The organism is Mesorhizobium sp. DCY119 (assembly GCF_003590645.1).
Lineage (GTDB): Bacteria > Pseudomonadota > Alphaproteobacteria > Rhizobiales > Rhizobiaceae > Mesorhizobium_M.
Genome location: NZ_CP031834.1, coordinates 3,736,174 through 3,848,354 on the forward strand (window position 1 = coordinate 3,736,174; position 112,181 = coordinate 3,848,354).

Genomic DNA, 112,181 nt, shown 5'->3' on the forward strand with positions numbered 1-112,181 from the left:
TTTCGGACGCCCCATCGCCAAGGAAGAGCTGATGGAGCGGCTTTCTGCGCTGACCGTCGATCGCCTCACGGATCTGTCGTCGCGGCTGTTCTCGACCAAGCCGACGGTAACCGCCGTTGGACCGGTCGGAACGCTCCCGCCTTATGAAGCCATTCTCGACGCGCTTCCGGGACTCGACAACGGCCTTCGCAAGCTGGCCGTCTGAGCCCGCGTCAAAGCGATGATCGCGTTTCCTTTTTTCCGCCGAGACTTTCCGGCGCTGAAAGGTGATCGAGTCAACCTGCGGGTGCCCGAATCCGGCGACTATCGCGAGTGGGCAGCCCTGCGCGCCGACAGCCGCGCCTTCCTCGAACCGTGGGAGCCGCGCTGGGCTTCCGACGAGCTCGAGCGGGCCTCGTGGCGTCAGCGGCTCAGCCGCTACCGTGAAGATTTCACCAATGGCAGCGCCGTCGCCTTCTTCATATTCGAGAACGCTTCGGGGCGGCTGGTTGGCGGAATCACCATCGGCAACATCCGCCAGGGCGTCGCGCAAAGCGGCCAGATCGGCTACTGGGTTGGCGAGCGCTACGCCGGAAAGGGCTACATGGTCGACGCCCTTCTTCTGCTCGTGCGGTTCGCTTTCGATACGCTGAGGTTGCACCGGATCGAGGCTGCCTGTATTCCCGAAAATTCGCGCTCCGTACGTGTGCTTGAAAAAGCCGGATTTCAGCGTGAAGGACTTTTGCGATCCTATCTCAGGATCAATGGTAACTGGCAGGATCACTACCTCTACGCCCTGATCGCGGACGATCGGCTTGGCGTCAGGACGAAGGGCTGATTTTTGGCATATTCTCTGCGGATCCGGCGCCTTGCGGCTTTTGTCCTTGCGGCAATCGTAAGCCTGTGCGCCATCTCGTCGGCATTCGCCATCGAGCCCATCAAGATCGCCCGTGACGATGTCGCGCTCGATCTTTCGGGCGCGGTCGAGATCTACCGGAATCAGGGTGAGAACTTTCAGGTCTCGACGGCCCCCGGCCCCGACGGCATCGTCCGGCGAATCGAGGTCGAGGCCAACAACAAGCGCTCCAGCGGCGACTGGGCCGTCTTTGCGCTCGCCAACACGACCGAGCAGCAGATCGACCGCCTGATCGTCGCACCGCATTTCCGCCTGGTGAATTCCGGCTTATTCTGGCCCGATCTCGGCTCCAGCCGCATCACCGCGATCACGCCGAGCGAGGGCTTCGCACTCGACCGGCAGGCGAGCCCCGACGCCGACGTATTCCTGGTCACGCTCAACCCCGGCACGGTGGTCACCTTCATCGCCGAACTCGCCTCGCCGAAGCTGCCGCAGGTCTATCTTTGGGACCCCGAGCCCTACAAGGACTCAGTCAATTCCTATACGCTCTACCGCGGCATCGTCATCGGCATTTCCGGCCTGCTGGCGCTGTTCCTGACCATTCTTTTCGTCGTCAAGGGAACCTCGATGTTCCCGGCGACGGCAGCCTTATCATGGGCGGTCCTAGCCTATATCTGCGTCGATTTCGGCTTCCTCAACAAGGTCATCGAGATATCGCCCGGCAATGAGCAGATATGGCGAGCCGGCACGGAGGTCGGCCTGGCAGCGACCTTCGTGGTATTCCTCTTTGCCTACCTCAACCTGAACCGATGGCATGGCCATTTCAGCTATGGCGTCTTCGCCTGGATACTCGGATTGATCCTGATTGCGGGCGTCGCGGTCATCGACCCGGCGGTCGCTGCCGGCATCGCGCGGCTCTCCTTCGGGGCGACGGCGCTGCTGGGCGTCGGCCTGATCGTCTATCTCGGCATTCGCGGCTACGACCGCGCCATCATGCTGATCCCCAGCTGGGTCATGGTGCTCCTGTGGCTATGCGGATCGTGGATGGCGATCACCGGCATACTGGACAACGACGTCGTCCAGCCGGCTCTCGGCGGCGGCCTGATCCTCATCATCCTGTTGATCGGCTTCACCGTCATGCAGCACGCCTTTGCTGGCGGCGCGCTGCATCAGGGCCTGTTCAGCGACCTCGAACGCCAGGCGCTGGCCGTCGCAGGTTCAGGCGATATCGTCTGGGACTGGGACGTGCTGCGCGACCGCGTGGTGACGCGCCCGGATGTCAGCCTCCAGCTCGGCCTTGCGCCCAACAGCCTCGGCGGCCCCGCCCGCAACTGGCTGCCGGTTCTGCATGCCGACGACCGCGACACGTTCCGCACCACGCTCGACGTCGTGCTGGAACATCGCCGCGGACGCGTGGCGCAGAATTTCCGCCTGCGTGGTGCCGACGGGCATTATCACTGGTTCTCGCTTCGCGCCCGCCCAGTCATCGGCTCGGACGGCGAAGTGATCCGCTGCGTCGGCACGCTCATCGATGTGACCGAGCAGAAGAAATCCGAGGAACGGCTGCTGCACGATGCCGTGCACGACAACCTCACCGGCTTGCCGAACCGCGAGCTGTTCATGAACCGGCTGGAGGCGATCATCTCGATCGCCAAGACCGAGGAGAAGGTTCGCCCGACCGTCTTCGTCATCGACATAGACCGCTTCAAGCATGTCAATGACAGCCTCGGCATTTCGGCCGGCGATACGATCCTGCTGACGATCGCAAGGCGTCTGCACCGCATTCTCAAGCCCAAGGATTCGCTGTCGCGCTTCGCCGGCGACCAGTTCGCCCTGATGCTTTTGTCCGAGCAGGACCCGGCCCGCATTGCAGCGGTCGCCGATGCCATCAAGCAGGCGATCCGCTCGCCGATCACCTTCGCCAAGCGCGAGATCGTGCTGACGGCATCCGTCGGCCTCATCACCTGGACAGAAGCCCAGGCTTCGGCCGAGGACATGGTCAAGGATGCCGAGCTCGCCATGCACCAGGCCAAGCGCTTCGGCGGCGACCGCATCGAGCCTTTCCGGCCGGCTTTCCGCTCGGTCGGCACAGACCGGCTGCAACTCGAATCCGACCTGCGCCGTGCCGTCGAGCGCAAGGAGCTTACCCTCGCCTACCAGCCCATCGTGCGTCTTGAAGACCGCAGCGTCGCTGGTTTCGAAGCGCTGCTGCGCTGGGACCATCCCCGCCGCGGCCAGATCCCGCCGTCGGATTTCATCCCGGTCGCCGAAAGCTGCGGCCTGATCGTGCAGCTCGGCCTGTTCGCCATGCAGCGCGCAGCCGAGGACCTTGCCGGCTGGCAGAAGCAGATCGGCGACGCGCCGCTCTCGGTGTCGGTGAACCTTTCCAGCCGTCAGCTCATTCGCCGCGACCTCGTCAGCGACGTGCGCTCGGTTATCGCGCGCGCCGGCCTCAAGGCACGGTGCTTCCGCCTCGAACTGACCGAATCCCTGGTGATGGACAATCCCGAACAGAGCGCCCATGTCCTGGCCAAGCTGAAGCAGCTTGGCATCGGCCTGTCGCTGGATGATTTCGGCACCGGCTATTCGTCGCTGTCCTATCTCACGCGCTTTCCCTTCGACACGATCAAGATCGACAAGAGCTTCCTCGACGATTCTTCGCCCAAGCGCTCGGTGCTGCTGAAATCCATGGTCAACATGGCGCATGAGCTCGGCATGTCGGTGGTCGCCGAAGGCATTGCCGACGAGAACGACGCTCTGCAGCTGCGCCAGATGGGCTGCGAATATGTCCAGAGCTACATGTTCGGCGCGCCGATACCCGGCGATTCCGTATTGAAGCTGTTGAAAGAGCAGTATCCGGTCGCTCAGGCGTGACCGGCATCCTGGCTAAGATGAGCCAGGTCGACGCCGATAGAGGCCAGGACGCGATCATATTTTCGATCGATATCCCCGTCGAACAGGAATTCCGGCTTGGCCGGGCAGGTCAGCCAGCCGTTTTGGGCGATCTCGCTTTCGAGCTGGCCGGCACCCCAGCCGGCGTAACCCAGAACCATCAGCGCGTGGCGCGGCCCCCTGCCCGACGATATCGCGCGCAGGATGTCGACGGTTGCCGTCAGGCAGATGTCTTCCGACACCGGCAGTGAGGATTCCACCTTGTAGTCGTCGGTGTGGAGCACGAAACCGCGGCTGCGGTCGACCGGACCGCCATTGCGCACGACGAAATCGCGCGCCGACGGCGGCAGGCGTATCGCCTCCTGCTCGTCGAGAATCCCGAGTTGCACCAGAAGATCGGGAAACAGCAATTGCTGCGACTGATTGATGATGAGGCCCATCGCGCCCTCGTCGCTGTGGGCGCAAACATAGATCACGGTGCGCGCGAACCTTTCGTCCTTCATCCCCGGCATGGCGATGAGGAACTGGTCATCGAGAAATCCACGTTTCTCCGCAGCTTTTTTCTGACGCAAGAGGTCCATCCGGCAAAAGTAACGCGTTTTCGACACTCTTGAAAGATACGCCTTAGGCCAATGTTGACAGATGTAGGGCGTGGCCTCACGCAAAAATGATGGTGGCGAAAGGATGAGCCGGTTGCGTAATACTGCCTGCAAGGTCAAATCGCCGGCATGAAAAGCACGATCGTCACCGCAATCGGCCTGTTTGCCATGGCAATTGGCGCAACACCCGCGCTGGCGTCGTCCACCGACTGGTTCGAAACGCAGGGCGGCAGGGTGCGGCTCGTCACCTCCGGCAAGCCGGACGCAAACGGCCAGCTTCACGGCATTCTCGACATCGATCTCGATCCGGGCTGGAAGACCTACTGGCGCGACCCGGGCGACGCCGGGGTGCCGCCGCAGCTCGACATCAGCGCCAGCACCAACATTTTGAGCGCGCAATTCGATTTCCCCGCCCCGCAGCATCACGATGACGGCTATTCGAAATGGGCCGGATATGACCAGTCGGTTGCGCTGCCGATCACCTTTCAGCTCAAATCGGCCAATGAGCCGGCGAAGATCGACGCTCACGTCTTCCTCGGCATATGCGAGACCATCTGCATACCGGTCAGCACCAAGCTGTCGCTCGACCCGGCCAGCGATCCCGACAATGCCGACGATACCGCCCTCGTATCCGCCGCACAGGAGTCATTACCCGCGGCCGAGCAGCCGGATTTCAACGTCAAGATCGTTAGCAAGGACGAAAAGAGCCTGCTCGTGGAGGCCACCTTTCCCGGCAATCCGACGTCGGCCGATTTCTTCATCGCCGGCGAAAACGGCTATTCCTTCGCCGCACCGAAGCGCATGGACAGGGACGGCAAGACGCTGTTTTCGATTGAGATACTGAACCGCCCCGCACAGGCGCCGGCCGAAGGCGGACTGCACTACACGCTGGTTTCCGATGCCGGTTCCGTCAGCGGCATCCTGCCCTATATGTAATCTCTGAGGCTTCGAAATCGCCCCCCGGCGATTGCCCTGGAGACGATAAGCCGATACCCAATTCCCCGAACCTTAACCGGACAAAGCGAGAAGACTTCATGACGATTTCCGTTGGCGACAAACTGCCCGAAGCGACCTTCAAGACGATGACCTCCGACGGCGCCAAGGCCGTGACCACTGCCGAGATTTTTGGCGGCAAGAAGGTCGTTCTGTTCGGCGTGCCGGGTGCCTTCACCCCCACCTGCTCCAACAACCACCTTCCCGGCTATCTGGAAAACCACGACGCGATCATCTCGCGCGGCGTCGACACGATCGCGGTCGTTGCCGTCAACGATCATTTCGTCATGGGCGCATGGGCAAATTTCACCGGCGGCGAAGGCAAGCTGCTTTATCTCGCCGACGGCAATGGCGACTTCGTCCGCGCGGCTGGCCTCGAAGCCGACCTCAGCGGCGGCGGGCTCGGCATCCGTTCCAAGCGCTTCTCGATGATCGTCGATGATGGCAAGGTAACCGCGCTCAACATCGAGGATTCGCCCGGCCAAGCCGTCGAATCGGGCGCTGCAAAGCTTCTCGAACAGCTCTGATCAGAACCGGCCGGATGCGCGGCCTGCCCGCGCGTCCGGCCAATTCGCCGTCGTTGCAAACTACTTCTTGAACGGCGCCATGCCCATGCGGGCGAGTTCGTCGGCGCGCTCGTTTTCCTCGTGACCAGCATGACCCTTGACCCAGTGCCAAGTGACCTTGTGGCGCTTGTTAGCCTCGTCCAGCGCCTGCCATAGCTCGCCGTTCTTCACCGGCTTCTTGTCAGCGGTCTTCCAGCCGTTCTTCTTCCAGCCGTGAATCCACTTCGAGATGCCGTCCATCACATATTTGCTGTCGGTGTGAAGCTCGACCGTGCACGGCTCCTTCAGCGCGTTCAGCGCCGAGATCGCCGCCATCAGCTCCATGCGGTTGTTGGTCGTGTCGGCCTCGCCGCCGGAAAGCTCCTTGGTCTTGCCGTTGAAGCGCAGGATGGCACCCCAGCCGCCGGGGCCCGGATTGCCCGAGCAGGCGCCGTCGGTGAAAACTTCGACTGATTTGTTCATTTCAACCCATATTCGGACGCGGAATTGATCTGGCGGTGGAACCGCACCTTGCGGATGAATTCCATCGGATCGCGTTTCTGGACGAGCGCGCCATCGGGAATAGTCAGCCAGTCATAGAGCCGTGTCAGCATGAAGCGCAGTGCAGCACCCCGCGCCAGGATTGGCAGCGCCTGCTTTTCCGCATCGCTCAGCGGCCGCACCGCCTGATAGGCCGCCAGCAATGCCGTGCCCTTGGTCAGGTTGAAGGAGCCGTCCTTCTCGAAGCACCAGGCGTTCAGGCAGATCGCCACGTCATAGGCATAGAGATCATTGCAGGCGAAATAGAAGTCGATCAGCCCCGACAGCTTCTCGCCGAGAAAGAAGACATTGTCGGGAAACAGGTCTGCATGAATGACGCCTGCGGGCAGGTCCTTCGGCCAGTTGCGCTCGAACGTGGCGAAGTCGGCATCGACTTCAGCCGCCAGCCCTTTTTCAACTTCATCAGCGCGGTCGTGCGATCCTTCCCACAGCTTGCGCCAGCCGGCGATATCCAGCGCGTTGGGCCGGCTGAGCGGGAAATCCGCGCCGGCGACATGCAGGCTTGCCAGTGCGGTGCCCACTTCGCGGCAATGCGCCACCGTCGGGCGGCGCATCCACATGCCTTCGAGAAAGGTGATCACTGCTGCCGTGCGGCCGGCCAGCGTGCCGGTGACGCTGCCGTCGCGGCGATGCACCGGCAACGGGCAGGAAATACCCTTCTTGGCCAGATGCTCCATCAGCCCGAGGAAGAACGGCAGGTCGTCCTTGTCCACGCGCTTCTCATAAAGCGTCAGGATGTAGGAGCCACTTGTCGTGTGCAGCAGGAAATTCGAGTTCTCGGAGCCCTCCGCAATGCCCTTGTAGGACAGAAGGTCGCCGATCGAATATTCCTTCAGAAACGCGCCGAGCTCGTTTTCGGAAACGTCCGTATAGACTGCCATCATACGGTTCCGTTGACGAAGGCCATGTCCGACGGGGTCAGCTTCATGTCGCGCAGCACGCTCATTACCGGGAAATTCTCCGTTTCCGTCGCCGTTATCGCCAGGTCCACCTGCACGTCGAAACGGGCGCGGAAGGCGTCGATGATCTCGTCGACGATGATCTCAGGCGCGGACGCTCCCGCCGAAAGGCCCAAAGTCGAAATGCCGGCGATGTCATCCCATGGAATTTCGGAGGCGCGCTGCACGAGAAGCGACATTTTGGCGCCCGCGCGTTCCGCAACCTCGACAAGGCGCTTGGAGTTCGATGAATTCGGCGCGCCGACGACGAGGACGAGATCAGCCCCGGATGCGGTTTCCTTCACCGCCTCCTGGCGGTTGGTGGTGGCGTAGCAGATCGATTCGGCCGAAGGCGCCATCATCGCCGGGAACCGCTCCTGAAGCGCGCGGATGAGGCCGGCAGTGTCTTCGACGGACAGTGTCGTCTGGGTGACGAAACCCAAGGCTTCCGGGTCGCCGGGGACAAAGGCTGCGACATCGGCCTCGGTCTCGATCAGGGTCACCGAACCCTCGGGCAGTTGCCCCATCGTGCCGATCACTTCCGGGTGACCGCCATGGCCGATCAGCAGCACATGGCGACCCAGGCGCTGGTGGCGCATGGCCTGCTTGTGGACTTTCGACACCAGCGGGCATGTCGCGTCGAGATAGAAGAGGTTGCGCGCCTGCGCGTCCTCCGGCACCGATTTCGGCACGCCATGGGCCGAAAACACCACCGGGCATTCGCGATGCTCGGCGGGAATTTCGTTCAACTCCTCGATGAAGACCGCGCCGAGATTCTGCAGGCCTTCGACGACGTAGCGATTGTGCACGATCTCGTGGCGCACATAGACCGGCGCGCCGTATTTCTTCAGCGCCAGCACCACGATCTGGATGGCACGGTCGACCCCGGCGCAGAATCCGCGCGGCTGGCAGAGCCGGATGGTGAGTGGCGGCTTGGATGAGATTTCAGGCATGGCGTCCGGTCTTTTTGATAGTGCCGAAATGATGTCTGCACCCACCTTATGTCAAGGCCGGCTGTGCTATTAGCCGCGCCGCGAGCGCAACAACCACATGCCGAGCACGCCGGCGAGTGCTGCCGCCAGCCCGTACCAGGTGACGGCATATTGCAGATGGCTGTTGGGCAGGTCGATCATCGTCACGCCCCCGACCGGCAGGCCGCCGGGGTTGGGCGTCTTGTCGGCATCGATGAAGAAGGGCACGAGGGCCGCGCCAGTAGGCAGGTCAGCGCTCACAGCCATGACGTCGCGGTCTTTCCAGTAGAAGACGTTCTTGGCTGTATCATTGTCGGGAACCATCGAGGATGGTTTTTCCGGCAGCGGATTGCGGGCCAGTCCGGTGACCGTCACCTCGCCGGTGATCTGACCAGCAGGCCGCTTCGTCGCATCTTTCAGGTCGTAGGGCACGAAGCCGCGATTGACCAAGACGGCGCGGCCGTCGGCAAGCTTCAGCGGCGTATAGACGTAAAAGCCGGAATCGCCCTCATAGGTGGCGAAGAAATGCCGCTCGCTTTCGTGCATGAACTGGCCGCTGACCGTCACCGGCCAGTAATCGACGTCGCCGCCCTCGGCGAACTTCTTCTCGATATCGGACAACGGAAGAGGCGCCGAGTGGATGCGCTGGTCGATCGTCGCCAGCAGCGCCTCCTTCCAGTGCAGCCGCTGAACCTGCCATGTGCCGAGCCCGATCAGCACGGCGAAAGCCGCCAAGCCAAGGACCAATGCAAGCACTCGTGCCGGCCTGCTCGCACGGAAGCCGGATACAGCAGAACCACTCATTCCGGCTGATCCATCCGCCCTTCGGCAGCCTTGTTGCGGTATTGCAGCGTGATCAGCACGCCCTTGATCAGCCGCAGCGCCGTCAGGCTGAGTATCACCGTCAGCGGTATCCACAGCAGGAAATGCAGCCACAGCGGTGGATTGTAGGTAACTTCCATCCACAGCGCGGAGCCGACGACGATGAAGCCGATTATCAGGATGACGAAGACCGCCGGGCCATCGCCGGCATCGGCAAAGGAATAATCGAGCCGGCACGTGCCGCAACGCGGCGCGACTGTCAGAAAGCTGGAGAATAGCCTTCCCTCGCCACAGCGCGGGCAGCGTCCCTTGAGACCCGCCGCGATCGGTTCAACCGGCGGCCAAAGCGCCTGATCTTCATGCATGGGCTGGGTCATGGTTCTGTCTCTTTCGAGGAAAGCGGGCCGGCGAAGTCCGAACCGATCTTTGCCCCGTCATTGCGCCAGAAAAGCGGAAGGCGGCCGTGCTGCCACGACCGCCTTCCAATAACACGATATGTTGCCTCAGTGGCCGTGAGCGATCGTCGCGCCTACGGACGCCCAGACATAGATCGAGGCGAACAGGAACAGCCAGACGACGTCGACGAAGTGCCAGTACCAGGCGGCAGCCTCGAAGCCGAAATGCTGCTTCGGCGTGAAGTCGCCCTTCATCGCACGGATCAGGCAGACGAGCAGGAAGATCGTGCCGATGATGACGTGGAAGCCGTGGAAGCCGGTCGCCATGAAGAAGGTCGCGCCGTAGATCGAGTCGTGGAAGGTGAACGGAGCGTGGATGTACTCGTAGGCCTGCACGAAGGAGAACAGCACGCCGAGGCCAACCGTCAGCGCCAGGCCGTTGATCAGGCCCTTGCGGTCGCCATGGATCAGCGCGTGGTGCGCCCAGGTGACCGTCGTGCCCGACAGCAGCAGGATGATGGTGTTGTAGAGCGGCAGGTGGAACGGGTCGAGGACCTCGATGCCCTTGGGCGGCCAGACACCTCCGGTGAACTCCGCGCGGGCAACCTGATGGACCTCATTGGGGAACAGGCTGGCGTCGAAGAACGCCCAGAACCATGCCACGAAGAACATCACCTCCGAGGCGATGAACATGATCATGCCGTAGCGCAGGTGCAGCGACACGACGCGGGTGTGATGGCCCTCATGCGCTTCCTTGATGGTGTCGCCCCACCAGCCGTACATGGTGTAGAGGACGATCGCGAGGCCGATGGCGAAAATGTACCAGTGGCTGGCAGCCAGGTTGAAACCGAAGAACGGGAAGTTCCCCTGCTTCAGAAACTGCATCCAGGCAACACCGCCGATCGCCATGACGAGCGCGCCGAGCGAACCCAGGAACGGCCACGGGCTCGGGTCGATGATGTGATAGTCGTGATTCGGTTTTGCGTGCGCGTCAGCCATGTCAGCCCCCGAGGTTTCCGTCGGTATTGTCGTTAGTCTTGATTGGTCCAGCTTGCGGCGCTGCCGCAACCGGCTTTACCCCCTCTATGGGGAAAAAGGTATAGGAAAGCGTGATCGTCTTCACGTCCTTCAGTTCCGGCACGTTGACGATGTCGGGATCGACATAGAAAACAACCGGCATGTCGAGCGTCTCACCCGGCTTCAACGTCGTATCCGTGAAGCAGAAGCACTCGACCTTGTTGAAATAGGCGCCCGCCAGTTCCGGCGTGACGTTGAAGGTCGCACGGCCATAGGTCGGCTTGTCGAACATGTTCGCGGCCGTGTAATGGGCCTGCGCCGTCTCGCCGATCCTGATCGTCATGTCACGCGCCACCGGCTGGAACTTCCACGGCAGGCCGCCGGTCGTGTTGGCGTCGAAGCGGATCGTCACCTTCTGATCAAGAATGCGGTCGGAATATTGGTCGACGCGCTGCGTCGTGCCGCCATAGCCGGTCACCTTGCAGAACATCGCGTAGAGCGGCACCGCCGCATAGGCCATGCCGATCATGCCGGCGAAGAAGGCCGCGCAGACGGCTGCGACCACCTTGTTGGATTTCTGCGTCTTCGGATCGACGAGTGTTTCGCGATTCATTCGGTCCTCACAGCGCGCGGTCGAGGATTGCGGGGCCGAACTTGATGATCGTCGAGACGTAGAAAATGATCACAAGTACGGCGAGCCCGAGGCCGATGGCGATCGAGCGGCTGCGGCGCGCCTTCTTCTGCTTGTCGGTCAGCGTTACCAGTTCATTCTCGATCATGCCCACACTCCCGAAGCCAGCGTGCGTTCGACGACGCTGTCAGCCAGATAGGCAGCGAAGATGACGAAGAGATAGAGCAGCGAATAGGCAAACAGCGCCTTGGCCGGCTTCATGACGCGATCGCTGTCGGGCATGACCAGAACCTTCCAGGCATACCAGATGAAGCCGATGCCGAGCGCGGTGGCGACAACGCCATAACCGGCTGTCGTGAAACCGAAGGCCCAGGGCAGCATGCCGACAGGCGCCAGAAGCAGCGAATAGGCGAATATCTGCTTGCGGGTCGAAGCCTCGCCGGCAACGTTCGGCATCATCGGGATGCCGGCGCGGCCGTAATCCTGCGACTTGAACAGCGCCAGCGCCCAGAAATGCGGCGGCGTCCACAGGAAGATGATCAGGAACAGGATAACGCTTTCGAGGCTGACCGAACCGGTCGCAGCCGCCCAGCCGATCATCGGCGGGAAAGCGCCGGCTGCACCGCCGATGACGATGTTTTGCGGCGTCGAGCGCTTCAGCCACATCGTATAGATGACGGCGTAGAAGAAGATGGTGAAGGCAAGCAGTGCAGCCGACAGCCAGTTGACCAGCACGCCAAGCGTCATCACCGAAAGCGCCGACAGGATCAGGCCGAAGACCAGGGCCTCGCCCGGCAGCACGCGGCCCGACGGCACGGGCCGGCTGGCGGTGCGGGTCATGACCGCGTCGATATCGGCGTCGTACCACATGTTCAAAGCGCCGGAAGCGCCCGCACCGATGGCAATCGCCAGGATGGCGACGACGGCGATGAAAGGATTGATCGACACCGGAGCGGCGACGAGGCCGACGAATGCCGTGAACACGACAAGCGACATCACGCGCGGCTTGAGCAGCTCGATGAAGTCGCGGGCGGTCGCTTCCGACATGCGAAAGCCTCCGTCATCCAGCGTGTTCTTGTCAACCAGGGCCATGCCTACGCAGTCCACTCTTTCGGTTTGGCAGAGACCGCCGGCAAGCGGCGGTCTCGTATCTTGTCAGCCGCGCGTTACTTGATGCGCGGAAGCTGTTCCCACTGGTGGAACGGCGGCGGCGAAGGCAGCTGCCATTCCAGCGTCGTCGCACCCTCGCCCCACGGATTGGCGCCGGCAACGCGCTTCTTGGCGAATGCCTCGAAGACGCCGAACAGGAACACCAGCACGCCGAAGGCCGAGATGTAGGAACCGATCGAGGAGACGTGATTCCAGCCGGCGAAGGCGTCCGGATAGTCGATGTAGCGGCGCGGCATGCCGGCGAGGCCGAGGAAATGCTGCGGGAAGAACACCAGGTTCACGCCAACGAAGGTGATCCAGAAGTGGCTGTTGGCGATGAACGGCGAGTACATGTAGCCGGTCATCTTCGGGAACCAGTAGTACCAGGCGGCAAAGATCGCGAACACGGCACCCAGCGACAGCACGTAGTGGAAGTGAGCCACGACGTAATAGGTGTCGTGCATCGAACGGTCGAGGCCGGCATTGGCGAGCTGAACGCCGGTGACGCCACCGACGGTAAACAGGAAGATGAAGCCGATCGCCCAGATCATGGGCGTCTTCATCGAGATCGAGCCACCCCACATCGTTGCGATCCAGGAGAAGATCTTCACGCCTGTCGGAACCGCGATAACCATCGTTGCGAACACGAAGTAACGCTGCGTGTCGAGCGACAGGCCTGTCGTGTACATGTGGTGCGCCCAGACGATGAAGCCGACGGCGCCGATCGCGACCATGGCGTAGGCCATGCCGAGATAACCGAATACCGGCTTCTTCGAGAAGGTCGAGACGATGTGGCTGACGATGCCGAAGCCCGGCAGGATCAGGATGTACACTTCCGGGTGACCGAAGAACCAGAACAGATGCTGGAACAGGATCGGGTCGCCGCCGCCTTCCGGCGCGAAGAAGGTCGTGCCGAAGTTGCGGTCGGTCAGAAGCATGGTGATGCCGCCTGCCAGAACCGGCAGCGAAAGCAGCAGCAGGAAGGCGGTGATCAGCACCGACCAGGCAAACAGCGGCATCTTGTGCAGCGTCATGCCCGGAGCGCGCATGTTGAAAATGGTGGTGATGAAGTTGATCGCACCGAGGATCGACGACGCACCCGCGATATGCAGCGACAGGATCGCCAGATCCATTGCCGGGCCGGGCTGGCCGGAGGTCGAGAGCGGCGGATAGATCGTCCAGCCGCCGCCGACGCCGTGGGCACCGGGAGCGCTCGGCATGAAGGCCGAGAGAATGAGCAGGATGAACGCCGGCGGAAGCAGCCAGAACGAGATGTTGTTCATACGCGGGAACGCCATGTCCGGCGCGCCGATCATGATCGGCACCATCCAGTTGGCGAAGCCGCCGATCAGCGCCGGCATGACCATGAAGAAGATCATGACCAGGCCGTGAGCGGTGGTGAAGGCATTGTACATGCTCTTGCCCGCATCGATCGCGGCGTCACCTTCGACGCCGTAGACCATGGATGCAAGACCATGGAAAACCTGAATGCCCGGTTCGGCCAGCTCCCAGCGCATCATCACCGACAGGAAGCCGCCGACGATGCCCGCCATGATCGCGAAGATCAGGTAGAGCGTTCCGATATCCTTGTGGTTGGTCGAGAAAACCCAACGAACAAAACCCGAAGGTCTGTGATCATGATGATCGTGAGCTGCAGCGCCTGCCATATTCCGCTCCGTTCCCTAATGTCTGTCCAGCCGCGGCATCAATTGCCGGCGGCTGCCACCTTGCTGGTGCTGTCGATTTCGGCCATCAACGCCTTGTTGGCGCCATTCAGGTCGGTTTTGGCCGCAGCCAGCCACGTCGTATACTGCGCATCCGAGACGACCCGGATGGCGATCGGCATATAGGCGTGATCCTTGCCGCAAAGCTCGGAGCACTGGCCGTAGTAGAGGCCTTCCTTTTCCGCCTTGAACCAGATCTCGTTGATACGGCCCGGCACCGCGTCCGTCTTGACGCCGAAGGCCGGCATCGCGAAGGCGTGGATCACGTCGCTGGCGGTAACCAGAACGCGCACTGTCGTGCTGATCGGAACGACGACCTCGTTGTCGACGGCCAGCAGGCGCGGATAAGCGCCACGATCTTCCTTGCCGGCTGCTGCGCGGTCACCGTCGGCCAGAAGAGCCGAGTTGAACGAGAGCGGCTCGTCATTCTGGTATTCGTAGTCCCAGTTCCACTGGTTGGCGGTCGCCTTCAGCGTGATCTTGGCCTCTTCCGGCGGCGTATATTGCGACGTCAGGAGCTGGAAGGAGGGCACTGCGATGAAGAGCAGGATGACGACCGGTCCGACCGTCCAGATCACTTCGATCAGCGTGTTGTGGCTGGTGCGCGAAGGCGTCGGGTTCGCGCTGGCGCGGAACTTGATGATGCAATAGGCGAGCAGGAAGAGCACGAAGAGCGTGATCGGCACGATGAACCACAGCGTGTAGTGCTCGAACCAGGTGATCTGCTCCATCATGCCGGTGGCTGCCGGCTGAAATGCCGTCTGCCACGGCGTCGGCTGCGCCGCATAGGCTGCAGCGGTGGCGAAAAAGGCTGCCGCAGCTCCGGCACTTGCAAGGATTTTTCTCATCGCCCTCAATGTCTCCCAATTCCATGCGTCCGGGCCGCACGAATATGCTACCGCACCGGAAAGGGAATCCCGGTGGTCCTAGCGGTGGTTCAAACCATACTCTCTTTCCGACCGCAAGAAAGGAGCACGAGAACCCATGCGGCATTTTTGCGCGCAAGCCTCGGTTGGACAAAGTATTTTCGGATTTGGGGTGGAGGATCGCTATAGAGGATGAGAAATCCTTATTACGGCCACACCACTTCAAACATGTCGGCCCAGTCGCAATTCGGGCGAATTTCGCTTGGAAAAACGGGCAAACTGCCGCTATTGGCTGGTTCGGTCACTGTCTTGCCCTATAATTTCTGTCGTCACGGTATGGTTTTCCGTGATTCGCAATGGAGCCATCATGAAATCTCGGCTTTCGAGAACCTTGGCGAAGGTCGTCCTTTTCGCCGCTCTGTCCGGAACGGTCGTCCCGGCGGGCGCGCAGCAACAGCCTGCGCCGACGCCAAGGCCCGCCACGCCGGCACCGCAGGCCGCGCCTGCGCCGGCCAATCCGGCTCCACAGGCACCGCAGCCGCAGAGCGGTTCGGTTCGCTCGACGCATGGCGCCTGGTCGATCATCTGCGACACGCCGGCTGGTGCTACCGCCGAGCAGTGCGTGATGATGCAGAACGTTATCGCCGAGGACCGGCCGGAGATGGGCCTGTCGGTGGTTGTGCTGCGCACGGCCGACAACAAGGCTGAAATCCTCCGCGTCCTGGCGCCGCTCGGCGTTCTCCTGCCCAACGGCCTTGGCCTCAATGTCGACGGCAAGGATATCGGCCGCGCCTATTTCGTGCGCTGCTTCGGCGACGGCTGCTATGCCGAGGTCATCCTCGAAAAGCCGCTGCTCGACACCTTGAAGACCGGCACGTCGGCAACCTTCATCGTCTTCCAGACGCCTGAGGAAGGCATCGGCATTCCTGTCGACCTCAAGGGTTTCGCCGAAGGCTTTGCCGCCCTGCCCCAGTAAGATAGGCGCGAGCGCATTGCCGAAACGGGCCGGCGCGCCTACATCGTGGGTCGATTGATTTCTCGAAAACAAGGCGGACCCGCCATGAACAGCCTTCTCGGCCAATTCGACATTTCCGAAGACCAGATCCGCCGGATCGTCAGCGACACGATCAACGGCAGCGACGACGGCGAGCTCTATCTCGAATACAGCGAGAGCGAATCGCTGATGTTCGACAATGGCCGGCTGAAGACCGCCAATTTCAACACCGACCAGGGTTTCGGGCTGCGCGCCATCGCCGGCGAGGCGAGCGGCTATGCCCATTCGAGCGAGCTTTCCGAAGCAGCGCTCCTGCGCGCCTCCGATGCGGTCTCGGCGGTGAAGGGCGGCTATTCCGGCACGCTCGCGGCAGCGCCAGCGCGCACCAACCGCCATCTCTACACCGACGAGAACCCTATCCCGTCGCCTTCTTTTGAAGCCAAGTCCAAGCTGCTTCAGGAAATTGACGCCTGGTTGCGCGCCAAGGACCCGCGCGTGCGCCAGGTGACGGCATCGCTCGCCTCGTCATGGCAGCATGTCGAGATCCTGCGCGCTGACGGCCAGATCGTTCGCGACGTGCGCCCGCTGGTGCGCATGAACGTTTCCGTTGTCGTCGGCGAAGGCGACCGCCAGGAATCAGGTTCCTATGGCATGGGCGGACGCAAGGGCTTTGGCGAATTCCTCATCGAGGACAGCTGGCAGCATGCCGCCGACGAGGCGCTGCGCCAGGCGCTGGTCAATCTCCAGGCCATTCCGGCACCCGCCGGCACGTTCGACATCGTGCTTTCCAGCGGCTGGCCGGGCGTCATGCTGCATGAGGCTGTCGGTCACGGGCTGGAAGGCGATTTCAACCGCAAGAAGACCTCGGCCTTCGCCGGCCTGCTTGGCCAGCAGGTCGCGGCCAAGGGTGTCACGGTCGTGGACGACGGCACCATCGCGGAGCGGCGCGGCTCGCTGACCGTCGACGACGAAGGCACACCGACCAACCGCAATGTACTGATCGAGGATGGCAAGCTGGTCGGCTACATGCAGGATCGGCAGAATGCGCGCCTGATGGGCATGAACGCCACCGGCAACGGCCGCCGCGAATCCTACGCGCACCAGCCGATGCCACGCATGACCAACACCTATATGACCGCCGGCGACATGGCGCCTGAGGAGATCATCGCCTCGGTGAAGAACGGCGTCTACGCCGTCTCCTTCGGCGGCGGCCAGGTTGACATCACAAGCGGCAAATTCGTGTTCGGCTGCACCGAGGCCTACATGATCGAGAACGGCAAGGTCACCCAGCCGATCAAGGGCGCGATGCTGATCGGCAACGGCCCGGACGCCATGCACCGCGTGACCATGGTCGGCAACGACATGAAACTCGACACCGGCATCGGCATGTGCGGCAAGGCCGGCCAGGGCGTTCCCGTCGGCGTCGGCCAGCCGCATCTCCGGATGAACCAGATGACGCTCGGCGGCACGCGGGTCTAACCCTTGGCCTTCGAGCGTATCGTCGTCCTCACCGGTGCTGGCATTTCCGCCGAATCCGGCGTCGACACTTTTCGCGACAAGAATGGCATCTGGTCCAGGGTCGATTACCGCGACGTCGCGACGCCGGAAGGCTTTGCACGCAATCCCGGCCGTGTTCATGATTTCTACAACGAGCGCCGTCGCCGCATGCTCGGCATCAAGCCGAATGCTGCGCATGAGGCGCTTGCCCGGCTGGAACCCGCCTTCAATGGCTCTTTCCTGCTCGTGACTCAGAACATCGACGACCTGCACGAAAGCGCCGGATCGAAAAAGCTCGTCCACATGCATGGCGAGCTCAATTCGGCGCTTTGCGAGGCATGCGGCATGCGCCGGCCATGGTCGGGCGACATGTCCATCGATACGCAATGCCCCTGGTGCAAGGCAAGGGGGCGGATGCGCGTCGATGTCGTCTGGTTCGGCGAGATGCCCTACCACATGGAGCAGATCGAAAAGGCGCTCGATGCCTGCGACCTGTTCGTTTCGATCGGCACCAGCGGCAATGTCTATCCTGCCGCCGGCTTCGTCGAGCAGGCCAGGGCTGCCGGGGCGCATACGGTCGAGCTCAACCTTGAGCGCTCCGAAGGCTATTCGAACTTCGATGAAGCGGAATACGGTCCCGCGACGAAGATCGTGCCCGCCTTCGTCGATCGGCTTCTTATCTGACCATGATCCGTTCCGAAAACCGGCATCCACTTTTCGGGATCATGGTCTGGGCGGATAAGACTCACCGCCGCTTCTTCGGCTTCTCCAGCAGCGCGACCGCCTCGACATGCGCCGACCACAGGAACTGGTCGACCGGTGTCACGCTTTTCAGCCTGTAGCCGCCGTCGATCAGTATGCGCAAATCGCGCGCCAGCGTTGTCGGGTTGCAAGAAACGGCGGCGACCAATGGCACCTCCGATTTCGCGATCTGCTTGCACTGGTCTTCGGCGCCGGCGCGCGGCGGGTCGAACACCAAACCATCGAAAGCTGCGAGTTCCTTGTAAGTGACCGGCCGGCGGAACAGGTCGCGCTTTTCCACCGTCACGCGCTTAAGGCCGGAGGCGAATCGAAAGCCGCGATCGAGCGCTGCAAGAGCTGCCGCATCGCCTTCCACGGCGTGGATTTCGGAGTTTGCCGCAAGGCGCAGGGCAAATGCGCCGGCGCCGGCAAACAGGTCGAGCACCTTCTTCGACTTCTTCAGATGTTCGCCGACCAGCCCGGCCATGACCTCTTCAGCCGATGCGACAGCCTGGAGGAAGCCGCCCGAAGGCGGCGCGACCGACACATTGCCGAATGTCACGACCGGCTTCTTCGGTTCGACGATGATCTCGCCATCAGCCGCCACCCGCGCCAGCCCTTCGCGAATCGCAAAGGCGGAAACCAACATGCGGGCCTTGTCCTCGAGCTTGCCGCCGTCCTGAGCCGCTACATCCAGCCCCGAAGCAGAATGCGTGACGGTCATGTGGAATGGCTGGGCGGTCTTGCAGAGGAGTGCCGCCAGTTGCCGCAGCATCGGCAGCGCGCGCTCGATCTCCGGCTCGATGATCGGGCATTCCTCGATGTCGATGATCTGGTGCGATAGCGCCCGATTGTAGCCGAGCAGCATGCCGCTTTCCGTGCGGCGCACCGAGAAAATGGCGCGGCGACGCGAATGCGACGCGCAGGGAACCGTGGCTGCAACATCCGTCTCGATGCCGCGGCTCTTCAGCGCCTGCACCACCTTGTCGCGTTTCCAGTCGAGATAGGCCTGCGCCTCCAGATGCTGCAAAGCGCAACCGCCGCAATCGGTGAAATGGCGGCATACCGGGTGGATGCGGAGTGGCGATTCTTCCAGCACCGCAATCAGCATAGCCCGATCCTTTTCGCGCGCGGCCGTCACCGTCTCGCCTGCCAGCGCGAAGGGAATGAACACCGGGCCGCTCGGCGTGTCCGCCACGCCGTCGCCCTGCGCACCGAGGCGTGCGATCTGAAACTGAGTGCTCATGCCTTTACCCCGGCCAACAGAAATTCGCGGTTGCCGTCACTGCCTTCGATGGGCGATGGGCAAATCCCGATCGCTCGCCAACCCGGCACCGCGTCGAGCCATTCTTTCAGCGCTTCGGCGATCAGCGGTGCGTCGGCCGGGTTCTTGAGCAACCCGCCCTTGCCGATCGCCTCGCGTCCGGCCTCGAACTGCGGCTTGACCAGAAAGATGCCGTGCGCCCCGGATTGCGCCAGATCAAGCGCCGGCGGCAGAGCGAGTTTCAGCGAGATGAAGCTGACGTCGGAGACGATCAGGTCGGGCGCATGCCCGTTGAGATCGCCTGCGGAAAGCTCCCGCGCATTCAGCCCCTCGATGCATCGCACGCGCGGGTCGGCTTTCAGGCTTTCATGCATCTGGCCATGGCCAACGTCGATCGCGACGACATGCGCCGCACCCCGCTCCAGCAGAACCTGCGTGAAACCGCCGGTCGACGCGCCGATATCGAGCGCCGTACACCCCGAAGGGTCGATGGAAAAATGGTCGAGCCCGGCAATCAGCTTGAGGGCGGCGCGCGAGACATAGGCCTGTGCCGGGTCGTCCACGGCGATCACAGCCTCGGGCGAAACGCCCTGCCCGGCCTTGGCTGCAACGGTGCCGTCAACCGTCACCGTGCCGCGCTCGATGGCATCGCGCGCCCGCGAGCGGCTGGCAAACAGGCCGCGCGCGACGAGCAATTCGTCGAGCCTCTGGCGTGTTTCGATTTTGGAATTGGCGTTCATCCGCCTTCATTGGCGAATGCATGCAGGGAACGCAAGCTTCAGAAGACGATGATCCGGGAAACCGTGCGCTCGGTGATCGGCAGCAAGCCTTCGTCAAAGCGCCGGATCAGCTCCGCCCGCGCGCTTTCCAGAAAGGTCGGCGTGTAGGAATAGGAGTCGTGGAGGACCACGAATTCCGGCTTGCGCTCATAGGAAAAGCCGCCGCGAATGTCGCCGATCTTGCGCGCGACGATTTCCATGACGGCCTGCTCGAGTTTCACATCGTAGCGCATCTGCGCATTTGCCGGTGCGCTCAGCACGGCCAGACACGCCGCACTCCCCAAAAGCATTTTCATCGTGCTCTCCCTGCCCGGAGAGTTTTCTAGCGGCAACGCGCTAAAAATGGCCCAAGAGACAAGGTAAGCAAATACTCAAGGTTGAAAGTAAATGGATTCTCAACCTCGCCGTCCGCCCTGTTTTCGGGCCACCCATTCCGGGCGCAGCAGCGACATGACAAGTTCGTCGCGATGCTCGCCGCCGAAATAGGCACTGCCGCGCGCGACACCTTCGGCACTGAACCCGCAGGCTTCATAGGCCCTGCGGGCACGAAGATTCTCTGGAAAAACACCCAGCCAAAGGCGATAGACGCTCGTCTGTTCGAAAACCAAATCGGCCAAGGCGGCAAGCAAGGCTCTGCCGATGCCTTTTCCAGGCTGCCGCACCGCAACGCGCTTTATCATTGCCGCGCCTTCAGGCGAGGCCCAGTCCCGCACGATGGCGAAGCCCAGGCGTTTGTCCGACGCGTGCGCGACAAAATATGCGTGCCGACCGTCGTTCAACGCCGCGGCGTGGCGCGCTTCATCCCAACGTCCGACAAGCCGGTCATACTCTTCGAGCCGCTCGGTCTCCATGATGAAGGGAATGTCTGCTTCCGTTGCCCGCACGAGTTGGAATGGCGCGGCTGCCTGCATCGAACGACGGCCGATCAGGCCGTGGCCGAGCGCACCGACTGCCCGAGCGCTGCAAACACCGTGCGCACGATGCCGGTCGAATCGAGCCCGGCGTCGACATACATCTTTTCCGGCTTGGCGTGGTCGGTGAATTCGTCCGGCAGCACCAGCGGCCGCACCTTCAGGCCCGTGTCAAGCAGGCCTTCCTTGGCCAGGAAATGCAGCACATGGCTGGCGAAACCGCCGATGGAGCCTTCCTCCACCGTCAGCAGCACCTCATGCGACCGGGCAAGCCGGCGCACCAGATCCTCATCCAGCGGCTTGGCAAAGCGCGCGTCGGCAACCGTGGTGGAAAGTCCGGCGGCGTCGAGCTCCTCGGCGGCAAGCAGGCAATCCTGCAGGCGCGTGCCGAAGGACAGAAGTGCCACCTTGGTGCCTTCCTTGACGATGCGGCCCTTGCCGATTTCGAGAATCGAGCCACGCTCGGGCATGTCGACGCCGACGCCGTTGCCGCGCGGATAGCGGAAGGCGATCGGGCCTTCGTCGAAGCTTGCGGCAGTGCGCACCATGTGGCGCAGTTCCGCCTCGTCGGCAGCAGCCATCACCACGAAGCCGGGCAGCGAGGCGAGATAGGTCGTGTCGAAGGCGCCGCAATGGGTCGGCCCGTCGGCGCCGACGAAGCCTGCGCGGTCGATCGGGAAGCGCACCGGCAATTTCTGGATCGCCACGTCATGCACGACCTGGTCGTAGGCGCGCTGCAGGAAGGTCGAATAGATCGCCGCGAAAGGCCTCAACCCTTCCGTCGCAAGACCGGCAGCGAAAGTCACCGCATGCTGCTCGGCGATACCGACATCGAAAGTGCGGCTCGGGAATACTTCTCCGAAGAGATCGAGCCCGGTACCTGAAGGCATCGCGGCGGTGATGGCGACGATGCGGTCGTCTTCGCGCGCTTCCTGGATCAGACTTTCGGCAAAAACCTTGGTGTAGCTCGGCGCATTGGCCGGGGCCTTGGCCTGCGCGCCGGTGATGACGTCGAACTTGTTGACGCCGTGATATTTGTCGGCGGCGGCTTCGGCAGGCGCGTAGCCCTTGCCCTTCTGCGTCACGACATGGATCAGGATCGGGCCGGTGCCATTGTCGCGAACATTCTTCAGCACCGGAACGAGGTGTTCCAGATTGTGCCCGTCGATCGGGCCGATGTGGTAAAAACCCATCTCCTCGAACAGCGTGCCGCCGGTGACGTAGCCGCGCGCATGTTCCACCGCGCGGGTGATGGCGCGGTCGGCGCGCGCGCCGAGATAGGAGGTCAGCTTCTTGCCGAGGTCACGGATGCCGGCATAGGTTTTGCCCGACGCCAGACGCGCCAGATAGGCGCTCATCGCGCCCGAAGGCGGGGCGATCGACATGTCGTTGTCGTTGAGAATGACGATCAGCCGCGCATTCAGCGCGCCGGCATTGTTCATCGCCTCATAGGCCATGCCCGCCGACATCGCGCCGTCGCCGATGACCGCGATGACGTTGTTGGTGCCGCCATTGAGGTCGCGCGCCACCGCCATGCCGAGGCCGGCCGAAATGGAGGTCGAGGAATGTGCGGCGCCAAACGGGTCGTATTCGCTCTCGGTGCGCTTGGTGAAGCCGGACAGCCCGTCTTCCATGCGCAGCGTGCGGATGCGGTCGCGGCGGCCGGTGAGAATCTTGTGCGGATAGGCCTGGTGGCCAACATCCCAGATAATGCGATCGTCCGGCGTGTCGAAGACGTAATGCAGCGCCACCGTCAGCTCGACCACGCCGAGGCCCGCGCCAAGATGCCCGCCGGTATGCGAAACGGCGTCGATCAATTCGGCGCGCAACTCCGAAGCGAGCTGTGGCAGGTCGCTTTCGGGCAGCAGCTTGAGGTCCGCGGGAATGCGGACCTTGTCCAGCAGCGGCGTTTTGGGTGGCAAAGTCACGAGGTCGAAGCCTGTCTGTAATCCATTTAGTCTACAGATTGGAGATAGAGCGTCGGCTCCGGAAAGTAAATGTGCGGTGATGACGCGTATCCCAGCGTCATAAGCATCAACTTTCAGGCAAAGGTATGAATTCCTGGTCGTCGCCTGGCACGATGTCGAAGCGGCCGGTCTTCCATTCCTGCTTGGCCTGCTCGATTCGTTCCTTGGAGGACGAGACGAAATTCCACCAGATATGGCGTGGCGAACCGAGCGAAGCACCGCCGAACAGCATGAAATGCGCGCCGTTTTCCGCCGAAACGACGATCTCGTCGCCCGGCTTCAGCACCAGCAGACGGTTTTCGGGGAAACGGTCGCCGGAAATCACAATGCTGCCATCGAGCACATAGATGGCGCGTTCCTCGGCGTCGGCTGGAATGCTGTAGCTGGCGCCGGGGGCGAGGCGGATATCGGCGTAGAGCGTGTCGTGATAGGTCGTCACCGGCGCGCGCATGCCTTCAAGCTCGCCGATCACGACGCGACCGGTCACGCCCTCGGCACTGAATTCGGGCAGCGTTGCGCTTGCGGTGTTCTCGAACACCGGCGCGATTTCCTCCTTGTGGTCGGGCAGCGCGATCCAGGTCTGCAGGCCGGAAACCGACATCGGCGCCCCGCGCATTTCCTCGGGCGTGCGCTCGGAGTGGACGATGCCGCGCCCGGCGGTCATCAGGTTCACGTCACCGGGCGAGATCACCATCTCCGTGCCGAGCGAATCGCGGTGCCTTATCTTGCCATCGAACAGATAGGTGACGGTCGAAAGACCGATATGCGGATGCGGGCGCACGTCGAGCGCCTTGCCGGCGCGCAGGATGGCCGGACCCATGCGGTCGAAGAAGATGAACGGCCCGACCAGCCTGCGCTTGGCCGTCGGCAGTGCGCGCCGCACCTCGAAACCGCCGATGTCCTTGGCGTTGGGAATGACCATCAGCTCGATGGCATCGCAGGAGAAGGCGTCACCCGGTTCGGGATCGCGTGCGGGAAAAAAGCTCATGGGACACTCCGGTCTGCGGTTGCGTTCAACCTTATGCAGAGAGGCTACGCCCCAAGCGCGACAATCGAAAGTCCCATACCGGAGACGGCATGTTCAATCGCTGAGCCTAGAACAGGCGCACGACAAGCGTCATGCGTTTGCAAAACGCAGCGCCGAACGGGCCTTCGCCTTGGCGGCTTCTTCCTCGCGGTTGCGCGGATGCTGGTGCGTTTCCATCGAATGCAGCAGTTCGTGCGCCGCCTCCCCTATCTTATCGACGGCGCGGTTGAAGGCTTCCTCGTTCTTCTTGGAAGGTTTCGTCGTACCGCTCAGCTTGCGGACGAACTGAAGTGCTGCGTCGCGGATCTCGTCATGCGTCGCCGGTGGCTCGAAATTGAACAACGTCTTGATATTGCGGCACATCGTCAGCTCCCGGATTTTCCATCGACCCTTTGTCTGCTTCATAACTGGGCGCGAGGTGCCGCGACGTCAAGTCATTCACCGTCGAGCGGCTCCGTGCCCACGGGCTTGCCGTCGCGCGACAGGCGGATTTTCTCGACCTTGTCCTCGGCGGCCTTGAGCAGCCGGTCGCAATGGGTCTTCAGCGCTTCGCCGCGCTCATAGATCTTGATCGACTGGTCGAGCGGCACGTCGCCGCGCTCCAGATCGTCGACGATCTTTTCCAGCGCCTCCAGCGCCTGCTCGAAGCTCATCGCCTTGATTTCTTCACTCGGCTCGGTAGCCATTCCTTATCCTTTCATCAGGCGCTTCACATGCGCCGCGACCGAGAACGACAGGCCCTCGAGGTCGTATCCGCCTTCCAGCAGGCTGACGAGCCGGTTGCTCGCATGGCGCGTGGCGCGGTCCATGAGTTCGCCGGTCGCCCAGTCGAAATCGTCTTCGGTCAGGTTGATCTCGGCCAGCGGGTCGCGGTGATGCGCATCGAAACCGGCCGAAATGATGATCAGGTCCGGCGCGAAATCGTCGATCGCCGAAAACACGCGCGAACGCATCGCCTCGCGAAAAATGTCGCTGCCGGTCTGCGGGGCCAGCGGCGCGTTGACGATGTTGCCGGCGCCGGTCTCGTTCTTCGCGCCGGTGCCGGGGTAAAGCGGCATCTGGTGCGTCGAGCAGTAGAGCACGGACGGGTCGTCCCAGAAGATGTCCTGCGTGCCGTTGCCGTGATGCACGTCCCAGTCGACGATGGCGACGCGCTCGGCGCCGTGCTTCTTCTGTGCATAGCGCGCGGCGATCGCGGCATTGTTGAACAGGCAGAAGCCCATCGCCGTGGTCTTTTCGGCATGGTGCCCCGGCGGGCGGCTGGCGACGAAGACATTGTCGGCCTTGCCGGAAAACACGTCGTCCACAGCCGCGTTCGCCGCACCTATCGCCGTCAGCGCCGCGATCCAGCTTTTGGGGCTGGCGGAGGTGTCGGCGTCGATGGAACGGATACCCTCTTGCGGGATAGCCGCGCGCACCTTTTCGACATGGCTTTCCGGGTGAGCGTAAAGAATCGTCGCCTCGTCGCCCTCCGGTGCCTCGACTCGGTCGAGTGCGGCAAAGGCCTCGTCTTCCAGCACGCGCGCGATTGCACGCAGGCGGTCCGGGCGCTCCGGGTGGCCGGGCGGCGTCAGATGCTCGAGATAGATCGGATGTGAATAGAGACGCGTCGTCATGCAAACATCCTATCAGGAAAGACCGTGCCGCCGCCATGCGTCGGCCCCCGAAGCCTGGGGAAAATCCTCTTTGCGAAGTCATAGGTCGGCATCGGGGGATGTTTTTGCAAGCGTTGCGCGTTAAGTCTTCGGCACTGTCAGGTGCCCGCCGCAAGGTGGGAGAATCGGGAACACGGTGAAAATCCGTGGCGTGCCCAACGCTGTAAGGGGAACCGCATCGGCAAATGCCACTGTTCGCGAGAACGGGAAGGCGCCGCAAGCGGGATGAACCCAAGCCAGAAGACCGGCCCGGTAGAGATAGTCATCCGCGTGGACAGGCGGAGCGACATTTTTCGATCGCAAGGGGAAATGCGATGAATGTTGTCCGCAACCACGTCTGCCGTGAAAATGCTTTCGAAGACGCCGAGCGCGATGCCGTCTACCGCGCCATCTTCACCCGCCGCGACGTGCGCAGCCATTTTCGTCCAGACCCGATAGACGATACGGTGCTGGCCCGGCTGCTTCTCGCCGCCCATCACGCGCCTTCCGTCGGCTTCATGCAGCCCTGGAACTTTATCGTCGTCCGCGACATGCAGCGCCGGCAGGCCGTGCGCGATCTTTTCCTCGCCGCCCGCGAGCAGGAACTGCCTAATATCGCCGAGGAGCGGCAGGCGCTCTACCGCAAGCTGAAACTGGAAGGCATCTGCGAAAGCGCGCTGAACCTCTGCATCACCTGCGACCGCTCTCGCTCGAAGGGTTCGCCGCTCGGCCGCTGGCACAATCCCGAGATGGACGTCTACAGCACCGTTTGCGCCGTGCAGAATTTCTGGCTGGCGGCGCGCACTGAGGGCATCGGCGTCGGGTGGGTCAGCATCCTCGACGCGGACGCTTTGAAGCGCGTGCTGAACATTCCCGGCCACGTCGTTCCGATCGCCTATCTCTGCGTCAGCCATGTCTCGGAATTCGCGCCGCGACCCGACCTCGAACGAAACGGCTGGGGCGCCCGCCTGCCGCTCTCCAGCCTGATCATGAGCGAGACCTTTGGCGGCGAAGGCGAAGACGCACTGAAGGAGGTCGCTGACGAAGCGAACCGTTCGTGACCCCTCTCAGCCCTTCTCGACCAGCAGCCCGTTAAGCAAGGTCTTGAAGGCCGAGACGGCTTTGCGTGAGGTTTCCTCGGGATCATCGGAATTCGCGATCCTCTGCGATGCTTGGCTGCTCGCGCCATTGATCAGCCGCGCAGCTGTGCCCGCATCGAGATCGGGAACGACAATCCCCTCCTCCTGCAACCGGGTCAGGTTTTCCGTCATCGAGGCTTCGCAGGCGCTGGCGTTCGGCCATTGCGACGGATCGCCCAGCACGGCAGGGGCGTCGCGGAACAGGATGCGCTGGATTTCCGGGTCGAGCGCCAGTTCGATGTAGCTCGTGCATTCGTCGACGAAATGCTGCCAGCGCGTCGGCGCCTTTTCCGCGATTTCGCGCACCCGCACCGCCATCTCGCCGTCGATCTCGGCAATGACGGCCTGAAGCAACCCCTTCTTGTCGCCGAAGTGATGATAAAGCGCGCCGCGCGTCAGGCCGGCTGCGGCGGTGAAATCGTCCATCGATGCTTCCGCATAGCCGACAGTGCCGAAGGCATGACGCGCAGCCTCCACCAGCTTGGCGCGCGTTTCGGCGATCATCTCCTTGCGTGGTTTATGCGCCATCAAATCTCCTTCGCATACGATGCGTATATTATTTGACATACGCGACGTATGCAACTATCTAGATTGCATACGCCACGTATGTAAGTGGTGCCCCTCTGGAAATCCAGGAGCGTTCGATGTCCAACCCCTATAGCGAGATATTCAAGGCGCCGGGAGCCAAAGGCTTCGCTGCCGCCGGTTTTATTGCGCGGCTGCCAATCGCCATGGCGCCGATCGGCATCGTCGCCATGCTGTCGCAGACCCATGGCGAATACTGGCTGGCGGGTGCCGTCTCTGCAACCTATGCGCTGACCAATGCGGTCTTCGCCCCTCAGATCTCGCGGCTGGTCGATCGCCTCGGCCAGACAAGGGTACTCGTGCCGACAACGATCATCTCGGTGATCGCCTTCGCCGCACTCCTGATCGCCACCAACCAGAACTGGCCGATCTGGACATTGTTCGTATCGGCGTTTGTGGCCGCGGCAATGCCCAGCATGCCGGCAATGGTGCGTGCGCGCTGGTCCGAGATTTTCCACGACCGTCCTGAACTCAACACCGCCTTCGCCTTCGAATCGGCTGCGGACGAACTCGTCTATATCGCCGGCGCGTCGCTGTCGGTGGGCCTCAGCGTGGCCCTGTTCCCGGAAGCGGGCATGCTGGCGAGCACGCTGTTCCTCGCATTCGGATCGGTGGCCTTCATCCTGCAACATTCGACGGAACCCGGAATCAGGCCGCTGGACCATGGTGGCGGCGGCTCGGCGATCCGGCAGCGGCCGGTTCAGATCATCACCTTTGCCCTGATCTTCATCGGCGCGATCTTCGCGACCGCTGAAGTCAGCGCGGTGGCGATCACCAAGGAACTCGGCCAGCCGAGCGCTGCAAGCCTTGTCATCGGCGTCTATGCCGTCGGCTCCTTCGTGGTCGGCCTGATCATCGGCGCGCTGAACCTGAAAATGCCGTTGCAACGCCAGCTGGCCATCGCGGTCGCCATCATTGCGCTGACGACACTGCCGCTGCTGGTCGTGAATACCGTGCCGTTGCTGGCGCTGGCCATCTTCGTCAGCGGCGTGGCTATCTCGCCCACCTTCATCACCGCTTTCGGCCTGATCGAGCGCCGCGTACCGGCAGCAATGCTGACCGAAGGGGTCACCTGGGTGATGACCGGCATCGGCATCGGCATGGCGCTCGGCTCATTCGCAACCGGATGGGTGGTGGATAATTACGGCGCCCACAACGGCTTCTGGGTGTCGGTGGCAGCCGGCACGATTGCGCTGCTGACCGTGCTTCTGGGCCAGAGGTCGCTCGGCGGCGAGAGACGCATGGTTTCGCCATTGCCGCAGCCGGCAGAATAAGCCGGCTGCAAAGAAGAAGGGCTCCGGTCGGTCGACCGGAGCCCTTCGTTTTTTCAGGTTTTCCGTTTTACAGGATTTCGGTCTTGGCGATCTTGATGCCGAAACCTTCCAGCCCGATGTAGTGGCGCTCGCGCGAGGCGATCAGGTTGATCGAGGAAATGCCGAGATCCTTCAGTATCTGCGCGCCAAGGCCGATCTGGCGCCACTCATCCTCGCGCCGCCGCGCTTCCTCATGGTCCTCACGGTCGTGCGTGGGCCGATTGCGCCCCTGATCGGCAACGCCGACCGAGCCTTCGCGCAGATAGACGATGACGCCGCGCTCGCGCTCACCAAGCGCCTTCACGATCTGGTCGAGACGGCATCCCGTGCCGAAGACATCGGCAACGACATCCTCGGTTTGAAGCCGTACGGGCACTTCGACGCCGTCGCGGATATCGCCGAAGACGATGGCAAGATGGTGCATGACGTCCCATGGCAGCGTGTAGGTATAGGCCTTGGCCTTGCCGCCGGGCGTGTCGATATCGAAAGTATCGACGCGCTGGATCAGCGTTTCCTGGCGCTGGCGATAGGCGATCAGGTCTGCGACCGAAACCTGCTTCAACCCGTTCTTTTCGGCAAAGGCCGCCACCTGCGGCCCGCGCATCACCGTGCCGTCGTCATTGACGAGTTCGGAAATGACCCCGACCGGCGGCAGGCCGGCAAGCTTGCACAGATCGACCGCGGCTTCGGTGTGGCCCGAGCGCATGAGCACGCCGCCTTCGCGCGCGATCAGCGGGAAGATGTGGCCCGGGCGCACGAAATCATTCGCGCCGACATTGCCGTTGGCAAGGTTGCGCACTGTCAGCGTGCGGTCGTCAGCGGAAATACCAGTCGTCGTGCCGTGCTTGAAGTCGACGCTCACGGTGAAGGCGGTTGTGTGGGCCGAATCATTGTCGGCGACCATCGGCGCCAGGTTGAGACGCCGTGCATCCTCGCGCGTCATCGGCGTGCAGACGATGCCGGAGGTATGGCGCACAATGAAGGCCATCTTCTCGGCCGTGCAGTGCACGGCCGCGACGATCAGGTCGCCCTCGTTCTCGCGCCCGTCATCGTCCATGACAACGACGATCTCGCCACGCTCGAAGGCCCGCAGCGCCTCGACGACTTGTTTCTGGTCATAGGACATTTTGTTGCTCAGCGAATAGAGAATAGGGAGTAGTGAATAGGGGAATGGGAAGAACTGCGCCAAGCAGCGTAAAGGGTAATTTTTCTACTCACCACTCACTACTCCCCTATTCTACTCTTCCCGTTTGCCCGCGATGGCGCAGATAATGATCGGCGATGGCACAGGCAACCATGGCCTCGCCGATCGGCACGGCGCGGATGCCGACGCAGGGATCGTGACGGCCCTTGGTACGCACCTCGACATCGTTGCCGTCGACATCGATCGACTGGCGTGGCGTCAGGATCGATGAGGTCGGCTTGACCGCGAAGCGCGCGACGATCGCCTGCCCGGTGGAGATGCCGCCGAGAATGCCACCGGCATTGTTAGACAGGAACACCGGCTTGCCGTCATTGCCTATGCGCATTTCGTCGGCGTTGTCCTCGCCGGTGATGCGCGCCGCCCAGAAGCCGTTGCCGATCTCGACACCCTTGACCGCGTTGATTGACATCAGGTTCGAGCAGATATCCTGATCGAGCTTGGCGTAGATCGGCGCGCCCAGCCCTGCCGGCACGCCATCGGCCACGATCTCGATGACCGCACCGACCGAAGAGCCGGCCTTGCGGATGCCGTCGAGATAGTCGGCGAAAACCTGAACCGAGCCGGGATCGGGCGTGAAGAAGGGGTTTTCCGGGTCGTCGATGAAGTTCCAGTTCCAGCGGCTGCGATCGATCTCCTTGACGCCCATTGAGATCAGCGCGCCGCGCACGGTCATGCCCGGCACGACCTTGCGGGCGAGCGCGCCGGCAGCAACCCGCGCCGCCGTCTCGCGCGCCGAGGAGCGGCCGCCGCCGCGATGGTCGCGTATGCCGTATTTGACGTCATAGGTGTAGTCGGCGTGGCCGGGACGGTACTGCCGGGCGATCTCGCCATAATCCTTGGAGCGCTGGTCGACATTCTCGATCATCATCGACACCGGCGTGCCGGTGGTGATCATCGTCTCGCCATCCTCGTCCATGACGAAGCCGGAGAGGATCTTCACCTCGTCCGGCTCGCGGCGCTGCGTGACGAAGCGCGACTGGCCCGGCCGGCGCTTGTCGAGTTCGCTCTGGATCTCGGCCTGCGTGAAGCGGATGCCCGGAGGGCAGCCGTCGACGACACAGCCCAGGGCCGTGCCGTGGCTTTCGCCCCAGGTGGTGACGCGGAACAGATGTCCGAAAGTGTTGTGCGACATAAGAAACAGCCCTGCCCGGCCGCTAGCCGGTTTCGTGCTGCGTTCTATTGGCGTTTTCGGCGGTGGTCAAACCGTCATCCGAAAGGATTAAGTTTTGACACATTCACGATGTTAGTAGTCCCTTCATTTGGCCATCTATGGTCAGCTGCCGCCTGCCGGCGCGCAAGGAATTTTGAGAGGAAACCCATGCGTACCCTGATCGGCGCCGTTGCCGCTGTTTTGATGATTTCGAGTGCCGCCTATGCCGCCGAGGCCGAAGGCCACATCAAGAAGATCAACCGCGATGCTTTGACCATCACCCTCGAAGACGGCAAATCCTACAAGCTGCCTGATGAATTCGACGTGGCTGCGCTGAAGGAGGGCATGGACATCGTGCTCGCCTATGACGAGGTCGGCGGCGTCAACCAGATCACCGACATGCAGTTGCCGGAATAGCGTTCGCTCGTTTCTCAGAGACTGTTTGATAACTCGCCCTGCTGTGAGATGGCCGGCAGGGTAGAGCCAGCAACGGTCTCTTACTGCCATTCCAGATAATCGTCCTGCAGCCGCAGCACCATGTCCTGCGGCACTTCCAGTGCAGCGGCCTGACGCCCCGGCATGTTTTCGACCAGCCGGAAGATGGTGCGGATGACGCCGCCATGCGTCACGCAGACCGTCGGCCTTCTCAGCGCCTCGAACCATGGCTGCACGCGCTCAAGCAGCATCTGGTAGCTTTCGCCGGCATCCCCCGGCGGAACGAATTCCCATTTGTTGGTCTTGCGCGCCCGCGTGCAACCCGGCTCGCGCTCTTCCAGCTCGGCAAAGGTGGACCCCTGCCAGTCGCCGAAATGCACCTCCATCAGGCGCGCGTCTGTGCTGTAACCGGTCGGGTCGAGCCCCATGACGGTACGAACCCGCTCCATCGTCTCGCGGGTGCGCCGCATCGGGCTGGCGACGAAATCGAAGCGGAGCGGGTTTTCGATCAGTTCCGCCAGCCGAGCACCGTTGCGGTCAGCCTGGGTGCGCCCGATATCGGTGATATCGGTGTCGGCCTGTCCTTGCAGGCGGCCTTCGGCGTTCCATTCGGTCAGGCCGTGGCGCACGAAATAGACAAGCGGGGGCATGGCGTGTCCAAAAATTGCGGAATGCCGGACTATTCAGTCCCTGACGGTCGAGATGTCCGGCGCGTCGACGGCCTTCATGCCGACGACGTGATAACCCGAATCAACGTGATGCACTTCGCCGGTCACGCCGCGCGACAGGTCCGACAGGAAATAGAGACCGGAATCGCCGACTTCCTCCGGGGTCACCGTGCGCTTCAGCGGCGAATTGTATTCATTCCATTTGAGGATATAGCGGAAATCGCCGATGCCTGATGCCGCCAGCGTCTTGATCGGGCCGGCCGAAATGGCGTTGACGCGGATGTTCTTGCCGCCGAGATCAACCGCCAGATAGCGAACGCTGGCCTCGAGTGCGGCCTTGGCCACGCCCATAACATTGTAATGCGGCATCACCTTTTCAGCGCCATAATAGGTCAGCGTCAGAAGCGACCCGCCGTCCGGCATCAGCGCTTCGGCGCGCTTGGCGATGGTGGTGAAGGAATAAACCGAAATGTCCATGGTGCGCAGGAAGTTGTCGCGCGTCGTCTCGACATAACGGCCGTCCAGCTCCTCCTTGTCGGAGAAGGCGATGGCGTGGACGAGGAAATCGATCTTGCCCCACTTCTTGGCAACATAGTCGAAAACGGCATCCAGGCTGGCGGGATCGGTCACGTCGCAATGGCCTGCAAGATGGGCGCCGAGTTCGGCAGCCAGCGGCTCGACACGCTTCTTGAAGGCGTCGCCCTGATAGGTCAGCGCCAGTTCAGCACCATGGTCGGCGCAGGCTTTGGCTATGCCCCAGGCAATCGACCGATTGTTGGCCACGCCAAGAACAAGACCGCGCTTGCCGGCCATCAGGCCCTGTCCAACCGCCATGTTATCATTCTCCGCGTTCTGAAATCAGGAGATGCCCCTATCGCATAGCAATCGGGCACCTTCAAGCTTTCAAAAATAGGGATAAGCGCTCTCGATAACCCGCGAAGTGGTTACTTGACCGACTTCTTCATCAGCATTTCGAGTTCCGGATCGCCGTGTTCCGGCAGCATGACGCGGACATGGGCGTAGAGATCGCCGTGCCCGCCGGCCTTTTCCGGGAGACCGCGACCTTTCAGCCGCAGCACCTTGTCGGAACTCGACCATGCCGGAACATTGACCGCCAGCCGGCCGGTGGGCGTTTCCACGGCCACCTTGGCGCCAAGCACGGCATCATTCAGCGGCACTGGAAGATCGGCATGCAGGTCGCGGCCCTCGACGCGGTAACGCGGATGCCTCCTGAAGCGGATTTTCACCAGCGCATCGCCCGGCCCACCAAGACCCGGCTCGCCCTGCCCTTTGAGGCGAATCGTCTGGCCGTCCTCGACATAGGCCGGCAGCTTCACCGCGATCTTGCGGCCGCCGGGAAACATCGCCATGACCTTGGCGGCCGTGGCGGCGTCCTCGATGCTGATATCAAGCGTCGCGTTGAGATCGTTGCCGGCCGGCGCACGCTGCCCGCCACCGCCGCCGCGCTGGTTGAAGGCGTGACCGAAGAGTTCGCTGAAGATGTCGCTGTTGGAGCCGAACGGATCGGGACCCGCGCCCTCGGTACGGAATTCGAAGCGCGAGCCGCCCGGCCCCTGGCTCTGCTGACGCCGGAACCCGGCGAAAGGATCGCCGCCGCCCGGGTGACCTTCGAAACCCTGGAACTTCGGCTTGCCTTCGGCGTCGATCTCACCACGATCGAAAGCGCCCCGGCTCTTCTCGTCGCCGAGGATCTCATAGGCCTGGTTCGCGGCCGAAAACCGGTCCTTCGCCTTGGGATCGTCCGGATTCTGGTCCGGATGATGCTTCTTGGCGAGCTTGCGGTAAGCCGATTTTATCTCTTTGGCCGATGCGTTCTTGGCAACGCCCAGCACTTCATAGGGATCGCGCATGCTTGTGTGACTGCCTGCCGTAATCTTCTGGAATTCTTGCTCGTCCCCTATATGCGCCTGCGTAGGAAGAAATTCCAGCCTTTGGGGACGCTATCGAACCCTTTTCAGAATTCGCTCTGGTGAGGCAGCTGCGGTGGATTTCGAGAACCGGAGCGGAGTGGACATTCAGGTCCATGAGCACCTGAAGCGCAGAAAGCTGCCGCAGATGTCCGCCGGAGTAGAGTTACCAAAAGGGTTCAAGACACCGGCTGGAAGGCCAGCATGCGCCACGCCCCGGCATCGGCCAGGCAGGCTTCGCCCTGATAGAGGCTGACGCCATCGAAGCTTTCGCGCGAGGCGGTGAACTTGCGGCACAGCGCCCCGTTTTCCTTGTGCTCGATCATATTGCTGATGGCGCCGCGCGAGCCGGTGTTGGCGTTGGCCCATGGCAGCGGGCTGGTGCCGAGGCCACTGATGTCAGCGGCGGAAACGGCATTGCGGATGGTCGATTCGTCGGAAAGCCGGTCGGCATCGACCGGAGCCTGCGGATTGGAGGCCACCGTCCCCGTCAGCAGCGAGCGGTCGACCTCAGCCTTTTGGAGGCTGAAACCGCCGGCCGCACAGGCAGAAAGTGATAGGCCAGCGGCCATCACGGCCGCCAGTTTCAGGCAGTTCGACCGCAAAAGGCGCGACAATCCATCTCTCCACGCTTGCGCAAGGCGCGACAATCGGCAATCTCCCGGGCCAGCAACATCACATTGAGCGGAAACTATGGCTGAGACAGACTTAACAGAAGGTGACTTCACCGACAGTCGTGAACCGTTTCGGCTTTTTGCGCAATGGCTGAACGACGCTTCCAAGAGCGAAATCAACGATGCGAACGGCGTTGCGCTCGCAACGGTCGATACGGACAGCATGCCGGATGTGCGCATGGTGCTGCTGAAAGGCTTCGACGAGCAGGGTTTCGTCTTCTACACGAATTTCGAAAGCGCCAAGGGCCGCGAGATTCTCGCGACGATGAAAGCAGCCATGTGCTTTCACTGGAAATCGCTGCGCCGGCAGGTGCGCGTGCGCGGGCCTGTCGAGATCGTCAGCGACGCCGAGGCCGACGCCTACTACGCCACCCGCCCGCGCGGCAGCCGAATCGGCGCATGGGCATCGAAGCAGTCGCGCCGGCTGGAAAGCCGCTTCGCGCTGGAAAAGGCGGTCGCCGAATACACCGCGCGCCATGCGATCGGCGAGATTCCGCGCCCAAAACACTGGTCCGGCTTCCGCATCGTGCCGCAGCAGATCGAGTTCTGGCACGATCGCCCCTTCCGCCTGCACGACCGCATCGTTTTCACGCGGACCAGCGACGGCGGCTGGGACAAGACGCGGCTTTATCCCTAAAGGATCAACTACGTTTCCGGCTCATGGCCCGGCTCAGCCCGGCGGCGATCGCTATGGCCAGCAGCGGCCACTTCGCCCAGAAAGTGCCGCTCCAGGTCAGGAAGTTGATCGCGACGATCATGGCACCGATGACGCCGAGCGAAGCCACCTTGCGGTCGACAAGGCTGGTGGTTCCGGCCCATGACAGCCCGGCAAGAACGCAATAGGCGAGAACCGGCCAGACGGCCCAGAATGTGCCCTGCCAGGTGAACAGATTGATCGCCACCAGGCCCAGGGCGACCAGCCCCATGACTGAAAAGCTCCGGGAAACGGTTTTCTTCGACGCAACCTGCGTCCAACCGGTTGTCCGTCCCCACTCGGCCGCTGCAGCCTGCGGCCTGGCTTCTTCTTCCGCGCGCGCCGCATATGCCCGGGCATTTTTCAGGTCGCCGACCTGGACGGCATAGCTTGGCACGGCCTCACTGATGTTCTTGACCGACAGCTGGCCGAGAAACTCGAAGCCGACCGTCATCTTGTTGCGGACCTGATCGTGCACCGTGTTGGAGATCACGATGCCGCCTGGTGCGGCCGAACTCTGAAGGCGCGCGGCGATGTTGACGCCATCGCCGTAAATGTCCTCGCCATCGGCGATGACATCGCCGAGATTTATGCCGATCCGGAATTCCATCCGGGCTTCGCTGGGCTGGCCGGCATTTCGCCCTGCCAGTTCGTTCTGGACATCGATGGCCGCGCGCACCGATTCGACCACGCTGGGGAACTCGGCAATGAGCCCGTCACCCCAGGTGTTGATGACACGGCCGCCATGCACCTCGATCAGCCGCACCATGGCGTCGCGATACTGCTTCAGCGTGGCAAGCGTGCGCTCCTCGTCGGCCTCCATGAGGCGCGAATAGCCCTGAACGTCCGCCGAGAAGATGGTGGTCAATTTGCGATGCGTGGTTGCCATCGACGTCCTGCAGTCGGTCGATTCCAGTCAAAGTGTTTCTAAACCAGCGTCGAAGGCGGCGCTAGGCGCAAAAGATCCTGCACATGGAAACGCCGGGTTTCAGCGCGCGCCAACGTTACAAAAAATTAATGATTTCATTCAGTTGGCGTTCATAGTCCGAGCACCAGATTACCGTGCATGGGCTTGGGTAAACGAAATGAGGAAACGATGAAAAAGATCATAACCACAGTATGCGCGGCTGCCATGGCACTGACCGCCGTCGCCTCGACGATGACGTCTGCGGGCGCCGTCACCATGCCGCTGCCGAAGCTGGAATCGGGCAACACCGACGTTCAGCAGGTCCGCGACGGACCCGACCGCTTCTACCGTCGCGGCGGCAACTATTACTACAACGGCCATCGCGGCTACCGGAACCACCGGCCCGGCTGGCGTCAGCACAATGGCTACTGGTTCCCGCCGGCAGCCTTCATCGCCGGCGCCATCATCGGCGGCGCGATCGCCAACCAGCCGACCTATCGCCCCGCGCCCGCTTACCGCCCGGCCAGCAATGCGCATGTGCGCTGGTGCTACAACCGCTACCGCTCCTATCGCGCGTCGGACAATACCTTCCAGCCGAACTACGGCCCGCGCCAGCAGTGCGCATCGCCCTATATGCGATAAGCCTCGGCAGTTGATGAAAAAGCCCCGCTTCGACGGGGCTTTTTATTTCGGCTGGTTTATTTCTTCCGGCTCATGAAAGCGACGAAAGCGGCCTTGGCCTCGTCGGATTTCAGCCGCTCGCGGAAGTGCTCGCCTTCCTGCTTGATCCGGGCGATCAGTTCGTCACGCGGGGCACGCATCAGGTCGCGTGAAATCTTCAGTGCCTGCGGCGGCTTGGCCGCGATTGCCTCGGCAGCCGCCAGCGTTTCGGCCTCCAGCCTGTCTTCTTCGACCACCGCATAGATCATCCCGGCATCGCGCGCACGCTCGGCCGAAAAGCCCTCGCCAAGCCCCAGCAGCGCGAAAGCCTGCTGGCGGCCAAGAAGGGCCGGCGTAAGCAGGCTGGAGCCGGCTTCCGGCACGAGGCCGAGATCGACGAACGGCGTCTTGAACACCGTGCGCGGCGTGGCGAAGGTCAGGTCGCAATGCAGGTTCAGCGTCGTGCCGATGCCGACCGCAATGCCATCGACGCCCGAAACCAGCGGCTTTTCCGATTCGGCCAGCGCCAGCAGGAAATCCCAGACTTCCCCGCCGCCATCGCCACCCATGGCGACCGCCATGAAATCGGCGAGGTCGTTGCCGGCGGAGAACGCGCCGGGCACGCCGAACACCACATTCACCCGGATTTCCGGATCGGCATCGGCTGCCCTGAGCGCTGCCGAAAAGGCTGCATACATGGCGCGGGTCAGCGCGTTCTTCTTGTCCGGGCGGTTCATCCGGATGATCTGCACGGCGCCCCGCCGTTCGATGAGAATATGCTCGGTCACGGTCAAATATCCTTGTTGGCTCAAGCTCAGGCTAAAATCAGGCTCTGGGCTGCCGCCGATAGGCTCGCCGCGCCACCGACGACGCGCTCTTTCAGCGCCCGCGTTTCGCCCAGCAGGTTTTCGGCGAAGAAGCGGCATAGCGATTGCCGCGCCTCATTCTGTTCGGCCAGCGCACCCCGCGCCAGATAGGCACCGCCGGAAGCCAGCGCGAACAGGCGCAGGTAAGGCGTAGCACCCGCCAGCGCCTCGTCCACCCGGCCGTCGGCTGCGAGTTTCTGCAGATGACGCGTTGCGTTGGAAAGATCGTCTAGCGCATTGTCGATGGCGTTGGCGGTCTGGCCGAAGCCATGCAGGTTGGACGTGCGCAGTGCGGTGACGATCTCGGCCAGTTCGGCAATATAGCCGAAGACATGCTCGCCGCCGCCCTGCGGCAGCTTGCGCATCACCAGGTCGATCGCCTGGATGCCGTTGGTTCCCTCATAGATCGGCGCGATGCGGGCGTCGCGGTAAAGCGCTGCCGCGCCCGTCTCCTCAATGAAGCCCATGCCGCCATGGATCTGCAGGCCGAGCGAGGCGACATCGACGCCGACATCGGTCGAGAACGCCTTGGCAATCGGCGTCAGCAGATTGGCGCGGTCCTGCCAATGCTGCCTGCCGTCGCCATCGGATGCCCGTGCCTTGTCGGTGGCGTAGGCGCAGGAATAGCTGATGGCGCGCGCGATCTGCGTCAGCGCCTTCATCGTCAGCAGATTGCGCTGCACGTCGGGGTGATGGACGATCGGGGCCATGCCCTCGCCCTGATAGGTCGACGCCTTGCCCTGCCGGCGCTCATTGGCATAGGCGAGCGCCTTCTGGAACGCCGCTTCCGCCACCGCCACGCCCTGCATGCCGACGGCCAGACGGGCATTGTTCATCATGGTGAACATGCAGGCGAGGCCCTTGTTCTCCTCGCCGATCAGCCAGCCGACCGCTCCCGCTTCACTGCCCTTCACGAAGCCGTCGCCATAGATCATCGTGCAGGTCGGCGAGCCGTGGATGCCGAGCTTCTCCTCCAGACCCGAGCAGAATACGTCATTACGCTCGCCGAGCGAGCCGTCCTCATTGACGAAGAATTTCGGCACCAGGAACAGCGAGATGCCGCGCGTGCCGGCAGGCGCGTCAGGCAACCGCGCCAGCACCATGTGCACGATGTTGTCGGTGAAATCGTGCTCGCCATAGGTGATGAATATCTTCTGGCCGAAGATGCGATAGGTGCCGTCGCCGGCGCGCTCGGCACGGGCGCGCAGAGCAGCGAGGTCCGAACCGGCCTGCGGCTCGGTGAGGTTCATCGTGCCCATCCACTCGCCGGAAACGAGCTTTTCCAGGTATTTTTTCTTCAGCTCCTCGGTAGCGTGCTTTTCCAGCGCCTCGACCGCGCCCATGGTCAGCGTCGGGCCGATCGCAAAAGCCATCGAGCCGGAATTCCACATTTCGAGCGCGGCAACGCCGAGCATCGCCGGCAGCGCCTGCCCGCCATATTCCTCCGGGCCCTGCAGCGCGTTCCAGCCGCCATCGATCCAGCGGCGGTAGAGTTCCTTCCAGCCGGGCGGCGTGGTCACCGCAGCGTCCTTCAGCACGGCGCCCTTTTCGTCGCCGATCTTGCGCAGCGGCGCCACCTCGTCGGTGGCGAAGCGGCCTGCTTCCTCGAGGATCGCGTCGACAAGATCTTCGCTCAACTCGCCAAACGCGCCTTCCTCCAGCCCGGCTTTCAGCCCGGCCACGTGTTTCAGCGTGAAGGAAATCTCCTCGACAGGTGCGCGATACATGTTTGGCTGCTCCTCCTCAGGCATAGAACACTCGCCCGGCACCCTATGCGGTGCGGGTGCTCACCGCTAGTTTCTTTTGACGTTTACGTCAAATTTCACGCAGATGTAGCGCACCCACATATTTCATTAACCATGATGGCCCAGGATACCCGCTTGATTTACAGGAACCGTCCTTTGCGCTTTTTCACCCATCGTCCTCGCCGAAAAGCGCTTCTGGCGCTCGGCGCGGCAATGGCTCTTCACCTTGCGCCCGCCATGGCCTCGGATTTTTCCGAACCGTGGAAGAGTTCCGACCGCGCGCTGGTGGTCGACGCTTACGAGTACAACGCCATCGACTGGCCGAAGCTGGCCACCGACAAGCGCATCGTCGGCTTCATCAACAAGGCTTCCGACGGGCTGTCGCCACCCTATGCCTGCTCCGGCAATGAAACCGAGGTGAAGCTGTGCAAGGCGCTGTGGAAGCGCCACGCGGTTGCTCGCGAGCTCTACCAGACGCGCAAGTCGATGGCGAAGGCGCTCGGCCTGAAATGGGGCGCCTATCACCTCGCCCGGCCCGGCAATCCGATCGACCAGGCCAACAATTTCATCGATTTCGCAGCCCCCGACGCCGACGACCTGATGGCCATCGACATCGAGGAGAACGACCCGACGAAGTGGATGTCGCTGGAGGACGCCGAGGAATTCGTGCGCCACATCCAGCGCCGCACCGGACGCTTCCCGATCCTCTACACCAATGGCACCACCGCACAGCACATCGCCGACAACCGCGAAAAGTACCCGCTGCTGTCGCGACTGCCGCTCTGGTATGCGCGCTACAAGCCGGAGATCGGCCTGCATTTCCCGAAGGGCAACTGGCAGAGCTACGCGCTGTGGCAATTCTCCGCGCAGGCCAATTGCAGCGCGCGCAGCTGCCCCTATCGCGTGCCAGGAACCGAGACCGACATCGACGTCAATGTCGCGCCGATGAATGCCGAGGATCTGCGCAGGGCCTGGCCCTTTGGCGGGTTGCTCGACGTGCCTATGGAGATGATCGCCAGCGTGCCATTGCCGATCGGCCGCGAAGCGGGGCTGGCCGGGGAAGTCACGCTGTCCTACGCCTCGGTCGAGCCGGCCAGTGCGATCGCAGCACTCGAAAACGCCTTCCAGGTGCGTGGCCAGCAGCATCCTGACCGTTTCGGCATGGCAGTCGTGGACGAGCCCGCAATCGCCTTAGCGAAGGCTGAGGTCGGCCTTTTCGGCAAAGTAGCCGCCTATTTCGCGTCGCTGACACAGCGGGTGACATCGGCCTTCGGCGACACACCGGGCATTGATCCCATCACGACGGCGACGATACCGGCAAGGACGGAAGTGCCCTGAGTGGGTGCGACCCCTTTTGAGGTTTCGCCCTACGTTGCCCCCTCTGGCCTGCCGGCCATCTCCCCGCGATCTTGGGGAATTACCCGCGTCCCTGGCCTGCCACCACCTCGCCGTCTTCCTTGGTGAAACCGCCAACGGGATTAGCCAGAACCTCCAGCACCTTCTCCGAAGGCCGCGCCAGAACCGCACCCTTCTGCGTCACCACGATCGGACGGTTGATCAGGATCGGATGCGCCATCATGAAATCAATCAGCTCGCCGTCGCTCCATTTGGGATCGCCCAAGCCCAGCTCGGCATAGGGCGTGCCCTTCTCTCGCAGAAGCTCGCGCGGTGTCATCTTGAGGAGCCCGAGCAGTTCGACCAGTCGCTCCCGCGACGGTGGCGTCTTCAGATATTCGACGATCTCCGCCTCCTCGCCGGAGGCGCGGATCATCGCCAGCGTGTTGCGCGAGGTGCCGCAGGCCGGATTGTGATAGATGGTAACAGTCACTTTTCCTGTTCCCGCTCCACCGCGCGCCAGCCGATGTCGCGCCGGCAGAAGCCTTGCGGCCAGTCGATGCGATCGACGGTTTCGTAAGCCTTTTTCTGCGCCTCGCTCACCGTCTTGCCCATCGCGGTGATGTTCAGCACGCGCCCGCCATTGGCGACGATCTCGCCGTCGCGCAAAGCCGTCCCAGCGTGGAAGATTTCGACGCCGTCGGCAGGATTGTCGAGCCCGCGTATGACGGACCCTTTCTCCGGCGTGGCCGGATAGCCATTGGCGGCCATCACCACCGTCAGTGCGGCATCGTCGCGCCAGCGCGCCGACATATGCGCCAGCTGGCCGTCGGCGGCGGCATTGAGCAGGACCAGAATGTCGTCCTTCAGCCGCATCATCAGCACTTGGCATTCGGGATCGCCGAAGCGGGTGTTGTATTCGATCAGTTCCGGCCCCTTGTCCGTGAACATCAGGCCGGCAAACAGAACGCCGGAGAACGGCGCGCCCATATCGGCCATGCCGCGCATGGTCGGCTCGATGATCTCGCGCATGGTGCGCTCGATCATTTCCGGCGTCATCACCGGGGCTGGCGAATAGGCGCCCATGCCGCCGGTGTTCGGCCCGGTGTCGCCCTCGCCGACGCGCTTGTGATCCTGCGCCGTGCCGAAGGGCAGCGCCGTCTTGCCGTCGCACAGGCAGAAGAAGCTCGCCTCCTCGCCGGTCAGGAATTCTTCCACGACCAGTTCGGCACCGGCTCCACCGAATGCGCCGTCGAAACAGGCCTCGATGGCCTCGAACGCTTCGTCATTGGTCATCGCCACCGTCACGCCCTTGCCGGCGGCAAGCCCATCGGCCTTGATGACGATCGGCGCGCCGAGCTTTTCAACATAGGCTTTCGCCAAGCCAGCCTCGGTGAAGCGCTCGTAAGCGGCGGTCGGGATGCCGTATTTGCGGCAGAGATCCTTGGTGAAGCCCTTCGAGCCTTCCAGCTGTGCTGCCTTTGCCGAAGGTCCGAAGACGCGGATGCCGGCGGCGCGCAGATCGTCGCCAAGTCCGGCGACCAGCGGCGCTTCCGGTCCGACGACGACAAGATCGATCGCCTTGTCCTTGCAGAAGGCGGCGATTGCCTGATGGTCGTTCACGTCCAGCCCGACGAGTTCCGCCTCTTTCGCGATGCCGGGATTGCCGGGTGCTGCATAGAGTTTCGTCAGCATCGGCGAGGCCGCGATCTTCCAGGCCAGCGCGTGCTCGCGGCCACCTGAACCAATCAGAAGAACATTCATGCTGTCGCTCCGTGCCTTCATGCCAATCGGCGAGCTTTCCGGTATGGCGCAAGGGCGCGCGGGTCAACCTTGACCGTAGCTTATCAAGGACAATTCATCGTCTTGACGCCCGCTTCGGCTGCTGTCACGTCAGACGCATGGAAAATATTCAGACCAAAGAGGCGCAAGGCCGTGTTGCCGATGCGCCGAGCGGCCACTGGGTTTACCGCGTCCTGCCGCGCTGGCTATGGCCTTACGCGCAGCTCGCCCGCTGGGACCGGCCGATCGGCTGGATACTGCTGCTCTGGCCATGCTGGTGGTCGACGGCACTGGCTGCCAGCGCCTACTGGCTGCCGGGCGATTCGCTGAAGTCGCTGCTGCCGGACCCGTGGTATCTCGGCCTGTTCCTCGCCGGCGCCATCGCCATGCGGGGTGCGGGCTGTACGTTCAACGATATCGTCGACGAGAACATCGACGCCAAGGTCGAGCGCACGCGCTCACGCCCGCTGCCCTCGGGCCAGGTCACCCGCCGCCAGGCGTGGACGTTCCTCGTGCTCCAGGCGCTCATCGGCTTCCTGGTGCTGTGGCAGTTCAACTATTTCGTCGTTCTCGTCGGCCTGTGCTCGCTCGGCATCGTCGTCATCTACCCGTTCATGAAGCGATTCACCGACTGGCCGCAACTCTTTCTCGGCCTTGCCTTTTCCTGGGGCGCGCTGATGGGCTGGGCAGCAGAGTTCGCCGACATCGATGGCCCGGCCATCATGCTCTATATCGGCTCGATCCTGTGGGTGATCGGCTACGACACGATCTACGCCCATCAGGACAGGGAAGACGACGCCCTGGTCGGCGTTCGCTCGACCGCGCGCCTGTTCGGCGAGAACACCAAGATGTGGCTGATCGGCCTCTATAGCGGCGCGCTGTTCTGCTTCGCGCTGGCCTTCGCTTTCGCCGAAGCGCCGATGCCCGCACTCGCCGGCCTCGTCGCTGCCGGTGCGCATATGGCGCGCCAGATCCGGGTTCTCGATATCAACGACCCGGACCAGTGCCTGAAACTGTTCAAGTCGAACGGCACGGTCGGCTGGCTGATCTTCCTCGGCCTGCTCGGCGGCGCGGCGTGGGTGGCGCTGAAGCCACTGGTTTGAGGCCGCGACCTCGGCGAGTGCCGGTTCCTCGCCCCCGCAAAGTGGGGGAGAGGTGGCTCGGCGAAGCCGGGACGGAGAGGGGAAACTTCAACCCCCGCCGAAATCTCCTACTGCCGGGCGATGATCTCTTCGCCATCGATCACCAGGCGCATGCCGAGATCGCCGGATTTGCGGCGGGCGAGAAAGCGCGGGCGGCGCATCGGGGTAGCGCGGCCCTTGCGGCGTTCGCGCGGCGGCGCGACCTTGATCGCGGCACCCAGCGATTCCTCCAGCGTGCGGGCAACGCCGTCCGCCTCGATCAGAAGCATCGGCAGGCGGTAGGCATCGGCCCAGGCGCGCCAGTCGGCTGCGACATCCTCCAGATTGTCGGCCACCAGCAGCGGCACCGACAGCATCGGGTCGTTGTGCAGGAGTTCGAGCGTCACCGTGACGTTGAACTGTTCGTCCTCCAGCGCACGGGCGGCCACGCCGCGAAATGCGTTGGCGGGCAGCACCACGGTTGCCGGCAGGCCGCTGTGCTGCAGGATGCGCCGGACGATCGCGCCGCGCTGGTCGATGGTGAAACTGACGTCGCCGTAGTCGTCACGGGCGGCGTAGCTGGTCATCTGGGGCAAGCGGAAAGGGTCGAGACGCATGTTGCGTCCCGCCCAGACTGGCTTCAGTCCGGTGCTCATTGATTATGCCTTCTTCCTGTTACTCCTGAGAGCCGGTGTTCCGGTCTCTCCGAACCGGTTTTCCCGGTCTCGTTATGGGAAGGAGCCTAGCGTGGGGTTCTTACCGCCGCGCTTAAGAAAGTCGGTTAAATTTTTCTGATCTATGGAATGGTTATCGGAATCCCACTGACCACAAGATGTTGTAAAGGTGTGTGAAGAGGTGGTGAATGGGACGCTACGCTCGTTATCCCGGCCAAGGGAGCAAAGCGACCGCGAGCCGGGGTGACGCTGGCGTTAAATCACCTTGCCCGGGTTCATGATCCCCGCCGGGTCGAATGCCGCCTTCACCCGGCGCATCAGGTCGATGCCGACCGGCGGCGCAGTGGCGATCAACTCGTCGCGCTTGAGCTGGCCGATGCCATGCTCGGCCGAGATCGAGCCATTAAGCGCGCGCACGATGTCGTGCACGGCCTTGTTCATCGGGCGATAGAGTTTCAGGAACGCCTCGCCGTCGGCACCCGCCGGCTGCGAGATGTTGTAGTGCAAATTGCCGTCGCCCATATGGCCGAAGCAGGCGATGCGCGCCTGCGGACTGACCGAGGCCACCGCCGCCGCACCGCGCTCGATGAATTCGGGAACCGAGGCCACCGGCACGGAAATATCGTGCTTGATCGACGCGCCCTCCGGGCGCTGCGCATCCGACAGGCTTTCGCGCAGCCGCCAGAACGCACCCGCCTGCGACAGGTTTGAAGCAATGACGGCATCGCCGACGATGCCGACCTCGAAGCCGGCCGTCAGTACCTCCTCCATCAGCGCGCTCGCGTCCTCGGCAGAACGGCCCGACGAAATCTCGATCAGCACATGCCACGGCCACTCGCTTTGCAGCGGCCGATGCGTGTCGGCAATGTGTTCCACCGCAAAGCCGAGCACCATCTCGGAGATCAGCTCGAACGCCGTCAGGCCGCTGCCGGCCTGGTCCATCGCGCGGCCGAACAGGTCGAGCGCTGCCTCAGGCGAGGACAAGCCCACCCACGCAACCTCCCTGCCCTTCGGCTTGGGAAACAGTTTCAGCACCGCCGCCGTGATGACGCCGAGCGTGCCTTCAGCCCCGACGAACAGGTTCTTCAAATCGTAGCCGGTGTTGTCCTTCTTCAGCTTGCGCAAATCGTCGAACACCTCGCCGGTCGGCAGCACCACTTCGACGCCGAGGCAAAGCTCGCGCGCATTGCCATAGGCCAGCACGCCGGTGCCGCCGGCATTGGACGACAGGTTGCCGCCGATCTCACACGAACCCTGCGAGCCGAGCGACAGCGGATAGAGCCGATCGACCTCGTCGACAGCCCCGTGCAGCGTCTCCAGTATGACGCCGGCCTCCACCGTCACCGTGTTCGATCGCACATCGATCTCGCGGATGCGGTTGAGCCGCGACAGCGACAGCACGACCTGCCCATTGGTGCGGTCCGGCATCTGCCCGCCGACCAGCCCGGTGTTGCCGCCCTGCGGCACGATCGGCGTTTTCGTTTCGGTGGCGAGCTTCATGATCGCGCTCACCTCCTCGACGCTGCCGGGCCGCAGCACCAAGGGCGACAGGCCGGCAAAAAGCCCGCGGGGTTCGGTCAAGTATGGCGCGATATCTGCCTCGTCGCGCACGGCATGGCGCTCGCCGACGATACCCACGAAGCGGTCGAGCAAGGCGGGGTCCAAAACAGTCGAATTCTGAGTCATCTCGGTCACTTATGAATCGATGCTGATGTTGTCACGCGGGGCGGCGGCGCGCGCCAGGCGGTCGTTGATCGCCTCGCCCAGCCCGTCATGCGGGATCGACTCGACGGCGATGGTTTTCGCGCCGCTGCGGTCCAGCGCCTGAAGGTGCGAGAACAGGTTGCTCGCGGCCTCGCGCAGATCGCCGCGTTCGGAAAGGTTCAGCAGGGCGACCGCGCGTTCGGCCCCTGCTACCCGCTTCGGGCCGAATGCCAGCAGCGCCTCATGCGGCTCGACATCGGCAACATTCAGCCGCACCGCCGCCCCCGGCGCATAATGCGAGGCCATCATGCCCGGCGCCTCGATGCCGGCTTTGGCGTTGCGCAGAAGCTTCGTGCCGGCTATCGCCTCAAGCTCTTCGGCAGGAACGCCGCCCGGCCGCAGCAGCCGCAAGCGGCCGTCCTCGACCTTGACGATGGTCGATTCCAGCCCGACAGGCGTTGCGCCGCCATCGACCACCAGTTTTATCCTGCTGCCGAGATCAGCAGCGACTGCCTGCGCCGTCGTGCCGCTGATCTTGCCCGACGTGTTGGCGCTGGGTGCCGCCAGCGGCCGGCCGAGTGCTGCGATAAGTTCCGCGCCAAGGCCTTTCGGCATGCGCAGCGCGATCGTGTCCAGGCCCGCCGTCACCAGCGGGTGAATGCCGCTTGCCACGCGGTGCGACAGCACCATGGTCAGCGGCCCCGGCCAGAATTTCTCGGCAAGCTTTCGCGACAGCGGATCGAAGTCGGCAATGGCCTCGGCCATCTCCATCGAGGCGACATGGGCGATGAGCGGGTTGAAGCGCGGCCGGCCCTTGGCCTCGAAAATGCGCGCCACCGCCTCGCCATTTGTGGCATCGCCGGCAAGGCCGTAGACCGTCTCGGTGGGGATGGCGACGACATCGCCGGCCGCCAGCAGCGCCAGCGCCCGTTCCATTGCCCGCTCACCGTCGAGGATTTCCGCCACGCAACCGACCTCGTTCAAGACAGCGCCTGCCTATCGCGGACGGCGCGCAGCGGCAAGGGCCACGCCGGAAATAGCGAAATCGCTAAAATGCCATGCTTCGCCGCAAGCGGGCATCAACGTCAAGCCGCTATGACAAGACAGCAACATGGGTGGGGCTATGCATATTCGGAGTGTTTTTCTTCTCGGCGGCATCTTCCTGACCGGCGCGGCACAGGCCGGGTCGATCCAGCATATCGAGGCAATGACGGCGCCGCTCGGGCCGTCGATGGTGCTGGAGGGCACGGCCTCAGTGTCGGCAAGGCCTGCACAGGCGGGCGAAAAGATCAGCACCTCGGTGATCGCGCTTGGCGATGCGATGCCGAATGTCGACGGCGCGAAGGTCGCGGCGATCCCGCCGGCAGACCCGGCGCCGAAGCCGCGTCATCAGCAAGCGCCGATGGTCATGCGCGGCGGCATTGCCGGCGACACATTCGTCCGTGGCACCGGCATCAAAGCTCCGGCTCCGACGCAGGTCGCGGCTGACACGCCGGCGAAGCCGTCAGGCCCGCCGCTCGCTCCGATGGCTCCGATGGCTCCGGCGAAATAGGCCGAAGACCGAGCCGGGTCTCCGGCTCAGCCCGCGATCTTCGAGAAATCGGCGACCTTGTCGGTGGCTGCGCGGATGCGCGACAGCAGCGCCAGACGGTTGGCGCGCACGGCCTCGTCCTCATCATTCACGAGAACGCCTTCAAAGAATGAATCAACCGGCTCACGCAGCACGCTAAGTGCGAGCATGGCGGCGGAAAAGTCTTCATTCTGAATCGCTTGCGCGGCCTGGCTCTCGGCATGATTCACCGCCGCGAACAGCTTGTGCTCTGCCTCCTCGCGGAACAGCGCGGGGTCGACGGCATCGGCAACGCGCGTACCCTTCTTCTCCTCGGCCGCCAGAATGTTGGCCCCGCGCTTGGTGCCGGCCAGCAGGTTCTTGCCGTCCTCCGTGTCGAGGAAGGAGCCGAGCGCTTCGACGCGGCGGACGATTTGCAGGAGGTCGTCGTTTTGCGCGGCGTCCCCCTCCCCCTTGAGGGGAGGGTCGATCCGCGAAGCGGATCGGGGTGGGGTCGCTGCGGCAGTGCTCGACGTTGGGGCGGTGCCTTCTGAGGCAACCCCCTCTGTCGCCTTCGGCGACATCTCCCCCTCAAGGGGGGAGACTAGGCGCTGCGCCAGCACCGCATCGATCAGATCATGCCGCGCACCTTGGTCGCGGAGATAGACTTTCAGGCGGTCGTGGAAGAAGGAGAGGAGCTCACCAGAGAAGAAATCTTCCAGATCCGTTGGTTGATTGAACTCAAGCCGTTGCGCAATGCGCTCACTATTTGCGCTCGCAAACAGGCTATCCAAGTTCAGTCGCACCCCGTTCTCAATCAATATCCGCACCACCCCCAGCGCCGCTCGGCGCAGCGCATAGGGGTCCTTACTTCCCGTCGGCTTCTCGTCGATCGCCCAGAATCCGACCAGCGTGTCGAGCTTGTCGGCGAGCGCCACGGCAACCGACACAGGGTCGGTCGGCACGCGGTCGGAGGGGCCTTGCGGCTTGTAATGCTCCTCGATCGCAGCGGCAACCGAAGGATGCTCGCCCTGAAGCAGCGCATATTTGCGGCCCATCGCGCCCTGAAGTTCCGGGAATTCGCCGACGACTTCGGTCTGCAGATCGGCCTTGGCCAGCACGGCGGCGCGTTCGGCAAGGGCCGGATCGGCGCCGACGATCGGCGCGATCTCGCGCGCCAGCCGCTTGATGCGCTCCACCCGTTCACCCTGCGTGCCGAGCTTGGCGTGGAAGGTCACGCCGAGATGGTCGAGCCGGGCCATGCGCTGGTCGAGGGGCTTGGCCATATCGAGTCCGAATTTCTTGCCCGAATCCGTCAACTGGTCGAGGTCGGGCAGGTCGTGCTGGTCGGTCGTCCAGAAATAGAGCGCATCCGACAGGCGTGCGCGCACGACCTTGCCGTTGCCGTGGGCGATTTCCTTGCCGCCGTCCTTGGCCTCGATATTGGCGGTAAGGATAAAACGGTTGGAGAGATTTTCCGTCTCGCCCTGCACGCGCGTCACGAAACACTTCTGGTTGGCGCGGATCGTCAGCCGGATGACCTCGGCCGGAATGGCAAGGAAATCCTGCTCGAATTCGCCCATCAGCACGACGGGCCATTCGACGAGGCCGGACACTTCCTCCAGCAGCAGATCGTCCTCGACAAGCTCTAGCCCGTTGGCGAAGGCGAGGTTCCTGGCGTCCGACAGGATGATCTGCTTGCGGCGGTCGGCATCGAGTACGACCTTGGCCGCTTCCAGCTTGGCGACGTAATCCGCGAACCGGCGCACGGTGATTGCTCCCGGCGCGTGGAAGCGGTGGCCATAGGTGACGTTGCCGGCGCGGATGCCGTCGATCTCGAAATCGACCACCACCGGCTCTTCCGTCTCGGGGCCGAAGGTGCAGACGATGGATTGCAGCGGGCGCACCCAGCGAAGGCTTCCCGGCTTGGCCGAAGCCTTGCCCCAGCGCATCGATTTCGGCCAGGGGAAGGTGCGGATGATCGTCGGGATCAGCTCGGCGATGATCTCTTCCGCCGCCCTCCCCGGCTTGGAAATATGGGCAACATAGAAATCGCCCTTCTTCGGGTCGGAATGCACATGGGCCTGGCTGATATCGGTCAGGCCGGCCGAGCGCAGGAAGCCGGCAATCGCCTGCTCCGGCGCCTTGGTGCTCGGGCCCTTCTTTTCCTCATGCACGTCCTTGGAGCGCGCGTTGAGGCCGCGAATGTCGAGCGTCAGCCGGCGCGGCGTCCAGTATTCAACCGCCGCCTCATAGGTCAGGCCGGCTTCCACCAGCCCGTCCGTTACCATCTTCTTCAGGTCGCCGGCAGCCTTGCGCTGCATGCGGGCGGGGATTTCTTCCGAGCGAAGTTCAAGAAGCAAATCGGGCATTTCAGGTAGCCTTGTCGTTTAGTTGGAACCCGCCTGCGTCCGTCTGCAGGAAGGCTTCGCCGCAGGCCTTGGCAAGGTTGCGCACGCGCAGGATGTAGCTCTGCCGCTCGGTCACCGAGATGACGCCGCGTGCGTCGAGCAGGTTGAAGACATGGCTGGCCTTGATGCACTGGTCGTAGGCTGGAAACACCATCTTGTGCAGCGGCTGGTTGTCCTTGGAGGACGGCGCGCCGGCATCCAGCAGCGCCTTGCACTCGGCTTCCGCATCCTCGAAATGGCGCAGCAGCACCGCCGTGTTGGCGTGCTCGAAATTGAAGCGCGAATATTCCTGCTCGGCCTGCAGGAAGACCTCACCATAGGTGACCTTCTCGTCGCCCTCGCGGCCGTTGAAGTTCAGGTCGTAGACATTGTCGACGCCCTGCACATACATGGCCAGCCGCTCCAGACCATAGGTCAGTTCGCCGGCCACGGGTGCGCATTCGATGCCGCAGACCTGCTGGAAATAGGTGAACTGCGACACTTCCATGCCGTCGCACCAGCACTCCCAGCCGAGCCCCCAGGCGCCCAGCGTCGGGCTTTCCCAGTCGTCCTCGACGAAGCGGATGTCATGCAGCAGCGGGTCGATGCCGATCGCCTCGAGCGAGCCGAGATAGAGCTCCTGCAGGTTAGATGGGTTCGGCTTCAGAATGACCTGATACTGGTAGTAATGCTGCAAGCGGTTCGGGTTCTCGCCGTAGCGGCCGTCCTTGGGGCGGCGCGAGGGCTGGACATAGGCCGCATTCCACTTCTTCGGCCCCAACGCGCGCAGCGTGGTGGCCGGGTGGAAGGTACCGGCGCCGACCTCCATGTCGTAGGGCTGCAGCACGACGCAACCGTATTCGGCCCAGTAATTGTGCAGCGTCAGGATCAGCCCCTGGAACGAGCGGCTGGGGTGCATATGGGCAGGCAGACTGGCGGTCACGGGATAAGCCTCAGAATATCGGGGCCAAAAGACGGCCCGTCCTATTCCGGCCTGCCGGAAGCGTCAAGTTTCAGTTCGGCTGACCCGGCAGGATCAGTTCCTGCCCGGGCACGATGCGGCCGGGATCGCCCTGAAGCTGCGGGTTGAGGTTGAGAATCTCCTGATAGCGCCCGCCATTGCCGAGCACCTCGTTGGCGATCGACCACAGCGACTGCCCGCGCTGCACCTTGTAGGCGGCCGGCGTCGCGGAAATCTTCTCGACCGGCGAGGATTGCGGCGTGGCGGCAGGCGTGTCGCTCTTCTTCTCGGCCTCGGGCGCAGGCGCCGGTGCAATCGCAGGTGCGGCAGGCTTGACCGCCGGCGCTTCGGCCGCGGTCTTGCCTTCGAGCGGCGGCAGGCCTTCGGCGAGCTTCTTCTGCACGGTCGCCAGCACATCAGGCTCCGGCTTCATGTCGCGCGCATGGCTCCACTGGAAGGTCGCTTCCAGCTTGCGGCCGACGCGCCAATAAGCATCGCCGAGATGGTCGTTCAGCACGGGATCATCGGGCTTCAGCGACACCGCGCGTTCCAGCTCCGTCACCGCCTCGTCGAAGCGGTTGAGGCGGTAGTAGGCCCAGCCCAGCGAATCGACGATGTAGCCGTCGCTCGGACGAAGGTCGACCGCCTTGCGGATCATGTCGAGACCTTCATCCAGGTTCATATTCATGTCGACCCAGGAATAGCCCAGATAGTTCAGAACCTGCGGCTGGTTCGGCATCAGCTTCAGCGCTTCGCGGAAATTCGGCTCGGCCTTCGGCCATTCCTTCAGCCGCTCATAGGCGATGCCGCGCTGGTAATAGATGTTCCAGTTGCTGGCGTCCGGCGCCTTCAGCCGCTCGACGGCCTTGTCATAGATGTCGGCAGCGGAGCGGTAATCCTCCTTGGAGGAGTAGACGCCGCCCAGCGCCAGATAGGCGCGCATATCGTCGGGGCTCTCGTCGAGCAGCGCCTTGAGATGGGTGATCGCCTCGTCATGGCGCTTTAGGTCGGCAAGGTTCAGGCCGAGCTGCAATTCGGCGGCACGCTTGAGCGAGGAATCGGCCGGCACGCGGCGATAGAGCTCGATCGCCTCCTCGGCATTCTCCTGCTGCTCCGCAACCGCCGCAAGCTGCAGCAGCACGGCGTCGCTGTCGTGCTTCAGCGCCAGCGCATATTGAAGATAGAGCCGCACGAACGGCTCGCCGCCGCCACGGTTCAGCGCGCTCGCCAGATCGAGCAGGATCTCGCTCGCGCCGTCGGCGGGGCCTGCGACCAGCGGCGTGATCTTGTCGCCCTTGTTGATCTTCTCGCGCAGCGCCATCAGCGGCAGGCGGCCGGTTGCGAATTCGTCGGCCTTGTCGAGCACGGCCAGCGCCTTGTCCTTTTCGCCGCGACCGGCGAGGAAGCCGGCATAGGCTTCGGCCGCGCGCAGCCATGTCTCGGGTGCTGCACCGCCGGCGGCGACGTTGTCGATGGTCTCGCTATAGATCTTGTCGGCTTCCTTGGCATTGCCGGCAGCCTCGGCGATCAGCGCGCGATGATAGGTCGTGAACAGCGTGAACCATTCGGGACCCTGCAGCTTTTCGAGATAGGCAAGCGCGTCCTTGGCATCGCCGGCACCGGCCTTGGCCCAGGCGGTCATGACGCCGGAAATCAGCTTGTCGAGATCGGATTCCTGCGCAAGTTTCAGGAAGGTCTCGGCCGAGCGGTATTCCTTCTTGCGGATGGCGTCGACCGCCAGCGCAAGCCGCGAGAAGCGCTCGATATCGGGCACCGACTTCAATTTTTCGGCATAGGGCAGCGATTCGTCGAAACGGCCCTGCGAAATCAGCGCCAGCATCAGGCTCTGCTGAAGTTGCTGGTTCTCGGTGTCGAAGGCCAGCGCCCGCTTGTAATAGGCGATTGCGCTGTCGAGATCGTTGTCGACTTCCGCCACGCGTGCGGCGAGATAGGCGCCGGAAAACGAGTTGATCTGCACCGGTTCTTCGGACTGCTTCGCCAAAGCCGGCTGGCCGACCACCATAAGACCCGCCAGTGCCGAAACACCCGCAAGCCAGCCCACATTCTTACGCCGCATTATCGTCCTTCCCGCCGCGCCGTCCCTGTGACAGCATGACTCGCTCAAGCGATAGTTCGCAAAAGCATGGCCTTTTTGCGGTCGCGGTTCAATCGTTACTGTTTCACAATCCGGTCAAAGTGCGGGCAACGGCCCTCAAACGACGCGGCTGATGCAGAAATCGATGACATCGATAAGGGCTGCTTTCTGCGGCGTGGCCTCCAGCGGCGCCAGCGCATCGCGGGCGATCTCGCCGAAATGACGGGCGCGGCCGATCGTATCGGCGATGGAGCCGTGACGCGTCATCAGGCCGACCGCCTTTTCGAAAGCAGCGTCATCGGCATTGTTTTCCTCGATCGAGCGCTTCCAGAACTCGCGCTCGGCAGCGGTGCCGCGCCGATAGCTCAGGATGACGGGCAGCGTCACCTTACCCTCGCGGAAATCGTCGCCGACATTCTTGCCGAGGTCTTTCGAATTGCCGCCATAGTCCAGCGCATCGTCGATGAGCTGGAAGGCGAGGCCGAGATTCATGCCATAGGAGCGCAGCGCCGCCCGCTCGGGCTTCGAGGCGCCGGCAATGACCGGGCCGACTTCTGCGGCTGCCGAAAACAGCGCTGCCGTCTTGGCCTTGATGACGGCGAAATGCTCGTCCTCGGTGGTTTCGAGGTTCTTGGCGGCTGCAAGCTGCATGACCTCGCCCTCGGCGATGATCGAGGCAGCGGTCGAGAGAATGTCGAGCGCGTCGAGCGAGCCGACCTCGACCATCAGCCGGAACGCCTGGCCGAGCAGGAAGTCGCCGACCAGCACGCTGGCCTGGTTGCCCCAGATCATGCGCGCCGTCTTCTTGCCGCGCCGCATGCCGCTCTCATCGACGACGTCGTCGTGCAGCAGCGTTGCCGTGTGCATGAACTCGACGCTTGTGGCGAGCTTCACATGGCCCTCGCCTGAATAGCCGAACATCTGGGCGGCGGCGAGCGTCACCATCGGGCGCAGGCGCTTGCCGCCGGACGAGATGAGGTGATTGGCGATCTCGGGAATCATCTCGACATCGGAGCCGGCCTTGGACAGGATCAGCTTGTTGACGCGCCCCATGTCGGACGCCGTCAGGTCGATCAGCTCCTTGATGGAAGCGCCTTCACGCTTCCCGTTATCGATGTTGAGAACGACACCCACGACAAACTCTCCGTCCTTAGAGACGAGCCTTCAGCCCTGAGCATGATTTAGGTCGGCAAGGCCTAGCTGGGCAAGAGGCGAATTGGCGCGGCAATCGCAACTCACTGTTGCCCTGTGGCTAACATGGGGTAGTTTTACGGCAATAGAAGCTCTTCTCGTGAAGCCATTGGGTCCATTCACTTTTCAGCGACCGGACCGAGTGACTTCAAAACAGATAGAGAGACCAATGGATGTGATTCAGCGCTGGATAATCAGATTTTGGCTGTCGTTCTCGACTGTCGGCCTTCTGGTCGGCACGCTGTTTTTCGCCGCGTCGCTCACCCCCTCGCTCATTCCGCGCAGCTTTTTGATGCAGGGCATTCTCTCCGGATTCTCCTTCGCCGCCGGCTACGGCATCGGCGTGTTCGGGCTGTGGCTGTGGACCTATCTGGAACTTCCGCAGCCGCGCGACCGCAACGCGCGCATCATCAAGCTTGCTGCGGCAATCATTTGCGCGGCGATCGCCCTCGTCTTCCTGTGGCGCGCCTCGGGCTGGCAGAATTCGATCCGGGTGCTGATGGACATGCAGCCGGTGGACAGCGCGCACCCGCTGCGCGTCGGCGCGATAGCCCTGCTGACCTTCATCGTGCTGCTCACATTTGCGCGGCTCTTTCAGCTCACCTTCCTGTTCCTGTCGGGAAGGCTTCGCCGCTACGTGCCGCGGCGCATCGCCTATGTCATCGGCATTGCGATTGCCGCCGTGCTGTTCGGCACGGTCGTCAATGGCGTCATCTTCCGCTATGCGCTGCATGTGCTTGACGGCTCCTACCAGAAGCTCGACGAACTGGTGGAAGACGACACCATCCAGCCCACCGATCCCAACAAGACGGGAAGTGCCGCCTCGCTGCTTGGCTGGGAAGAACTCGGGCGCACGGGGCGCGACTTCATTTCGGCAGGCCCCAGCAAGCAGGATTTGCAGACTTTCCTGAAGCGCGATGCGCTCGACCCGATCCGCGTCTATGCCGGTTTGCGCTCGGCCGACACGCCGGCAGCCAGAGCAAAGCTGGCACTTGAGGAGTTGAAGCGCGTCGGCGGCTTCGACCGCTCCGTCCTCGTCGTCATCACGCCGACCGGCACCGGCTGGATCGATCCTGCCGCCATGGACACGGTCGAATATCTGCATGGCGGCGATATCGCCAGCGTGGCGATCCAGTATTCCTATCTCGCAAGCTGGCTGTCGCTGCTGGTCGAGCCGAGCTATGGCAGCGAGGCGTCGCGCGCGCTGTTTTCCGAGGTCTACGGCTACTGGACGACGCTGCCGAAGGACAAGCGGCCAAAGCTCTATCTCTACGGCCTGAGCCTCGGCACCAAGAATTCGGAACAATCCAGCGAATTGTTCGAGGTGCTTGGCGACCCGTATCAGGGCGCGCTGTGGGCCGGCCCGCCCTATTCCAGCCGCATCTGGCGCTCGATCACCACCGACCGCAACGCCGGCTCACCCGCCTGGCTGCCGCGCTTCCGCGACGGCTCCTATGTGCGCTTCACAAACCAGAAGAACGCACTCGCCATTCCCAACGCACATTGGGGGCCGATGCGCATCGTCTATCTTCAATATGCTAGCGACTCCGTCACCTTCTTCGACCCGCAATCCGTCTACCGGGCGCCAGCCTGGATGGCCGAGCCGCGCGGGCCCGATGTTTCGCCGCAACTGCGCTGGTATCCGATCGTGACGTTCCTGCAGCTGCTGGTCGACATGGCCGTCGCAACATCGACGCCGATGGGCCACGGCCACGTCTATGCGCCGGAACATTACATCGATGCCTGGATGGCGGTGACGGACGTGCAGGGCTGGTCGGGAGACGATGTTGCGCGGCTGAAGGAGCATTTCGCGCGGCGGTAGTGCCAAGATCCCCCTCTCCGTCGCGCTTCGCGCGCCACCTCTCCCCATTTCATGGGGCGAGGAACCTATTTCAGGACTTGGGTTCCTCGCCCCGCTTGCGGGGAGAGGTGGCTCGGCGAAGCCGAGACGGAGAGGGGGAACTCATTCGATCAACGGGCGAATGCATCTCAATCAACCCCATCGCCCCCACCCGTTTACTTCCCCGGGGCAACCTGCGAGTTTCAGCGCATGATCGAGCTCATCCGCACCAACGATATCGTCCTCATTTCCTTCATCGAATCGCTGCTGCGCGATGCGGAGATCGAATTCCTCGTCGCCGACCAGAATATGAGCATTCTGGACGGCTCGATCGGCATCCTGCCGCGGCGGGTTCTGGTGTCTGACGACGACGCGATCGCTGCCCGGCGTCTCCTGACAGACGCCGGTTTCGCCAAGGAAATGCGCGAAGGCTGACGGCGCCTATGACATCCGAGCGCGAGCCCGCGGACCATACGATCGACGCCTTCCACCGTGGAAATTTCTGGCTGGTGCAGCCGCGCGGCGGGCACCGCTCCGGCATGGATGCGCTGATGCTGGCGGCTTGCGTACCTTCGGATTTCAGCGGCGTGCTTTGCGATTTCGGCGCGGGTGCTGGTGCAGCCGGTCTTGCCGTTGCAGCGCGTTGCCCCAAGGCGACGATCAACCTTATCGAGCAATCGCCCGAAATGGCCGCTTTTGCGCAAAAGTCGCTCGCTCATGAAGGCAATGCGCACCTGCGCGACCGCCTCTCGGTTCTGGTCGCGGATGTCGCGCTTACAGGCAAGGCCCGCGTGAAAGCCGGTCTCGCCGACAAATCCTGCGACTTCGTCATCATGAACCCGCCCTTCAACGAGGCGCGCGACCGGGCCACACCCGATGCGCTCAGAAAGCAGGCGCATGTGATGGAGGACGGGCTGTTCGAAAGCTGGCTGCGCAGTGCGGCCGCCATGGTCAGGCCGCGCGGCGGGCTCGCCTTGATCGCACGGCCGCAATCGCTTAGCGACATCCTTGCAGCACTGGAAGGCCGCTTCGGCTCAGCCGAGATCGTGCCGGTCCACCCTCGCGCCGACAAGGCAGCGATCCGCATCGTGCTCAGGGCACGGCTCGGCGCGCGCGGCGCGCTTTCGCTCATGCCGCCGCTCGTTCTTCATGACGACGGCAACGCGCTTTCACCCCGCGCAGACGCGATCAGCAACGGCCGTGCTTCACTTTTCGGCGATTGAGCGGCGTGCGCGGGATTGTGGTTTGCGCTCAGATACCTACATGCGAAGCATCAAGGACCGGAGAAACACCTAAGTGAGACGACTGCTCAGCCGCCTTCTGCCGAAATCGATGCGCTCGGGGGCAGTCACGATCCCGGTCATCCGGCTCCATGGAACCATCATGTCGGGCGGCGGCCAGTTCCGGCCGAGCCTGTCGCTGGCCTCGACCGCCAGCCTGATCGAAAAGGCATTCGCCGTCACCGACGCGCCCGCCGTCGCCATCTCCATCAATTCGCCCGGCGGCTCGCCTGTCCAGTCGCGGCTGATCTACAAGCGCATTCGCGATCTCGCGACCGAGAAGAACAAGCGCGTGCTGATCTTCGTCGAGGATGTCGCGGCCTCCGGCGGCTACATGATCGCGGTGGCGGGTGACGAGATCATCGCCGACCCCTCCTCTATCGTCGGCTCGATCGGCGTGGTTTCGGCCTCCTTCGGCTTCACCGAGCTGATGAAGAAGATCGGCGTCGAGCGCCGTGTCTACACCGCCGGCAAGAACAAGGCCGTGCTCGACCCGTTCAAGCCGGAGAACAAGGCAGACATCGAGCGCCTGAAGGCGCTGCAGCTCGAAGTGCATGATACCTTCATCGATCTGGTCAAGGAGCGGCGCGGCTCCAAGCTGAAGGACGATCCCGATCTTTTCACCGGCCTGTTCTGGACCGGCAAGAAGGGCCTCGAACTCGGCCTGGTCGACGCGCTGGGCGACATGCGCACCGTGCTGAAGCAGCGTTTCGGGCCCAAGACGCGGCTGCAGCTGATCACGCCGCCGCGCGGGTTTTTCGGGCGCCGGCTTGGCGTTTTCGGCTCAGCCGCCGGCTTCTCCGCGCCTGACATTGCGGGTGCCGCAGCTGGTGGCCTAATCGATGCGGCGGAAGAGCGCGCGCTCTGGTCCCGCTTTGGACTTTAAAAAGGCGGCCCATTGTGCCTATGATGGGCCTACCCTGACCGGCAGCCCGAACCTCCAGGAGGACAAGGACAGATGCCACAGATTATCTTTTTCGCCCTCGTCGGCCTGGCCGCCTATTACGGCTATCGCTCCTTCGTCAAGGAAGCCGAGCGCGTGACGGCGAAAGTCCGCCGCGCCGAACGGCAGTCCGCCAATGGCACGATGGGCACGCTGGTCAAGGATCCCAAGACCGGCGAATACCGTCTGGCCAAGGACTGATCAGGGCACCTCAGAGCATCATGGATTCCGGCTTCGTGTCGTCCGCCGAACACGCGCCGGCGAAAATCAACCTCGCGCTCCACGTCACCGGGCAGCGCGCTGACGGTTTTCATCTGCTCGAAAGCCTCGTCGTCTTCACCGAATTCGGCGACCACATCACTGTGGCCGCCGCCGAGGAAGACAGCTTCGTCGTCATGGGCCATTTCGCCGCCCAGGTGCCGCTCGACGGCGGCAATCTCGTCATCCGCGCCCGCGACGTGCTGCGCGAGGCCTACCCGGAAGACGCTGCCGCGCCCGTTGCCATCACGCTGGAAAAGAACCTGCCCATCGCCTCAGGCATAGGCGGCGGCTCCAGCGATGCTGCGGCCGCCCTGCGCGCGCTGGCGCGCCACTGGAACCTCGATGCCGACCTGTCGGTCCTGGCCCTGAGGCTCGGCGCCGACGTGCCGATGTGCCTGCTCGCCCGTCCGCTGCTGGCGCGCGGCATCGGTGAGATCGTCGATCCCTTGGCCAACTATCCTTCCCTGCCGCTGGTGCTGGTCAATCCCGGCATCGGCGTCGCCACGCCGGATGTGTTTCGCGCGCTCGAAAGCCGCGAAAACCCCTCCTTTTCGCCGCCGCCCGCCGACCCGGAGCCGGCGCATGTTATCGAATGGCTGCGCGCCACGCGCAACGATCTCGAAACGCCGGCAAAGGCGCTTGCCCCGGCCATCACCGAGGCGCTCGACGCGCTGCGCAGCACGGGTGCCGCCTTCGTCCGCATGTCAGGTTCGGGCGCCACCTGTTTCGGCGTCTTCGAAACCACGGCTGCTGCCGCAAACGCTGCAAATGCGATCGAACAGGCCAAGCCCGGCTGGTTCTCGGTCGCAACATCGAGCATGAGATAGCCAATGGCAAACGAGACGCGCCCCTTCATTCCTGTCCGCATCGCGGTGCTGACCGTCTCCGACACCCGCACGCTGGCCGATGACAAATCCGGCCAGACGCTTGCCGACCGCATCACCGAGGCCGGCCACATGCTTGCCGCACGTGACATCGTCACCGACGACAAGGACAAGATACGCGCGCAGGTTCTGGAATGGTCGCGCAACGACGCCATCGACGTCGTCATCACCACCGGCGGCACCGGCTTCACCGGCCGCGACGTGACGCCCGAAGCGCTGGAACCCATCTTCGAAAAGCGCATGGATGGCTTTTCCGAGGTTTTCCACCGCATTTCCTACGACAAGATCGGCACCTCGACGATCCAGTCGCGGGCGACCGGCGGCGTCGTCAACGCCACCTTCGTCTTCGTCCTGCCCGGCTCGCCCGGCGCCTGCAAGGACGCCTGGGACGGCATCATCAAGGCACAGCTCGATTACCGTCACATGCCCTGCAATTTCGTGGAAATCATGCCGCGGCTCGACGAGCATCTCAAGCGCGGCGACAAGACGGCCTGATCTTGGCCGCTCTGCTATGGGTTATTTGCGCAGCGGCGCCACACGAATTTCGGCCGAAATCCGCTTCGTCGCCAGTCCGCGCGCAACCGCTTCGGCGTCTGCCGCATGGCGCGACAGGGGAAGCGCCTGCGACTTCCTGATGACCAGTCCCTCACTCAGTGCTGTTCTCGAGGTCAGCACACGCGAGAAAAAGGGCTGCCTGTCCAGCCGCGAGCGGGAAAAGCGGGCAGGCATGGCCATCATCTCCATGTGGTCCTGCACGGCCTCGGTCCAGCCATCCACCAGCCGCGCGCCAGGTTCCAGCAGCAGCAGCCAGTCGCTCTTGGCCTGCGCCACGCCGGCACCTATGCCGCCGGTGATGTAGTGACAGCCGGCCTGATCGGCGACCTTGTGCGTCTGGTCCGACGAGCCGAGATCGCACACGATAACCTCGCGCACCGTGCCCTCGACAGCAGCACCCACCAGCGACGCCAGCGTGCGAGCCAGCGCTTCCTCGTTGTTCCGGGTTTCGATTACAACCGACAGCATAATATTCGCGTAGCCTAAACTTTTACCGAGCGCCACTTCGTAATTAGCCGGTTAGGCTTCAGCGGGCTGAATCTGCACTGCTGCGCCGGGCGTTGACGTTTAGCGAAGGCGCAACATGCCGTTCGTCATCCCGGAAACCGGAGCGAAGCGCAGGTTATCCGGGACCCATTCCGAGCATCCGCAGGCACGGCCCGGTCCTGACGGTGAGACCTCTGCACCGTTGCGTTCTTCTTTGAGGTTCTGGCATGGATCCCGGGTCTGCGCATTCGCTCCGCTCATGCTGCGCCCGGGATGACGAAGGAGAGGTCCGCGCTTCGAAGTTCAACTTTGGCGATTAGCGGTAACAACCATGAAGTCGTCATCCCGGAAACCGCAGCGAAGCGCAGGTTATCCGGGACCCATTGGTCGCAGCATCGTCAGGCGCGGCCCCGTCCTGATGTTGACGCGCGTTCAGCACCGCCGAAGCTCGTCTCCGTTCCGGCATGGGTCCCGGGTCTCCGCATTCGCTTCGCTCATGCTGCGCCCGGGATGACGAAGAGAGGACAGCACTTCTAACATCAACCTTGGCGATTGGCGGCGCCAACCATGAAGTCGTCATCCCGGAAACCGAAGCGAAGCGGAGGTTATCCGGGACCCATTCCGAGCATCGTCAGGCACGGTCCCGTCCTGATGTTGACGCGCATTCTGTACCGTCGAAACGCTTCTCCGTTCCGGCATGGATTCCCGACACTCTCCGCTCGTTCCTCGCTCACGAGGTCGAGAATGACGAATTGCATTTAGGCTTGCCGCTAATCTTCGGCCTTGGTGAGTTGCCGGCACGGCAGCTAAGAATCGCTGCCGATTTCGGACGATTTGCGGGCGTGGCAACCAACGAGCTCCGCCCATCTCCAACGTCGGCGGCTTGCCGCCGGGCAACCAGCAAGCTCGGCGCATCTCCAACGTTGGCGGCTTGCCGCCCGGGCAAACAACAAGCTCGTCATTCTCGACCTCGTGAGCGAGGAACGAGCGGAGAGTGTCGGGAATCCATGCCGGAACATCGGTGAAGGCCGCAGCGGTGCAGAACTGCCGAAGCTGAAGCTCGCGAATTGGGGGAAAGATTCACCGCAGATTTCCAACCAACCCATTGTTTCCACTCACCCCACACATTTTTTCACGCCCGATTTATCCCCCTCATTTCCACCTCCGGCATAATCCCCTCATCGCTCTTGCGGGACCGGGTTCTGGAACCGGGATCGGGGAGAGCGGCGGTGACCTCCCGCCCTGGTGTGGTAGCCAGGAACCCGAGGGCCCGACACAGGCCGGCGTCCTGCGGCCGCATGCCCTGACTGGAAGCTTCAGGTGAAAACCTGTGGCGGAAGGATCAAGGGCAGATCGCGCAGGATGCGGAGAACCCGCGGCGTCTTGTCCATGGAATGTACATGGAGCGGGCGTTGTGACCGACCGACTTCGGGACAGACACCGAGCGGGGCGCGGAAGTCGCGCCACGTACTAAACATTAGGAAGGCACGGCCATGCGCCCCGCTTCCCACCCTCGTAGAGGGGAGTTCTTTGACAATGGCCAGATGCGAAAGCAGGCGTGGCGATGATGAAGCGCGCCCACGTCTTCTCCCCCCTCGAGGGGGAGATGGCTGCAAAGCAGCCAGAGGGGGTCGTTCATGCCGCACTCGGCACAAAGGGAACGTCGAGCACTTCCGCAAGGACCCCACCCGGCCCTTCGGGCCACCCTCCCCTCAAAGGGGAGGGGAACGCCCGCTTACAAAGTTCTTGCTTTGTTCTCATTTTCAAAATAGGAATAGTTTCATGAACGGCGCGATTCGCGCCCCCGTAAAACCCGGTTGGAGAACGGCGGAATGGAACCGATTGCACGCGCAGATGTTGCGGCTTTCAGGAACGGAGGTTCCGCGATGGCCAATGCGATGATCGAGGAAAGCGGCATCCGAATTCACGACGAGCGCCGTCGTGGCCGGGCTGCCGGCATCAATCCGACCGGCCGGTTCGAGCCGGTGACGCGTCATGTCTTCGACGATGGCTGGAACAGCTTTGAGGAACTGCCTCCGTTCAAGACGGAGGTGCAGACCGAAAAGCCGCGCACCATCATCACCCGCAACACATCGCCGGACATTTCCTTCGACCGTTCGATCAATCCCTATCGCGGCTGCGAACATGGTTGCGTCTATTGCTTCGCCCGGCCGACCCACAGCTATATGGGCATGTCGCCGGGGCTCGATTTCGAATCCAAGCTGTTTGCCAAGCCGGATGCCGCAAAACTGCTGGACAAGGAGCTTTCCAAGGAAGGCTATCAGGCACGCACCATCGCCATCGGCACCAACACCGACCCCTACCAGCCGATCGAAAAGCAGTGGCGCATCATGCGCGAAATCCTGGAAGTTCTGGAGGCGCGCAGCCACCCTGTCGGCATCGTCACCAAGTCGGCGCTGGTCACGCGCGACATCGACATCCTGTCGCGGATGGCCGAGCGTGGGCTCGCCAAGGTGGCATTGTCGGTGACGACGCTGGACCGGATGCTTGCCCGCACCATGGAGCCGCGCGCGTCCACACCGACCAAGCGCCTCGAAGCCATTCGCCAGTTGAGCGATGCCGGCATTCCGGTCGGCGTGATGGCAGCCCCCATCATTCCGGGCCTCAACGACCAGGAGATCGAGCGCATCCTCGACTCGGCCCGCGCCGCCGGCGCGCGCGAGGCGGGCTATGTCATCCTGCGCCTGCCGCTGGAAGTCAGCCCGATCTTCAAGGACTGGCTGCTGCGCCACTATCCCGACCGCTACCGGCACGTCATGTCGCTGATACGCTCGATGCGCGACGGCAAGGATTACGATGCCGAATGGGGCAAGCGCATGAAGGGCACCGGTCCCTATGCCTGGCAGATCGGCCGCCGTTTCGAAATCACCGCGCGCAAGCTCGGTCTGAATGTCGAAAGGAAGCAGCTGCGCACCGACCTGTTCGTCGGCGTCGAGAAGAAGAACGAACAGCTGATGCTGCTTTAGCCTTGGGTTTGTTGAGATTCGGGTCAGGCCGAGTCGAAAGTGATGGTTTTTGAGAACCGGAGCGGAGCGTACATTTGGGTACGTGAGCACCGGAAGCGCAGAAAGCCATCACTTGCAGACCGGCATCACCCGAATATCGATAAACCGAAAATCCCGTCCGGCTTTTCCCCGACTGCCGACGGTGCCTTCCCTGCCCCCGCCCCTCGGCTCGGAAGGACTTGCGGAGAATCGGGGCCGATGCGACCATCGCCGCACCATGGCTCGCGCACGCTCCGATTCTCCGCCCCTCTTCGAAATCCTCGAACGACCCGATTTTTCGGTCGAGACGCGCGCGATCGCGCGCGGCCAGTGGCCGGTCGCCGGAATGGACGAGGCCGGCCGTGGCCCGCTCGCCGGGCCGGTGGTCGCGGCCGCAGTCGTGCTCGATCCGAAGCGCATTCCCGCCGGGCTCGACGATTCCAAGCGGCTCACCGGCATCCAGCGCGAGGAGCTTTTTTCAGAAATCCTTGCCACCGCCCTCGGCGTCTCGATGGCCTCGGTCTGTGCGGAAGGCATCGATCGCAGCGATATCCGCAAGGCCAGCCTGGAAGCCATGCGGCGTTCGCTGTGCGGCCTGCCGCTGGCGCCAAAACTGGCGCTTGCCGATGGCCGCGACGTGCCGCCCGGCCTGCCCTGCGATTGCGAAGCGCTGGTGAAGGGCGATCAGCGCTCGCAGTCGATCGCCGCCGCCTCGATCGTCGCCAAGGTCATGCGCGACCGCATGATGACCGGCTGCGGCCAGACCGACACGCGCTACGGCTTCGAAATCCATATGGGCTATGCGACCGCGCGTCACCGCGCAGCAATCGACGTCCATGGCGCGGTCGCGCGCTGGCACCGCGTCTCCTTCGCGCCGTTTCGGCTCGCTGACGAGTTGCAGGCAGGAGCTGCCAACGACGACGAATTCGCGCTCTAATTGGCCCTACACCGCAAAAGAAAAAAGCCGCCGGAATTTCCAGCGGCTTTTTTGATCTTTGAATTTTCCGGCCGAAGCTGGAAGCCAAAACTCAGTTGAGCTTCGACTTCACTTCCTGCAGCGACGCCTTGAAGATGTCGCCGTCGGCCTTTGTGTCTACCTTGCCGGCGAGCAATGCCCGCGCTGCCTCGACCGCCAGATCGACGGCGCTCGAACGCACCTCGTTGACGGCGTCGCGCTCGGCCTGGCCGATCTTCTGCTCGGCAAGAGCGGTGCGGCGGGTAACGTAGTCCTCGGTCTTCTTCTGCGCTTCAGCGACCAAAAGTTCGGCCTCGCGCTTGGCGGCTTCGACGATCTCAGCTGCTTCCTTCTCGGCTTCCTTCCGCTTGCGCTGGAATTCGGCGAGAAGCTGCTGGGATTCCTCGCGCAGACGGCGGGCTTCTTCAAGTTCGTCACTGATGCGCTTGGCGCGCTCATCCAGCGACTTGCCGATCACGCCCGGCACCTTCAGGTAGAAGACGACGGCGAGGAAGATAACGAGGGCTACTGTTGCCCAGAATGTTGCGTCCATGGCCCTCTCCTACTCCCGAACCGCTTTCACGGCGGCAGCGACGGCAGCCTTGTCGGCCTTGCCACCGATCAGTTCCTGGACGATGGCAGCAGCCGTGTCCTCGGCGATCGTGCCGACTTCCTTCATCGCTGAAGACTTGATCGAGGCAATGTGAGCTTCGGCTTCGCCGAGCTTCTGCTCGAGTGCGGCTTCAACCTTCTTGCGTTCGACGTCGGCGTCAGCCTTGGCACTGTCGCGCGCCTGCTGGCCGATGGTATTCGCCTTGGCCTTGGCTTCGGCAAGTTCCTGCTCGTAGGCAGCAACTGCCGCATCCGCCTCGCTCTTCATCAAGGCAGCCTGATCCAGATCCTGCGCGATACGATCGCGACGGACTTCCAGGATGCCGCCGATGCGTGGCAGGACAACCTTTTTCAGGAACAGGTAGAACAGGCCGAACGTGATGGCCAGCCACAGGATCTGCGACGCAAAGGTCGACGAATCGAATGGCGGAAACGCCGGCTTGCCGCCAGCTTCATGGCCCGCACCGGTTTCGGTGTGGGTTTCGCCTTCAGCGGGGGCAGCTTCCTGCGCGTATCCCGGTGTCACAAACATCTGCTTCCCCTGTCCAGACAAACCGGCCGCACTGCGCGGCCGGCAGTATCATCGCTTTCGCAACTCTTATGTGAAGAGGAGCAGAAGAGCGACGAGGAGCGAGAAGATGCCCAGAGCTTCGGTCACGGCGAAGCCGAAAATCAGGCGGCCGAACTGACCGTCGGCAGCCGACGGATTGCGCAGGGCGCCCGCCAGGTAGTTGCCGAAAATCGTGCCGAGGCCGATGCCTGCGCCACCCATGCCGAGGCAGGCGATGCCCGCGCCGATTGCCTTTGCTGCGTCTACTTCCATGTCCAACTCCTTGTGGATCGAAATTCAGTCAATGCTTTCGTTAGGCGGAAGGAACCCCGCCGGCGACAGTTTCCTAGTGGCTCGGGTGCAGAGCGTCGTTGAGGTACATGCAGGTCAGCACCGCAAAGACATAGGCCTGCAGGAAGGCCACGAGAAATTCGAGGGCGGTGATCGCAACCGTCATAGCGAGCGGCAGGATCGAGCCGGCGACGCCGACCGCACCAAGTGTGCTCAGCGAGGCGACGAAACCGGCGAAAACCTTAAGCGTGATGTGTCCGGCCAGCATGTTGGCGAACAGACGAACCGAAAGGCTGATCGGCCGCGACAGGAACGAGATAACTTCGATGAGCACCACCAACGGCACGAGAATGCCCGGCACGCCCTGCGGAACGAAGAGTTTGAAGAAGCCGAAACCGTGCTTCATGATGCCGTAGACGACGACGGTTCCGATCACCAGCAGCGCCAGCATGAAGGTGACGATGATGTGGCTGGTGATGGTGAAGAAATACGGGAAAAGCCCGAGCAGGTTCGCGACGAGCACGAACATGAACAGCGAAAACACCATTGGGAAGAACTTCATCCCGTGCGTTCCCGCCGCATCGCGCAGCATGGAGGCCACGAATTCGTAGGACATTTCCGAGATCGACTGAAGCCGGCCGGGGATCAGGCCGCGGCTCGATGTCGTCAGGAAGAGGAAAAGGCCGGCGGCTGCGACGGTCGCGACCATGAAGGCGGACGAATTGGTGAAGGAGAAATCGAGACCGCCGATTTCGATCGGAATCCATTTCGTGATGTGAAACTGATGGATCGGATCGTTGGCCACCTGGACCCCCTCGGCAAGAAGCGCCCGCAGGCGCGATTACGTATTATCTGGACCCTCGGGGCCTTTCTTCGGCACCCTTGGACCCGCATCTGCAACGACGCCTGCGGAACGCAGGACATTGAGAACCCCGGCGCCAAATCCCAGGAGCAGGAAAATGATCAAACCCCATGGCGAAGTCCCCGCCATTCGGTCGATCACCCAGCCGAGCCCGACACCAACCGCTATCCCCGCGATAAACTCGCTGGACAGCTTCAAGGCCTGACCATAGCCGGCAACACCGCTCGACTTAGCACCCTCTCGACTGGCGCTTCCATCCGGCCTTCTTGTCGCAAGAGATGCTTCAAGCTGACGCCGGCGGCGCTCCAGGTCGTCGTCGCGGAATTCAGGTTTGTCTTGATCTCCAGGCCCGGTTTTTCCGGTTTCGTCTGGCCTTTTCTTGTTGGCCACCGCAACCTCCTGCCTGGATAGAACAGCACCGTCCATCCGCTTCAAAGTCGCCGGCAACATAGTTAGCGAGGCCATCCCCGTCAAGCCACGGAGTGGGTGGTCAAACCATGTATTTTATGAAGTAAAATCAATCATTTAAAAAAGTGCGACAACCTGCCCGGCATATATCACCCGTCGCTGCGCGCGAATCCGCAGGGAATCCTCCCCGCGGGCTATGCGGCTCCCACCGCCGACAGGAGGCTGGCTTGCGACAATCAGCTCCAGCCACCGCCATAGGTGCGATAGAAAATATGCAGACCGATTTTCTTCATCTTCTCCATCGTCCGTGCCCAGCGCGGGCTAACATATTCGGCGTAATAGTGCGTGGAGGAGGCAACCTCGGGAATGAAGATCTTGCCGGCGGTGACCGCCATGGCGATATCTTCGGCGATCTTGTAGTGCTCGCGGCTGGTCACGACCTTCTTCCTGCCGTCGCAGGCAAAGGAGAACTGGCAACGGTTGAGCCAGTTGTCGTTCTGGTAGACGACGCCGCAGATGGTGCTGGGATAGGCAGGATTGCGGACGCGGTTCAGGATGACCTGGGCGACAGCCGCCTGCCCTTTCAGGCTTTCGCCGCGCGCCTCGAAATAGATGGCCGTGGCCAGGCACTTCTGCTCGGGCTTGGAGAATACGCTCGCCGGCAGGGGCTTGCTCATCCAATTGTGGTCGCCCTCGGATACCGGCGGAATGAAGCGACCGTCATTCGGCGTCTCATCCTTGAGCAGGCTCTCGAAAGGCGAGGATTTGGCGTAGTCGGGCTCGGCTGGGGCATAGGCCGTGGCCAGAATGTCCGGCGTGTCGTTGTTGACGAGATCGGCGAGCATCGCGGGAACGCCCGGCGCCCGCTTCTTGTCTTCCTTGACGTAGAAGGCAGTCGCGATCTGGATTTCCTTGCCCTTGATCGTCGACTTCACGAAGGCCTGCTTCAGGCCGGCATCGAATTCAGGGAGAATAAGGGAACTGGTGCGATCCAGCACCGAGCCGGCATTGAACGCCTTGGGCGGGGCGACCGGCGTGACATTGACGATGCGCCCTTTCTTCTCGCTGCGATTGATGCGTTCTTCGTCCGGCACGTCGTTGGCGGCAGCACCCTTGCCTTTGAAGGCCACGGAGCCGATGCCGGGAGCGTTGACGCCCGAACCGGAGATCGAACCTGTGGGCATGTTTGCGTCCGCGAAGGGCATTTCGGCCGCATGCACGGAACCCGCCACTGACGTCTGGACGAAGGCGTTCCAGCGTGTGTCCGACGTTTCGACACCGGACACCAGACTGCGCATGTCCTGATAAGCCACCGTGGTCGGAAATCCGACCCAGATACCCAATCCGACAACAAGGGGAGGCAGGAACGAACGCTTTTTCAGATTGGCAACAACCATCTGCAGCGTCGGTAGACGTCGATGCACAGAAACTCTCCAGAACGCAACAGAAACCCTCTGGAGAGAAAATGATGCATTAACCTTGATGGAGGGTTAACGGCCCCGCTCCGCTTTGCCCTATCGTTGCTGAATCAGGCCTCATTGCGGCCAGCGGCGGGCGGCAGGAAAATCGGCCATGCGACCAGAGCGCACACTGCCGCGCACAGCCATACACCGGCCCACGACAAGAAGGCCAAAAGCCATGGAATGGCGATAGGCACCAGAAAAAAGGCAATGAACACAAAACTGTTGGCGAGCCCCAAGGCCGTGCCGGCGCGGCTGGCACCTGCCAGCGTTGCAAGTTCGGTATAGGCGACGCCATGCCACGATGAAATGCTGATCCCGGCGAGAACAAGAACTGCGATCGTCGCCGGCAAGGCGGCATCCTTGATATCAGGTATTTCGGCTGATGCCGCCACGAGCAGGGCAAGCCCAACAAAGGCAACTGTGCTCAGCATGCTGCAGAACCGCAGGTAAGCGCGCCGATTGCCTTTGCGGTCGGTCCAATGTCCGCTCCATACCCGCATGACCATAGCGCCAACCTGGACCGCGGCAATCGTGGCACTGGAGACAGCAGTGCCGGCACCACCGAAATCATGCAGAAAAATGACGGCAAAGGTGAGTATGGCTACCTGCGGAAAGCAGAGGATGCCGATCGCAATCGAAATTCGCCATATGGTGACGTCATGCAGGACGGCCGGCTTCGCAGAGGCGGGCTTTTCGCAGTCGGCGGGGGGCCTGTTCTCAGCTGCCTGAGGTTGGTGCAGCCATAGCCATGCGAAGAGCACGGTCATTGCGGAAAACGCGGCGAGCAACCCATAGACCGCCGCAAAACCGTAAGCCGAGGCGAGTGACGGAAGGAGGAGCGCGCCGAGCCCGCCTCCGAGCGGTATCGCCGTCTGCCTGACGCTCATGGCAAAGCCGCGCTCCCCTTCCTGAAACCAGGCCATGATGGCGCGCCCGCTCGATCCGTTGACGCTGCCGCCAAGCAAACCCGTCACAAGAAGTCCGACAGCCAGCGGGACAATACCCGGTACGAAATCCGCCGACGGAACGACTGCAAATGCCATCAGAAAGAGCCAGGCCGACATAGCGGCGAGACCCGTCAGCAGGACGCCGCGGTCACCCCAGCGGTCGGTCAGCAGACCCCACGGCAGTTCGCTCACGGCCACGCCAAGACCCATGAGACCAAGCACGAAACCAAGCTTGCTGTTGTCGAGATGATAGCCGACGCGCATGAACACCGCCGTTGTCGGAATGCCGGAAAAGGTGGCGGAGAAGCAGGCATTGGCGACCACGCCGATACCCAGCACCTTCCAGCGATGATTTGAGCGCAACTGCCCTGTCTCGACACGATGCGGCGTGACGCTGGAGACCGATACCATGGCTAAGATTCCTTTGGTTCACGACTTGACGGTCAGCTTTTATCGCCATAGCTTCATCCTTAAAATCAGGAAGTTTTTGACTATCGGTACCAAAAATCAGGACTAATACCGTGAGACAAATTACATTTGATCTCGACGTGCTGCGCAGCTTCGTGACGGGCATGGAGCTTGGAAGCTTTGCCAAGGCCTCGGATCGGCTGGGGCGCTCGACGTCGGCCGTAAGCGCTCAGCTCAAGAAGCTGGAGGAGCAGGCGGGCACGCCCATCTTCCGCAAGTCAGGGCGCGGACTGGCGCTGACGGACGCCGGCGAAACCATGCTTGGCTACGCGCGGCGCCTGCTGGAGCTGAACGACGAGGCTGCGTCCGCGATCAGCGGCGTCGAGCTTGAAGGATGGGTTCGGCTCGGGCTGCAGGAAGATTTCGGCGAAGCCGTTCTACCGGATGTACTCGGACGCTTTGCCCGCGCGCACCCCAAGGTGAAAATCGAAGCAAGAATCGCCCGCAGCCACGAACTCGCCGAGCGGGTGACCACCGGCAGTCTCGATCTTGCCTTGGCCTGGCACAACGGAGACAGGCTGCCACATAGCGAGCATGTCGCGGACGTTCCAATGCGCTGGATCGGTCCGGCGCGGCCGATGCAAGAAAGTCTGCTCAGCGAAAGAGAATTGCCGCTCGCGGCACTCGAGGCGCCGTGCCTGTTGCGGACCAAGGCGACGGAGACGCTCGATCGAGCCGGAAGACCGTGGCGAATGGCTTTTTCGAGTCCCAGCCTAAGCGGTATATGGGCCGCCGTCGCTGCCGGACTTGGTCTGACGATCCGAACAGACATCGGCCTGCCCGCAAGCGTGGTGGCATTGACGCCGGGGGTGTCAGGGCTGCCCGCATTGCCGCACATGGCGCTTAATCTGCATCACAAGGATGCCGACCCTGACCCGGTAACGGGAAAGCTCGCCGAAATCCTGATCCAGGGCGTCATGGATGCCTTGCCGGAAAACACATTGAGTTCGTTTGCCCGCAACAAACTGAAGAACGTTGCCTGACCCTGCGATCCGGGCAGGCGATCTTCAGCCGCGCTTTTTCGCGCGCCCGGCAAAGGGATTTTCGGAAGCCCTGAGCGCCATGCGGATGGGCACGCCCGGCATGTCGAAGGATTCGCGCAGGCTGTTGACGAGATAGCGCACATAGGACTGTGGCATCGAGTCCGGTCGCGTGCAGGACAATACGAACCCCGGTGGCCGGGTTTTCGCCTGCGTGATGTATTTGATCTTGAGACGGCGGCCGGCAACGGCGGGCGGCGGATGATGGGCGAGGATGCCCTCCAGCCAGCGATTGAGCCGGCCGGTCGAAATGCGGCTGTTCCAGACCTTGTGGGTCTTGAGAACCGCGTCCATCAGCTTGTCGAGGCCGCGGCCGGTTTCAGCCGAGATCGGCACCGCCTGAAGCCCGCGCACCTGCGGCAGAAGCCGCGTGGTTTTTTCGCGCAGCTCGGCAAGCGTTTCCTGCGGGTTCTCGATCATGTCCCATTTGTTGAAGGCGATCACCAGCGCCCTGCCCTCGCGGATGATCAGGTCGGCGATCTGGAGATCCTGCTTCTCGAAAGGAATGGTCGCATCGAACACGACGACGACGACCTCGGCAAAGCGGATGGCGCGAAGCCCGTCGGCGACGGAAAGCTTCTCGAGCTTTTCCTGCACCTTGGCCTTGCGGCGCATGCCGGCCGTGTCGAACAACCGGATCAGACGGCCGCGCCATTCCCAGTCGACCGAAATCGAATCGCGGGTGATGCCGGCTTCCGGGCCGGTCAGCAGCCGCTCTTCGTCGATGAGCGCATTGATCAGCGTCGACTTGCCGGCATTCGGCCGGCCGACGACGGCAATGCGCATCGGCTTGGTGTCGTCATATTCGTGCTCGGCGTCCGGGTCGGCAATGTCCTCGCCGACCAGCACTTCGGTGACGGCAATTTCGTCTTCGTCCTCTTCGTCCTCGCCGAACACGCGGGCATGGCCGAGGGCGTCGACCACCGCATCGCGAAGATCCGGCAGGCCCTGCCCATGCTCGGCCGAAATCGGGATAGGCTCGCCGAGCCCGACTTCCCAGGCTTCCAGCATTCCGCCTTGAGAGCCTCGCGCTTCTGATTTGTTGGCAACCAGCACCACCGGCTTGCCTGCGCGCCGCACGATATCGGCGAATGCCTTGTCGTCCGGCATCAGGCCGGATTTCGAATCGACGACGAAGAAGATGAGATCGGCTTCGCTGATGGCGATCTCGGTCTGCGCCCGCATGCGGCCCTGAAGCGTGGCGGGAGCGGCCGTCTCGAAGCCAGCCGTATCGATCACATCGAAATGGAGATCGTAGAGTTTTGCCGCATGCACGCGGCGGTCGCGCGTTACGCCCGGCGTATCATCGACCAGTGCCAGCTTCTTGCCGACGAGGCGGTTGAAAAGCGTAGACTTGCCGACGTTAGGCCGGCCGATAATTGCGACTTTGAATGTCATCTCTCGGCATCACGACGCAGCGCCCGAACCGCGGATCAGTTCGGACATGAGGGTGGCACGTTCGCGTGCGTTGCGCGGCGCGCCGTCGTCGGATGAAATCTGCTCGAAAAGCTTCAGGGCGTCGCTGGCCTTGCCTTCCTTCCAGGCGGAAAGGCCGAGCGCCTCGCGCGCCGCGTGACGCAGCGTGTTGGTGTCGGCAGTCAGGTCTTCAACGCGCTTGGAGACGTCTTCATAAGAGCCGTGGTCGACCAGCACCAGGCCGGCGCGCAGACGGGCCATGTCGCGGATGGGGGCAGGAATGGCAGTGTCGGCAGCAACGGCGTCGAACGCCTTCACGGCGCCGTTGAAATCGCCCTTGTCGGCAAGCACGGTGGCCGAGCGCATGCGCGCCAGCACCGGATAGGCGCCATAACCTTCCGTCTCGAGCGTCTTCAGCGCGGCCAGCGCCTCGTCGGGCTTGCCGGAATTGGCGAGCGTCAATGCCTGCGAGAATTCGTCGCCGGAACGGTTTGCCTGATTTCCGGTCCAATACTCATAAGCCACGAAAAGCGCGGTGCCGAGAACGACCAGAACCGCAAGCACGATCATTGCGGGGCCAAAACGCTCCCACAGATCCCTTGCCCGCTGCTGGCGGATCTCCTCATTAACCTCGCGGAAGAAACTGTCGTCCGACATTCAATCTAACCATGTTTGCCCGCTTGGGGCTGTTGTGAGCCAGCGTTTTAGCGATATTTCGCCGGCATGGAAGGGGCGCGAAGCCAAAAATCAAAGAAACCGGCTTGTAACGAAGGCCGAAACCCGTCGCGTCGGGACTTCGGCTACCGCTTTGCTCGCATCCGTGCCATATTCACGGCATAGCCCTCCAAGCTGATCCCATCATTTTAGAATTGTATCATGTCTGTAGCCTTCCGCGTTTGTTTGCTTGCCAGCGTCTCCCTTTCCCTCGCAATGCCCGCCTCGGCAAAGCCTGTGGATGCACAAGCTTCGGTGAAGCCGCAATATGTCATCATCTCCTTCGACGGCGCGCACGAACTGGCGCAGTGGCAGCGCAGCCGCAACCTTGCGGCCCGCACCGGCGCGCGCTTCACCTATTTCCTGTCCTGCGTTTTCTTGCTGACTCGCGAGGACCGCAGCCAATACCTTGCTCCCGGCAAATCGGCCGGGCGCTCCAATGTCGGCTTCGCGCAATCCAAGGACGAAGTGCGCGCCCGGCTCGGCCAGATCTGGCTGGCACGCTCGGAAGGCCATGACATTGCCAGCCACGCCTGCGGCCATTTCGACGGCAAGGACTGGACCAAGGCGGACTGGCTGAAGGAATTTTCCGCCTTCTCGACGATTCTGCGCGACGCCTACACTATCAACGACATCACGGGCGAGCCGGAAGGCTGGCGGCAGTTTGCCGAAACTGAAATCAAGGGCTTTCGCGCGCCCTATCTTTCGACCAGCAAGAACCTTTACGCAGCCCTTGGCGAGGCCAATTTCTCATACGACGCCAGCAGCGTCTCTCGCGGCCCGGCTGAACCCGCCACGATCAACGGCATTGCCCGCTTCGCCCTGCCGCAGATCCCGGAGGGGCCGAACAAGCGTCGCGTCATCGCCATGGACTACAATATGTTCGTGCGCCATTCCGGCGGCTTCGAGCGCGAGGACAAGGACGCCGCCTTCGAAAACCGCGCCTACGATGCCTTCAAGACTGCGTTCGACGGCGAATACAAAGGCGGCCGCATTCCGCTGGAAATGGGTTTTCACTTTACCCTGATGAATGGCGGCGCCTATTGGCGCGCGCTGGAGCGTTTTGCCGGCGAAGTCTGCGTGAAAGCCGACGTGAAATGCGTCAGCTATGCGGAGTATCTTGCCGAAGTCGGGCAGAAGCCCGACCCACAGCAGACATCCGCACCCGGCGGCTGAGCCCGAAATCAGCCACCTTCCCCGAAAGCTTATTCGACAGTCTGAGCCTGCTGTTCCAGATAGTGCCGGTCGAGTTCCGGCAGCGGCGCATCCTCAAGTGTGGCTTCGAACGCGCGCAGACGTTTCTGGATGGAGATGAGCTCGACGATCGTCGGCCATGCATTGACCAGATATTGAAATGACGAGCTGACCTGGCTGAAGGCCGTTGAAACCTGCTGCCATAGGCCCATTGTGATCGCGCCGGCCGCGATGGTGGGGATAAGGATCACGCTGGCAAAGATGGCATCTGCCTGGATGTAGCCAGAGCGTACTACGTTGAAATAGGCGTAGTGAAAATAGAGCGTGAAATAGTTGCGCCTGACATGGGAAAAGAGTTCTGCAACCGTCGGCGGCTGCGCCCGCGCAGCGTCATCCTCGCCATAGACAAGTTCCTTTCGATAGGCGGCCTCCACTCGCTGGTTCTTGAATTCCAGCCCCGGCAGTTTGACGCCGGCAATCATCAGCAGCACCGTGCCAAAGATCGACCAGGTAACCGCGGCCACGACCAGCGAATAGGGAATTTCGCCGACAAGCGGCAAGACTTTCACATGGGTCGAAAGCTGTGCAAGCAGCGGGAGGAACGCAATCAGCGTCATCACGGAATCAATCAGGGAAACACCCAGACCCTCCATGGTGGTGGAGAACCGCATCGTATCTTCCTGCACGCGCTGAGATGCACCTTCGATGTGCCGCAGCTTTTGCCAGTAGCTCATGTAGTAGTCGTTCATCGCCGTGCGCCAGCGGAAGATATAGTGGCTGACAAAGAAGCGCGTGATCACGAACAGGCCCATCCCGGTTGCCCCGATCCAGGCGTAAATCGCAAACTTCGAATAGAGTTCGCCGGTGGAAACCGAATTGGGCGTCGTTATCGCTTTCTGAAAGAGATCGTAGAAAGGTCCGCGCCAGTTGTTGAGAGCGACATAGATCTGGACATTGAGATAGGTCGAAAACAGGATGAGCGACGACCCCAGGATCGACCAATTTTGCCAAGGGTGCGGAGAATAGACGCGCCAGAAAGCGTAAAAGGCTCCAACGAGAAAGCCGAAATATATGTAGAACCAGAGGAATGGCTTGGTCCACAAAACCGGAATGCCAAGAACCGGCGGAGCCTCCGCAGCAGCCGGCGGCAAACCGAAGACAGCGCCAAGCTGCTCACCGCCGAAGAACCAGAACAGAATTCCGGCCAAACACCAAATAGCCGCCGAAGTGAAAAACAGCTTCGGCTTCGGGAAAAACGATACGAACACTTGGGCGGGTTCCTTTCGGAGCGCGAAATGGTGGGGCTGCACTTCAAGGGCATGAAGTCACAGTTCGGCGCCAAAGAAAAGAAAGCCCTTTCTTCAGCGCCGCTTGCCGAGAAAGCCGACAATCATGGCGATTTTGGCGTTGGCCCAGCTGACCATGCGATGGCGCCGCAAAGCAGCAGCGCAAGTGCCGCACCGATTGAAGGCACGGTGAAGCTGCCCGACCATTCGGCCGCGAAACCGGCAAAGATCGGCCCGATTATCTGGCCGACGCCGAAGGCCGCAGTCATAAGGGCGAGCACGCGGCGCGGCGCCTCGGGCGCGAGCAACCTGCCTGCCTGAAGCCCGATCGCCGTGATTGCGATGAATGTGCCGCCAAGCAGAAACCCTGCGAGCAGAGGCCCGAAATAGCCGCCGATGCTGACGCTGGCCAAGACGCCGACAGCCTCGACGACACAGCCGACGGCAAAGGCAACGGTGAGACCGCGCCGCACCGAGACCTTGTTCCAGAGCCAGATCGAAGGGATTGCCGCCAGGCCGGTGACCAGCCAGACGACCGCCTCGAAGATGCGCCCGGCCTCGCTTTGGCGGACGATGGCGACGAGGAAGGTTGCCGTCACGACATAGCCGAAGCCGAATACGCCGTAGGCGACGATGATTTTCGCCAGCGGCAGGCTGTTGGGCAATTTCGGCTCACGGCGAGCCGTGCCGGTGACCAATGGCCCCTCATCGATGAGAAACCAGACGGCCAGAAAGCCCAGAGCCGACAGAACGGCCGAGCCCAACCAGCCATCAGGCCAGGCGGCATGCGCCCCGATAAGCACGGCCATCATCGCCGACGAAACCGCGATGCCAGTGCCGACGCCGCCAAAATGCAGCGCCTGGAGATCGTTGCGCCCTGCGAGGGCAAGATGGCTGAAGACGATGGTGGAGACGAACACCAGGACGAAAGCGCTGGCGATGCCTGCGAGAAATCGGATGGCCAGAAACGCAAACAGGCTATCGGTCAGCCCCATGCTTGCTGCGAGGACAGCGGTTGCGCCAAGCCCGATCAGCATCACGCTTCGCTCGCGCTCATGCGCCCAGCCGCCGGCGGCCCCGACTGCGCCGATCAGATAACCGACATAGTTAGCCGAGGCGATAAGCCCGGCATCGGCCGCCGACAGGCCGAGTTCATCCATCATGCCGGGCAAGATCGGCGTGTAGACAAAACGGCCAAAACCCATGGCAACGGCCATGGCAATCATGCCGCCGAAGGCGAAGCGAAGCGGAGGTAGCGACTCTGGTCTCATTGCGCCGGACCATATTCCCGTGCGCCTGCGGCGCAATCCCAATCCGATGGGCCAGAGCCGACGTGGCAGGCGTTTACCTTTGGAGCCACGGCCATTACAGATTTTGCGCAATCTTGCGGTGGGGGAAGTTCGTGAATCAGGCAGCTATCGCCACAGTCGGCATCTACGCAGCGCTGAATGCCTTCATTCTTCTGTGGCTGGTCCTTGCGACAAGCTCGCTTCGCAATCGTTACAAGGTCTGGATCGGCGATGGCGGCGTGGAACATATCGCCCGGATCATGCGCGGGCATGCCAACGCCGTCGAAAACATGCCGATAATGTTGATCCTGCTACTGATCGCGGCGCTTATCGGCACGCCGGTCTATGTGCTTCACCTGCTCGGAGCGGCCTTCACGATCGGTAGGGCGATCCATGCGTGGCATTTTATTGTCGAGCGCGGTCAGCAGTGGCAGCGCTTCATCGGCTTCACGCTCAGCGCACTGGCGTTGCTCGTGACTGCGCTCGGCGTGCTAACCCACGCAATCTGGACGCTGTTCTAGCCGCACGTGCCGCAGGCAACGCTCCGGCTGCGAAGCGGCTGATATCCGCGATTGAACGGCAGGTCGCCGAGTTCACGCTCCGACATTATTTCAAGTGCCGGATGGGCCAGCGGATCGCGCACCCAGACGGCGACGTCGTCATGGGCCGGCTGGCTGGAAGCAGGGTCGAAAAGCGCCTGAACGAATGAGAGAAACTTCATCTCCATTTTCCTTACCTTGCATTTCTACCCTGAATTTAAGCTAATGCAGCGGGTCAGCAATCGACATTTCCACGCCGCTGCTTTAGAAAAACTAAATCATGAATCTCAGCGGCGTCCATCTCAACGGGCTGCGCGCGGTCGAGGCCGTCGCGCGATGCGGCTCGCTTATCAAGGCGGCCGAGGAGCTTGGCGTTTCGCCAAGTGCTGTCAGCCAGCAGATAAACCGCACGGAAAAGCAGCTCGGCCGAACGCTGTTCGAGCGCAGGCCGTCGGGCCTCGTCCCGACCGAGTTTGGCGCGGTTTTCACGGCGCGCCTGAGCAGCGGTTTTCGCGAACTGGCGCAGGCCGTGGCGCTGGCCGACGATCGCACGTCGAACACGCTGATCGTCTCGATGGCGCCGGCAATCGCCGCGCGCTGGCTGGTACCGCGTCTCAGCCGCTTTTTCTCGCGATTTCCGGAAATCCTCATACGCATCGATGCCTCGACCCAGATCGCCGACCTCAACCGCTCGGATGTCGATCTGGGTATCCGGCTGGGCAGGGGCCGCTGGCCGGGCGCGCGGGCCGAACTGCTGCTGCCGATGGAGATATTTCCGGTCTGCTCGCCGCACGTCGCCCGCAAGCTGAAAGCCATTCCCGATCTTGCCAAGGTCTGGGAGATCCGCGACGAGAATTCCATGATCTCGTGGCAAGACTGGTTCAATGCCGCCGGCGTCGAACCGGTCATGCCCATCCAGGGAGCCAGTTTCACCGATCCGATCCTGTGCCTGGAGGCGGTGATCGCCGGCCAGGGCATCATGCTCGCGTGGCAGTTTCTTGCAGCAGACGCGCTAGCCGACGGCCGATTGGTCGCGCCCTTCGGCATCGCGGCACCGAGCGGGCTCGGCCACTATATCGTCACCGGCGAAGATAAGCGGGCAAGCCGCAAGGTCGATTGCTTTCGCAAATGGGTGCACGAAGAAGTAAGCGCGACGCTGGCAAATATGCAGTCGCCGCAGGTCCAGAAGCTCCCCGGCAGAGGTGTTCAGCCACCGCTTTCGGAGCTATGAATCCCGCCAGACACTCAAAGGAGCAGTTCTACCATGACCTCGCATATCAGCGCGATTGACGCTGCCATCGATCCCGTCAAACTCGACCGCCTGGCGGAAGTGGCCATCAAGATCGGCCTGCAACTGCAGCCCGGGCAGGACCTCGTGATGACGGCTCCGACTTCGGCGCTTGGTTTCGTGCGGCGTATCGTCGAGCACGCCTACAAGGCGGGCGCCGGCATCGTGACGCCGATCTTCTCGGACGATGAGCTGACGCTGGCCCGCTACCGCCACGCGCCTGACGCCAGTTTCGACAAGGCCGATGGCTGGCTCTATGACGGCATGGCCAAGGCTTTCGCCGGCGGTGCTGCACGGCTTGCGGTGCGCGGCGACAACCCGATGCTGCTTGCCTCGCAGGACCCGGCAAAGGTTTCGCGCGCCAACAAGGCCACCTCTATGGCTTACCGGCCGGCGCTGGAAAAGATCACCGGCTTCGACATCAACTGGAACATCGTCGCCTACCCGAACACCGCCTGGGCAAAACTGGTTTTTCCCAACGACCAGGAAGATGTTGCCGTCGCCAAGCTTGCCGACGCGATCTTTTCCGCCTCGCGGGTGAATTCGGACGATCCGGTAAGCGCCTGGAAGGACCACAATGCAGCCCTTGCCCGCCGCACAGCCTGGCTGAACGGCAAGGCTTTCCATGCTCTGCATTACACAGGCCCCGGCACCGATCTCACCATCGGCCTTGCCGACGGCCACAAATGGAACGGCGGCGCCGAGACCGCGAAGAACGGCATCACCTGCAACCCGAACATCCCGACCGAGGAAGTTTTCACCACGCCGCATGCCCGCCGCGTCGAGGGTCATGTCAGCAGCACCAAGCCGCTCTCCTATCAGGGCACGCTGATCGACAATATTTCAGTGCGATTCGAGGAAGGCCGCATTGTCGACGCGAACGCCTCAAAGGGCGCGGACGTGCTCGGCAAGGTTCTCGATACGGACGAAGGTGCGCGCCGTCTCGGTGAAGTGGCGCTGGTGCCACATTCCTCGCCGATCTCGCAGAGCGGGCTCCTGTTCTACAACACGCTGTTCGACGAGAATGCCGCCAGCCACATCGCGCTCGGCCAGTGCTATTCCACCTGCTTCAACGACAGCAACCTGTCGCCGCAGGAAGTCGCCGCGCGCGGCGGCAATTCGAGCCTGATCCACATCGACTGGATGATCGGCTCCGGCAAGATCGACATCGACGGCGTCAACAAGGACGGCAGCACCGAACCGGTCATGCGCGCCGGCGAGTGGGCCTGAGCATTTTAGCCGAATTGCGCCGCGCGCTCACGAGGTGCGCGGCGCAATGCCTTGTCCGGCATCGGGCCGGCTATTTTGTGGAGAACATTTCCGCGTAACGTTCCGGCTTGAAACCGACGAGCAATTTCCCGCTGACATCGAGCACAGGGCGCTTGACCATGGAAGGCTGCGCCAGCATCAACGCCATTGCTTTCTCGGTGTCGAGATCCTGCTTATCGCCCTCGGCAAGCGCCCGGAACGTGGTGCCGGCGCGGTTCAGCAGCACCTCCCAGCCGAGTCCCTTGCACCAACTCGCCAGCTGCGCGCGGTCAAGCCCCTCGGTCTTGTAGTCATGAAACTGATACTCGACTCCGTGGCTCTCCAGCCATGTGCGGGCCTTCTTCATCGTGTCGCAGTTCTTGATGCCGTAGATGGTGACGGTCAATTCCAGCCTCTCCTATTGCGCCAAGACGTTTTACCCGCGCAAAGGCCATCTGCCGAGTGTTTCATATTTGGTCTGGCCCAGTTTGCTGTGGATGAGGAAGAACTCATTGACCTCGAAACTGACGGGCTCGATCGGACACATCGGAACGGAAATTGGTGCATAGAACAGCGTCATATGCGGGGTGAACTCGAACCCCGCCTTCAGGCCGTTCTTTCGCATCGCAACAGCAAGGCGCTGGTGAAGCTCGAATGTTGCAGCGTTTCCGTCGCCACAGAGCACAAAAGGACACTTACCCGGGCGGCGGCCGGTGAAGGACATCGCTCGATCCAGAGAAACTGTGAAAGGCTTGCCCGACACGGCCTCTGCGGCCCGGCATGCAGCCCAGATATACTTGCTCTTCAGCCGAGGAAAATCGCCGACATGTTGCAGCGAAACGTGCAGATGATCAAGTGGACGCAATTGCGCGCTGATACCATACAAGCTCTTGATATGATTTCCGATTTTCTCGACTAGCGCCTTCGCCATCCCGCCCAGGAAGACGGTGAAGAATACGCGATCCGGATGCCTTCGCAGCGGGATATTTTCCTCCATGAAATCAAATCGCTTCTGCATGGCATACCTCCCTGGAATGCCCTCATCCTTCTGGGTTGACATCTAGAACAAAACAAGAACATTCGCAACAAAAATGATTCGGGAATGTGCTCAGAACCCACGCCCGCCAGATCAGACTGCATTCACCTTGGAGGCATCCTGTCGAATCTTGGCAGAGCTGGATCGAGGTGGTCCCACGCATGACCGCCGGCAGCCCAGAAAACCATTTGCGGTTTGTATCGGCCTGGATCGTCGAGGCTGGCAGCGCTGACGATGAAAAGATCAGGCATGTCTGGAAAGGTTATGTAGACAGGTGAACCGCAGGTGGGGCAGAAGGCGCGCGCTTTGACGGTTCCGCCCTCGCCCACCATGTTCCAATGGGTCGCTTCGCCCTCCACCTTCACGGGCGCGCCGTTGAAGGTCAGGTGGGATTGGTGCCCGGTGCCACTGTCATGCTGACACTGGCGACACTGGCAGTCGTTCATCATGATTGGTTCGGCAGAAATCTCATATCGGATCGCGCCGCAGGCGCATCCGCCGGTGTAAGGCTTGCTCACGTCTTTTCTCCTGCTGTGAAGTGGTTGCGGGCCGAGAAAACTTCGCTCAGCCCTTTTCGTACTCGTCGTGGCGCCGCCACCAGACGCCCTGTTCGTTGCGCCCTTTGGGTGCGCGGTCGAGCCACTGGTACGTGCCCCATAGGCCATCCAGCCCGCGCGCATAGGCGGAATAGGTGTGGTAGACGCGGCCGTCCTCGAGCACGAACGCGCTTAGGCCCGGTCTCTCTCGTGTGTATGTGGCAGTGTCGGTTCCGGACATGGTCGCGAAGATAGTGGCGCCGTCCGGCGTCGTACGCGAGGGTATCACGGCGACAGGCAACGGCGCCTCGCGCTCATAGTTGTATTCGATACCGCCTTCGCTCTGCTGCTCCTCGGTGAACCAGACATTGAAATCGGCGTTGAAGTCGCTGCTGAACGAGGATGCCCAGGGAAACGTCCAGCCCATCCGCCGCTTATAGACCTGCAGCTTTGCGAGCGGCGCCCGCGACACCGCCCAAAACGCGACGTCGTGGTTTTCCAGGTGGACGAAGACACCATTAAATCCATCCGCAATCGCGGAACAGGAAGGGCACCCCGCCTTGTAGTCCGGTCCGAACATGAAGTGGTACATGAGAAGCTGCGAGCGTCCTTTGAAGAGGTCTGCCAGCGTGGCATTCCCTTCATCGGTCTCGAAGCTGTATTGCTTGTCGATCCGAACCCAAGGCAGTTCCTGCCGCTGCTGCGCCAGCGTGTCACTGTGCCGCGTCAGCTCCTTTTCCTCCTTGAGCAGTGCTACCCGGGCCTTCAGCCACTGGTCTCGCGAAACGACTTGATGCGGCATGGTCAACCTCCTCTTGTCGAGATGCCTCTTTCCAGTTCGATCCCCTCGCCAATCTCCAATGCGGTCAGGTCTTCGATATGCGTCAGTGCAGCTTTTTCGAAGAAACCTGTTCTGCAGCCATGACATCCAGCCTTTGGAAGCACTTCGGCCAGCCTTGGCTCATATTGTTGAAAGCCGTGTCATTCTTCGGCGTGACGAAGCCGGAGTGGACAAGGCGAAGGCGGGTTCCGTTGTCGACCCTGGACAGGATAAATGTGACGACCGTGTCCAACCGCGAACCATATCCGACGTTTCCGTCATCTCCGCCTTTCCAGGCGTAGGCGAGGCGCTCGTTCGGCACCACCTCCAGCACCTGGCAGCGAATGACACCATCCCACCTGCCTGCCGGCGTCGTCTGAAACGTGAAGTGCCTGCCCTCCACGGGCTCGAACCCCGTCGGCTCCATCATCCAGCGGGCGATCAGATCGCCGGTTGTCAGCGCTTTCCAGATGGTCTGCGGAGCATGCGGAAAGACCTCGTCGACCACAATCTCTTGCGTGCCGGATTTCAATGCAGCGTCGTTCATGGATCGATTTCCTTCAGCAATTCTCGGAGATCTGCAAAGCGCTCGCGCCAGAAGACGCCGTAGTGGCTCATCCAGTCGGCCAGCGGCGCGAGGCCCTCCGGCTGGGCGCGATAATAGACGTTCCGGCCCTCGGGTCGCTCTGCGACCAGACCGGCCTGCTTCAAGGATTTGAGATGCTGGGAGACGGCGCCTTGTGTCACCCCACTCCCCCGCGTCAGTTCGACCACGGTAATCTCGTCGGACTTGACGACCCGCTCGAACACAGCGCGCCGCGTTGGATCGGCGAGTGCGCGCATGACAGCGTTGATGGCAGCGGCTTCGGTCATGAAAAGAGATTAGTATACACTAATTGATTAGTCAAGCCTAATCAGTTTCATCATCTCAAGGGTCGAGTCCGCGCATTACCGCAGACCCCAAACCGGCCAGATATCAGGATTCCAGCTCACCACCCGGGTCGCGCGCGGACATGTTGTCCGCGGCTAGATTCTCGGTCATTTTGTCGATGACCTTCTTGAATGTGGAGATATCCTCGTCTGACAGTCCGCGAAGGGCAATCGCGTCGATCTCCATGTGGATGTCCCTGACCTGTTCGTAGAGGCGCCTGGCCGGGACAGTGAGGTAGATATTGATCTTGCGAATGTCCTGTTTGTTTCGGACCCGAACGATAAGTCCGCTATTCTCCATCTTCTTCAGCGTGTCGGTGGTGGTACCCTCGACGAGCTGGGCCGCCTTTGCCAGTTCACGCTGGGTAACACCGTCCTTTTCCCACAGGCAGCGCAGATAGGTCGACATTGCAACCGTCAACTCCTTGTCGGCTATGCGGTTTTGCAAGGCTATCAATAACTCGCGATGGGCACTCCTCGTTACGAGATTCAGTGAGCGGAAGTGGGGTGTCTGCCTGTCATCGATGGGGCTGCCGCCTTCCAGAGACGGCGCCTGCGTACTGCGTTCGGCCAGCGTTTTGGCCGCACGTCGAAGCTCTTTCGCCATTAAACCTTCTATCCCTCCACCCATTTTTCGCTTCATGTCCGAAGCGTCATGCCGGGCGCGCGCACGCCAAGACGGCGATCTCGCGCGCGCTGCGCCGCTGCGCAACGGCATCTATGATCTTGCCGGCCCTTTCGTCACCGATCACGGGTCCGACCAGCTTGCCGAATTTATCGGCAAGCATACGCCACAGCTTTGCGTCATCACGCTCCAGGCTATCTGCCCGCGCTTCTTCCGTCACAGCACGACCGCTGCGATCTCTCAGCGTAACGCTCGTTTCCCACTCGGGTATATCGTCTGAAGCCCGCACTTCGGTCATCGCCATCAATCGGCGTATCACCGGTAGATCGATCGAGTGTTCGCTGTAGGCCGCGATCGATGAGGTGTCGATCCCGGCAAGTCCAGCAGCCACCGCAAACGGCAGGCTGAGCTTCGCTTCGGCACCCGATCGCGGCGTATGAATTCGACAAAGGCGCTTCACACCCGGCGACACCACGACGTCAATTGCTGAAAGCGCGTCGCTGTCGAAATTCGGCCGCGCGGCATGTGCGGCGGACGCCGCGATAGCGGCCTGGGCGCCACCACAGGCCGCATGGAATTTGAACATGATATCAAGCATTTCAAAATGCGCATTCTGGTCGCCAATCGTGTCATCCCAGATCGGAGCCTGGGTTCGGCTTTGCGCGTAACCGCTGCGGCACTCGATGACGCTCGGATTGGCCGAAGCACCGAACTGGGCCAGGTCGGCACAGCGGACACCCGATGCCGCCGCGGCTCCAATCTGCACGAGGCCTGCGCTATACATGCCGTTGCAATGGAGACCGCTGGCCATCGCGCCGGCCAGGCCCAGCGCCGTGTGGATGTGGTCTTCGGGCACCCGGGCAGCGATACAGGCAGCCGCAGCGGCGCCGAACACGCCTGTCTGGCTTGCCGGTGTAAAGCCGTGTTGATACGCCTCGTAACCCAGCATGCGACCGAGCCTGCAGGTAATCTCCACACCCCCGACAACTGCGGCGAGCAAATCGCTGCCATCGCAACACGAACGCTCGGCGGCAGCAAAGGCGGCGGCTATGGGCGCAGCGGACGGATGACCGTACATGCGCAGGTAGGTATCGTCATAATCGTGCAGGTGCGCGGCCGATCCATTGACCAACGCCGCGATTTCAGCGCCTCCCGACTCCCCTGTTCCCAGCAACGAGGCCTCGGGTGCTCCACCGCATTTGCGCGCGTACTCCAGGAGCGGCCTTTGAAAGGGATCGGCGTTTCCTGCAATGACGCAGCCCAGCCAATCGAGAAGACATCGTTGGCCTGCGGCAACCACCTTCGGATCGAGCGAACCGAGGCGCATGCCGCCAGCAAACCCCGCCAGCAAAGCTGTAATCGGGGGCACGTCGTCCTGTGGTGCCATCATGAACTTCCCTGGCCGATTGGAGGCAACCTCCAATCCTGAAACGATTCCATACAATTTTCTTATGAAGCATAATCGATCGCGCATCTTCAATAGAAATATGGGCTAATTTTGCCATTTACAGCAGTTGACAACACTTCATAACCGAAGCATTCTTCAAATTATGTCGATCATAGACATCGGATCCGAGGGGCCAGCCGGGGCCAATATGCCCTCATTGGAGACGCGGATATTTCAATAGGAAGTCGCTTGTCGTTCGCGATCTGGCGGCTGTGTCGTTGCTCAAGAAGAACGCCTCTGTCGGCAACCTGAAACAGGCGCCGGCGCGCGGTAGTGCGCCGAAAAGACGGTGCGGCAGTGTGAACGATCGCGAGATCAAGACGAGACTAAAAACAGGACGAGCCAGTGCAGTCAGTTGGGAGAATGCAGCAAATGGATGCCAGCCGAGACGGTGCGATCAATCAGGCACGTCATATCTTCGACAGCGGACTATTCGTGGACCGTCTGGCGCAAATGGTCGAGGTGCCTACAGAAAGCCATCCGCCGCTGCACCAGGCCGACCTGTACCGTTATTGTCACGAAGTGATTGCGCCGATGATCGGCGAAATGGGCTTTTCCAGCAAGATTTATGACAACTCGCGCAAAGAGCACGGTCCGTTCCTTATCGGAACGCGCATTGAAGATCCGGCGCTTCCCACGCTCCTGATATATGGGCACGGCGACGTCGTCCGGGCGATGCCGGAGCGGTGGCGCGAGGGACTTGATCCCTACAAGCTCACCGTCGAAGCCGACAAGATCTATGGACGCGGCACCGTCGACAACAAGGGACAACATCTGATCGCCATCCTGGCCCTGAAAGCGGTTCTGTCCGAACGAGGCCGGCTCGGCTTCAACACCAAAATCTTCATAGAAACGGGAGAGGAGGCAGGCTCTCCAGGCATCAGCGAATTCATCAACACGCACCGCGACGAATGCGCCGCCGATGTCTTCATCGCACTTGATGGCCCGCGACAGAGCCGCGCTGTTCCCGACATTCAACTCGGCACGCGCGGCGGTATCGCCATGGATCTCATCGTCGACTTGCGGGAAGGAAGCCATCACTCAGGCCATTGGGGTGGATTGCTCGCTGATCCAGCCATCGTCCTAGCGCACGCCCTCTCGTCGATCGTCAGCCGCGACGGCCGTATTCTGGTCGAGGGCTGGCGCCCGGCCAACGTGCCTGAAAGCGTAAAGGCAGCCAGCCGCGCGGTGGTGTCGGAAATCCTGCCAGGCGCACCGGTCCCCGACGACTACTGGGGCGAGCCCGGCCTTACCAATGCGGAGCGCATTTATGCGTGGAACAGCGCCATCGTCCTGGCGATGGTTTCGGGCCAGCCCGAGTCGCCGGTGAACGCTGTTGCCGGCTTCGCACGATCGCGCCTTCAGCTGCGCCACACTGTGGACACCGACCCGGCCACCGTCATTCCTGCTCTGAAAAGCCATCTGGTCGAAAAGGGCTTTCCTGAGGTCAAGGTCGAGGCAGTCGTCGAGCGCGACTGGTTTCCACCGTCGCGAACCGATCCAGACCATCCCTGGGTGCAGTTCGTCGCAGCCTCGATGCAGAAGACCATCGGGCGGAAGCCAAACATTGTTCCGACCGTTGGAGCTTCGGGCCCTTCGGAATTCTTCAAGTCCGTGCTCGACGTACCGATCATGTGGATTCCGAACTCCTATGGGGGCTGCGGCCAGCACGGACCAAACGAACACGGTCTTGGTTCGCAGTTTCGGGAAGGGCTCGAACTGATGGCAGGCGTTTTCTGGGACAGCGGGGAACTCGATGCACCGCGCCGGAAAACATCGAGCGCCGCTGAAAACCTATCAGTCTAATCTAGCAAAGATCACAATAAAAATAAAAAAACCACGGGAACAACACAAGAGAATAAAAAAATCTTCAAGGCATAAACTTGAAGATTTGTCGAAAATGGGGGTTCAAAATATGCTTTCGCGTGACTATCGAGATATTATTACTGGCGGAGCTTTGTTCGCCATGGGTTTATTCGTAGCTATCTACAGTCTTTCCCATTACCCGCTGGGCAAGATGACACGGATGGGGCCCGGCATGTTTCCGACCGGCCTGGGATTGCTGCTGGCGGGCTTTGGCGCCGTCATAGCAATCTCTGCCCTCTGGCGTGGCGGCACCTGGCCCGAGGTTGATGTGCGCGCAGCCGTCGCGGTCATCGCCAGTGTCGCCAGCTTCGCTATTTTCATCGACCGCATTGGCATGGTCCCGACAGTGGCGATCATGTCGGTACTCGCGGTTGCCGGTGACAAAAACGGCACGGTCAAACGCGCGGCCAGCCTGGCGATAGGCCTCAATCTGCTGGCAGTCCCCATCTTCATCTACGGTCTTGATCTGCCGATCGCTCTTGCGAAGTGGTCCTTCTGATGGACTCGATCAGCCCACTCTACACCAACGTCCTCCTCGGCCTCAGCACGGCGCTGGCACCGCAGAATCTGTTCTACTGCTTTGTCGGCGTCGTGGTCGGCATGCTGGTCGGCGTGCTGCCCGGCATCGGCGCGATGGCAGCGATCTCGATGCTGTTTCCGCTCACATTCTACCTGGACCCGACAGCGGCCATCATCATGCTGGCCGGCATCTATTACGGCACCGCCTATGGCGGGTCGACTACATCTATCCTGCTCAACATTCCCGGCGAACCGTCATCGGCCGTGACTGCCTTCGACGGTTATCCAATGGCTCAGAAAGGCCGGGCCGGTGCTGCGCTGATGGTCACCACGCTGGCATCCTTTATCGGCGGCAGCGTCGGCATCATCTTCATGATGCTGTTCTCGCCGATAATCGTCAGCTACGCGCTCCAGTTCGGTGCATGGGAATATTTTGCGCTGATGGTTCTCGGCCTGGTCGCCGCATCGGCCGTTTCGGAAGCCAGTGTCTTTAAGAGCCTCGCGATGGTGGTTTTTGGCATTATCTTCGGAACAGTCGGCATCGACATCTACACCGGGGTCTACCGGTTTGATTTCGCCAGCATCCACCTGCGCGACGGCATCAGCCTAGAAGCCTTCGCAATGGGACTCTTCGGCGTCTCCGAAGTCATCGCCAGCATACGCACCGTCAGTGTTGAAGGTGCACAGATCCGCAAGGTCACATTTCGTTCCATGATCCTCACGCGCAACGAGGTGAAGCGCTCCGCCATGCCAGTCGTCCGCGGGACGCTGATCGGAAGCGTCCTCGGTGCCCTGCCCGGTACGGGCGCAACGATCGCCTCCTTCCTCTCCTACGCTGTTGAGCGCCGCGTTTCGCGCCGCCCTGACGAGTTCGGCAAAGGTGCGATCGAGGGCGTCGCCTCGCCTGAGGCAGCCAACAACGCCGCAGGCCAGACAGCCTTCATCCCGACGATGGCCTTGGGCATTCCCGGCACGGCGACCATGGCGATCATGCTCAGTGCGCTCGTGATCCAGGGCATTACGCCCGGTCCGATGCTGATGGCAGAGCGCCCCGACATATTCTGGGGTCTCATCATGAGCTTCTGGGTTGGAAACGTGATGCTGCTGGCGCTGAACATCCCGCTGATCGGCGTATGGGTCAGCATGCTCCGGATACCCTACGGCATTCTCTACCCGGCCGTGCTGCTGTTCGTCTGCATCGGTGTCTACAGCGTGAAGAATAGCAGCTTCGATGTCTGGGCAGTGCTGTTCTTTGGCGTGGTCGGCTATCTGATGCGCCTCGGTGGACTGCCACTGGCGCCGATGGTCCTGGGCATTGTCCTTGGACCTATGATGGAAGAGCACTTTCGACGTGGGATGCTCCTCAGCCGCGGCGACTTCGTGGATGTCTTCACGCGACCGATCAGCGGCGCAGTCATGGCCGCCACGCTCGCCCTGCTGCTCTGGGGGCTCTGGCGCAACCTGAAAAAGAAAACCGGCGTAGTGCCGATCACGGAAGTCGACTGACTCGCCGAGAAATTGGCGACGGATTCTCGAATTATCCTAACGTGAGGAAAATCATGAAAAACATGCTTATGGCTCTTGCCAGCGTGGTGGCCGTACTGACCTGCTCCACAGCCGGCGCGCAGACTGCCTTTCCGACCAAACCCATCACCCTTATCGTAACATCCGACGCCGGTGGCCCGGTGGACAGCATAGCGAGGCTGTTGCGCGAAGGCATGTCCACGGAACTGGGGCAGCCCGTCATCGTCGAGAACCGCTCCTCCGGCGGGGGGACGGTGGCGGCCGCAGAGGTCGCGCACGCCGCGCCCGACGGTTACACCTTGATCATCGCGGCCGGCAGCACCATCGTCTACACCCCGCTGATGTCGAAGGTCGATTTCGACACGATAAAGGACTTCGAGGCCGTCACGCTGGTCGCAACCCTTGCTCCTGTCCTCGTCGTCAATAAAGAACTCCCGGTTAAAACCATGGCTGACTTCGTCGCGTTGGCGAAGTCTCGTCCTGGCGAACTCACCTATGCTTCCGCCGGCAGCGGCAGCGCCAGTCACCTCGCTGCCGAGTTGATGAAAAATCTCGCCGGCATTGATGTCTTGCATATTCCATATGCCGGCGCGGCGAAGGCTGCCAACGCATTGCTGGCCAACGAAGTCGATGCCTTCTTCTCCGGTCCACTGAACGCCCTGCCCTACATGAAGTCCGGACAGTTCAGGGCTTTGATGGTGACCGATACCAAGAGGCAACCGATGCTGCCCGATGTGCCGTCGGCACCGGAGGCCGGCCTGCCTGATCTGGAGGTAGTCGGCATCTTCGGAATCCTGGCGCCGAAGGGAACCCCGAAAGAGATCCTCGAACAGATCCATGCAGCGGCGGTTGCAACGCTCGAAATGCCCGCCGTCAAAACGCAAATGGCCAATTTGGGCTACACCGTGCCGGCGAGCGGCCCCGATGAATTCGGCTCCTACCTCCGCGACCAGATCACCTTCTGGGGACCGATGATCAAGAAACTCGGCATTTCGCTCGAATAGCAAAACGTGCCGGCCGGTCGTTCGCGATAGGCCGGTCACGCAACCGCGGTCAGACACGCATTTCAGGAAAGACGAACAATGAATCTCGATTTTACTGCCAGCAAAGTCATAGTTGTTGGCGCGGCAGGGGCGATCGGCCAAGCCATATCTCTGGAATTTGCCCGCAGCGGTGCCACGGTTCTTGCCTGCGACATAGCGTCGGAAGCACTGGCCTCCCTGCAGGAGGCGGCTGCCAACCTTAGCGGCGAGATTTCGGTGGCGACGTGCGATGTCACCGACGAAGACGCGGTGAACAATCTGGTTTCCGGGTTCGGCGATGTGGACGTGCTCGCCTATGTCGCCGGTGGACTGCATGGAGCAGTCTCGACACCTTTGGAGAAGGTGACGACGGCAAGCTGGCAAGCCGTTGTCGACATCAACCTGCTGGGCGCTTTCTTCTTTTGCCGGGCAGTGACGGAAGGAATGAAGCGCGCCGGCAAAGGACGGATCATCGTCATTTCAAGCGGCGCGGGGCTCAGGCCGTCTTTGACCGGCATTCAGAGCTACTGCGCATCCAAGCATGGGGTGGTTGGTTTCATAAAGCAGATCGGGCTGGAACTGGGACCCTTCGGCATTACTGCGAATTCGGTGGCGCCAGGCTTCATCCTCACCGGACCGGACTCCCGCCGGCAGTGGGAGAATTGGGACGCCGAGGTCCAGGAAAATTTCCGCAGCAAGCTGGCCGGCCAAAGGCTTGGCCTGCCAGAGGACATTGCAAACGCCACGCTGTTCTTTGCCTCGGCGCAAGCCGCCTGGGTGACGGGACAGACGCTTCTGGTCAGCGGGCAGCCATGACAGCCACTCCGGCAACTGCCGGAGTCTTCAATCAAATTGCAACGTATGGAAACGGGGAATTGAAGTGCAAAGCGTAATCGTAAAAGAACTCTACACAGCTGAAGTCCGCACGACGGGTGGCCGGGCTGGCCATACCACATCGAGCGACGGTATCCTCGATCTCGATCTCGCTCGTCCCGGCAGCAGTCGTGGCACCAATCCGGAGCAGCTTTTGGCTGCGGGCTGGTCGGCGTGCTTCCAAAGCGCGCTTGCCCATGCAGGACGCACGCGCGGCATCGATACATCCGCCTCGGTGGTGACAGCCAAGGTCACGCTCGGCAACGAGGCTGACGGGGGCTACGCGCTGAAGGCGTCGTTGCGCATTCAAATTCCCGGAATTGAACTCGAGATCGCCCAGGAACTCGTCGAAGAGGCGCACCGCACCTGTCCCTATTCCAAGGCGACCCGCGGCAACATCGACGCCAGCGTCGAAGCCATATCCTGAACCGCAGAAGAGGAACAAACCATGCGCATAGCAGCCATAAGCCCAAGCGCCGACGACGGACTTCCCGAAGAAGAGATGGTCCGCCGGCAAAAAAGACTCGAATCCTACATGTCGCCCGGCACCGAGTTCGAGCAGCTCTATATTGCCGGAAACAGCATCTTCAACGAGAAATTCTCCTGGAAGCACGGCCTCGATGTGATGGATCGGACCGCCGCGCTGGCGATCAAGGCGGCAGAAACGCGGCCCGACGTGATCATGATCCAGGGCGGCATCGAGCCCGGCGTGAAGGCCGCACGCGAGAAGATCAAGGACATACCGATCGTGAGCACAGGTCAGTCGACCTACAATGCCGCATTCCAGCTCGGCGAGCAGGTCGGCTACAAGCTCGGGCTAATCGTCTATGAAGACCCGGTCATTGAACCGATCATGGACCAGGCACGCTACTATCGCGCCGACTGGATGGTGACCGATTGCAGGTCGATCGGCATCCCGACCAATGAGCTCTATCCTCGCCGTCCGGAGGTTCGAGAACGCGTCATCGCCGTCGCCAAGGACCTGGTGCGGGACGGCGCGACGATGATCTTTCCGCAGGGCTTGTCCATGTGCCCAGCAACAATTGGAGAGGATGAACTGTCAGCCGAAATCGGCGTGCCGGTGCTCAACGGGCTGAAGATCCTGGTTCGCACCGCCGAGATGATGGGCTCGCTTCGCATGCTCAGCCACGCCGCACAAACATCCCTCCGCTAGGACGCCTCAGATGAAAAAGTCATTGCTTGCAGCCTTCGTCTTGTCTTTGCTCACGCTCCCTGCCGCGGCGCAGAACTATCCAACAAAACCGGTGACCGTGATCTCGACATCGTCTGCCGGTTCGCCCGGTGACACCGTCATCCGGGTGATGCGCGAGGCGATGATGGCCTCGCTCGGCCAGCCGCTGGTGATCGAAAACCGGGACAGCGCCGGCGGAACGGTGGCCGTGACATCGGTGATCGATGCCGCGCCGGACGGCTATACGCTCCTGTCGACCGGCGCCGGCCCGATCGTCTACAATCCGTTCCTGATGGCGAGCGTCACCTACAAGGTCGACGACCTGAAGCCCGTCGTACTGCTGACAAAGCTGCCTACGGTCCTGATTGTCAATTCCAAGCTCGGCGTGAAGACGTTCCAGGAACTGGTCGCACTGGCCAAGAGCAAGCCGGGTGAATTGAGAGTGGGTTCCGCGGGCAACGGCACGCCCACGCATCTGGCTGCCGAGATGATGATGCAGGTAACCGGAACGGAAGTGCTGCACATCCCCTACCGCGGTACGCCCGCTGCCGCGACCGCGGTGCTTTCCAATGAAGTCGACATGGTGTTCAGCTCCTACGGCAACGTAGCCCAGTATATTTCAGGGGGCGAAGTCGTACCGTTGGTCGTCAACGACACCGCACCGGTCAAGGCGATGCCTCAACTCCCCACGGCGGCAGACGTCGGATACCCGAACTTCATCGTCAACGGCTGGTTCGGCCTTTTCGTGCCGAAAGATACGCCGGACGATACCGTCGCCAAGATCGCGGCGGCGGCTGCCGCAGCCGCTGGCGACGAGAAAGTCGTCGAAACTCTCGAGAAGCTTGGCTTTACCGTCGCATCGACGACGCCGGACGAGTTCAAAGCGTTCGTGAAGGACGACATCGACCGCTGGGGGGCCGTCATCAAGGCCGCGGGCATCGAACCGCAGTAACTGACCACCGGGCCGTCCACAGACAAGGTCCGGTTCGACCGCAACGCAGCTTGAACGAGATCGCAATGACACTTCACCACAGCTCTCCCTCCGATTCCGTGAGCGTCACCGCCCTGATGGACTATGTCCGGGAGTTGGCGCGGTGGGAGAAATACTCAGGCACTGCCGACGAACGAACCAGCCTCGCCTATGTCGAGGAGTTCATGCAGTCATGCGGCTTTGCAACGCATGTGGTGGAGCACGACGCCTATATAAGCCTGCCGATTTCGGCTGAGGTGACGTTTGGCGATACGAGCTTCAAGTCCATCACCCACTCCTTCAGCCGGCAAAGCCCGGCTCAAGGAGTGACAGCTGAACTCGTCTATGTCGGATCGTCTCACGACTATGCCGGCAAGGATGTGCGCGGCAAGATCGTCCTGGTCGACGGCATTGCCAATCCTGTTGCCTCATACGCTGCTTCACGCGCCGGTGCGCTCGGCCAGTTGCATGTCAGTCCCCATGAAATCCTGCATGAAATGTGCGTGTCGCCGGTCTGGGGCAATCCGGCACCCGACACCCTTGCCAACCTGCCCTCCACGGTCATCTGCTCCATACTACGCTCCGACGGCGACCGGTTGAAAGCCGCGCTCGACGTTGGGACGGTGACGGTAACGCTGCGCAACACGGTCGATACCGGCTGGCGCAAGACGCCTATCCTGATTGCCGACATGGCGTCTCCCAAGGGTGATACCGACGAGCCCTACCTGCTTTTTTCCGGGCATCACGACACCTGGTATTTCGGCGTGATGGACAACGGCGCGGCGAACGCAACCATGATGGAGGTTGCAAGGCTCTGTGCAAAACGGCAGCCCAACTGGGTTCGGGGATTGCGCGTTGCCTTCTGGTCCGGCCATTCGCACGGACGGTATTCGGGGTCGACCTGGTATGCAGACAATCACTGGCAAGACCTCGAAAAGCGCTGTGTCGCGCATGTCAACGTGGACTCGACGGGAGGGCTGAACAGTCTGAACCTGGAGGAAGCTGAATCGATGTCAGTACTGCGGCCGTTGGCCGCCGAGGCGATCGCGCTGGAAAGCGGCGTCAAGATTGCAGGCCGACGCATGGCCCGGGCGGGCGACCAGTCGTTCGGCGGCATAGGCCTGCCGGCGATGTTCATGGGATTCAGCCAGCAGTCGACCGGTACGGATACATGGGTCGTGGACGGCCAGGAGCTTACCTTCAAGCGTGGGCAGCCCGGCCCTTTCGGATGGTGGTGGCATACGCCTGAAGATACGATCGACAAGATAGACCCGGAGTTGCTGGCGCGCGACACGCGGGTTTATGTGACGGTCCTCAATCGTCTTCTGGAACAGCCAGTGCTGCCACTCGATTTTGAGGCCTGGGCCGCGGAGTTCTGGCAATTCGTCGATGGCCTGACAGGCGAACTGGCAGGCCGATTTGACCTCGACCCGCTGATCCAGCGCGGGCAGCGTCTCAAACAGGCAGCGCAAACCATCGCAGGCAGCGCGCCCGGACTGGAAGACAGGATAAACCTTGCCTTGATGAAAGCGAGCCGCGCGCTGCTTCCCATCGAGTACACTACGGGCGACCGCTTTGCCCATGACCCTGCGCTCCAGCAGCCGGCCTATCCGGTGTTGAAACCGCTGGTCGATCTGGCCGGCCTCCCGGATGGCGATCCGGCACATTTCACGAAGGTAGCGGCAACGCGGGCGCGCAACCGCGTTGTGAAAGCGCTTGACGACGCCATTGAGGCCATCAAAGCCGTCCAGTGCGACTGACGTGGTGATGCGCGGCGCCACCGGAGTGGCTGGAGACCGTCTGGCTTACACCTCGGTCAGTTTGGGACGCAGCGCTTCCTCAAAATCGCTGACGATGGCCTTGATCAGGCGTTCCGTGATCCTGTCCTTCTGCCACAATGCTGTCATCGCCACGGGGGAAGGCACCCAGTCAGGCAGGACGGGAACGAGCGCGCCGCTTGCCATGGCGTCCTCGATAAGAAACCGGGGCAGATTGGCGATGCCAAGGCCGGCGCAGGCGGCGTCGGCAAGAATGGTCTGGCGATTTGCAGCAAAGCCGATCCTGGGGCGCACGGTTGTTTGCTCCCCCTGGCCATTTTTCAGATCCCATTCGACCAGATCGCGGCGGATCGCGAGGGCCGGCAGCGTCTCCAGGTCCTGCGGACTGTTCAGGTCGGAGTGTTCGGAGAGGAAGGCAGGGCTCGCGACCAAGGCACGCGGCAGGTCGGCGATTTTCCTGAACATGAGTTCGGAGTCCGCAACCGGTCCCATGCGAACGATGAGATCGTATCCTTCCTCGATGAGTGAAACCCTGCGATCCGCCAGCGTTATCTCTATCGTGACCTCAGGATATCTGGTCTTGAAGCCGATCAGAGCGGGGGCTAGAACCGCGGTCGCCATGTCCGGGGGAAGCGAGAGGCGAACTGCCCCCGATAGCGCGACGCGATCATCCTGAACCTCGGCGACAGCCTGTTCAGCCAGCATGAAGGCGGTCTTGCCCCGCTCGAAGAGTTGCTGCCCCTGTTCGGTCAGCACCACACCCTTCCTTGTCCGGCGCGCAAGCCGGACATTGAGGGTCTCTTCCAGCGCCGATAGCCGGCGCGAGAGGGTGGCCTTGGGGATACCCGTGGCGCGTTCGGCCGAGGCCAGTCCGCCGGCCTGGACGATGCGGATGAACAGTGCGAGCCCGTCGAAATCACCAAATGTCTTCATGTTTCATTTATGGAACGTGATGACGACAAATATCAAGTCTCCTCAACGTCTCGTTCCATCTGTATCTTCCACAACGAGCAATCAAGCTCGTCACGGGCAGAGGAGATCAGACATGACCACGCTATTCACCGCAGAGAACTCGGCACTTCTGCTGATCGACCATCAGGTCGGCACCATGCAGCTCATCAAGAACATCGACGTCGAGCAGGCCAAGCGCATGTCGCTCGCCCTGGCCAAGGCCGCCAGCATCCTCGGCATCCCGACGGTGCTCACCTCCAGCCAGGAGGATCGCCTGCAGGGTCCGCTGCTGCCGGAGCTGAAAGAGATCCTGCCCGACGCCTTCGACAAGCGCGTCAAGCGCGAAGGCATCGTCAATGCCTGGACCGACGCCAACTTCAAGGCGGCTGTCGAGGCGACGGGCCGCAAGAACCTGATCATGGCCGGTGTGACCACCGACGTCTGCCTGGTGTTCCCGGCGATCGACGCGGTCGGCGAAGGCTATAATGTGCAGGCCGTCATGGACGCTTCGGGATCGCCGTACGAGCTTTCCGAGGACATGTCGCGGCGCCGCATGCAGGACGCCGGCGTCATTTTGACCGCAACCAACACCATGATCGCCGAACTCGCCCAGAACTGGGGCTCGCCCAAGGGCCAGCAGCTCATCCAGTTGCTCTTCACCGAGGTCTTGCCCCCTGTCCACGCGTAACCGCGCGGCGGAGCAGAAGCGCAGGCGGCATTCAGGTTTCGCCGAAGCTGCAGCCACTATCCCGGAATAATGTCGTTGGCCGCGACCAGCGACAGAAGGCCCGGCAGCTTTGCGTCGATATCATCCCGGCGCAGAGCAGCGGTGCGGCTGTTGCCGCGATTGATCTGGCGGATAAGGCCCGCTTCCCGCAGCACCCGAAAATGGTGGGTCAGCGTCGCCTTGGTGACCGGCAGTCCAAAGGAAGCGCAGGTCCGCTCGGTCCCCTCGGGCGCACGTGCGAGTTCCGCGACGACACGGCGGCGCAGAGGATCGGCCAGCGCAGACAGCACAGGACCGATGCCGATCTCGTCCAGCTCCGGGTGCCCTTCGCTATCTGCCATCGTGTTTTCTCGCACAAGGTATGTATTGCATCGTACCTATCAATCCGCTAGGTATGTATTTCATCATACCAATCGGAGTGCACGATGTCCAACGCCGCCTTTTCCTTGCCTGAACCAGATCCCGGCGAAACCGGGGCCTACTCCCTGGTCGGTCAGGCGCGCGCCAAACCGGGACAAGGCGACGCTCTGGAAGCGGCGTTGCTCGCGCTCGTCGAGCCGACGCGCCGGGAGGCCGGCGCGCTGCAATACCATGTGCATCGCGACCGGGCGGATCCAGAGCTGTTTGTCTTCTACGAGGCGTGGCAAAGTCTCGACCATCTGAAGGCGCATCTCGAGCAACCCTACGTCACGGACTATCTCGCACGGCGCATGGACTACCTTGCCGAAGACATGACAGTGCGCTGGCTGAAGATGGCGAGCCCCTATCCCGTTATCAGGAATACTATCTGAAGCTGGTGCAAGCTGGCTGTTTTCCCGGGCCGAACAGGCATTCCGATTTCCGGCGTCAGACAGCCTTCCGCTGGTCGACGGGGCTCTCTTCGAAGAAGCGGTTTGCCGGTCGGGCCAGGCCGAGGTTTTCGCGCAATGTCGAACCTTCGTATTCGCGCCTGAAGATACCGCGACTCTGCAGTTCGGGAACCACCCTGTCGACGAAGTCATCGAGCCCCGCGGGCAGGAACGGGAACATGACATTGAACCCGTCCGAACCTTCCGACACCAGCCATTCCTCCATCTCGTCGGCTATAGCCTTCGCCGTCCCGACGAAGGCGAGACCGGAATAGCCGCCGAGCCGCTGCGCAAGCTGCCTGACCGTCAGGTTCTCCTCACGCGCCAGTTCGATCACACGCTCGCGCCCGCTCTTGCTGGCGTTGGTTTCGGGAATATCCGGCAGCGGTGCGTCCGGATCGAAGCCCGATGCGTCGTGACCGATCGCGATCGACAGCGAAGCGATGCCGCTTTCGTAATAGACCAGGTTGTCGAGTTTGGAGCGCTTGGCGCGGGCTTCTTCGACCGTATCGCCGACGACGACAAACGCGCCGGGCAATATCTTTATGTCATCACGCGAGCGGCCCGCCTTCACCGCCCTCGCCTTCACGTCTGAATAGAACCGCTGCCCGGCGGCAAGATCGGCATGCGCGGCGAAAATGACTTCCGCCGTCTCGGCCGCTAGTTGCCTCCCCGGGTCCGAAGCGCCGGCCTGCACGATGACAGGCCAGCCCTGGGGCGGACGCGCAATGTTGAGCGGCCCCCTGACGGAAAGACTGGGCCCTTTGTGGTCGAGGACATGCAGTTTCGACGGGTCGAAATAGAGGCCGCTTTCGGCATCGCGAACAAAGGCATCGTCGGCGAAACTATCCCAAAGCCCGGTCACGACATCATAAAATTCGCGAGCGCGGCGGTAGCGCTCGCCGTGCTCGACATGTTCCTGCCTGCCAAAGTTCAACGCGGCATCCGGGTTGGAAGTCGTCACGATATTCCAGCCTGCACGACCACCGCTGATATGATCGAGCGAAGCGAAACGGCGGGCGATATGATAGGGCTCGTCGAACGTCGTGGAAGCTGTGGCGACAAGACCGATGTGGTCCGTCACGGCGGCGAGCGCCGACAGTAGCGTGAACGGCTCGAACGATGTCACCGTGTGACTGCGCTTCAGCGCCTCGATCGGCATGTTCAGCACGGCCAGATGATCGGCCATGAAAAAGGCGTCGAACTTCGCGCTTTCGAGCCTCTGCGCGAAGTGCTTCAGATGCGCGAAGTTGAAATTGGCATCGGGATAAGCGCCGGGATAGCGCCATGCGCCAGTGTGCAGACTGACAGGGCGCATGAATGCGCCGAGCCGCAATTGTCGGGTTTGGGCCATGGGGAGGACTTTCGACAAACGATGACGTTAAGCCGGATATTGCATTGACCCAGAAGATGAGCCGCCCAGGCCGTTGGCGAAAGGTATTTCCTTTCACCAAACCGCGCAGTTGCACAAAGTGTTTCTCAACGACCGCCGAAGAGCACCATCCTGGCAGAGGCTGTTCAAGGCAAAAGAAAGCCGGGCTCGAATACGGCCCGGCGAATTGAAGGTTTAAAACCTCCAGAGGGGAACACACATCCAGTTCCAATGGGAGGAGAAGAACCAGATGATTTTTCCTTTATGCGCCGATTCGACCCTTTTCGATACGAATTTCATTCTAAAGATATCAATACTCGGCGAATAGTCTTCCGAGCGAGGCGATGCCTAACATCGAAGGGGCTCAGGTCGGCGCCAAGGTCGTGTCCAGAAGATCGGCATAGTGTCGCCGCGCTACGTCCGGATGCGAGCGCAATCGGCTCTTCAGAACATTCGTGCCGACATCGCGAAACAGCGGATTATCCGGATCGCTCGCTGGTCCCTGTGCTTCCCCTGCCAGTTCTTCGGGAAGGGTCAGAAGCGGGATGGTGGCGTCGAGGCGCGCGCTGAAGAAAAACGGTACCGATATCCGCTCCACGCTGGCCGGCGGCGTGATCACGCGGTGAACCGTCGCCCGCAGATATCCGTTCGACGCAAGCTCGAGAAGTTCCCCGATGTTGACGACGAGCGTTCCGGGGATCGGGTCGACATCCACCCAATGGCCGTCATATTCAACCTGCAGCCCTTTGTTTTCGTCCTGCAGAAGCAAGGTCAGGAAGCCGCCATCCTTGTGCGCGCCGACCCCCTGGCCATCGCCGGTCGCATCCCGGCCCGGATAGCGCACGATCTTCATTCGGTGATTGGGCGACTCGCGGTAGATGGGATCGAAGGCATCTTCCGGCTGCTCAAGAGCGACCGCGAAAGCCTTCAGCAGGCGTATCGCCACCGCCGTCGCCTTCGCCTGCCAAGCGAGCAGCGCCGGCTTCAGGCTGGGCAGCTGCCCTGGCCACTGATTTGGTCCTTGAAGCCTCGTCCAGGCCGGCGTGTCCGGGCTCTGTGGAATGGCCTCACGCTCGACACCGATGTCAAGCTGCTCGCGCCAGTCGGCCTTGCCCTTGGTCAGTTCACCACCCGCACGCGTGTAGCCGCGAAACTGCGAGGAATTGACCATCTCGATGGCAAGCTTGTCGGCCTCGGGTAATGCAAAGAACTGCCGCGATGCCGCCAAAACATCGGCGATCTCGTCTTCCGTTATTCCATGGCCGCTTAGATAAAAGAAACCTACGTCGCGGGCTGCCGAGCGCAGATCGGCAAGAAATGTCCGGCTTTCCGAGTGGCCTTGTTCGAGCCTGCTCAAATCCAACACCGGGACGATTCTGGTCATAACTCTGCTCCTTGGTTTCCTCTTGAAGATCAGCCGCCACCATGGATTGCCCCGAAAAAGGTGACACAGGTGCAAGGCCGATCAAAGACATCGCCAATCCAATCTAAGCGAAGTCGAGGAAAGACCGCACCGCTGTCGATTGAAAACCTGCAAGTTTGTTTCGACCGGAGACGGCGGTGGTTTCACACTCAGGCGGCTCGTCTGGGTCGAGCCGCACGGAGCCACGATGGTTGCGTCGTCTCTACATAATCGACTGATTTCAAGTGTGAGCCTATCAGCGGATCGAGAATATGCGGATCGGTCAGCGGCGCCATGTGCCCGGCGTCGGGAATCATGACGAGACGTGCTCCGATTATTGCTTCGGCGACAAGCTCGGTGACACGAAGGCTTGCAGCAGGGCTTTCCAACGCCATGACTGCAAGTGTCGGGCACGACGCCCGCCTGCAGCGTGACAGGGGCCAGTACTCGGCCAGGGCAGCCGCAAGGGTCATCGCCACCTGCTCGGCCTGAGAGGCAAGATGGGCGCGCAGGCCGCTGCTGGTTCTGGACCAGGCGCCGGCTCCATACCAGAAGTCGACATAGACCTGAATTGCATCAGTCGGCTTCATGGCGGCGATGGATGCCGCCATTCGATCGGCAAGATCGACGAGTTCGCTAAACAGCATCCGATCGGCCGGATCATCGGCGAGCAACAGATGGAAGCAAGTCGGCTCGATCAGCGTCAGGCTTCGTACCAATGTCGGCCGGGACAGCGCGATTTCCAGCGCCACCGCGGCACCATGGCCATGGCCGACAATATGTATCGGGACCGTGTCAGGGGCGAGCGCGCCGATAAGAAGCTGGGCTATGTCGTGGACGTCGTTGGCTGTACGCAAACCGACGTCGACATGGCCCGGCAGTTCCGGCGCGATCAAATGATACCGGCCGCGAAGATAGTTCGAGAGACCCTGCCATTGCCGGCCGGAACTCGCCGCATCATGCAAGGCGAGCACCGGCAGGCGAGGATCCCTGGCATCAGGCTCGACAGCGAACTGGTCAAGCTGTCCGGGTTTCATGACCGCGCATCCTCTCGTTTGACGAGCCATAGGCGATCGACATGATCTCGGATCGCGTGATGCCGATGTCCTTGAGCATGTAATCGTCCAGTTTGGACAGGTCCCGGACGGTCCGGCGCTGGCTCCGATCTGCGCGGAAGGCGTCGTAGGCGATGCGCACTCTCTCGAGGAGAGACATGTCCCGATTGTCGGGTGAAAGTAAAAGGGTGATTGCAAACACGGTACACTCCATTGATTGAGACCGCCCGATCGGCGGCGTGGTTGATTGCGGTCTGGACGGCGGCAGGTGCAGCTTTGCGCCTTCAGACAATGCCGCCGTCCCGCCCAACGTCAGTTGCTGCCGTAAAGAATGCGCGAACTGGCCCCGAGACCCGTTCCCCGGCTGCCGGCGGACATCGATGCCGCCGAGGAAAAGCCGAGCGCCCGCGGCGCGTTGTAGACAGTCGATGGCATCGACGCGTCGCCATAGGTGTAACGGGACGAAAGTTTCCCAACAGCCGCAGGCGCGCCAATCGAGGCGCTTGACGAGAAGTTGAGGCCGGTTGGCACCTTCTTCACGATGGAGCGCGGGGCGGCATCGCCGTAACGGGCGGAAGTCATGCCTGCGCCCGGAAACTGCAGGTTGGAAAGGATATCGTTGGCATGCGTGGTGCCGACTGCCGGCAGCATGGCCGCGAACGCAAGGATGATCTGTCTCATGATGGTCTCCATTGTTGTTTCGATTTTCTGGCTTCGCTGTCGCGCTTCATTCCAGCGTTGCTCCGCTGAAATTGATGAAGCTGACGACATCGTTCGGTTTTGAAAAACCTGTTCGGCAACGATCGATTCAATCGAAGTCGACGCTCCGGTTTTAGCGCAGCGTTGTTTCACCTGTTTTTCTGGCGGGAAGCAGAAGTGTTTCTTTTGTTTCGGGATTCATGCTCAGGTTGCTTGATGCGACTGAAGCAATTGAAACAAATCGCCGGAATCTTGAATGAATCCTGAAAAATAGAGGTAGTATTCCTTCGGAAAATACCTCTTCCGGACAGTGCGGCTGATCGCAATCGATGTTCGACGGGGATGGAGACTGTGCATGCTCGACGAAAGCCAAGTCATGAACGCACCAACAGGCTACGCCTTGTTCAACGGCGAGAACATTCTCGTCGAGGCCAATGCAGAGATCTTCGGTGAAAGCGCCTCCACGTCCGCTAATCCCGGCTCAATGAACCTGGAGACGGCGAGCGCCAGGGTTCTTGCCCGGTTCAAGAGCTTCGACGGCAGGACTGTCGAGCCGAACGACAGCTTCATTAGAAGTGCCGCGGCGCGCTGGAAGGAAACCGCAAAGGCGCCGGTCGAGGCCGAGACGGTGGACGGACGCTGGAAACTGCTGACGACACATCCCCGGCCCGACGGTGGCGTTGCCCTGGTCAGCATCGACATCACCGACATCAAGCGGGCGCAGATCGCATATCAGGCCAACGCCGAGATATTCCGCTGCATCACCGACAGTCATCCGCTGCCGGTCTGGGTGGTCGATGAGAAGAGCATGGAGATCCTCTATGAGAGCCTGGATGCCTCGAACCTGCTCGGCAGGAAATGGCAGCCTGGTACGCCGCAATTCATAACCGACCATTCCGTAGACCCTCGCGTTTTCAACAAGATCAGGGAACTCGTCAGTGCGAGCGATATCGTTCGCGATCACGAAATCCAGTTCAAACGGTCGGACGGCACGATTGTCTGGTGCTCGGCCAATTGCCGGCCCGGGCTCTATCAGGGACGCCCCTCGATCGTCATAGGCGTTCTCGACATCACGAAACGCAAGCAGCGCGAAGACCTGTTCGGTTTCCTCATCAAGCATCACCCGCTGCCGGTGTGGATGAACGATATCGAATCCGGGGATTTGATCTACCAGAGCCGCGCAGCCGAGCGGCTGTTCGGCTGGCCGAAGAACGCAAGCACGGCCCGAAAGATGCCTAAGCTCTGCGACTATTTCGTCGACCAGCGGCAGTATCGGAAGATCAGCCATGAGCTCATGCGCAAGGGAACCGTCGAAAATTGCGAGGCGCTCCTGAAGCGGGCTGATGGTCAGGAAATCTGGGCAACCGGCAATCTCCGTGTCGTGGAGTATCAAGGGCGGCAGATGGTGCTTGGCGGCATCGCCGATGTCACCAAGCAGAAGAAGCGCGACGACGAAATCGCACTGGCGCGCGAGTTGCTCTCGGACGCCATCGAATCCCTGTCGGAAGGCTTTGCGCTATACGGTGACGACAACCGGCTCGTGATGTGCAACCGGCTCTACCGCGAAATGAACCATATGGTCGAGGATATGGTCGAGCCCGGGGTCGAATGGGCCGCACTGCTGCGCGAAGCGGCAAGGCGCGGGGCGTATCGCGCCGCTATCGGCCGCGAAGACGCGTGGTTCAATGAGCGCGTTCGGGATCGTGTCGGGTTCCTGAAAGATGCGCCCGTTGAGCTTGGCAACGGACAATGGCACTCGGTGTCGGTTCATCCGACCCGTCTCGGCGGATTCGTGGTAACCCGCGCGGACATAAGCGAACGCAAGAAGGCCGAGACCGCCGAACGCGACGCCCATGCCTTGCTGCGTCAGGTTCTCGATGCCTGCCCTTCGCCCACTCGCATGTCCACAGTCGACGGGCAGACGCTTTATCGAAATCCGGCATGCGCAAATCTTTACGGCGATCGAGCGAAGATCACGGATTACTACGTCGATGCCGACGACAGCCGACGCCTTGTCGAAACCCTGCAGGAAGACGGCAGGGTCGACGACTTCCGGGTCCAGCAATACACGGCAGACAACCGCGTGTTCTGGGCTTCGCTTTCAGCGCGCCTGATCGATTTCCAGGGCCAGTCGGTCATCGTCTCCAACTCGACAAATATCGACGACATGATCCTGGCTCAGGACCAGACACGGCGGGCCAATAACCGGCTGATCGATGCAATCGAGTCACTGGCGGAAGGGTTTGCGCTTTATGGCAAGGACGATTGCCTGATCCTCGCCAACAGCCGCTACCGCAAGATGCATGCGATAAGCGCTGATGTTCTGGCTCCCGGCGTGAACTGGTTCGACTTTCTGCGCACCACTGCAGAGCGAAAACAGTTCCCTGTTCCACCGCAGGGGATAGACACCTGGCTGGCCGAGCGGGCGAAGGACCGGCGCGAGTTCCGGCAGCAGGAATTCCAGCATACCGACGGCAGCTGGTACTTCGTTTCGACCTGCCCCACCCGCGAAGGAGGCTTCGTCGTTACCCGCGTCGACATCACCGAGCGCAAACGGGCTGAACTGGCGGCAAAGGAAGCCGACGAACTGGTCCGCAAGGTTCTCGAAGCCTGCCCGGTCAACATCCAGATGACCCGCGCCCATGACGGCAAGGTGCTTTATCGCAGCCCCGCGACGGCCGAACTGCTTGGCAATGTGGCTTACGCGGCGGACTACTATGTCGATCAGGTGGATCGGAAGCGATATGTCGAGAAACTTCTGGGCGAAGGATCGATCGACGATTTCGAAACCCAGCTCAAGCGCAAGGACGGGGGAACATGCTGGTGCTCGATATCGTCCCGCCTCATCGACTTCCACGGCGAGAATGTCATCGTATCGCACGCCTACGATCTTACCGACCGTATCAGGATGCAGACCGAACTCGAGCGCCAGCGCGAAACACTGCATCAGAACGAAAAACTCTCAGCTTTGGGTGAGTTGCTGGCAGGAGTGGCGCACGAACTGAACAACCCGCTCTCCGTGGTGCTCGGGCTTTCCTTGATATTGAAGGAAACGGCAAAGGATCGAACGACCGAGGAGCGTGCCGACAAGATCAGCAAGGCCGCCGAACGATGCGCGCGTATCGTCAAGACCTTCCTGGCCATGGCTCGGCAGCAACCAACCAGAACCCAGAACGTCCGGATAGATGACGTCGTCGCCTCTGCGATCGAGGTGGCCAGCTATTCCATCAGTTCCTCCGACGTCGCCTTCTCGGTTCACCTCCAGCAAGGTCTCCCGCCGATCTGGGCCGATCCGGACCAGCTCAGCCAGGTACTGATCAATCTCCTGGTCAATGCCGAGCAGGCTTTGCACGGATGGGAGGGGCGAAGAGAGATAACGATCTCCGCGCATCTGCACCCCAGGAATGGCAATGTGCTCGTCAGGATTTCCGACACAGGACCCGGAATCGCCGGCGAAATCCTGTCACGCATCTTTGAGCCGTTCTTCACCACCAAGGAGGTCGGAGCCGGAACCGGGATCGGGCTGTCATTCTGTCACCGCATCGTTCAGTCGCATGGGGGGACCATTGAGGTCGAAACCACCGCTGGCGAAGGGTCCACCTTCATTGTCTCGCTTCCGGTTTCGCAACGGCCGAGCGTGAAAGCCGAAAACAAGTCCCAGGAGCCGGCAAAATCCTCGGGACTGGCCTGCCTGGTCGTGGACGATGAGAAGGAGGTCGGAGACCTGATTGCGGAGGTGCTGAGACGTGACGGTTTCAGGGTCACCGTCGCCCGATCTGGCGAGGAAGCCGTGCGACAATTGAAGAAACACACCTTCGCCCTGATCCTGAGCGATCTGAAGATGCCGAACATGGATGGCCGCCATCTGTTCAACCATGTCGCCGATTTTCACCCATCGGAGATAGAGCGGCTCGCCTTCCTGACGGGTGATACGATCAGCCCGGACGCGCAGGTTTTCCTGCGGGCGACAAAGCGGCCCTATCTGGAAAAACCGGTCAAACCTGACGAACTCCGATCCTTCGTGTCCAAATTGATGAGCAAAAGTATCTGATTGTGTAACCGGTGTTGGCGCCTGGTGATTTGCCATCCGATTTGAACGGGAATAGTTTGTATCTGGGGCAAGTTACTTGTCGACCGATGTCTTGATGGAAGCTGCGCACATCGTTGTTTGCGACGACGAGCCGGATATACGTGACATTGTCGCGGAATATCTGGAGCGCCATGGCTATGCCGTCACGCCTGTCGATGGCGGTCCGGCTTTGCGCGAACTGGCCAATGCACGCCATATCGACGCGATCATCCTGGATATAAGGATGCCTGGCGAGGACGGGCTGTCGCTGGCCCGATATCTGCGTGAACGCTCGGACGTTGCCATCATCATGCTGACGGGGTCCGCCGACACCATAGACCGCGTCGTCGGCCTCGAAATGGGTGCCGATGACTATATCGCAAAACCGGTGGATTTGCGGGAACTGCTCGCCCGCCTCAAAGCGGTGTTGCGCAGAACTTCAGGCCGCGCACGGCCTGAAGTGAAGGCGGACACTCACGGCACTCAGCAAGTCAAGTTCGGGCGTTGCAGCTTTGACCGCGAAGCGCACAAGCTGTTCGACGAAGACGGCATTGAAATCGCAATCACGGCGATGGAGTTCCAGCTTCTGAAGGTATTCGCCGATCATCGCGGGCGCGTCCTAAACCGGGATCAGCTTCTCGAACTGGCGCACGACCGCGGCTGGGACCCGTTCGACCGCAGCATCGACATCCGCATCTCCCGGTTGCGTAAGAAGATAGAGATCGATCCTTCCAAGCCGGAGGTTATCCGAACCATTCGCGGTGTCGGATACCTTTATTCGTAGCGAAACGATTTGACGGCAGACATCCGGCGGCAACCGCCAAAGGCGGCTAAGTTTTTGCCTCTCTGCTCCAGATCCGAAGGGCTCCAAGCGTTTTGACAAAACCTGCGGCATCCTTTGCCCCGGAGAGTTCAATGAAGCCTTTATCGAGTCCGTCAGCAATGCCGGCCTTTTCGAACAAGAGTTTTGCTGCTTCGACATAGCCGATGAACTTGCAATGCGCATAGGCGTCGGCAACAAAATCGCGCACGGCCGGATTTTGGACGAGCTCCGCCATAGCGTCTTTGGATGGAAGAAGCGCAACCGCATCGTAAAGCACGGATGGTCCGCCGCCGATCATCTGATCCGCCTCGATCAGGCTTCCATCGCTGGCTTTTGCCCCACCGACCTTTGGAGCGATGATCTCGAAGTTCGCACGCTCTTTCACCAATGCAGCAGTGAGTGCCTTCAGAATTGCTGCATCTGTTCCATCGGTGACCAGAATGCCGAGCTTGCGACCTTCGAACCGTTCCGGCCCTTTTGCGAGAATGCTGAGGGACGGCGCGGCATCGAGATCCTGGCGCGTTGCGACGGCCGCGTCAGCGGGCTTGGGCATAGCCTTGATCCCGAGAGCAGCGCCGACCTCATTGGCCAGTCCGTTGTCGATGTTGAGCAGGTGGGAGACAATCCGCTCGCGGATTACCGGCGTCTTGACCTTGCTGAGTTCGAAGGTGATCGCTGCTGCGATGTGGTGCTGCTCTGTCGGCGTCTGGCTGATGAAAAACTGTCGCGCCTGGCTGTAATGATCGGCGAAACTTTCAGCGCGAATGCGTTGCTTCGGCCCCTCCTCTATGTCGGCAAACGATCGAAACCCTCGCTCCGGGGACTCTCGCGGGCCTTCTCCCCAGGAGTTGGGCTGATAATTGACGCGCCCGACCGGGTTGCGCATGGCCATGTGGCCGTCCTGCTGGAAATGATTGAAGGGGCATTTTGGGGCATTGATCGGAAGATGCGTAAAGTTGGTGCTGCCTAGCCGCTTGATCTGGGTATCGAGGTAAGAAAAATTGCGGCCCTGAAGTAGCGGATCGTTGGAGAAGTCGATGCCCGGCGGCACGTTCTGCGTCATGAACGCAACCTGCTCGGTCTCAGCGAAGAAGTTGTCCGGCATACGGTCGAGCACCAGACGGCCGACGGGAATGGGTCTCAGAACTTCTTCCGGAATTAGCTTTGTCGCATCGAGGATATCGAAGTCGAAGCTATCGGCAAAATCCTGGTCGAAGAGCTGAACCTGCAGTTCCCACTCGGGGAAGTTTCCGGATTTGATCGCATCCCAGAGGTCACGTCGGTGGAAATCGGGATCAGCGCCATTGATCTTCACGGCCTCATTCCAGACGACGGATTGCAGGCCGAGCTTCGGCTTCCAATGGAACTTTACGAAAGTCGATTCATCCTTGGCGTTGACCATGCGAAATGTGTGGACGCCAAATCCTTCCATGAAGCGGAAAGACCGAGGGATTGCGCGATCGGACATCACCCACATGATCATGTGCATGCTTTCGGGAGTCAGCGATATGAAATCCCAGAAATTGTCGTGCGCGGACTGAGCCTGGGGGAAACCGCTATCGGGCTCGGGCTTCACGGAGTGGATGATGTCGGGAAACTTGATCGCGTCCTGGATGAAGAAGACCGGGATATTGTTTCCGACGATGTCCCAGTTGCCTTCCTTGGTGTAGAGCTTGACGGCAAAACCACGAACATCACGCGCCAGATCGACCGAGCCCTTGCTGCCCGCGACGGTGGAGAAGCGCACGAACGCCGAGGTCTTTTCCCCCGCCCGCTGGAAAATATCGGCCCGGGTGTAGTCCGCCAACGAGTCATACGTTTCGAAGTAACCATGCGCGCCATAGCCGCGAGCATGGACCACCCGCTCCGGGATGCGTTCGTGGTCAAAGTGAAAAATCTTCTCCCTAAAATGGAAGTCCTCCATCACCGTCGGGCCTCGAGCACCAATACGCAACGAGTTTTGATCGTCTGAAACCGGCCCGCCCTGGGCGGTCGTCAGAATGGGTGTGTCGCCCTCTGCAACCTGGTGAAGCTCACCGCCATTGCCTTTGTGCAGTTTTTGATCATGGATAGATACGCTTGCCGTCGAAGCCTTGCTGGAACGGCCTGATGTCTTCGCCATTGGGTTCCCTTTGCGGATTACACACGACATGGCCGTCCCCTTCGGGCAGAAGGGGCTGCTTGAATGCCGGTCGATCGTGATGTCGTTGCGATTACCGGGAACGCGACGCGCGAAGCTTCGTTCCGTTAAATCTACACTTCCGCAATCAGGGCCTGTCAGGACGCCACGGCAGGCGTGGGTGCGTTGCCTCTATCTCAGGTCAAACTGTCTAGCGGTGCTTCCAGCGTCCAGATGAGACCATCGGGCGCAAAGGCGACACTGCCGACCCCGTTCACGGCCGCAGGGGCAACTCTTTCAAGAACCACTCTTCCGAAACCTTTGCGGTCTGGCTCATGTACAATTGGACCGCCGCTCTCCTTCCACGTCAGGCAAATATGCGACGGATTTTCTTCCGCGACCTTCCACTCTATGTCGATCCGTCCGGCAGGCGTCGAAAGCGCGCCATATTTGACCGAATTTGTCGCAAGTTCGTGGAAGGCAATGCCCAGATACTGGACGGCGGTCGCACCAAGCATCAGCGCATTGCCACGGGCAGAAACCCGCTCGTCATTTGCAAATGGTTGGACTTGCTTGGTGATGAGCTGGCCTAGGTCGGCTCCGCGCCAATCGCCGTCAACCAGAAGATCGTGAGAACTGGCCAGCGCCATGATGCGTTCTCTGATCTGGGCCTCGAAATCTTCGGTGGATGTGGCGCGTTTCCGCGTCTCCCTGATCATGGATAAAATCACGGCGAACTGGTTTTTCACTCTATGATTGACTTCGCGCATCAACATCCGGATGCGATTTTCGCTCTCCTTCCGATCGGTGATGTTTCGCGCGATCTTGGATGCTCCGATGACCATGCCGGCCGCATTTCTCACCGGGGAGACGGTCAACGATATGTTGATGAGCGTACCATTCTTATGCTGCCTGATGGTGTCGAAATGGTCCACGCGTTCACCGGCTCGGATACGTCCGAGGATCACGTCCTCTTCTGCCTTCCGGTCGGCCGGAATAAGGAAACCTATGTGCTTGCCGATGGCTTCGTCAGCCGTATAGCCGAAAAGCTCCTCGGCACCGCGGTTCCAGCTTGCAATCACCCCGGTGAGGCTTTTGCTGAGGATGGCATCATCGGAAGATTCCACGATCGCGGCCAGCCGGTGAGTTACTTCCTCGGCTGTCTTGTGATCGGTAATGTCGACCAGAATGTTGATCGCGCCGACTATCTTGCCTTCTTCGTCGCGAATTGGGGAAGGAAACGCCAGAAACGGAACGAGACTTCCGTCTGGCCTTTCGGCAATGGCTTCTCCCTTGAGCGCTCGGCCTTGTTTGACGGCAATCGCCATTGGACATTCGGCATGGGGCATCGGCCGTCCGTCCGGGTAGCGCAGACGCCACGAGCCACACCATTCGCTCATTCCGATTTCGGGACGATGCGCCCAAAGGGCGGCGGCGGCCTCGTTGAAATAGGTAATCCGCCCCTGAGCATCCGTCATGTAGATCGCGGCAGCCGAATCCTCAACAAGTTGGGGAGCTGTGAAATCGCCGGCCAAATTACCGTCCAAGGCTAGTAATTTCTGATCCAGCATAGTCTTTCCCTTGAAGCCGCCTTGCGCGCTCGTTCCTCAATTAGGACATTGCCATATAAAGGAAAGCCGTGGTGATTTATTCGGTTGGGAATAAATCGCGTTTATCGCGATGCAGCCAGCGGGGCCGGCAGCAGTTCCAATCTCGCCCAACGCATCCGCCTTCAGCCGGACTTGTATCGGAACGATCTGCTGGCTGAAGCATTCCGGTTACCTCGACGATACTGTTTGAGGGAACCTGAACCATGAGAATCGCGCATGTCGCGCCACTCTATGAATCGGTCCCGCCTAAGCTCTACGGTGGCACTGAACGCATCATCTCCTATCTGACGGAAGCGCTGGTCGCGTTTGGTCACGACGTGACCCTCTTTGCCAGCGGTGACACCACGACATCAGCAAAGCTCGTGCCCTGTCGACAGATCGCGCTTCGTCTCGACCCTCATCCGCTGAAATCCGAGATTGCTGCGCATCTGGCCATGCTGGCCGAGGTCAGGCAGCGCGCCGACCAGTTCGACATCATCCATTTCCATCTCAGTCACTTCCTGCACTTTCCGTTCTTCGAGCATATGCCGGAACGGACTGTGACCACGCCGCATGGCAGGCTGGATTATACCGATCTAGCGCCGGCCTATGAGCGCTTTCCGAATTTCCCGATGATTTCGATTTCGCGCAGCCAGCGCATGGGGCTCGCAGAAGCCAATTGGCTCGCTACAATCCATCACGGGATTCCGGTCGATATTTACAAACCTGCTTTCGAAGCAGGGCGCGACGGGGGCTATCTCGCATTTCTGGGCCGCATGTCGCGGGACAAGCGGCCAGACCGCGCCATCGAGATCGCGCGACGCGCCGGGCTCAGGCTCAAGCTGGCGGCCAAAATCGGCGATGACGACCGCGCCTATTTCCATGAAGTGGTCGAACCGATGATCGATGGCGACCAGATCGACTATGTCGGCGAGATATCGGAAGACCGCAAAGCCGCCTTCCTCGGCAACGCCGCCGGGCTACTTTTCCCGATCGACTGGCCCGAGCCGTTCGGTCTTGCGGTCATCGAAGCAATGGCGTGC

The 112,181-nt window shown here is 61.7% G+C and carries 114 protein-coding genes and 1 riboswitch (2 of these 115 only partly in view); of the genes, 44 read left to right on the plus strand and 70 right to left on the minus strand.

The genetic code is table 11. From position 1 onward, the window contains the following. The 3 genes in view from DZG07_RS18140 to DZG07_RS18150 are tightly spaced (at most 15 nt apart) and all read left to right on the plus strand, a layout consistent with a single transcriptional unit that may run on beyond the window. Positions 1–205: the 3' portion of a pitrilysin family protein gene (locus tag DZG07_RS18140; RefSeq protein ID WP_091913802.1), read on the plus strand. It extends 1,088 nt beyond the left edge of the window; the window shows 205 of its 1,293 coding nt (coding positions 1,089–1,293); its start codon lies off the left edge, out of view; it ends in the stop codon at positions 203–205. A 15-nt stretch (positions 206–220) separates the two neighbouring features. Beyond that, positions 221–817 (plus strand): GNAT family protein, encoded by a 597-nt coding sequence (locus DZG07_RS18145; RefSeq protein WP_091913801.1) that lies wholly within the window; start codon positions 221–223, stop codon positions 815–817. A 3-nt stretch (positions 818–820) separates the two neighbouring features. After that, positions 821–3,709 (plus strand): EAL domain-containing protein, encoded by a 2,889-nt coding sequence (locus tag DZG07_RS18150; RefSeq protein ID WP_091913800.1) that lies wholly within the window; start codon positions 821–823, stop codon positions 3,707–3,709. Here DZG07_RS18150 and DZG07_RS18155 read toward each other — a convergent pair. After that, a complete protein-coding gene (locus DZG07_RS18155) occupies positions 3,700–4,308 on the minus strand; it encodes a YqgE/AlgH family protein (protein ID WP_091913799.1) in 609 nt (202 codons plus the stop codon). The two genes, DZG07_RS18150 and DZG07_RS18155, sit on opposite strands and share 10 nt — an antisense overlap. A 147-nt stretch (positions 4,309–4,455) precedes the next feature. Here DZG07_RS18155 and DZG07_RS18160 point away from each other — a divergent pair, with 147 nt between their 5' ends. Both DZG07_RS18160 and DZG07_RS18165 read left to right on the plus strand, forming a co-directional pair. Beyond that, positions 4,456–5,262, plus strand: coding sequence for a protein-disulfide reductase DsbD domain-containing protein (locus DZG07_RS18160; protein ID WP_119819322.1), 807 nt, complete (start codon positions 4,456–4,458; stop codon positions 5,260–5,262). A gap of 98 nt (positions 5,263–5,360) precedes the next feature. Next, positions 5,361–5,846 (plus strand): peroxiredoxin, encoded by a 486-nt coding sequence (locus DZG07_RS18165; RefSeq protein WP_091913797.1) that lies wholly within the window; start codon positions 5,361–5,363, stop codon positions 5,844–5,846. 60 nt (positions 5,847–5,906) lie between these two features. On the opposite strand, the gene rnhA is transcribed toward DZG07_RS18165, so the two are convergent. The 11 genes from rnhA to coxB all read right to left on the minus strand — a co-directional run bounded on the left by rnhA (position 5,907) and on the right by coxB (position 14,920). After that, on the minus strand, positions 5,907–6,347 hold the full coding sequence (rnhA, locus tag DZG07_RS18170) for a ribonuclease HI (RefSeq protein WP_119819325.1): 441 nt from the start codon (positions 6,345–6,347) through the stop codon (positions 5,907–5,909). Next, the gene (locus DZG07_RS18175) at positions 6,344–7,306 is read right to left on the minus strand and encodes a homoserine kinase (protein WP_119819328.1); all 963 of its coding nucleotides are present in this window, start codon (positions 7,304–7,306) and stop codon (positions 6,344–6,346) included. Before DZG07_RS18175 ends, rnhA begins: the two co-directional genes overlap by 4 nt. After that, positions 7,306–8,316, minus strand: coding sequence for a 4-hydroxy-3-methylbut-2-enyl diphosphate reductase (gene ispH / locus DZG07_RS18180; protein WP_119819331.1), 1,011 nt, complete (start codon positions 8,314–8,316; stop codon positions 7,306–7,308). The genes DZG07_RS18175 and ispH overlap by 1 nt, the downstream gene beginning before the upstream one ends. 69 nt (positions 8,317–8,385) lie before the next feature. Continuing rightward, positions 8,386–9,138 (minus strand): SURF1 family protein, encoded by a 753-nt coding sequence (locus DZG07_RS18185; RefSeq protein ID WP_119819333.1) that lies wholly within the window; start codon positions 9,136–9,138, stop codon positions 8,386–8,388. Continuing rightward, positions 9,135–9,521 (minus strand): DUF983 domain-containing protein, encoded by a 387-nt coding sequence (locus tag DZG07_RS18190; RefSeq protein WP_091914056.1) that lies wholly within the window; start codon positions 9,519–9,521, stop codon positions 9,135–9,137. The genes DZG07_RS18185 and DZG07_RS18190 overlap by 4 nt, the downstream gene beginning before the upstream one ends. 138 nt (positions 9,522–9,659) lie before the next feature. Further along, complete coding sequence (locus DZG07_RS18195; RefSeq protein WP_091913792.1) at positions 9,660–10,550, minus strand: cytochrome c oxidase subunit 3; 891 nt, start codon at positions 10,548–10,550, stop codon at positions 9,660–9,662. A gap of 1 nt (position 10,551) precedes the next feature. Further along, positions 10,552–11,181, minus strand: coding sequence for a cytochrome c oxidase assembly protein (locus tag DZG07_RS18200; RefSeq protein ID WP_119819336.1), 630 nt, complete (start codon positions 11,179–11,181; stop codon positions 10,552–10,554). A gap of 7 nt (positions 11,182–11,188) precedes the next feature. Next, positions 11,189–11,347: a hypothetical protein gene (locus DZG07_RS23940; RefSeq protein WP_091913790.1), complete on the minus strand. Its 159-nt coding sequence runs from the start codon at positions 11,345–11,347 to the stop codon at positions 11,189–11,191. Beyond that, entirely contained in the window at positions 11,344–12,291 is a 948-nt protein-coding gene (locus tag DZG07_RS18205) for a heme o synthase (RefSeq protein WP_091913789.1), read from the minus strand. Before DZG07_RS18205 ends, DZG07_RS23940 begins: the two co-directional genes overlap by 4 nt. Before the next feature lie 74 nt (positions 12,292–12,365). Continuing rightward, positions 12,366–14,015 carry a cytochrome c oxidase subunit I gene (ctaD, locus tag DZG07_RS18210; RefSeq protein WP_091913788.1) on the minus strand — a complete coding sequence of 550 codons (1,650 nt, stop codon included), beginning with the start codon at positions 14,013–14,015 and terminating at the stop codon, positions 12,366–12,368. Between the two features lie 38 nt (positions 14,016–14,053). Next, entirely contained in the window at positions 14,054–14,920 is an 867-nt protein-coding gene (gene coxB / locus DZG07_RS18215; protein ID WP_091913787.1) for a cytochrome c oxidase subunit II, read from the minus strand. Between the two features lie 385 nt (positions 14,921–15,305). Here coxB and DZG07_RS18220 point away from each other — a divergent pair, with 385 nt between their 5' ends. The 3 genes from DZG07_RS18220 (at position 15,306) to DZG07_RS18230 (ending at position 18,113) form a co-directional block, all read left to right on the plus strand. Beyond that, complete coding sequence (locus DZG07_RS18220; RefSeq protein WP_091913786.1) at positions 15,306–15,914, plus strand: invasion associated locus B family protein; 609 nt, start codon at positions 15,306–15,308, stop codon at positions 15,912–15,914. An 84-nt stretch (positions 15,915–15,998) separates the two neighbouring features. Further along, complete coding sequence (gene tldD / locus DZG07_RS18225; RefSeq protein WP_119819338.1) at positions 15,999–17,411, plus strand: metalloprotease TldD; 1,413 nt, start codon at positions 15,999–16,001, stop codon at positions 17,409–17,411. Positions 17,412–17,414: 3 nt separating this feature from the next. Beyond that, positions 17,415–18,113: an NAD-dependent deacylase gene (locus DZG07_RS18230; protein WP_119819341.1), complete on the plus strand. Its 699-nt coding sequence runs from the start codon at positions 17,415–17,417 to the stop codon at positions 18,111–18,113. 61 nt (positions 18,114–18,174) lie between these two features. On the opposite strand, the gene DZG07_RS18235 is transcribed toward DZG07_RS18230, so the two are convergent. The 9 genes from DZG07_RS18235 to DZG07_RS18275 form a co-directional block, all read right to left on the minus strand. After that, positions 18,175–19,416 (minus strand): class I SAM-dependent RNA methyltransferase, encoded by a 1,242-nt coding sequence (locus DZG07_RS18235; protein ID WP_091913783.1) that lies wholly within the window; start codon positions 19,414–19,416, stop codon positions 18,175–18,177. Beyond that, a complete protein-coding gene (locus DZG07_RS18240; protein WP_119819344.1) occupies positions 19,413–20,174 on the minus strand; it encodes a TlyA family RNA methyltransferase in 762 nt (253 codons plus the stop codon). The genes DZG07_RS18235 and DZG07_RS18240 overlap by 4 nt, the downstream gene beginning before the upstream one ends. A gap of 38 nt (positions 20,175–20,212) precedes the next feature. Then, entirely contained in the window at positions 20,213–20,509 is a 297-nt protein-coding gene (locus tag DZG07_RS18245; protein WP_119920281.1) for a hypothetical protein, read from the minus strand. Between the two features lie 99 nt (positions 20,510–20,608). Next, positions 20,609–21,124, minus strand: coding sequence for a GNAT family N-acetyltransferase (locus DZG07_RS18250; protein WP_119819350.1), 516 nt, complete (start codon positions 21,122–21,124; stop codon positions 20,609–20,611). 14 nt (positions 21,125–21,138) lie between these two features. Then, complete coding sequence (gene dxs / locus DZG07_RS18255; protein WP_091913779.1) at positions 21,139–23,052, minus strand: 1-deoxy-D-xylulose-5-phosphate synthase; 1,914 nt, start codon at positions 23,050–23,052, stop codon at positions 21,139–21,141. Positions 23,053–23,158: 106 nt separating this feature from the next. Further along, a complete protein-coding gene (locus tag DZG07_RS18260) occupies positions 23,159–24,079 on the minus strand; it encodes a pirin family protein (protein ID WP_119819353.1) in 921 nt (306 codons plus the stop codon). 129 nt (positions 24,080–24,208) lie between these two features. Then, positions 24,209–24,481 (minus strand): DUF2277 domain-containing protein, encoded by a 273-nt coding sequence (locus DZG07_RS18265; RefSeq protein WP_119819356.1) that lies wholly within the window; start codon positions 24,479–24,481, stop codon positions 24,209–24,211. A gap of 71 nt (positions 24,482–24,552) precedes the next feature. Next, positions 24,553–24,804, minus strand: a complete 252-nt coding sequence (locus DZG07_RS18270) for an exodeoxyribonuclease VII small subunit (RefSeq protein ID WP_091913776.1) — start codon at positions 24,802–24,804, stop codon at positions 24,553–24,555. Between the two features lie 3 nt (positions 24,805–24,807). After that, complete coding sequence (locus DZG07_RS18275; RefSeq protein ID WP_091913775.1) at positions 24,808–25,734, minus strand: histone deacetylase family protein; 927 nt, start codon at positions 25,732–25,734, stop codon at positions 24,808–24,810. A 122-nt stretch (positions 25,735–25,856) separates the two neighbouring features. Then, positions 25,857–26,041, plus strand: a riboswitch (cobalamin riboswitch). A 46-nt stretch (positions 26,042–26,087) separates the two neighbouring features. On the opposite strand from DZG07_RS18275, the gene bluB reads away from it, so the two are divergent. Continuing rightward, on the plus strand, positions 26,088–26,813 hold the full coding sequence (gene bluB / locus DZG07_RS18280; protein WP_119819359.1) for a 5,6-dimethylbenzimidazole synthase: 726 nt from the start codon (positions 26,088–26,090) through the stop codon (positions 26,811–26,813). Between the two features lie 6 nt (positions 26,814–26,819). Here bluB and DZG07_RS18285 read toward each other — a convergent pair whose 3' ends face one another. Continuing rightward, a complete protein-coding gene (locus tag DZG07_RS18285) occupies positions 26,820–27,419 on the minus strand; it encodes a TetR/AcrR family transcriptional regulator (RefSeq protein ID WP_119819362.1) in 600 nt (199 codons plus the stop codon). Between the two features lie 116 nt (positions 27,420–27,535). On the opposite strand from DZG07_RS18285, the gene DZG07_RS18290 reads away from it, so the two are divergent. After that, the gene (locus DZG07_RS18290; RefSeq protein ID WP_119819365.1) at positions 27,536–28,750 is read left to right on the plus strand and encodes an MFS transporter; all 1,215 of its coding nucleotides are present in this window, start codon (positions 27,536–27,538) and stop codon (positions 28,748–28,750) included. A 67-nt stretch (positions 28,751–28,817) separates the two neighbouring features. On the opposite strand, the gene ribB is transcribed toward DZG07_RS18290, so the two are convergent. Beyond that, positions 28,818–29,915, minus strand: coding sequence for a 3,4-dihydroxy-2-butanone-4-phosphate synthase (gene ribB, locus DZG07_RS18295; protein ID WP_119819368.1), 1,098 nt, complete (start codon positions 29,913–29,915; stop codon positions 28,818–28,820). Positions 29,916–30,021: 106 nt separating this feature from the next. Then, positions 30,022–31,125, minus strand: a complete 1,104-nt coding sequence (aroC, locus tag DZG07_RS18300; protein WP_119819371.1) for a chorismate synthase — start codon at positions 31,123–31,125, stop codon at positions 30,022–30,024. 186 nt (positions 31,126–31,311) lie between these two features. Between aroC and DZG07_RS18305 the strand changes: the two genes are divergently transcribed. After that, complete coding sequence (locus tag DZG07_RS18305) at positions 31,312–31,560, plus strand: DUF1344 domain-containing protein (RefSeq protein WP_091913769.1); 249 nt, start codon at positions 31,312–31,314, stop codon at positions 31,558–31,560. Positions 31,561–31,640: 80 nt separating this feature from the next. Here DZG07_RS18305 and DZG07_RS18310 read toward each other — a convergent pair whose 3' ends face one another. From DZG07_RS18310 to DZG07_RS18330, 4 genes are all read right to left on the minus strand, one after another. Beyond that, on the minus strand, positions 31,641–32,228 hold the full coding sequence (locus tag DZG07_RS18310) for a histidine phosphatase family protein (protein ID WP_119819374.1): 588 nt from the start codon (positions 32,226–32,228) through the stop codon (positions 31,641–31,643). A gap of 33 nt (positions 32,229–32,261) precedes the next feature. Further along, on the minus strand, positions 32,262–33,080 hold the full coding sequence (gene fabI, locus DZG07_RS18315; protein ID WP_091913767.1) for an enoyl-ACP reductase FabI: 819 nt from the start codon (positions 33,078–33,080) through the stop codon (positions 32,262–32,264). A gap of 110 nt (positions 33,081–33,190) precedes the next feature. After that, positions 33,191–34,117, minus strand: a complete 927-nt coding sequence (locus tag DZG07_RS18320) for a DnaJ C-terminal domain-containing protein (protein ID WP_091913766.1) — start codon at positions 34,115–34,117, stop codon at positions 33,191–33,193. A gap of 236 nt (positions 34,118–34,353) precedes the next feature. After that, entirely contained in the window at positions 34,354–34,791 is a 438-nt protein-coding gene (locus DZG07_RS18330) for an RT0821/Lpp0805 family surface protein (protein WP_348272903.1), read from the minus strand. A gap of 76 nt (positions 34,792–34,867) precedes the next feature. On the opposite strand from DZG07_RS18330, the gene pdxH reads away from it, so the two are divergent. Further along, a complete protein-coding gene (gene pdxH / locus DZG07_RS18335) occupies positions 34,868–35,485 on the plus strand; it encodes a pyridoxamine 5'-phosphate oxidase (RefSeq protein ID WP_119819380.1) in 618 nt (205 codons plus the stop codon). Between the two features lie 4 nt (positions 35,486–35,489). Here the strand turns inward: pdxH and DZG07_RS18340 are convergent, their stop codons facing one another. Beyond that, positions 35,490–36,431, minus strand: a complete 942-nt coding sequence (locus DZG07_RS18340; RefSeq protein ID WP_119819383.1) for an adenylate/guanylate cyclase domain-containing protein — start codon at positions 36,429–36,431, stop codon at positions 35,490–35,492. Positions 36,432–36,638: 207 nt separating this feature from the next. Here DZG07_RS18340 and DZG07_RS18345 point away from each other — a divergent pair, with 207 nt between their 5' ends. Next, a complete protein-coding gene (locus tag DZG07_RS18345) occupies positions 36,639–37,091 on the plus strand; it encodes a BA14K family protein (RefSeq protein ID WP_119819386.1) in 453 nt (150 codons plus the stop codon). 56 nt (positions 37,092–37,147) lie between these two features. Here DZG07_RS18345 and DZG07_RS18350 read toward each other — a convergent pair whose 3' ends face one another. Together DZG07_RS18350 and DZG07_RS18355 are read right to left on the minus strand one after the other, a co-directional pair. Continuing rightward, on the minus strand, positions 37,148–37,897 hold the full coding sequence (locus tag DZG07_RS18350) for a crotonase/enoyl-CoA hydratase family protein (protein ID WP_119821862.1): 750 nt from the start codon (positions 37,895–37,897) through the stop codon (positions 37,148–37,150). Between the two features lie 26 nt (positions 37,898–37,923). Next, positions 37,924–39,702 (minus strand): acyl-CoA dehydrogenase, encoded by a 1,779-nt coding sequence (locus DZG07_RS18355; protein WP_119819389.1) that lies wholly within the window; start codon positions 39,700–39,702, stop codon positions 37,924–37,926. 231 nt (positions 39,703–39,933) lie between these two features. Here DZG07_RS18355 and DZG07_RS18360 point away from each other — a divergent pair, with 231 nt between their 5' ends. Further along, entirely contained in the window at positions 39,934–41,058 is a 1,125-nt protein-coding gene (locus DZG07_RS18360; RefSeq protein ID WP_245429513.1) for a GH25 family lysozyme, read from the plus strand. A 79-nt stretch (positions 41,059–41,137) separates the two neighbouring features. On the opposite strand, the gene arsC is transcribed toward DZG07_RS18360, so the two are convergent. Together arsC and purD are read right to left on the minus strand one after the other, a co-directional pair. Next, positions 41,138–41,548: an arsenate reductase (glutaredoxin) gene (arsC, locus tag DZG07_RS18365; protein WP_119819392.1), complete on the minus strand. Its 411-nt coding sequence runs from the start codon at positions 41,546–41,548 to the stop codon at positions 41,138–41,140. Next, positions 41,545–42,819, minus strand: a complete 1,275-nt coding sequence (purD, locus tag DZG07_RS18370) for a phosphoribosylamine--glycine ligase (RefSeq protein ID WP_119821866.1) — start codon at positions 42,817–42,819, stop codon at positions 41,545–41,547. The genes arsC and purD overlap by 4 nt, the downstream gene beginning before the upstream one ends. A gap of 137 nt (positions 42,820–42,956) precedes the next feature. On the opposite strand from purD, the gene ubiA reads away from it, so the two are divergent. Continuing rightward, complete coding sequence (ubiA, locus tag DZG07_RS18375) at positions 42,957–43,940, plus strand: 4-hydroxybenzoate octaprenyltransferase (protein WP_091913759.1); 984 nt, start codon at positions 42,957–42,959, stop codon at positions 43,938–43,940. Positions 43,941–44,047: 107 nt separating this feature from the next. On the opposite strand, the gene DZG07_RS18380 is transcribed toward ubiA, so the two are convergent. From DZG07_RS18380 to DZG07_RS18390, 3 genes are all read right to left on the minus strand, one after another. Then, on the minus strand, positions 44,048–44,614 hold the full coding sequence (locus DZG07_RS18380) for a DUF6101 family protein (protein WP_091913758.1): 567 nt from the start codon (positions 44,612–44,614) through the stop codon (positions 44,048–44,050). Positions 44,615–44,887: 273 nt separating this feature from the next. Further along, positions 44,888–46,318 (minus strand): FAD-binding oxidoreductase, encoded by a 1,431-nt coding sequence (locus tag DZG07_RS18385; protein WP_119821868.1) that lies wholly within the window; start codon positions 46,316–46,318, stop codon positions 44,888–44,890. A 9-nt stretch (positions 46,319–46,327) separates the two neighbouring features. Beyond that, positions 46,328–47,272, minus strand: coding sequence for an L-threonylcarbamoyladenylate synthase (locus tag DZG07_RS18390; RefSeq protein WP_119819394.1), 945 nt, complete (start codon positions 47,270–47,272; stop codon positions 46,328–46,330). 187 nt (positions 47,273–47,459) lie between these two features. On the opposite strand from DZG07_RS18390, the gene DZG07_RS18395 reads away from it, so the two are divergent. Beyond that, positions 47,460–47,888, plus strand: a complete 429-nt coding sequence (locus DZG07_RS18395; RefSeq protein ID WP_119819397.1) for a hypothetical protein — start codon at positions 47,460–47,462, stop codon at positions 47,886–47,888. A 26-nt stretch (positions 47,889–47,914) separates the two neighbouring features. Here the strand turns inward: DZG07_RS18395 and glyS are convergent, their stop codons facing one another. The 4 genes from glyS to DZG07_RS18415 form a co-directional block, all read right to left on the minus strand. Continuing rightward, a complete protein-coding gene (gene glyS / locus DZG07_RS18400) occupies positions 47,915–50,257 on the minus strand; it encodes a glycine--tRNA ligase subunit beta (RefSeq protein ID WP_119819400.1) in 2,343 nt (780 codons plus the stop codon). Between the two features lies 1 nt (position 50,258). Beyond that, positions 50,259–51,218: a glycine--tRNA ligase subunit alpha gene (locus DZG07_RS18405; protein ID WP_119819403.1), complete on the minus strand. Its 960-nt coding sequence runs from the start codon at positions 51,216–51,218 to the stop codon at positions 50,259–50,261. 70 nt (positions 51,219–51,288) lie between these two features. Beyond that, positions 51,289–53,313, minus strand: a complete 2,025-nt coding sequence (locus tag DZG07_RS18410) for a tetratricopeptide repeat protein (protein WP_119819405.1) — start codon at positions 53,311–53,313, stop codon at positions 51,289–51,291. 135 nt (positions 53,314–53,448) lie between these two features. Continuing rightward, positions 53,449–54,465 (minus strand): polyprenyl synthetase family protein, encoded by a 1,017-nt coding sequence (locus tag DZG07_RS18415; protein WP_091913752.1) that lies wholly within the window; start codon positions 54,463–54,465, stop codon positions 53,449–53,451. Positions 54,466–54,691: 226 nt separating this feature from the next. On the opposite strand from DZG07_RS18415, the gene DZG07_RS18420 reads away from it, so the two are divergent. The 7 genes from DZG07_RS18420 (at position 54,692) to moaB (ending at position 60,225) form a co-directional block, all read left to right on the plus strand. Beyond that, positions 54,692–56,344 carry an alpha/beta-hydrolase family protein gene (locus DZG07_RS18420; protein WP_119819408.1) on the plus strand — a complete coding sequence of 551 codons (1,653 nt, stop codon included), beginning with the start codon at positions 54,692–54,694 and terminating at the stop codon, positions 56,342–56,344. Between the two features lie 228 nt (positions 56,345–56,572). Further along, the gene (locus tag DZG07_RS18425) at positions 56,573–56,797 is read left to right on the plus strand and encodes a DUF2007 domain-containing protein (protein ID WP_091913750.1); all 225 of its coding nucleotides are present in this window, start codon (positions 56,573–56,575) and stop codon (positions 56,795–56,797) included. Positions 56,798–56,805: 8 nt separating this feature from the next. Beyond that, on the plus strand, positions 56,806–57,585 hold the full coding sequence (locus DZG07_RS18430) for a methyltransferase (protein ID WP_119819411.1): 780 nt from the start codon (positions 56,806–56,808) through the stop codon (positions 57,583–57,585). 73 nt (positions 57,586–57,658) lie between these two features. After that, positions 57,659–58,528 (plus strand): S49 family peptidase, encoded by an 870-nt coding sequence (locus DZG07_RS18435; protein ID WP_119819414.1) that lies wholly within the window; start codon positions 57,659–57,661, stop codon positions 58,526–58,528. 72 nt (positions 58,529–58,600) lie between these two features. Next, positions 58,601–58,786, plus strand: a complete 186-nt coding sequence (locus DZG07_RS18440) for a hypothetical protein (RefSeq protein WP_091913747.1) — start codon at positions 58,601–58,603, stop codon at positions 58,784–58,786. 20 nt (positions 58,787–58,806) lie between these two features. After that, the gene (locus DZG07_RS18445) at positions 58,807–59,673 is read left to right on the plus strand and encodes a 4-(cytidine 5'-diphospho)-2-C-methyl-D-erythritol kinase (RefSeq protein WP_119819417.1); all 867 of its coding nucleotides are present in this window, start codon (positions 58,807–58,809) and stop codon (positions 59,671–59,673) included. Positions 59,674–59,676: 3 nt separating this feature from the next. Continuing rightward, positions 59,677–60,225 carry a molybdenum cofactor biosynthesis protein B gene (moaB, locus tag DZG07_RS18450; RefSeq protein WP_091913745.1) on the plus strand — a complete coding sequence of 183 codons (549 nt, stop codon included), beginning with the start codon at positions 59,677–59,679 and terminating at the stop codon, positions 60,223–60,225. A gap of 21 nt (positions 60,226–60,246) precedes the next feature. Here the strand turns inward: moaB and DZG07_RS18455 are convergent, their stop codons facing one another. Continuing rightward, positions 60,247–60,753 (minus strand): glycosyltransferase, encoded by a 507-nt coding sequence (locus tag DZG07_RS18455; protein ID WP_091913744.1) that lies wholly within the window; start codon positions 60,751–60,753, stop codon positions 60,247–60,249. Positions 60,754–62,603: 1,850 nt separating this feature from the next. Here DZG07_RS18455 and DZG07_RS18465 point away from each other — a divergent pair. Then, positions 62,604–63,758 (plus strand): PA0069 family radical SAM protein, encoded by a 1,155-nt coding sequence (locus DZG07_RS18465; RefSeq protein ID WP_119819420.1) that lies wholly within the window; start codon positions 62,604–62,606, stop codon positions 63,756–63,758. A gap of 256 nt (positions 63,759–64,014) precedes the next feature. Further along, a complete protein-coding gene (locus DZG07_RS18470) occupies positions 64,015–64,713 on the plus strand; it encodes a ribonuclease HII (protein ID WP_119819422.1) in 699 nt (232 codons plus the stop codon). A gap of 91 nt (positions 64,714–64,804) precedes the next feature. On the opposite strand, the gene DZG07_RS18475 is transcribed toward DZG07_RS18470, so the two are convergent. The 7 genes from DZG07_RS18475 to DZG07_RS18505 form a co-directional block, all read right to left on the minus strand. Continuing rightward, positions 64,805–65,284 (minus strand): F0F1 ATP synthase subunit B, encoded by a 480-nt coding sequence (locus DZG07_RS18475; RefSeq protein ID WP_091918642.1) that lies wholly within the window; start codon positions 65,282–65,284, stop codon positions 64,805–64,807. Between the two features lie 9 nt (positions 65,285–65,293). Beyond that, positions 65,294–65,875, minus strand: a complete 582-nt coding sequence (locus DZG07_RS18480; RefSeq protein WP_119819425.1) for a F0F1 ATP synthase subunit B — start codon at positions 65,873–65,875, stop codon at positions 65,294–65,296. Positions 65,876–65,941: 66 nt separating this feature from the next. Next, positions 65,942–66,166 carry a F0F1 ATP synthase subunit C gene (locus DZG07_RS18485; RefSeq protein WP_091918644.1) on the minus strand — a complete coding sequence of 75 codons (225 nt, stop codon included), beginning with the start codon at positions 66,164–66,166 and terminating at the stop codon, positions 65,942–65,944. 73 nt (positions 66,167–66,239) lie between these two features. Continuing rightward, positions 66,240–66,989, minus strand: coding sequence for a F0F1 ATP synthase subunit A (locus DZG07_RS18490; protein ID WP_091918645.1), 750 nt, complete (start codon positions 66,987–66,989; stop codon positions 66,240–66,242). A 36-nt stretch (positions 66,990–67,025) separates the two neighbouring features. After that, positions 67,026–67,436, minus strand: a complete 411-nt coding sequence (locus DZG07_RS18495) for an AtpZ/AtpI family protein (RefSeq protein WP_091918675.1) — start codon at positions 67,434–67,436, stop codon at positions 67,026–67,028. Positions 67,437–67,690: 254 nt separating this feature from the next. Continuing rightward, positions 67,691–68,851, minus strand: coding sequence for a cell wall hydrolase (locus DZG07_RS18500; RefSeq protein WP_119819427.1), 1,161 nt, complete (start codon positions 68,849–68,851; stop codon positions 67,691–67,693). A gap of 131 nt (positions 68,852–68,982) precedes the next feature. Continuing rightward, complete coding sequence (locus DZG07_RS18505) at positions 68,983–70,275, minus strand: MFS transporter (RefSeq protein WP_091918647.1); 1,293 nt, start codon at positions 70,273–70,275, stop codon at positions 68,983–68,985. Between the two features lie 110 nt (positions 70,276–70,385). On the opposite strand from DZG07_RS18505, the gene DZG07_RS18510 reads away from it, so the two are divergent. After that, on the plus strand, positions 70,386–71,315 hold the full coding sequence (locus tag DZG07_RS18510) for a LysR substrate-binding domain-containing protein (protein ID WP_119819430.1): 930 nt from the start codon (positions 70,386–70,388) through the stop codon (positions 71,313–71,315). Between the two features lie 24 nt (positions 71,316–71,339). On the opposite strand, the gene der is transcribed toward DZG07_RS18510, so the two are convergent. Next, positions 71,340–72,770 carry a ribosome biogenesis GTPase Der gene (gene der, locus DZG07_RS18515; protein ID WP_119819433.1) on the minus strand — a complete coding sequence of 477 codons (1,431 nt, stop codon included), beginning with the start codon at positions 72,768–72,770 and terminating at the stop codon, positions 71,340–71,342. A 9-nt stretch (positions 72,771–72,779) separates the two neighbouring features. Next, positions 72,780–73,445, minus strand: a complete 666-nt coding sequence (locus DZG07_RS18520; RefSeq protein WP_119819436.1) for a tetratricopeptide repeat protein — start codon at positions 73,443–73,445, stop codon at positions 72,780–72,782. A 273-nt stretch (positions 73,446–73,718) separates the two neighbouring features. Here DZG07_RS18520 and DZG07_RS18525 point away from each other — a divergent pair, with 273 nt between their 5' ends. Further along, positions 73,719–74,678, plus strand: a complete 960-nt coding sequence (locus DZG07_RS18525) for a polysaccharide deacetylase (protein WP_245429653.1) — start codon at positions 73,719–73,721, stop codon at positions 74,676–74,678. 29 nt (positions 74,679–74,707) lie between these two features. Here the strand turns inward: DZG07_RS18525 and sbmA are convergent, their stop codons facing one another. Then, positions 74,708–75,964, minus strand: a complete 1,257-nt coding sequence (sbmA, locus tag DZG07_RS18530; RefSeq protein WP_091918652.1) for a peptide antibiotic transporter SbmA — start codon at positions 75,962–75,964, stop codon at positions 74,708–74,710. A gap of 122 nt (positions 75,965–76,086) precedes the next feature. Continuing rightward, the gene (locus tag DZG07_RS18535; RefSeq protein ID WP_245429514.1) at positions 76,087–77,253 is read right to left on the minus strand and encodes a YbfB/YjiJ family MFS transporter; all 1,167 of its coding nucleotides are present in this window, start codon (positions 77,251–77,253) and stop codon (positions 76,087–76,089) included. A gap of 131 nt (positions 77,254–77,384) precedes the next feature. On the opposite strand from DZG07_RS18535, the gene DZG07_RS18540 reads away from it, so the two are divergent. Next, positions 77,385–77,792 carry an MAPEG family protein gene (locus tag DZG07_RS18540; protein WP_091918653.1) on the plus strand — a complete coding sequence of 136 codons (408 nt, stop codon included), beginning with the start codon at positions 77,385–77,387 and terminating at the stop codon, positions 77,790–77,792. Here the strand turns inward: DZG07_RS18540 and DZG07_RS18545 are convergent. Beyond that, the gene (locus tag DZG07_RS18545; RefSeq protein WP_119920282.1) at positions 77,789–77,992 is read right to left on the minus strand and encodes a hypothetical protein; all 204 of its coding nucleotides are present in this window, start codon (positions 77,990–77,992) and stop codon (positions 77,789–77,791) included. The two genes, DZG07_RS18540 and DZG07_RS18545, sit on opposite strands and share 4 nt — an antisense overlap. Positions 77,993–78,087: 95 nt before the next feature. Here DZG07_RS18545 and DZG07_RS18550 point away from each other — a divergent pair, with 95 nt between their 5' ends. Together DZG07_RS18550 and DZG07_RS18555 are read left to right on the plus strand one after the other, a co-directional pair. Next, positions 78,088–79,041, plus strand: coding sequence for a LysR substrate-binding domain-containing protein (locus DZG07_RS18550; RefSeq protein WP_119819448.1), 954 nt, complete (start codon positions 78,088–78,090; stop codon positions 79,039–79,041). A gap of 33 nt (positions 79,042–79,074) precedes the next feature. Continuing rightward, positions 79,075–80,328: an aminopeptidase gene (locus tag DZG07_RS18555; RefSeq protein ID WP_119819451.1), complete on the plus strand. Its 1,254-nt coding sequence runs from the start codon at positions 79,075–79,077 to the stop codon at positions 80,326–80,328. Between the two features lie 70 nt (positions 80,329–80,398). On the opposite strand, the gene DZG07_RS18560 is transcribed toward DZG07_RS18555, so the two are convergent. The 8 genes from DZG07_RS18560 to DZG07_RS18595 all read right to left on the minus strand — a co-directional run bounded on the left by DZG07_RS18560 (position 80,399) and on the right by DZG07_RS18595 (position 85,683). Next, a complete protein-coding gene (locus tag DZG07_RS18560) occupies positions 80,399–80,752 on the minus strand; it encodes an ArsC family reductase (protein WP_119819454.1) in 354 nt (117 codons plus the stop codon). A 30-nt stretch (positions 80,753–80,782) separates the two neighbouring features. Next, positions 80,783–81,364: a 2'-5' RNA ligase family protein gene (locus DZG07_RS18565; protein ID WP_162931649.1), complete on the minus strand. Its 582-nt coding sequence runs from the start codon at positions 81,362–81,364 to the stop codon at positions 80,783–80,785. 122 nt (positions 81,365–81,486) lie between these two features. Next, entirely contained in the window at positions 81,487–81,900 is a 414-nt protein-coding gene (locus DZG07_RS18570) for a GFA family protein (RefSeq protein WP_119819458.1), read from the minus strand. A 46-nt stretch (positions 81,901–81,946) separates the two neighbouring features. Next, positions 81,947–82,720: a thioredoxin family protein gene (locus DZG07_RS18575; protein WP_162931650.1), complete on the minus strand. Its 774-nt coding sequence runs from the start codon at positions 82,718–82,720 to the stop codon at positions 81,947–81,949. Positions 82,721–82,802: 82 nt separating this feature from the next. After that, a complete protein-coding gene (locus DZG07_RS18580) occupies positions 82,803–83,285 on the minus strand; it encodes an SRPBCC domain-containing protein (protein ID WP_119819464.1) in 483 nt (160 codons plus the stop codon). After that, positions 83,282–83,611 (minus strand): metalloregulator ArsR/SmtB family transcription factor, encoded by a 330-nt coding sequence (locus tag DZG07_RS18585; protein ID WP_091918662.1) that lies wholly within the window; start codon positions 83,609–83,611, stop codon positions 83,282–83,284. Before DZG07_RS18585 ends, DZG07_RS18580 begins: the two co-directional genes overlap by 4 nt. A gap of 103 nt (positions 83,612–83,714) precedes the next feature. After that, positions 83,715–84,275, minus strand: coding sequence for a MarR family transcriptional regulator (locus tag DZG07_RS18590; protein ID WP_162931651.1), 561 nt, complete (start codon positions 84,273–84,275; stop codon positions 83,715–83,717). A 46-nt stretch (positions 84,276–84,321) separates the two neighbouring features. After that, positions 84,322–85,683, minus strand: a complete 1,362-nt coding sequence (locus tag DZG07_RS18595; RefSeq protein WP_162931652.1) for an MmgE/PrpD family protein — start codon at positions 85,681–85,683, stop codon at positions 84,322–84,324. A 420-nt stretch (positions 85,684–86,103) separates the two neighbouring features. Between DZG07_RS18595 and DZG07_RS18600 the strand changes: the two genes are divergently transcribed. The 9 genes from DZG07_RS18600 (at position 86,104) to DZG07_RS18640 (ending at position 95,466) form a co-directional block, all read left to right on the plus strand. Next, positions 86,104–87,546: a M20/M25/M40 family metallo-hydrolase gene (locus DZG07_RS18600; protein WP_245429515.1), complete on the plus strand. Its 1,443-nt coding sequence runs from the start codon at positions 86,104–86,106 to the stop codon at positions 87,544–87,546. Next, positions 87,497–88,105, plus strand: coding sequence for a tripartite tricarboxylate transporter TctB family protein (locus DZG07_RS18605; RefSeq protein ID WP_119821870.1), 609 nt, complete (start codon positions 87,497–87,499; stop codon positions 88,103–88,105). The genes DZG07_RS18600 and DZG07_RS18605 overlap by 50 nt, the downstream gene beginning before the upstream one ends. Then, positions 88,105–89,631 carry a tripartite tricarboxylate transporter permease gene (locus tag DZG07_RS18610; RefSeq protein ID WP_119819475.1) on the plus strand — a complete coding sequence of 509 codons (1,527 nt, stop codon included), beginning with the start codon at positions 88,105–88,107 and terminating at the stop codon, positions 89,629–89,631. Before DZG07_RS18605 ends, DZG07_RS18610 begins: the two co-directional genes overlap by 1 nt. A 53-nt stretch (positions 89,632–89,684) precedes the next feature. Then, the gene (locus tag DZG07_RS18615) at positions 89,685–90,653 is read left to right on the plus strand and encodes a tripartite tricarboxylate transporter substrate binding protein (RefSeq protein WP_119819478.1); all 969 of its coding nucleotides are present in this window, start codon (positions 89,685–89,687) and stop codon (positions 90,651–90,653) included. A 78-nt stretch (positions 90,654–90,731) separates the two neighbouring features. Then, positions 90,732–91,487, plus strand: a complete 756-nt coding sequence (locus DZG07_RS18620; RefSeq protein WP_091918669.1) for an SDR family NAD(P)-dependent oxidoreductase — start codon at positions 90,732–90,734, stop codon at positions 91,485–91,487. A gap of 64 nt (positions 91,488–91,551) precedes the next feature. Further along, positions 91,552–91,971: an organic hydroperoxide resistance protein gene (locus DZG07_RS18625; protein ID WP_119819481.1), complete on the plus strand. Its 420-nt coding sequence runs from the start codon at positions 91,552–91,554 to the stop codon at positions 91,969–91,971. A 21-nt stretch (positions 91,972–91,992) separates the two neighbouring features. Next, entirely contained in the window at positions 91,993–92,718 is a 726-nt protein-coding gene (locus tag DZG07_RS18630) for an aspartate/glutamate racemase family protein (protein WP_119819484.1), read from the plus strand. Positions 92,719–92,728: 10 nt separating this feature from the next. Then, a complete protein-coding gene (locus DZG07_RS18635; protein WP_119819487.1) occupies positions 92,729–93,688 on the plus strand; it encodes a tripartite tricarboxylate transporter substrate binding protein in 960 nt (319 codons plus the stop codon). 65 nt (positions 93,689–93,753) lie between these two features. Next, positions 93,754–95,466, plus strand: a complete 1,713-nt coding sequence (locus DZG07_RS18640; RefSeq protein ID WP_119819490.1) for a M28 family peptidase — start codon at positions 93,754–93,756, stop codon at positions 95,464–95,466. A 45-nt stretch (positions 95,467–95,511) separates the two neighbouring features. On the opposite strand, the gene DZG07_RS18645 is transcribed toward DZG07_RS18640, so the two are convergent. Continuing rightward, positions 95,512–96,417: a LysR family transcriptional regulator gene (locus DZG07_RS18645; RefSeq protein WP_119819493.1), complete on the minus strand. Its 906-nt coding sequence runs from the start codon at positions 96,415–96,417 to the stop codon at positions 95,512–95,514. 112 nt (positions 96,418–96,529) lie between these two features. On the opposite strand from DZG07_RS18645, the gene DZG07_RS18650 reads away from it, so the two are divergent. Further along, positions 96,530–97,123, plus strand: coding sequence for an isochorismatase family protein (locus tag DZG07_RS18650; RefSeq protein WP_119813455.1), 594 nt, complete (start codon positions 96,530–96,532; stop codon positions 97,121–97,123). A gap of 56 nt (positions 97,124–97,179) precedes the next feature. Here DZG07_RS18650 and DZG07_RS18655 read toward each other — a convergent pair whose 3' ends face one another. Beyond that, positions 97,180–97,503, minus strand: coding sequence for a helix-turn-helix domain-containing protein (locus DZG07_RS18655; protein WP_091914559.1), 324 nt, complete (start codon positions 97,501–97,503; stop codon positions 97,180–97,182). 84 nt (positions 97,504–97,587) lie between these two features. Here DZG07_RS18655 and DZG07_RS18660 point away from each other — a divergent pair, with 84 nt between their 5' ends. Continuing rightward, entirely contained in the window at positions 97,588–97,953 is a 366-nt protein-coding gene (locus tag DZG07_RS18660; RefSeq protein ID WP_119819496.1) for a putative quinol monooxygenase, read from the plus strand. Positions 97,954–98,008: 55 nt separating this feature from the next. On the opposite strand, the gene DZG07_RS18665 is transcribed toward DZG07_RS18660, so the two are convergent. The 5 genes from DZG07_RS18665 to DZG07_RS18685 all read right to left on the minus strand — a co-directional run bounded on the left by DZG07_RS18665 (position 98,009) and on the right by DZG07_RS18685 (position 102,520). Continuing rightward, on the minus strand, positions 98,009–99,364 hold the full coding sequence (locus DZG07_RS18665) for an LLM class flavin-dependent oxidoreductase (RefSeq protein WP_119819498.1): 1,356 nt from the start codon (positions 99,362–99,364) through the stop codon (positions 98,009–98,011). 382 nt (positions 99,365–99,746) lie between these two features. Then, positions 99,747–100,766, minus strand: a complete 1,020-nt coding sequence (locus DZG07_RS18670) for an isopenicillin N synthase family oxygenase (RefSeq protein ID WP_119819501.1) — start codon at positions 100,764–100,766, stop codon at positions 99,747–99,749. 188 nt (positions 100,767–100,954) lie between these two features. Then, a complete protein-coding gene (locus DZG07_RS18675) occupies positions 100,955–101,821 on the minus strand; it encodes an alpha/beta hydrolase (RefSeq protein WP_162931653.1) in 867 nt (288 codons plus the stop codon). Further along, positions 101,802–102,041: a DUF1127 domain-containing protein gene (locus tag DZG07_RS18680; protein ID WP_245429516.1), complete on the minus strand. Its 240-nt coding sequence runs from the start codon at positions 102,039–102,041 to the stop codon at positions 101,802–101,804. Before DZG07_RS18680 ends, DZG07_RS18675 begins: the two co-directional genes overlap by 20 nt. A gap of 110 nt (positions 102,042–102,151) precedes the next feature. Further along, positions 102,152–102,520: a hypothetical protein gene (locus DZG07_RS18685; RefSeq protein ID WP_133304759.1), complete on the minus strand. Its 369-nt coding sequence runs from the start codon at positions 102,518–102,520 to the stop codon at positions 102,152–102,154. 394 nt (positions 102,521–102,914) lie between these two features. Between DZG07_RS18685 and DZG07_RS18690 the strand changes: the two genes are divergently transcribed. Together DZG07_RS18690 and DZG07_RS18695 are read left to right on the plus strand one after the other, a co-directional pair. Beyond that, positions 102,915–106,589 carry a PAS-domain containing protein gene (locus tag DZG07_RS18690; RefSeq protein WP_162931654.1) on the plus strand — a complete coding sequence of 1,225 codons (3,675 nt, stop codon included), beginning with the start codon at positions 102,915–102,917 and terminating at the stop codon, positions 106,587–106,589. Between the two features lie 91 nt (positions 106,590–106,680). Further along, positions 106,681–107,391: a response regulator transcription factor gene (locus DZG07_RS18695; RefSeq protein WP_091914607.1), complete on the plus strand. Its 711-nt coding sequence runs from the start codon at positions 106,681–106,683 to the stop codon at positions 107,389–107,391. A gap of 46 nt (positions 107,392–107,437) precedes the next feature. Here DZG07_RS18695 and DZG07_RS18700 read toward each other — a convergent pair whose 3' ends face one another. Both DZG07_RS18700 and DZG07_RS18705 read right to left on the minus strand, forming a co-directional pair. Next, positions 107,438–109,552 carry a catalase gene (locus DZG07_RS18700; protein ID WP_119819512.1) on the minus strand — a complete coding sequence of 705 codons (2,115 nt, stop codon included), beginning with the start codon at positions 109,550–109,552 and terminating at the stop codon, positions 107,438–107,440. 194 nt (positions 109,553–109,746) lie between these two features. Then, complete coding sequence (locus DZG07_RS18705; RefSeq protein ID WP_119819515.1) at positions 109,747–111,120, minus strand: PAS domain S-box protein; 1,374 nt, start codon at positions 111,118–111,120, stop codon at positions 109,747–109,749. A gap of 242 nt (positions 111,121–111,362) precedes the next feature. On the opposite strand from DZG07_RS18705, the gene DZG07_RS18710 reads away from it, so the two are divergent. Then, a protein-coding gene (locus tag DZG07_RS18710) for a glycosyltransferase family 4 protein (RefSeq protein WP_119819518.1) crosses the window boundary here: on the plus strand, positions 111,363–112,181 show its 5' portion. Its footprint extends 243 nt past the window's final position; only the first 819 of its 1,062 coding nucleotides appear in the window; its start codon is at positions 111,363–111,365; its stop codon lies beyond the right edge, outside the window.

Excerpts from the sequence above, each read along its gene's own strand:
- DZG07_RS18145 (WP_091913801.1), top strand. The coding sequence starts at position 221 with ATGATCGCGTTTCCTTTTTTCCGCCGAGACTTTCCGGCGCTGAAAGGT.
- DZG07_RS18155 (WP_091913799.1), bottom strand. The coding sequence starts at position 4,308 with ATGGACCTCTTGCGTCAGAAAAAAGCTGCGGAGAAACGTGGATTTCTC.
- DZG07_RS18160 (WP_119819322.1), top strand. The coding sequence starts at position 4,456 with ATGAAAAGCACGATCGTCACCGCAATCGGCCTGTTTGCCATGGCAATT.
- DZG07_RS18165 (WP_091913797.1), top strand. The coding sequence starts at position 5,361 with ATGACGATTTCCGTTGGCGACAAACTGCCCGAAGCGACCTTCAAGACG.
- rnhA (WP_119819325.1), bottom strand. The coding sequence starts at position 6,347 with ATGAACAAATCAGTCGAAGTTTTCACCGACGGCGCCTGCTCGGGCAAT.
- DZG07_RS18175 (WP_119819328.1), bottom strand. The coding sequence starts at position 7,306 with ATGGCAGTCTATACGGACGTTTCCGAAAACGAGCTCGGCGCGTTTCTG.
- ispH (WP_119819331.1), bottom strand. The coding sequence starts at position 8,316 with ATGCCTGAAATCTCATCCAAGCCGCCACTCACCATCCGGCTCTGCCAG.
- DZG07_RS18185 (WP_119819333.1), bottom strand. The coding sequence starts at position 9,138 with ATGAGTGGTTCTGCTGTATCCGGCTTCCGTGCGAGCAGGCCGGCACGA.
- DZG07_RS18190 (WP_091914056.1), bottom strand. The coding sequence starts at position 9,521 with ATGCATGAAGATCAGGCGCTTTGGCCGCCGGTTGAACCGATCGCGGCG.
- DZG07_RS18195 (WP_091913792.1), bottom strand. The coding sequence starts at position 10,550 with ATGGCTGACGCGCACGCAAAACCGAATCACGACTATCACATCATCGAC.
- DZG07_RS18200 (WP_119819336.1), bottom strand. The coding sequence starts at position 11,181 with ATGAATCGCGAAACACTCGTCGATCCGAAGACGCAGAAATCCAACAAG.
- DZG07_RS23940 (WP_091913790.1), bottom strand. The coding sequence starts at position 11,347 with ATGATCGAGAATGAACTGGTAACGCTGACCGACAAGCAGAAGAAGGCG.
- DZG07_RS18205 (WP_091913789.1), bottom strand. The coding sequence starts at position 12,291 with ATGGCCCTGGTTGACAAGAACACGCTGGATGACGGAGGCTTTCGCATG.
- ctaD (WP_091913788.1), bottom strand. The coding sequence starts at position 14,015 with ATGGCAGGCGCTGCAGCTCACGATCATCATGATCACAGACCTTCGGGT.
- coxB (WP_091913787.1), bottom strand. The coding sequence starts at position 14,920 with ATGAGAAAAATCCTTGCAAGTGCCGGAGCTGCGGCAGCCTTTTTCGCC.
- DZG07_RS18220 (WP_091913786.1), top strand. The coding sequence starts at position 15,306 with ATGAAATCTCGGCTTTCGAGAACCTTGGCGAAGGTCGTCCTTTTCGCC.
- tldD (WP_119819338.1), top strand. The coding sequence starts at position 15,999 with ATGAACAGCCTTCTCGGCCAATTCGACATTTCCGAAGACCAGATCCGC.
- DZG07_RS18235 (WP_091913783.1), bottom strand. The coding sequence starts at position 19,416 with ATGAGCACTCAGTTTCAGATCGCACGCCTCGGTGCGCAGGGCGACGGC.
- DZG07_RS18240 (WP_119819344.1), bottom strand. The coding sequence starts at position 20,174 with ATGAACGCCAATTCCAAAATCGAAACACGCCAGAGGCTCGACGAATTG.
- DZG07_RS18245 (WP_119920281.1), bottom strand. The coding sequence starts at position 20,509 with ATGAAAATGCTTTTGGGGAGTGCGGCGTGTCTGGCCGTGCTGAGCGCA.
- DZG07_RS18250 (WP_119819350.1), bottom strand. The coding sequence starts at position 21,124 with ATGCAGGCAGCCGCGCCATTCCAACTCGTGCGGGCAACGGAAGCAGAC.
- DZG07_RS18260 (WP_119819353.1), bottom strand. The coding sequence starts at position 24,079 with ATGAGCTTTTTTCCCGCACGCGATCCCGAACCGGGTGACGCCTTCTCC.
- DZG07_RS18265 (WP_119819356.1), bottom strand. The coding sequence starts at position 24,481 with ATGTGCCGCAATATCAAGACGTTGTTCAATTTCGAGCCACCGGCGACG.
- DZG07_RS18270 (WP_091913776.1), bottom strand. The coding sequence starts at position 24,804 with ATGGCTACCGAGCCGAGTGAAGAAATCAAGGCGATGAGCTTCGAGCAG.
- DZG07_RS18275 (WP_091913775.1), bottom strand. The coding sequence starts at position 25,734 with ATGACGACGCGTCTCTATTCACATCCGATCTATCTCGAGCATCTGACG.
- bluB (WP_119819359.1), top strand. The coding sequence starts at position 26,088 with ATGAATGTTGTCCGCAACCACGTCTGCCGTGAAAATGCTTTCGAAGAC.
- DZG07_RS18285 (WP_119819362.1), bottom strand. The coding sequence starts at position 27,419 with ATGGCGCATAAACCACGCAAGGAGATGATCGCCGAAACGCGCGCCAAG.
- DZG07_RS18290 (WP_119819365.1), top strand. The coding sequence starts at position 27,536 with ATGTCCAACCCCTATAGCGAGATATTCAAGGCGCCGGGAGCCAAAGGC.
- ribB (WP_119819368.1), bottom strand. The coding sequence starts at position 29,915 with ATGTCCTATGACCAGAAACAAGTCGTCGAGGCGCTGCGGGCCTTCGAG.
- aroC (WP_119819371.1), bottom strand. The coding sequence starts at position 31,125 with ATGTCGCACAACACTTTCGGACATCTGTTCCGCGTCACCACCTGGGGC.
- DZG07_RS18305 (WP_091913769.1), top strand. The coding sequence starts at position 31,312 with ATGCGTACCCTGATCGGCGCCGTTGCCGCTGTTTTGATGATTTCGAGT.
- DZG07_RS18310 (WP_119819374.1), bottom strand. The coding sequence starts at position 32,228 with ATGCCCCCGCTTGTCTATTTCGTGCGCCACGGCCTGACCGAATGGAAC.
- fabI (WP_091913767.1), bottom strand. The coding sequence starts at position 33,080 with ATGGCGGTTGGACAGGGCCTGATGGCCGGCAAGCGCGGTCTTGTTCTT.
- DZG07_RS18320 (WP_091913766.1), bottom strand. The coding sequence starts at position 34,117 with ATGCGCGATCCCTATGAAGTGCTGGGCGTTGCCAAGAACGCATCGGCC.
- pdxH (WP_119819380.1), top strand. The coding sequence starts at position 34,868 with ATGGCTGAGACAGACTTAACAGAAGGTGACTTCACCGACAGTCGTGAA.
- DZG07_RS18340 (WP_119819383.1), bottom strand. The coding sequence starts at position 36,431 with ATGGCAACCACGCATCGCAAATTGACCACCATCTTCTCGGCGGACGTT.
- DZG07_RS18345 (WP_119819386.1), top strand. The coding sequence starts at position 36,639 with ATGAAAAAGATCATAACCACAGTATGCGCGGCTGCCATGGCACTGACC.
- DZG07_RS18355 (WP_119819389.1), bottom strand. The coding sequence starts at position 39,702 with ATGTATCGCGCACCTGTCGAGGAGATTTCCTTCACGCTGAAACACGTG.
- DZG07_RS18360 (WP_245429513.1), top strand. The coding sequence starts at position 39,934 with ATGGCTCTTCACCTTGCGCCCGCCATGGCCTCGGATTTTTCCGAACCG.
- purD (WP_119821866.1), bottom strand. The coding sequence starts at position 42,819 with ATGAATGTTCTTCTGATTGGTTCAGGTGGCCGCGAGCACGCGCTGGCC.
- ubiA (WP_091913759.1), top strand. The coding sequence starts at position 42,957 with ATGGAAAATATTCAGACCAAAGAGGCGCAAGGCCGTGTTGCCGATGCG.
- DZG07_RS18380 (WP_091913758.1), bottom strand. The coding sequence starts at position 44,614 with ATGAGCACCGGACTGAAGCCAGTCTGGGCGGGACGCAACATGCGTCTC.
- DZG07_RS18385 (WP_119821868.1), bottom strand. The coding sequence starts at position 46,318 with ATGACTCAGAATTCGACTGTTTTGGACCCCGCCTTGCTCGACCGCTTC.
- DZG07_RS18390 (WP_119819394.1), bottom strand. The coding sequence starts at position 47,272 with ATGGAACGGGCGCTGGCGCTGCTGGCGGCCGGCGATGTCGTCGCCATC.
- DZG07_RS18395 (WP_119819397.1), top strand. The coding sequence starts at position 47,460 with ATGCATATTCGGAGTGTTTTTCTTCTCGGCGGCATCTTCCTGACCGGC.
- glyS (WP_119819400.1), bottom strand. The coding sequence starts at position 50,257 with ATGCCCGATTTGCTTCTTGAACTTCGCTCGGAAGAAATCCCCGCCCGC.
- DZG07_RS18410 (WP_119819405.1), bottom strand. The coding sequence starts at position 53,313 with ATGCGGCGTAAGAATGTGGGCTGGCTTGCGGGTGTTTCGGCACTGGCG.
- DZG07_RS18420 (WP_119819408.1), top strand. The coding sequence starts at position 54,692 with ATGGATGTGATTCAGCGCTGGATAATCAGATTTTGGCTGTCGTTCTCG.
- DZG07_RS18425 (WP_091913750.1), top strand. The coding sequence starts at position 56,573 with ATGATCGAGCTCATCCGCACCAACGATATCGTCCTCATTTCCTTCATC.
- DZG07_RS18430 (WP_119819411.1), top strand. The coding sequence starts at position 56,806 with ATGACATCCGAGCGCGAGCCCGCGGACCATACGATCGACGCCTTCCAC.
- DZG07_RS18440 (WP_091913747.1), top strand. The coding sequence starts at position 58,601 with ATGCCACAGATTATCTTTTTCGCCCTCGTCGGCCTGGCCGCCTATTAC.
- DZG07_RS18445 (WP_119819417.1), top strand. The coding sequence starts at position 58,807 with ATGGATTCCGGCTTCGTGTCGTCCGCCGAACACGCGCCGGCGAAAATC.
- moaB (WP_091913745.1), top strand. The coding sequence starts at position 59,677 with ATGGCAAACGAGACGCGCCCCTTCATTCCTGTCCGCATCGCGGTGCTG.
- DZG07_RS18455 (WP_091913744.1), bottom strand. The coding sequence starts at position 60,753 with ATGCTGTCGGTTGTAATCGAAACCCGGAACAACGAGGAAGCGCTGGCT.
- DZG07_RS18465 (WP_119819420.1), top strand. The coding sequence starts at position 62,604 with ATGGAACCGATTGCACGCGCAGATGTTGCGGCTTTCAGGAACGGAGGT.
- DZG07_RS18470 (WP_119819422.1), top strand. The coding sequence starts at position 64,015 with ATGGCTCGCGCACGCTCCGATTCTCCGCCCCTCTTCGAAATCCTCGAA.
- DZG07_RS18475 (WP_091918642.1), bottom strand. The coding sequence starts at position 65,284 with ATGGACGCAACATTCTGGGCAACAGTAGCCCTCGTTATCTTCCTCGCC.
- DZG07_RS18480 (WP_119819425.1), bottom strand. The coding sequence starts at position 65,875 with ATGTTTGTGACACCGGGATACGCGCAGGAAGCTGCCCCCGCTGAAGGC.
- DZG07_RS18485 (WP_091918644.1), bottom strand. The coding sequence starts at position 66,166 with ATGGAAGTAGACGCAGCAAAGGCAATCGGCGCGGGCATCGCCTGCCTC.
- DZG07_RS18500 (WP_119819427.1), bottom strand. The coding sequence starts at position 68,851 with ATGGTTGTTGCCAATCTGAAAAAGCGTTCGTTCCTGCCTCCCCTTGTT.
- DZG07_RS18505 (WP_091918647.1), bottom strand. The coding sequence starts at position 70,275 with ATGGTATCGGTCTCCAGCGTCACGCCGCATCGTGTCGAGACAGGGCAG.
- der (WP_119819433.1), bottom strand. The coding sequence starts at position 72,770 with ATGACATTCAAAGTCGCAATTATCGGCCGGCCTAACGTCGGCAAGTCT.
- DZG07_RS18520 (WP_119819436.1), bottom strand. The coding sequence starts at position 73,445 with ATGTCGGACGACAGTTTCTTCCGCGAGGTTAATGAGGAGATCCGCCAG.
- DZG07_RS18525 (WP_245429653.1), top strand. The coding sequence starts at position 73,719 with ATGCCCGCCTCGGCAAAGCCTGTGGATGCACAAGCTTCGGTGAAGCCG.
- DZG07_RS18535 (WP_245429514.1), bottom strand. The coding sequence starts at position 77,253 with ATGAGACCAGAGTCGCTACCTCCGCTTCGCTTCGCCTTCGGCGGCATG.
- DZG07_RS18545 (WP_119920282.1), bottom strand. The coding sequence starts at position 77,992 with ATGAAGTTTCTCTCATTCGTTCAGGCGCTTTTCGACCCTGCTTCCAGC.
- DZG07_RS18555 (WP_119819451.1), top strand. The coding sequence starts at position 79,075 with ATGACCTCGCATATCAGCGCGATTGACGCTGCCATCGATCCCGTCAAA.
- DZG07_RS18565 (WP_162931649.1), bottom strand. The coding sequence starts at position 81,364 with ATGCAGAAGCGATTTGATTTCATGGAGGAAAATATCCCGCTGCGAAGG.
- DZG07_RS18575 (WP_162931650.1), bottom strand. The coding sequence starts at position 82,720 with ATGCCGCATCAAGTCGTTTCGCGAGACCAGTGGCTGAAGGCCCGGGTA.
- DZG07_RS18580 (WP_119819464.1), bottom strand. The coding sequence starts at position 83,285 with ATGAACGACGCTGCATTGAAATCCGGCACGCAAGAGATTGTGGTCGAC.
- DZG07_RS18585 (WP_091918662.1), bottom strand. The coding sequence starts at position 83,611 with ATGACCGAAGCCGCTGCCATCAACGCTGTCATGCGCGCACTCGCCGAT.
- DZG07_RS18590 (WP_162931651.1), bottom strand. The coding sequence starts at position 84,275 with ATGGCGAAAGAGCTTCGACGTGCGGCCAAAACGCTGGCCGAACGCAGT.
- DZG07_RS18595 (WP_162931652.1), bottom strand. The coding sequence starts at position 85,683 with ATGATGGCACCACAGGACGACGTGCCCCCGATTACAGCTTTGCTGGCG.
- DZG07_RS18600 (WP_245429515.1), top strand. The coding sequence starts at position 86,104 with ATGCAGCAAATGGATGCCAGCCGAGACGGTGCGATCAATCAGGCACGT.
- DZG07_RS18605 (WP_119821870.1), top strand. The coding sequence starts at position 87,497 with ATGCACCGCGCCGGAAAACATCGAGCGCCGCTGAAAACCTATCAGTCT.
- DZG07_RS18610 (WP_119819475.1), top strand. The coding sequence starts at position 88,105 with ATGGACTCGATCAGCCCACTCTACACCAACGTCCTCCTCGGCCTCAGC.
- DZG07_RS18615 (WP_119819478.1), top strand. The coding sequence starts at position 89,685 with ATGAAAAACATGCTTATGGCTCTTGCCAGCGTGGTGGCCGTACTGACC.
- DZG07_RS18620 (WP_091918669.1), top strand. The coding sequence starts at position 90,732 with ATGAATCTCGATTTTACTGCCAGCAAAGTCATAGTTGTTGGCGCGGCA.
- DZG07_RS18630 (WP_119819484.1), top strand. The coding sequence starts at position 91,993 with ATGCGCATAGCAGCCATAAGCCCAAGCGCCGACGACGGACTTCCCGAA.
- DZG07_RS18635 (WP_119819487.1), top strand. The coding sequence starts at position 92,729 with ATGAAAAAGTCATTGCTTGCAGCCTTCGTCTTGTCTTTGCTCACGCTC.
- DZG07_RS18640 (WP_119819490.1), top strand. The coding sequence starts at position 93,754 with ATGACACTTCACCACAGCTCTCCCTCCGATTCCGTGAGCGTCACCGCC.
- DZG07_RS18645 (WP_119819493.1), bottom strand. The coding sequence starts at position 96,417 with ATGAAGACATTTGGTGATTTCGACGGGCTCGCACTGTTCATCCGCATC.
- DZG07_RS18650 (WP_119813455.1), top strand. The coding sequence starts at position 96,530 with ATGACCACGCTATTCACCGCAGAGAACTCGGCACTTCTGCTGATCGAC.
- DZG07_RS18655 (WP_091914559.1), bottom strand. The coding sequence starts at position 97,503 with ATGGCAGATAGCGAAGGGCACCCGGAGCTGGACGAGATCGGCATCGGT.
- DZG07_RS18660 (WP_119819496.1), top strand. The coding sequence starts at position 97,588 with ATGTCCAACGCCGCCTTTTCCTTGCCTGAACCAGATCCCGGCGAAACC.
- DZG07_RS18665 (WP_119819498.1), bottom strand. The coding sequence starts at position 99,364 with ATGGCCCAAACCCGACAATTGCGGCTCGGCGCATTCATGCGCCCTGTC.
- DZG07_RS18670 (WP_119819501.1), bottom strand. The coding sequence starts at position 100,766 with ATGACCAGAATCGTCCCGGTGTTGGATTTGAGCAGGCTCGAACAAGGC.
- DZG07_RS18675 (WP_162931653.1), bottom strand. The coding sequence starts at position 101,821 with ATGAAACCCGGACAGCTTGACCAGTTCGCTGTCGAGCCTGATGCCAGG.
- DZG07_RS18685 (WP_133304759.1), bottom strand. The coding sequence starts at position 102,520 with ATGAGACAGATCATCCTTGCGTTCGCGGCCATGCTGCCGGCAGTCGGC.
- DZG07_RS18690 (WP_162931654.1), top strand. The coding sequence starts at position 102,915 with ATGAACGCACCAACAGGCTACGCCTTGTTCAACGGCGAGAACATTCTC.
- DZG07_RS18700 (WP_119819512.1), bottom strand. The coding sequence starts at position 109,552 with ATGGCGAAGACATCAGGCCGTTCCAGCAAGGCTTCGACGGCAAGCGTA.
- DZG07_RS18705 (WP_119819515.1), bottom strand. The coding sequence starts at position 111,120 with ATGCTGGATCAGAAATTACTAGCCTTGGACGGTAATTTGGCCGGCGAT.